The following is a 115343-nucleotide window of genomic DNA, read 5'->3' on the forward strand; positions in this document are numbered from 1 at the left end:
CTTGATATCGTAGCTGTCGGGCTTCATCTCTTTGCCAAATACCTTTATATCGCCCTTGTCAAATGTGAGCAGGGACAGTATACAATTTATAGTTGTCGTTTTGCCAGAGCCGTTTGGTCCAAGGAGTCCAAGTATCTCCCCCGCCTTCACCGTCAAACTGAAATGATCCAGCGCCAGTAGATCTTTGTACCTCTTTACCAGATTGGTAACCTCTATTGCATTTTCTGAATTACTCATATATATCCTCCTGTTTTGATATCCTGTTTTTTGACCCTCATTATCTTATGAGTGTCGTTCATAACATGATAGTTTGCACTCATCAGCATGCTACATTCTTTATTACATGCTCTCATTATATACACCCTTGATCTGTTTTCACAGTGAACAACGTCATCTTCACAATGTGACATTTGTCATGTTTCTTTTTCCCTCATATTTATTTATAATAATTATTACACTAGGCTGCACACACTGTCTGGCACGGATATTCAGACAGCACGATATATACTACAGCATTTTCTACATTATGGAGAATATTTATGAAACACCTCATCAACAAAGGACTCCTGCTGGTCTCAGCATTTGTCATGATATATGCGCATAATACTGCCACGGACACCCGGATCATCATCGCACTGCTCCTGTCGCTCATTGCCGGTGCGGTCTATCCGGCACTTGCCGGGATCTCCGCAGTGAACAGAGCCACCACGAAGGGCGCCGAGAACCACAGCAGAATATATCCATACATATGCGAGGCACTGGTATGCGCGTATCTTGTATCCGCATTCTGGCTGCACCCAGTCTATATGTTCGTGTCCATAGTCAGCTACGACATGTACAGATACAGACAACGGCTGTCACCAGTCATACTTGTTCTGTTATCCATATACATGTGCGTCAACTATCCTCTGATGTCAGTTCTCCCGCAGATATGCCTCATCGCATTCTCATTTGCTATGAGCGTGTACTGCTGCCGGATAAATCTGCTGAGGGCGGAGCTTCTTGCCATGAGGGACAATACTGCAGAACACGACATGCTGGTTGCACAGAACACACGCCAGTTGCTGGAAAATCAGGACAACATGGTGCTCACCGCCACCCTGTCAGAGCGAAACAGGATTGCCCGGGAGATTCATGACAATGTCGGTCATATGCTCACCAGATCCATACTTCAGACCGGTGCCATCAAAGTTATCAACAAAGACGAGCGTCTTGAGAAGCCCCTGGCACAGCTGCAATCTACGCTGGATACCGCCATGGACAGCATGAGAAAAAGTGTCCACGATCTACACGATGAATCCATAGACCTGCGCACCGCTCTAGATGATGTGATCAACAACGTCAGCAACATGGACATCTACATGGATTACGACATGTCAGATAAGCTTCCAAGAGAGATCAAATACTCATTCATCAACATAGTAAAGGAAGCCATTAACAATACGCTGAAGCACAGCAACGGCGACCATATGGATATCCGCGTGCGGGAACACCCGGCATTTTATCAACTGTATATAACAGACAATGGACAGAACATCCGCTCCGGTCTATCCCCGGCACAAGGAAGCGCTTCTGGCGGGATGGGCTTAAATGGTATCCTGGAAAGAGTAAACAAACTTGGAGGCACAATGAAGATATCAACCGACGACGGATTTTCCATATTGATCAATATCATGAAAAGAGATTTTACAGACTGAATTCCAAACAGATATGCAAAATATCCTGATTATAAATAGGAGGAAACCGACAAATGAATGTAGTTATAATAGATGACGACCAACTGGTGGCACTGTCACTTCAGACCATACTCGAAGCCTGCGACGACATACAGGTATCCGCCACAGGAGGCAGTGGAGCTGATGCGATCAGACTGTACGAAGAATATCAACCGGATGTTCTACTCATGGACATCCGCATGGAGAACATAAATGGCCTTGAGGCTTCTGAGAATATCATGGTCTCTCACCCGGATGCCCGCATTCTTCTCCTGACAACATTTTCAGATGACGAATATATAATCAAAGCACTGAGTATCGGGGCAAAGGGATATATACTGAAGCAGAATTTTGAGAGCATCGCACCGGCAGTAAAAGCAGTATACAATGGACAGACTGTATTCGGGGATGAGATAGTTGGAAAGCTCCCTGATCTTATTGGACATATGGACACTACCTCATCAGATGTCCAGCCATCGCCATTTGCCGGAATGGAATACGAACTCAGTTCCAAGGAAATGAATATTATCAGACTTGTTGCAGATGGACTGAATAACAAAGAAATCGCATCAAGCCTGTATCTGAGCGAGGGTACAGTGAGAAACTATATCAGTTCCATCCTTGACAAGCTGCAGCTGAGAGACCGCACACAGCTGGCGTGCTTCTACTACAAAAAGCTAACCAATTGAGCAACAGTCAATACAACACTAAAAAAGCAAGCCGCACGCCATCCTTGAATGACATGCGGCTTGCTTTTTCTGTCTTACTGTGTTGTACCTGGGTGAGGGGTACTCATATACACTACTACTGAAGTGAGGCATCCACACTTACATATTCTGTTGAAATATATCCGATCGAGCCATCGTATAACTGAACTCCTATCCAGCTCTCATCCTGTGATACAACGTCGAACATCTCTCCACTGTTCACTGTAGCTATGATATCTGATTCTGATGACTGCTCTGTATGGACATACACACCATCATATATCACTGATGCTGTTACGCCCGGAAGCACCTCTGAAGGGGTCTCTTCTGTTGTCGCTTCCTCTGTTGTCACTGCCTCGGTAGACGCTGAAGTCACAGACTGTATACTACCTGATGCATTGCTGGCAACTCTGGCCGTATCGTTGGCCGATACTGAACTTCCTGCAGGCACCACTGCGTCGATGGCAAGCTGCACACTGCTGTCTGCCATCATCACTGCCTGACTCTTGTTGATAGTCACACTATCATTCGCATATAATTCATCCGCAAGCGGGTCAGCCTTCTCTCCAAAACTTATGACAGCAAATACACAAAGAGCCATTACAACCACAAGTGCTGTCATCAAAATGTTATGTCTTAAATATTTATAACTGAGAACATTCCTTCTCATGTGATCTACAAATCTTCCAAACTTACTGCGTGATCTAGTCATTAATTTTTCCTCTTTTACCCTTAATCCAAGCTATTTTCTATGTAGTATTTCGTAATCTAAATTTTACAAAGTTACCGCATTTGTTACATTTCTGTTAAATATAATACACTACACATGTGCATGTGTCAACTGATTCTGACAAAAAAATACCAATTTCTAGTGGTTTTACACAACTGTTTGTAACGACATGTTGTGTTTTGTAACATTTAACTTTTCTGCTGAAAAAAGCGCATTTTCGTGGTATCATATGACATCATACAGTCAACAAAAGGAGTACATTATGAGACTTGATAAATTTCTAGTTGAAATGGGGATCGGCAGCCGCAGTCAGGTAAAGCAGTATGTGAAAAAAGGCACTGTCACCGTCAATGGTGCCCCGGTTAAATCCTCAGATGTAAAGATAGATGAGAACAACGATACTATAAAATATAATGGCAGGATTCTGAATTATTCCAGATACAGATATTTCCTCCTGAACAAACCTGCGGGGTGTGTAAGCGCCACCAAAGATAACGTGCATCAGACCGTTATCGATCTGCTAAAAGGAGAAAATACAAAAGACCTGTCACCCGTGGGACGGCTGGATATAGACACAGAAGGACTTCTACTTCTGACAAATGACGGAGCACTGACCCACCATCTTCTGTCTCCTGCACACCACATTCCCAAGACATATTACGCAGAGATTGACGGATATGTAACAGATGATACCATAAACCTTTTCGCCACAGGTGTGGATATCGGAGATGAAAAACCTACACTGCCCGCAGATCTGCGCATATTATCTTCCGACAGCACCGCTGCCAGATCGGAGATCGAACTCATAATAACAGAGGGACGTTTTCACCAGGTCAAGCGAATGTTTGAGGCCGTTGGCATGAAAGTTACTTTTCTGCGAAGAATCGCAATGGGTGAGCTGAAGATAGACGAATCGCTTCCAACAGGTGCCTACAGAAGTCTCTCGGAAGAAGAGGTCAGTCTTCTCCGGTTCGATATGCCACAATAAAAATAGAGAACAGGAAATCCTGTTCTCTATTTTTATTTATGTTACTGACTTCTATTCTGTAATATATTTATCAAGGCCATCTGCTATTCCCTTGACGATCTTGTTCTGATAATCGTCTGTTACAAGAAGTGCCTCCTCAGATGCTGTAGTCATATAGCCAACTTCCACTATGGTTACCGGAACTGTACTCCAGTTTATTCCGCTCATGGTATCCGTCTCCCATATTCCATCGCTCTTAGCTCCTGTGGAAGCCAGAAGTCCTGATAAAACATCCGTGGCAAGACTCTTGCACTGATCATAGATAGCTGAATTATATGGATTAGATGATGTCTGACATACTGTCATCACACCTGTCGCATTACCGTCTGTCGATCCATTTGTATGGATCTTTATAACTGCATCTGCCTTAAGGTTGTTCGCATATTCTGCTCTCGTCGCATTACTTATATCAACATCATTCGATGTTCTGATCATCTTAACTGTATAGCCTCTGGATGTGAGCTCTGCCTCAAGCTTCTGTGCGATCTGAAGATTCAGCTCATATTCCTTTATTCCTGTTGATACACCTGTGTTGCCAACGGTTGCCTTTACTTTTGTCTCTGTAGCAGCAGGGCCTATCGGCTCGGTCTCTTCATTTGCATTCTGCTGATGTCCGGCATCTATAACTATCATCTTGCCCTCACCAACATTGGATGTAGTTCCCTGTTCTGTGGATGCATCCGATGAATTCTCTGTTGTCGCCTCTGTCGATGCATCAGACTTATCTCCTCCGCCTACGACCTCAAGGAGCTCTGAGAATATATAGTATTCCCCACCATCTATAGATACCTTGCTCCACTCATCGTTATAACCGATTCTGTCCAGCTCAACATCATTTGCAACTTCCTGATATATCTCTCCATCAGTTGATGGGCTCGTTCTGACATTCACATAGTCAAGAGTCTTTACTTTGTCATTACATATTGTAAAGCCATCCTTGTCCTTCTCCGGCTGTGCCTCAGTGGTTGCTTCCGTAGTCGCCACCGTCACTGCCTCTGTGGTCGCCTCTGTCTCCGTCGGATTGGCTGTGGTAGCATCGTCACCTTTGCTTCCGCATCCGGCAAATGCCAGCATGGAAGCAAGTCCAAAGCAGAGCACTGCATATTTTAAATGTTTCTTCTTCATGAGTATCCTCCGTAAGTGATTATTGAAGTTAAAAATACATCATCTTATTGTAACACAATCGTAATAACTGCACAAGTAAATTGCTCAAATACCTGATTTCAACATACTACATTCCAAATACGGCCCCGCACAGCTTCTCAAGCTGGGCATAATCCTCCGCACTTCCCAGCTCCACCGCTGAATGCATAGCCAGTATAGGTATTCCCATGTCCACAGCCCTGACCGGCAGATAAGATGAAGCTATAGGACCAAGAGTCTGTCCTCCTGCCATCCCCGATCTGTTCACCTGTCGCTGTATCTTTATATCATGTTTTCTCGACAGAGCCATGATAACCGCAGATGCCTCACTGTCAGACACATATCTCTGGCTCGCACTTGATTTGAGTGCCACTCCGCGCCCCATTACAATCTGATTTGTCGGATCACTTTTCTCTGAATAATTGGGATGGGTTGCGTGCGCCACATCAAGTGACAGCATAAATGCATCTCTCATAAGGCGTCTTCCTGCTCCATCCTCAATATCCAAGCCTTCCATGATTCGCTTTATTATCTCTGACAGAAGCACTGAATCTGCTCCCTGCTTCGATCTGCTGCCTATCTCCTCATTGTCAAACAATGCTATAACATTTGTATTATTGCCATTTGTCTCTCTGCACATGGTGTCAACAAGCGCTGACACGGAAGTTACATTGTCAAGTCTCGGAGAAGCTATCATATCCTTATCTGCCCCAACTATCTCCATTCCATCCATGTTATACAGATATAGATCATAATCAAGAATATCGTCCTTCAAAAGCCCAAGGTCATCTGCCACATACTGTAATATATCTTTGTCTTTCACCTTCTGACCATCCAGACCATATACAGGTATGAGCTCCTTCTGCACATTCATTTTCTCCCCGGGTGCATCCTTTCTCAGATGCGGTGCAAGGCTTGGCACTATGCACATGGCACGCTCTGAATCATACAGATACGTCTTCGGCCTGAACGGATCCGTGGTCTGCGCCATGACCTTGCCCGCGATTCCAAGCGGTCTGTCAAACCATGTCTCCTTGATAAGTCCGCCGTACGGCTCTACATTCAGTGTCTGGTAGCCGCTTCTGTTCATATCCGGCTGAGTCTTGATCTTGAGCATAGGAAAATCTGTATGTGCAAGGCCGATATTCAGCCTGCCATACTCAGGCATCTCCCCTGCGGCAAACGCCACCATCATAGATGAGTATGGCTTCACATAATATCTTCCTCCGGCCGTGAGCTCCCAGCACTCCCCAATATCAAGTTCTCTGTAACCATGATCCTGCAGCACAGCTTCACATTCCCTCACAACATGAAACTGTGTGACACCGGCGTCAAGTAGTCTGCAAAGTGTATCTATCATAATAAATTATCCTCCTTATAATGGTCGGTCGACAAACGCACACATCAGTATACTTTCTTATGTGCATCGTCCGCGTTCTCCACAAAGATTTTAGTACAAATCTTCAGCTTATACAATTCCCTTACTTCTTATTTTAGCTTAATATCCACATCTGATATTCAAGTTTTTTTATCGCAATGTGAATCTTCTCTTGCCCTGTCATTCAAAAGGCTGTATAATCGCCAATAGATACTTTAACGCTTTTATGCGTCAAACTGTTAAAGGAGAACGTAAAATGAATGATTTTTCAATAGGATTTATCGGTCTGGGACTTATCGGAGGATCTATTGCCAAATCCATCCACCGCATTTTCCCTGATTACAGAATAGTCGGCTTTGACAATAATCTATCTACACTCAAGGAAGCTGTCTCCGATGGGACGCTGACTGAATATACAGATGATATCCATACCATAGCAGAATGTAACTATATCTTTCTGTGCGCACCGGTTCACTATAATATAGAATACCTGCGCCAGCTAGGGCCATTCCTTACAGACAGCACTATACTGACTGATGTCGGAAGTGTGAAGCTCGACATATATGAAGCGGTTCAGGAGCTCGGGCTTGCCAGATATTTTGTCGGCGGGCATCCTATGGTCGGCTCTGAGAGATCCGGCTACGAGGCGGCAACCGACAGGCTCATAGAGAATGCCTACTACTTCATCACGCCAGCAGATGGAGTTCTTCCGGGCAAGACTGAGGAGTTCTCCACATTTATCGGAGATCTGGGCGCAATACCGATCACATACTCACCTGTTGAGCACGACCGTATAACCTCTTACATAAGTCATGTGCCCCACGTCATAGCCGCCTCACTGGTCAACCTTGTCGCAGCGGCAGACAGCCCGGACAATATTTTCAAATCACTGGCAGCCGGTGGTTTCAAAGATATAACCAGGATCGCATCCTCCAATCCCGTGGTATGGGAGCACATTCTTCTGGCAAATCCTGACAATATCGTAAACGGTCTTCAGGAATATGTTGAGCTTATAGACAAAATGATTTATCATATTAAGCAGCGCGATGCGGCTGGGATAAATGCTTTTTTTGCATCCGCCAGAGATTACAGAGATTCCATTCCTAACAACAGCAGCGGTGTCATAAGAATGCACCATGAACTGTTTGTAGATATCCCTGACGAGGCTGGTGCGCTGGCAGAGGTGACAGCTTTTATCGCAGAGGCAAAGATAAGCCTCAAGAACATCGGAGTCTCCCACAACCGGGAGGATGAGGAAGGGGTTCTCAGGCTTTCATTCTATGACGAAGCTGCCAGAAAAGCTGCGCAGGATGTGCTTAAAGGTGCGGGATACAGTATATATAATCGTTAGACATAACCGGCTTTATCGGCAGATAAAGGTCACGAACTTAACTACATTTATTACATTAAAGGAATACCATAAATTATGAAAATCAACAGAGTAAGATCACTTAACGGAGAGATAACAATACCGGGGGACAAATCCATCTCCCACCGTTCCATCATGTTCGGCTCAATCGCAGATGGAATAACCGAGGTACACGGATTTTTAAATGGAGCAGACTGTATATCATCCATGAACTGTTTCAGGCAGATGGGTATAGACATTGATTACGACGGCAGTGTCGTTACTGTACACGGCAAAGGACTGCATGGACTGTCAAAGCCTGAAGGCACACTCGATGTCGGCAACAGCGGAACAACCACCAGACTTATATCGGGTATACTTGCCGCTCAGCCATTTGCAAGCAGACTCATAGGTGATGCTTCTATATGTAAGCGTCCTATGAAGAGAATCATGACGCCTCTCTCCATGATGGGTGCCGACATCACATCCGAACTCGGAAATGACTGTGCACCGCTCCTTATAAACGGAAAGGAACTCCATGGAATACACTACAACTCACCTGTCGCGTCAGCACAGGTAAAGTCATGTGTACTCCTTGCCGGACTCTATGCAGACGGCGAGACAAGTGTCACCGAGCCATATGTGTCAAGAAACCACACTGAACTCATGCTTGAGTCATTTGGCGGCAATATAAAAACAGAGGGAACTACGGCTACCGTAAAGCCTGTGGATAAGCTTGTTGGACAGAAGATACTTGTACCTGGAGATATATCATCAGCTGCTTACTTCCTTGTTGCAGGACTTATCACTCCGAACTCATGCATCACCATCAAGAATGTTGGAATCAACCCGACCAGAGACGGAATACTTGAAGTAATCAAGGCAATGGGCGGCGATATGGAATACTCCAATGTAGTGAGCGGATGCGGTGAGCCAACCGCTGACATAACAGTCAGGACATCAAGTCTCAAGGGCTGTGTCATTGAGGGTTCCATCATACCAAAGCTCATAGATGAGATCCCTGCCATAGCAGTTCTCGCATGCTTTGCAGACGGTGAGACCATCATCAGGGATGCCCAGGAGCTCAAGGTCAAGGAATCAAACAGAATAGATGTCATGGTAAACGCTCTCTCATCCATGGGCGCAGACATAACTGCAACCGATGACGGAATGATAATACGCGGCGGAAAGCCTCTTCACGGTGCAGTGATCGACAGTCACTTGGATCACAGAATCGCCATGAGCTTTGCCATCGCAGGACTTAACGCTGATGGCGATACAGAGATCACCGGAGCCGAGTGCGTGAACATCTCATATCCGGGATTTTATGATGATCTGGGTGGGCTGGAACGTTAAAGATATAAAGATTATTTTTAGCACAAATAAAGGCGACACTACAGTCTGTGATGCTTTGCATCCTACCAGACAGCTGTGTTGCCTTTATTTGTGTTACTTTTTATCCTAATAATTTAATGATATCCTGCTCTGTCCAATATTCATTTTACCACAGTTCATGGACTATTCACAACAGCTTACTCCGTTGCCCTCTCAAACTCATCCGTTCCAGTATCTTCCCAGTTTGTCTTTCCACTACTTATCACTTCTCCACTGGAAAATACATATGCATAGATATCTTCTATTTCGGCGCTACCATAATCATATGTTCCATCACCGCCTTTTTCAGTACGATACCTTACATACAGACCGCACTTCTCATTTTCTGACTTGCCATCATATACAATGTATTCCACTGTAGTGTCACTTTCAGACAATATACATCTTGATGATGACTCCGAGGCGCCGTAATATACTTCGAATTTTCCAGCTGTGGCATCTGAATATTTCTCAAAGATCGCCTGATACCCGACTGTAATTTCCTTATTTTCTGGCTGATCATTTACATCAGGATCAACAGAGGAATCAGTGGAGCTCTCTGCATTCTCCCTGCTGTCACCCGAAGCTTTTTCCGTTATCGCAGAGTCTTGTTCGCTGTCTTTTTCTATATCCGTATCTTCTCTTCTATATCTGGTCGTGAGACGTCTACTGCTGGTCTGCCCATTAAAACGCATGGTCACAAGCTCGTCACGCTGTTCAGAGCCAGACACTACCACCTCCACACGATCAATATACCATGTCGTCTTTAGATCGCTTTCATCAAATCTTGCACCATCATTTGCCACTTCAAATGACCTATATGCAACCGTCTTCTCCTTGCCATTCAGCACCAGTCTTCCATGGGCAGCTCCAAATGGAAAATCCGGGTCACCAACAGAATAGATCACAAGCTTATAATCACCATCTGGAGACGTTGACACACTTATCTGCTCAGCTTCGTAACGCGTCTTATATCTAACATAACCTAATGGTAGCAACACCACCATTACCAATATGCAGGCTATGATAACAACATACTTTGGTATCTTATTCATGACTATTTCCTGCCTGTCTCCTCATACATTCCTATCTTCTTCATGTTATCCACTATATCTATGTAGTTTCCATCTATCGCATTTATATATACCCTCTGTATCGGCATGTCACATCGGTAATCCTCATTATATTCATTCTGAGAAAATATCCATGTCGGAACAAAATACTTATTTCCCGACTCATCAGCACATGGTACATAGGCAAGTTCCACATCATTAAATTCCACCGTTCCATAATTTGTCGGGTGATCCTTATAATATTTGGCTATACTCTCGCCCGCAGCTTTAATCATCTCATCCCAGCTTAAAAGCTTGACCTCCTCTTTATCAAACGTATCCTCGTCGGCATATACATACACTGTAGATGAGACAACCCCAAACTTATCAACACTTATTACCGCCTTGTCAACTCCACCTTTATAGGTAAGGTTATCGGTATCAATACTATCCACGGTGTCGATATCTGTTGAGTATACCACATCTATCCCATCTATCTTCCGTCCGAACTGGAATCTGTATCCATCAGGCTTTTTTATGACATCTTCACCATAAGTACCGCCTGTCCAGGCTCTCACCGCCTCTTCTGTCCCTGTGCAGGCAAATCCGCTTATCCCCAGATTGTCTAGTAACTTCATTGCAGAACTGAGTCCTTCATCTTCTGTGATTGGGTTCTTCTCATCCCCATCATATATGTCTTCACCGACAACATTGATCTCATACGTACTTTCAGTTCCTGGAACCTCTGATACAAGAGCCTTATCCTCACCCTCAGGTGTCATACCATATGTAAAATAGTAATTGTTATATCCACCTCCATCTTCATTATCCGATGCCGCCATAAATATTCTCTGTACCCCACCGGATTCCGCAACATAATGCTCATTAATCTTATATTCTGTAGCTATTGGTAACTCATCATCAATGCTATTTCTCTCGTCTACCCATCTTTTCATACCTTCCTCTAAAAGCTCTGCATAACCAGGATCATCACTCGCCAAAGCCTTTTCTATGTCCGCCTTATATGAAGCTATCGTGTTATCCAGGATTTCCTTTGACTCAGCAGCATCGCCATCCTGCCACCTTATTTCTGATGTCTCGTCAAAAAGTCTGGATATTATAGTTTTAAGTTCATCATCTGAACATGGTGCATTTACCATGTCAAACCCGACTTTATATACTCTATCAGCATCTGGAACCTCTATATCATCATCCTTCAATGTTATCGATGAGAGTTTTGATTCTCCTATGTCAAAAGTAACATCGCAGTTATCGGGTATATCCAGCTGTCCCTCAAGACCTCCTGCATTACCTGTATCATCACTTCCCCCATTCATTCCATAATCAACTTTTTTATTTCCACACGCAGCAAGACTTAATGCCATAACAGAAATAAGTGCTGCACATATTATTTTTTTCTTGTCCATCGTACACCTCCGTTTTATTTTACAGAAATACCTAACATCTTTACCGGGTAACATTTGACAGATATATGACCGTATGGAATCTTTGATCATCCTCTGAATAATATGTATCAACACTTCCACCATACTTTTCCGCTACCCTTTTCATACTCTTTATTCCAAATCCATGGAATTTTTGATCCGGCTTACCGGACTTTCGTGAATCATATCTGTGCGTACAATCATTTGTCATTGCTATGATCGTTCCACCATCGTTCCCCTGTGAATTCATTCTAAGTTCCACACTGGCACTGCCTATTTCACTCATTGCCTCACTGGCATTGTCCAGCATATTACACAGAAGGACAGTTAAGTCATCTACCTGCATGTAATCCATACGTGCCCTTCTCACATCAAAATCATAATGAATCCCCGCATCAATGAACCTGCTGGCATATCTATTAAGAATAACATTTACCATATGATCATCCGAAAACCTTATAGTCTCTTTCAACTCGTTGTATTCATATATCCTTTCAATATATTCGACTGCCTTATCGTAATCATGATGTTCGAGCAGATCATGTATCCCGCTGATATGCTTTTTTATGTCATGTATCATTATTTTCTGCTCTTCGTCCTGACTGATAATTTTTTTATAATACTCAATGTCATATTTTTCTCTCTGGATCTGCAATGTTTTATCCAGATTCTCCTTGTAGACTCTCTGCAAATATCCGTAGATCACAAATGAAATAATAATTATCACCAGACAGATTATTGAACAATACAACATTATGGATTCCTGCATTTTGCTGATGTCAGAAAAGTAACACATGTAATTGAGCAGACACACAACAACTATCACACACACTGGTATGACAAGAATTACCCAGCCCTGTGCTCCCATATGTACATCAACCCTGTGTCTCATCCCGTATCGGCTGATTGCAAACATCACAAGGAAATACACAAACTTGCTTAATATTGCTAGAAATAATACAGTCAAAACACCACCAGATGGATCCCAGGATTTTTGACTAATTCCAGAAAATACCGCCACAACCACCATCTCTGACAATGTCATAATTACTGACATTGCCACACTGTGAAAAACTGAGCTTAAAGTTTTTTGTCCATATACGAATTTTATTATTATCCAGTTGAATACTGGAAATGAAATAAAATTAAATATCAATATATTTAGTTCAAACAAACCAAATAAAACAACATAACACGCCAACACCAAAACAAATCTCTTTATCACCGTATATCTTGGTTTTACAAACATCCACTCGAAGTATTGAAATGCTATCAACGCTTCTATCAGAAAAACGATTCCATAAATCATAGCCATTGTCATGTCCTTGCCCCCTCCAAATACATCATAAATGCATGCTTAAAATTTTGATAATTGTGTTTCGTTAGATAGGCTGTTACCCCAGTATCCAGATACACCAATGAATGATCAAACCTTACTACATGTTCCATATTCACAATAAAACTTCTGTGTGTTCTAAAAAACCCCCTTGTATTCAATGTCTTCTCCCAGTAATCCATCTTTCTCACAGAGATGTATTTTCCCTCACTGGTGTTCACAAATAGCGTATGTCCCTGTGCCTCCAGGTAAATAATCTCCGGAGCTCTGAGGATTATATTTTCATTCTTTGTCTCAATCAATATCTTAGTATTTGATGTTGTGTATATCTTAAGTCCATCCTGTATATTTCGGTATATACGAGATTTGTCAAGCGGCTTTGAAATATACCTGAACACCCTCAAGCTCATAGCAGCATCAAGATAGCTGTCGTATGCCGTTATTATATATATCAGACACTCCTCATTCTGCGCCAATAGCCGTCTGCCTATATTTATCCCATTCATTCCCGGAATTACTATATCCAAGAATACAAAATCATATTTCACTTCGCTTTTTATCAGATTCTCGCCATTGTCAAACTCATATATATTAGGTTCTTCCAAATGATTGGAAACAAAATATTCCTTTATCCATTCACTCAGCTGTTCAGTTACAAATATATCATCATCGCATACCGCTATATTAAGCTTACTTCTTTGGTCCATATGCTCACCCCATTATTATTATACACTTTGTTATATTACCTCTTCAATGCTGAATGCACGAAACGACATTATAGTGCCGATTTTGGACAAAAAAAGGCTTTCCGGTTACGAATAAACCGAAAAGCCTTTTTGCAAACATATTCAATTACAGATTCCAAGGATGATCCAGAGCACTGCTATCATACATCCGACTAAACATCAAGAGGATACTTTCTAAACGCTTTCTAAACGCTTTCTAAACAATCTTATTAATCAAAATGTGACATACTCTTCTGCATCTCCACAATCAAAAGAATACTGTGAAATATCTCCTAATTCTACTGAGGTAACTGGAAATATCGTCACATTATCCAATGTACTTTCAAATTCTTCTGTTGTCAAATAACTCATTTATTTTCAATCCGCTTTCTTGCCTCAAGCATCTTTTTCTTCTTATCAATGGATTCTGATGAAGGAGTTCTTAATACCTGTTTAAAAATTAATTATTATTCTGCGAACAATTGGCCGCATCAATGGCAATCACAAGCATAAGTGCCATGATCTCATCACCCGGATCTGAGATATCAAGTGTGTATGTATCTCCCCAGCTGAGAAGCTGCTTTGCTATATTTGCCACCAGCCTGCTTCCAGCTGTGACACTATAATTCCACGAAAGGAAATCTCCATCACACTGCCATCCACCATACTCAATACTGTACGATGGCTTGAAGAATGTAAATTCCTTCCTGATACTTCCACACGGTCTGCCACCCACACTGATGTCAAATGTAGGCAGGAATGTGAATAATCTCTGACTGATAAGACCTATCTCATTTCCCGCAATGTCATATACGTGAACCTGATGCGTCAGCCGGAACGCCTCCGACTTCACAAAATATTTTTTGTTTCCCCATTCATCATATATATCGTAGGTATCTGTCCAGGCAAATACCCGTTGTTTTATCATAAGTCTCATGAAACCACTCCTTATATCATATGTCGACGTGCATAAGCGCTATGACATGCGCACGCCTACTCAACTTGCGCTCATTATATGACATACCCCGGCACCACCAGCTTCACCACGTAAGACACCACAAATATCCCAAGCCACACATACACATACCACAGCCGGAATCTCACAAGCGGTGCCCTGCCATTCGTGGCAAGCCTGATCGTATTGCCTACCAGATAAATGATACAGATGCACGCCAGATACACAGTCGCCACATGGTAATACAAAGCCGTCAGCAGATGTCCGTGGAGCATGGCGAGTACAGCCCTTGTCGTACCGCATGCAGGACATATCACTCCTGTAAACCGGCGTATCTGGCACCCCTCAAGCCATGAGGTATCCGGCAGGACACGAAGGAGCAGTATATATACCGCCGTGCCAATAAGCAGTGTTATGAGCACTGCTATCTCCGCAATATATAACTGCCCCTCTGTATGTCCTAGAAGTTCAAATAATCTATATATTTTTCCGCTATGTCTTCCTGCGTTCTTATGTTCCATAGAATATCCTTTGTCTCTATTGAATGATTTCCGCCCTCGTATTTATACAGAGGGATGTTCTTAGCCTCACAAAGTCTTGTCAGCTCACCCGTATTCACTAGTGGATCCGCCGTTCCGTGAAAAGCTATGCCATTTGAATTGGCATATTGCATGGTAATCTCAAGTGGTGTGAAATATATATTTCTTACTTTAAGTCCTTTCTCCGCCACATATCTTGCAGATATAGCCGTACCTATACTCTTTGATAGAAATACTATATCCTCAGCATCCGAGAAATCCACATTCTTCAGACAATCTACCGCTTTATTCCAGCCATCATCAAATACCTTCTGTATCTCCTCCGGGAGATGTCCCGAAAGCTTGCCGTATGTCACATCAACAATATCATATCCATGTGCTATCATATATTTTTTACTGTAGTAAAGTAACGGTTTATCAGTGTGATATCCGATTCCCGGGAATACCACGCATATCTTCTTTCCCATTGATAGTCTCCTCTTATGCTACTTTATCAGCATAGCATCGCCAAATGAGAAGAATCTGTACTTCTCCTCAACCGCCACCTTGTACGCCTCAAGTATATGCTCTCTGTCGTAGAGCGCAGAAACAAGCATAAGAAGCGTTGACTCAGGCAGATGGAAATTCGTGATGAGCGCGTCAATAACCTTGAACTTGTATCCCGGATAGATGAAAATATCCGTCCATTTGCTGCCTGCATGAACTGTTCCATCGTCGTCCGACATGGACTCAAGAGTTCTGGTACTTGTCGTTCCTACGGACACAACTCTTCCGCCTGCAGCCTTTGTCTCGTTGATCATATCAGCAGCATCCTGCTCTATGATACAGAACTCTGAATGCATGTGATGATCCAGAATATTCTCCTCCTTAACAGGTCTGAAGGTTCCGAGTCCGACATGGAGTGTCACATGCGCTATCTTGATTCCCTTTGCCTTGATCTGATCAAGCAGCTCTGTTGTAAAGTGAAGTCCTGCTGTCGGCGCTGCTGCTGATCCGTCGTGCTCTGCGTACACAGTCTGATATCTGTTCTTGTCCTCAAGCTTATGTGTGATATATGGTGGGAGCGGCATCTGTCCCAGTTCGTCAAGGATCTCCTCGAATATTCCATCGAACTCAAATCTGATGAGTCTGTTGCCCTCCTCGACTATACCAACAACCTCTCCCACAAGTTTGCCCTTTATAAGTCCTGTCTCAGGGTCAGGTTCATTTGACTCCGAGCCAAATACTATACGAGCACCTACCTTGCACTTTTTGCCCGGCTTTACCAGCGTCTCCCAGGTGCGGTCATCCTTGCGCTTTAACAGTAGTACCTCTATTGATGCTCCCGTATCCTCCTTGACGCCCATGAGTCTCGCCGGAAGGACCCTTGTATCGTTGATGACCAGACAGTCGCCCGGATTCAGGTAGTCTATCACATCATAAAAGTGCTTGTGCTCTATCGTATTGTCTTTCCTGTCCAGAACCATGAGACGGGACTCACTTCTCTTAAGAAGTGGATCCTGCGCTATAAGCTCCTGTGGCAGATCATAGTAAAAATCTGTTAATTTCATCATATCGTAATTCCTCGCATCTTCTAATCTATCATGTTCTGAGAAACACAAAACGTGTTTTCAAATTTATACAGCCGCTTTGCTTCTTGTGTGATCATATTCTCTGATACCTTGTCCGCACAAAAATAACTGTCTGGCATCAGATACAATATATCCGTTGCCAAACAGTTACATATTATACTACTATCACAAATATTTCAAGGACAGCAAACAACGCTTTCCATCTCTATTTTTTTCTGTAAAATAAAATTACCAGCCCCACTCCATTCAATACAATGCCTACAACCAACGCTCCAATTCCAATCCCTCTCCACATACATGCGTTCATCAGATATATTCCACCTATCATAAACATCACACCTATCATGATAGGTATAAATCCTGCCACCCTGAGCTTCGGCGTGTTCTCATCAGGCTTTCTCGTTGCAAGAAAACACGCAAGGGCAATCCCCATGAATACCCACGGAAGCGCCGCCGCAAGAAAATCCAACACCGCATTTCCCGTCATGATACTTGCAAATATGACAACGACAGCCACTATGATAGCCACTATGCCCACAGCGATAAGCCTACTGTTGGACCTTACGATATTTGTGTCCTTCTCTATCTTTTTCATCATATCCTGATCTCCTTTCAACAGTTCATCCAGACTGATATGATAGAGATCACTCATTTTGATCACGCTGGCAATATCTGGCATAGTCTTTCCCGTTTCCCTTAATTAAAGATATTATTGGGTAAAAAAGAAAGGTCAGTCAATTTTGCCGATGAAGCGGTAGTAGATTTCTACTTCCTGCTCACGGCTTCCGTCCTCGCCCTTGACAGCTTCGTGGACGGTTATTTTTTCAATTAGAGTGTTCAGAAGTTCTGCGGTCAGCTCCACAGGGTTGACATACTGTTTCATTAGGGCAATCCACTTTTCAGCATCCGCTGCGGTCTGTACGGCGGCTTCCATCGTTTCGTGAAGCTGTCTTATTTTTGTTTCAAGCTCCTTTTGCTCGTTCTGGTACTTCTCGGACAGCATATTGAAGTTATACTCGGTTATGCGTCCGGCAGACCAGTCCTCATACATTTTAGCAAACAGCCCGTCAACCTCGGCTTTACGCTTCTCTGCCTTTTTCAGCTCCGCAGCCTGCTTTTTCTTCGCAGAGTTTCTTTCCCTGTCGCTGGCATTGAGCAGGCGTTTCAGCAGCTTGTCCTCGTCTTTCTGTGCCAGCATAGACCAGTATTGCAGTCTTGCAAGCACATAGGCATACAGTACATCATAGCGGATATAGTGCATGGAACACTGGCGTAATCCCTGTCCGTTCTTGCTGCAATGGTAGTACCCGTATGGGTTCTTATTCTGCTTGTTTTCCCCATAGGCTAAAGACCATCCGCAGACAGTCTGTGTGTCAGTGCTTCTATAAAACCCGATGAAAATGGAAAACCGCAGAGCGGATTTCTCTTTGCGGCGGGTACACAGGGGATAGCCGCTTTAGCGGCGCAAGGGGGTGTAGCCACCTTGTCGGAGCGAAGCGAACGCAGACCTCGGACTGCTGATTTTATCAGCGGCAGAGGTAAGCTCCGCAGGACGCACGATACATGGTCTTTAGACTATGTATAGAAGTGCGCCCTTAGTTCCTAAGGGATTTTGCCGTTTCCGGCAGTCTTGTCCTTTTTCTTGGAACGCTTGGAAAGATACTTCAGGCAGTCACCACAACCGCCCGGAAGCTCTGTTTACATTCGTGCTGGCATTTCCGGCACAGTTCGTTGTAAGTGATACGGCTGCGGTCATTTAAGAAGAAAGACCATTCCAACCGCCGCTTGTTGCTCATTCTTGCCATAACCGGCTCCTTTCTCCGTTTCTATCTGATGTACGCAGATAGGCTGTTTTGGTGTAGCGTTTCGGTATCATTTTTAAGGTTTTTTCCCTCTGTATGCCCCTTTGGAAAGTGCGGCAGTATTGCAGTCAGGGGATAATACCTCACGCTTATTTGTCGCTTATTTGTCGCTTCTCAGTACGTTTTCGGAGCCTTTTGCCATCCATTCAAAGAAAGCAATTTTGCTGACCTTGATAAGCCTGCCCCTGCGGAACGCCGGAAAGCTGGGTGTGTGTACCAGCTCATAGGCGCTCGCTCTTGAAATTCCCATAATCCGCTGAATGTCCGCCACATCCAGAACCAGCGGTAAATCCTCGTAGCTGTTCAATCTCTTTTTATCGTTCATTCTGTTCCTCCCATAAATCAAATAGGTTAAAATGCTTCCTGTTGCCGTTCTCCCCCCAAAGCCGTTTTCCTGCCCCATTCCTGCGGTGTTTCCCTGCATTAGTGCGCTGGATGCGTCACTTCTCCTGCCGGTCATATCCCTTTTGGACGGTCATTCACTTGTCAAGGTACTGTGTGGTACGAAATTACCAACTGCAATCATCATAGCGGACTATTCTTGACAAAACAATGCTTCTGCGATACCATGAGTGTAATTAATATAACTAAATTATATAATTACCATAAACAAAGGCAGGGGATAGGGATGGAGAATCAGTTTATACGGCATGAGCCATGTTTTGAGAGGATTTTGTTTGTCCTGACGCTGGACAGGAAGAAAATGAAAGAACGGATTTTGATTGGGGAAGAACAGCAGATCCGCTTCCGGCTGAACGGGAGCCAAAACGCAGAGGTGCTTTGTGATATGACACGCCCGCTGGGAACTTTTTTGATAAACTTTGAGCGTGACACGGACAGAGACTGGAACTTATGCGGGCTTTCTCCGTTGCGGCAAGCCCTCCACTCCAACCGATGGAAACAGCCGGAGCTGGAGCAGGCGGCAAGCGAATTTCTCTGGGGAAAATATCTTAGCAATGACCCTCTGGAAATGTATGTGGCGTTCCGTATCTGGAACAGCTATCTGCTTGCCAGAGAACCCCGTGACCGTAACGCTGCCTGTGACCGCTTCATGGATAAAATGAGCAGCCTGACCGGGGTATTCCATAACGAAGACATGAGCTTTGACAGGGAGACAGGAAAACCGAAACATTTTCAAGCTGGCAGCCTTTATTTCAAAGGCGCACCGTCAGAAGATACCCGGCTTGACCTCTGGTTCCCGGACAACCGGCGCACAGAAGAATGTGTGTCTGCCTATGCGTCCCTCTACCCGTTGATTACCTATTATCTGAACAGGCTGAATGACTGGGGGCTTTGCTTCCGGCGGTGCAAGGTCTGTGGAAAATATTTTCTGGCAAAGAGCCAGCGGTATGAGCTGTGCAGCGATAAGTGCCGAAAAGCACAGGCGCTTCAAAACAAGCGGGAATTTGACGAGAGGGCAAGAGAAAATGCCTATGACCTGCTTTATAAAAATGAATGCCAGAACTGGCGCAACAAAATAAACCGGGTAAAAAATACCGCAGGCTTTCCGGCTGACCGTCTGGAAAAAATACAGGCTGCCTTTTCTGACTTTAAGAAAGAAGCCTTACAGAGAAAAAAGGCTGTAAAAACAGGAACAGCCAGCCCGAAAGAATTTACGGACTGGCTGTATCAGCAGAGTAATGTAATTGTGAAGCTGACTGAATACTAAATTTTTTCTCGTTGTGAGGTTTCTGTGACATTTTGCTGATACTATAAAAAGAAAAAGGATGTGATACTATGCGAATACTGGTTGTTGAAGATGACCAGCTTTTGAATAAGACATTAAGCTATAATCTGTCGGCTGTCGGATATTCCGTGGATGGGGCTATGTCAAAGGCTGTTGCCATAAGATTTCTTGAAAAACAGGATTATGATTTAATCGTTTTGGATGTCAATCTGCCGGATGGGAACGGATTTGATATATGCCGCGAGGTAAAAGAACGCCGTCCCGATATCGCCGTGATTTTTCTAACCGCAAATGATATGGAAAGCGATATGCTGAAAGGATTTGAATTGGGTGCAGATGATTATGTAACAAAGCCCTTTCCTATCAGCGTGTTCCAAAAGAAAGTATCTGCTTTACTGAACCGCATTTCAGTACAATCCGGCGGCGATTTCTACGATGACGGGAATTTGTATATCCATTTTTCCGAATTATCAGCGTGTCTCGCAGGACAGCCGATTACCCTTACATCGTTGGAATATCGTTTATTAAAAGTGCTAACAAGAAACTCACAAACTGTCCTAACACGTCAGGTATTGCTTGAAAAGCTGTGGGATGTAGATGAAAATTATGTGGATGAACACGCACTTACCACAACGATCAGCCGCATCCGCAGTAAAATTGAAACGAACCAGCATTCCTACATCAAAACCGTTTATGGTATGGGCTATATGTGGATTGGAGGAGCGCAAAAATGATTTCCAAAAAACTCTCCTTAAATAAAGTCTGCATAATACTGGCAACTACCATTTTACTTTTATCCGTGGTCATGTTTTCAGTTCTATATATCCTGACAAAAGAAATGTCTGTGGTATTTTGCAGCATGGCGTTTTGTCTGCTTTTTCTACTTTGTGTTACTGCTTTTGTGATACTGATACGGCGAAAGCTGACTTTGTTTTCTGAAATACTTTGCTGCACCTTAGACGAAATGATGAATGGAAAAATAGATATATCACAGGTTGCCGAAGAAGAAAACCTATTTTATAAAATCAATCATCGGCTGGTGCGCCTTTATGAGGTTATGCAGGAAAGCAAAAACAGCGTTGCCAGTGAACGAGCTGACTTACAGGAATTGATTTCCGATATTTCTCATCAGGTAAAGACACCAATATCAAACTTAAAAATGATAAATGCCACCTTATTAGAACAAGAAGTGCCACAGGATAAACAGCGGGAATTTCTACTTGCCAGTGGCACACAGCTTGATAAACTGGATTTCTTAATGCAGGCTATGATAAAAACTTCCCGACTTGAAACTGGCGTTATCTCACTTGAAAAGAAACAGCAGCCCATCTATGATACTCTTGCTATGGCGCTGGGCAGTATTTTTATGAACGCTGAAAGAAAGCACATACAAGTTGAAGTAAACTGCCCGGAAACATTGGTTGTTTCCCATGACCGCAAATGGACAGCAGAAGCCTTATTTAACATATTGGATAATGCAGTTAAGTACACGCCGGAGTACGGTTCTATCCGTGTTTGCGTTGAAAGCTGGGAAATGCACCTGAAAGTCAGCATTACCGATACCGGCAAAGGTATTCCCGAAAACCAGCAGGGAGCAATTTTTAGGCGCTTTTATCGGGAAGAAGATGTCCACGATATAGAGGGAATCGGCATTGGGCTGTATCTCGCAAGGGAAATTATTAGCTTGCAGAACGGTTATATACAAGTAACTTCCCAAGTAGGAACAGGCTCAACATTCTCCGTTTTTCTTCCCCATGAATAACCTGTTTTTTGAAATATCACAGGATTGTGACATTTCAGGGCGATTTATTATGTCGGCTGTGACATTTCTGTGAGGTTTGGTCGTTATAATGGATTTATCAAAAAGAAAGGATGGTGTTCTTTATGAGCATTTTGCAAACGACTGAACTAAAAAAATATTATGGCGCAAAACCGAACATTACCAAAGCCTTGGATGGTGTGACCCTCTCCATTGAAAAGGGCGAATTTGTTGCCATCGTAGGGACCTCCGGCAGCGGTAAATCTACACTGCTGAATATGATTGGTGGATTGGATGTGCCGACCTCTGGCAAGGTTATTGTGGATGGACGTGAACTCTCAACATTGAAAGATGAGCAGCTTACCATCTTCCGTAGGAGAAAGATTGGCTTCATCTTCCAGAACTACAATCTGGTTCCGGTGCTGAATGTCTATGAAAACATCGTGCTGCCTGTGGAGCTGGACGGAAACAAGGTGGACAAGACGTTTATGAACGAAGTTGTTCAGATGCTGGGGCTGGAGGATAAGCTGAACAATATGCCCAATAACCTCTCCGGCGGTCAGCAGCAGCGCGTAGCCATTGCCCGCGCCTTGGTGTCAAAGCCCTCTATTGTTTTGGCTGATGAACCCACCGGCAACCTGGACAGCAAGACCAGCGCCGATGTGCTGGGGCTTTTGAAAACCACAAGTCAGAAATTCCACCAAACCATCGTGATGATTACTCATAATAATGAGATTGCCCAGCTTGCCGACCGTATCATTCGAATTGAGGATGGCAAGATCGTGCAATAAAGGGGGCGGGACTATGAATGACATTCTATTTGGCAATAATAACACAAAAACCATCAAGCGGCTATCTAAACAATATTTCAAAAAGAATAAGGTTCGTAATCTGGCAGCGATTCTTGCGATCGTTCTGACAGCATTTTTGTTTACATCCATCACTTCACTGGTATTTAACATGGTATCCTCCATGCAGCTCTCTATGCAGATGCAGAAAGGCAGTAAGGCAGATGGAACCTTTGGGTACATGACCGAGGAACAGTTTGAGCAACTGAAAAACAGTGATTTTGTGGAGCAGGCAGGTCATCGGCGGATGATTGGATATGCAAGCAACGCCCTGGGTCATTCTGTTGAATTAAACTATGCTGATAGCATACAGCAGGAACTTACATTCTGTGTGCCAACGCATGGTTCAGCACCGGAAAAGGCAAATGAAATTGCTACTACCGAACTGGCTTTAAAAGCCCTTGGTGTGGAACCGGAGATTGGAGCAGAAGTTCCTCTGGAATTTGAAATTCGGGGAAAAACCTACCATTATGATATGGTGCTTTCCGGTTGGTGGGAAGCAAGCAACGATATGGTCAGCGTGGCGGTTCTCTCAGAGCAGTTTGTAAAAGATAATCCGGATGTAGTGAAAAATACCCGCGCAGTGGACGGAGAAATCTCAGGGGTTACTTTTTCTGACGTTGTGCTGAAAGACAAGACGAACATTCAGGAGCAGATGGATAACTTTGTCTACTCTATTGGCGGCAATCCAAAGGATATGTCTGCTGATAACTTTATCCTCTCTGTTGAAAACCAGATGGGGAAAGCCATGATTTCTCCGGAGTCCATCTTATTTGCCGTAGTATTTGTGCTGATGTTTGTATTGTGCGGCTATTTGCTGATTTATAATATTTTTGATATTTCCGTTATGCAGGATGTTCGGCAATATGGCTTACTGCGGCTGATTGGTGCTTCTACGCGGCAAATTAAAAGCATCGTCAATCGGCAGGCGGTATGGCTGACCCTGATTGGGCTGCCTATTGGTTTAATTGCCGGGTTCTTTGCTGGCCGGGCGTTGCTTCCGGCAGTAATGGAAATTTTTAGCTATGAGTATTCTACGACAAGTTTGCAGACATCGACCTCCCCCGTGTTATTTATTATAGCTGCCTTGTTTACGATTCTGACGGTATTTATCAGTACCCGCAAACCAGCCAAAAAGGCCGCAAAAGTATCTCCCATGGAGGCGATCCGCTATACGGAGCAGGATGATTATAAAAAGAAAACCGTTACACGAACCAGAGGTGCAAAACTCTCCCATATGGCATTTTCCAACTTGGGACGCAATAGACGCCGCTGTGTATTCATCGTTGTTTCTATGCTTTTGTGTATCGTTCTGTTCAACTCTATGATTATTGTGACACAGAGCATGGATGAAGAAAAGTGGATTACCCGCACAACGAAAACAGATTTTACCGTCTATAATTCGATTGCAGTCAATGCTTTGGAAGGCTTTCGACATCACGAAGATGCACTTCCACAGCAAGTGGTAGATATGATCCGTGAGCAGGACGGTCTGGAAGAAGAACGGTATCTTTATCGCAATACCGCAGATGACAGTAACGTGCTGGTTGATTATGGTTTTGAGGGACTGGAGTGTACTTCAACCTATGAAGATCAGGACGGTAGCCTCCGCAAAGCCTTTGGAAATTATAATATGAAGACTGCCCCGGATGCAGAAAATCTTTTCTTTGGAAATGTTTTTGGCGCTTCCGAACATTTTTGGGCGGATATGATGATTTATGATGGAGAAACAGATCCTAATGTACTGAAACAAAAAATGCTAACTGGAGAATATGTCATTATTGGAGAAGGGTTGGACCGACTGAGTGGTGGTCCGAAAAGTACGCCCCTGACAGAACAGTTACAGATTGGCGACAGTATTTCTTTTTACAGGGATGGCGAGTTAGTCAAAACCTGCACAATTCTTGCAAAAGCCTGTACCGTTGGAACTGAGGACGAAACGCCGTCAACAACTACGGCTATGAGGAATATTGGTGGCGATGCGCCCTTTGTGTATTTGCCGGACACTCTGTTCAAACAGATTTACACGACTCCAACTCTGCTGAGTTATGGATTTAATATGGATGATTCCTTACAGCCGCAAATGGAGGAATTTTTGAGCAGTTATGTTGAAAAAAACCCCTCTGTTACCTATACCTCAACAAAATTACTGAAAGAACAATTAAATTCTGTTGCAAGTATGGTTCTGGTTGTAGGCAGTCTGATTGGCTGTATCATGGCTTTAGTAGGACTGATTAACTTTACAAATATGATTATCACCAATATTATCACCCGCCGCCATGAGTTTGCGACTATGCAGAGTATCGGTATGACAAATCGCCAGCTTCAAAGGCTGATGGTTTATGAAGGCGTCTACTATGCCGCTGGTGCAGACATCATTGGTGGAGTGGTTGCGCTGCTGCTTGCTGTGACGGTGCTGGAAAATGTCTTGAACTCGCCATCTATGTGGTTCTTCACTATGAATATCACATTGGTTCCTGTTCTGGTCATTGGTGTGCTTTATCTGCTGCTGGCTGCGGTTATTCCGCTGATCGTTCTCCGCTTCTTTAACAAGGGAACTGTGGTGGAACGATTGAGGACCTCGGAATAAGAGTAATTTTCTTAATAACCATGTAAAAAACAAATCAAAAAGGTACTTGATATTGCGCTTCATTGCTTTTATCAAGTACCTTTTTTCATGCAGTATCATATAAGCGTGGATTCGTTATCTTTGGTGTGGTATCTTTAACTATGGGAAACTCCAGTTTCCCAGTTGGATATCGTCTGCCTCGAAACCATAATCTTCTCAGCAGCCTGATCCTGGGTTAACCCGGCTCCGTTTCTCGCTTCCTTTATCTTATTACCAATCTCCATATTCTTCCTCTTTTACCTCCTTTATCAATCACTCTGAGTTCTCTATCTGAGCAAATGCTAACACCCATATCACATCTTTTCCATCAAAAGGCTTTGTCCTTGCCCCGGATACAGTGTAAAAATCCTTTTACATACCTTACCATCCCGTCTCTCAGCATTCAACATAAAAATGCCACCCGGTAACAGACCTTCTGAGGTACACCTCATTTGCGATCTGTTACCGGGTGGTATTTAAAATATATAGTATTGATCATCTTAAGCAGAATCTACACCGCATGCCTGGCTTCCATGCAGTGCAGCCCAGATATTACGCTCTGATCTCGATTCCGAGCTTTCCAAGCTCCTTGAGGATCTTGGCAATGATTCCATCGACCTCTGACGTCTCAAGTGTTCTATCCTTAGCACGGAATGTCATTGTGTAAGCCACTGACTTCTTGCCCTTGGCGATCTGCTCACCCTCGTATACATCAAAAAGTTTGTAGCTCTCAAGCAGCTTGCCGCCACATTTCTTTATGACTTCCTCTATCTGTCCGACAAATATTTCCTTGTCCACAACAAGACTCAGGTCTCTTGTACTTCCCGGGAACTTTGCGATTCCCTCGTACTTGGTATCGAAGTTTGAAAGCATAACCAGTGTAGGCATATCGATGACTGCCACATATACCTCACCCTTAAGGTTGTAGTTGTCACATACCTCAGGATGTACCTGTCCGATAAATCCAATTGTCAGGTTGCCCTTCTTGAGCTTTGCCTGACGGCCCGGATGAAAGAATGTGTACTCTGACTCAGGCTCGTATGTCACCTGTCCCTTGAGACCAACCTTGTCTGTAAGCTCCTCGAGAACTCCCTTGAGATCAAAGAAATCTCCCTGACCATACATACCGATAGTCAGCTTCATTCTCTCCTCTGGAAGCTCTGTGAGTGGAAGTGACTTTGGAAGGTATACATTTCCGAACTCATAAAGTCTTGCGATCTTGTTCTTTCTATTATAATTTGTTGCCAGTGATGTGAGAACACCGTTCAGTGATACAGTTCTCATGATACTGAAGTCCTCACCGAGAGGATTTGCTATTGTAACGGTCTTTCTAAACTCGCTGTCAGCAGGAAGAAGCAGCTTGTCAAATACCTTAGGGCTCTCGAATGAGTAGCACATACCGCCAGAGAAACCATTTGCCTCAAGGACATCCCTTGCGATGGCATTGATCATCTGGTCGTATGGGAGCTTACCAACTGTTGCCTCACCTCTTGGAAGTGATACAGGAATGTTGTCGTATCCGTAGAATCTTGCAACCTCCTCTGCCAGATCTGCCATACAGTTCAGATCCTGTCTGAAGCTTGGCACATCCAGTGTGTTTGTCTCTGCATCATATGTGAGTCCAAGTCTGCCGAAGTAGTACAGCATCTTCTCAGGCTCAACATCTGTTCCGAGAAGCGCATTCATCTTGTCTGGCTCAAATGGGAGCTTCTTGTCCTGTACAGGATTTGGATATACATCGACAGCTCCGCCGACTACCTCACCTGCGCCCATCTCCTCGATGAGCTGACACGCTCTGTCTATTGCCTCCATAGCAAGATTTGGATCAAGTCCCTTTGTGAACTTGGCTGCCGCATCAGTTGCAAGACCGATCCTTCTGGATGAAAGTCTGATATTTGTTCCATCAAAGCAAGCTGCCTCAAAGAGCAGTGTATCGATACTGTCTGTTACCATGGAGTTCTCGCCGCCCATGATTCCGGCGATACCGATCTCCTTCTCACCGTCACAGATCATCAGAACGTCATGGTCGAGCTTTCTCTCCTGTCCATCAAGTGTTACAAATGTATCTCCGTCATTTGCACGGCGGACAACGATCTTGTTGCCAGCTATGGTGCTGAGATCATATGCGTGCATTGGCTGTCCGTACTCTTCCATAACGTAGTTTGTTATATCGACAAGGTTGTTGATCGAACGGATTCCCTGTGAAGCAAGTCTCTGCTGCATCCACTTTGGTGAAGGTCCGATCTTCAGGTTCTTGACAACCCTTGCTGTGTATCTAGGGCAGAGGTCAGGATCCTTTACCTCTACTGATATATAGTCATTGACGTCCTCGTCATTTCCTGTCTTTGTTACCACTGGTGGGTAAAATGACTTGTCAAATGTAGCTGCTGCCTCTCTTGCCATACCGATCATTGAGAAACAATCAACTCTGTTGGATGTGATCTCGTATTCGACAACAACATCGTCAAGTCCAAGTGCCTTCACAGCGTCATCGCCCGGCTTCACACCTGACTCCACCGGGAATACATACACGCCATCCTCCGGTGCTTCCGGATAGAAGTCTCTTGATGAACCAAGCTCCTCTATACCGCACATCATACCATTTGACTCAACTCCTCTGAGCTTACCCTTCTTGATCTTGATTCCGTCAGGGTACTCATTGTTGTCGCCGTGTGCTGCCGCAACCTTACCACCGTCAAGTACAAGTGGGATGAGATCATTGACCTTTACATTCTTTGCTCCGGTCACGATCTGAAGAGGCTCCGCCTGTCCAACATCTACCTGACATACTACAAGCTTGTCCGCATCCGGATGCTTCTCCATAGTGAGAATCTTGCCGACAACAATCTTGTCAAGATTCTTATCCTTCTGTTCGTAACCCTCTACATGTGATCCTGAGAGAGTCATGGCGTCTACAAACTCCTGAGCTGTCACGTCCAGATCAGGAACATATGCCTTTATCCATGAAATTGGTGTATTCATCTATTTGTCCTCCTATTTATCATTGAACTCCAGCCATGCAAAATTTGCCTTCGGCAAATGGCTGGAGCTGCATGTCAAGTTTTCACAGAAAACTTGACACATACTTAAAACTGGTCTAAGAATCTCATGTCGTTCTCGTAAAGAAGTCTCATGTCATCTATCTCATACTTGAGAAGTGTTACTCTCTCAAGTCCGATTCCAAATGCAAATCCTGAATATACCTCAGGATCTATTCCACAGTCGCGGAGAACCTTTGGATGAACCATACCACAGCCAAGGATCTCTATCCAGCCGCTGCCCTTACATACTCGGCATCCCTTGCCGCCGCACTTGAAGCATGTGATATCACACTCTGCTGAAGGCTCTGTGAATGGGAAGTGGTGAGGTCTGAACTTGACCTTTGTGTTCTCACCGAAGAACTCCTTTGCCCACTGCGCCAGTGTTCCCTTGAGGTCAGCCATGGTGATTCCCTTATCTATTACAAGTCCCTCTACCTGATGGAACGATGGTGAATGTGTTGCATCTACCTCATCAGCTCTGAATACTCGTCCAGGTGAGAGGATTCTGATCGGAAGATTGCCCTTCTCCATGATTCTTGCCTGAACAGGTGATGTCTGTGTACGAAGGAGGATATCCTTTGTAACATAGAATGTATCCTGCTCATCCTTTGCAGGGTGATTTGCAGGAATGTTCAGCAGCTCAAAGTTGTACTTGTCATACTCTACCTCTGGTCCCTCAACTATCTCGTAACCCATACCGATGAATACTCTCTCCAGATCTTCAAGTGCTATCTGGTTTGGATGTCTGTGTCCTGTAAGCTTCTTCACTCCTGGAAGAGTTACATCTATGGTCTCTCTCTTCATCTTCTCTGCACGGAGTGCCCTGTTGATGGACTTTGTCTTCTCATCAAGGGCTGTCTCGATGGCCTGACGCGCCTCATTTACCATCTGGCCTACCTTTGGTCTGTCCTCCGGTGCTACATCCTTCATGCTTTTGAGAACCTGTGTGAGTTCTCCCTTCTTACCGAGTATCGCCACCTTCACATCGTTAAGTGTCGATACAACCTCTGCGCTCTCGATCTTGGCAAGAGCCTCTGCCTTGATGGCTTCCAACTTGTCTCTCATCGTGTTTCTCCTTTTTCTATTTATAGGGATTTCAATGTGGATCCTATATTAATTACTTCCATATATAAGTCACGGAATTGCCCGACTACGGCTTCCGCAATTCCTACAGTAATTCGCGCTCCGCCCTATCGGGCTATGCGCTCATTCCTCTTTTGGGCGTTTACCGGGATTGCTCCGCGCATCGCAGCCGCTTGTCACCCTGTAAACACAAAAGTCCCTAGCATGTTATACATACTAGGGACGAATTATATCCGCGTTACCACCCTGATTCCAGACACTCTATGTATCTTGTCCATGTCTGACTCTCATTAGACGTTTGTCGCACGTCACACGCCACACCCTACACAGACCAACATCTGTCATCTGATAAAACAGATATCTTCAATCCTTCAGCCGTGGTGGCTCTGATGTGAAATTAAATACGCACTCTTACCTGACCTGGCTTTCAGCCGCTGACCCGGTCTCTCTGATGGTGACATACGTATCTTTTGCATCGTCACTGCCTGTAGAGATAATATACCTACATGTGGGTGTTAGTCAACATCTTTTTTGTCATACTGTCATGATCAACAACAATTCAATTTTCAGAAATATTATATAACTTGATTGTGAAAATAAACCTTACGAGTACCATACTCCTATTTAATCATCTTCCCGTTTCTTTTTCTTTATTTGTAAAGCAATTGATGCCAAAAGTAATATCCAGCCTATCAATAAGATTATATAAAACATCACCTTACCAAAATCTCCTTTTAAGATAAAATCGATTGCAAACAAACATGCACTAAGCACTAACAGAAGTATAGCTTTTTTTTCTCTCATATATTTTCTCCTTTTTATATCAAAATCGCTTTATATCTTTCACTCTTTATTTTCTTTGTATCTGCAAGTCTTCCTTTACTATTATACGTAAGTAAATAAATATCAAATCCATCTTTACTGCTATTTGTTACATATTTAAATCTATATCCCCAGTTTTCAATACCAGGAGACCTAATATCAGTACTTCCATAGTTACTTATTATATCTGAAAGAAGCTTAGACAATGTATACCCTGTTGCTAGACTTGCTGTGACTGCCCCCTTAGTTACCAAAATATCAATTGCCACTCCACCAGAATAGGAGGCTTTTATTTCATTTATCTACTTCTACATCAACTTCTTCGTCCATCTTTAAATGTCGATTTTTTCGCATCCGCCTCTTCTCCACACGCTTTTTCTTCCTCTCAAGTCGTCTCTTCTTACGCCCGGCCTTGTGCGCACGCCTTCTTATTCCCCGGATTCCATTATCCATGAATTTGTTGATCTCCGCGCCTATCAGCATGACGTACATACACATGTAAAGCCACAGCGCAAGCAATATCACACTTGCAAGGCTTCCATACATATATGTGTTGATTCCCACTATATTGATATAGCTTGATACGCCAAATGACAAAAGCATCCAGAGTATGGTCGTAAATGCAGCTCCCGGCACAGCGGTCTTGATCCTCACCCGCTCAACCGGCAATGCCCAGTATGCCACGATCATAACCCCAAACAAAACCGTAGGGGCAAATGCTATCTTGACGATCGACAGGATATTCGCAACGGTATCCACCAGTTGGAATCTCTCCACCGAATCCAGCCGCACCAGCATTTTTGACACAACTACATCGCCGAGGATATATATGACCATAACCGCCACCAGCATCACACAGAATATCAATGTATACAGAGTGTGTATCGCTCTTCTGAGGAAATAATTGACGCTGTCCTCCTTGCCTGCCATGAAAGTGAGTCCGCGGCCTATAGCCATTGTTCCCTTTGACGCCGACCACACTGTGAGCAATATGGTTGCTGTGGTGGCAAGCAGTGAGCTCTTGCTGTCGAAAATCTCTGCAAACATGAATTCAAAATTGGAATTGATCTCCTCCGGGAACAGTTCCTTTATTATCTCCAACACCTGGGTCTCTGTGAATGGCAGATATTTGACAAATGTAAGCAGCGTCATCGCCAGTGGAAACAGTGACAGCAGCAGGAAAAAAGCAGACTGTGCCGCAAATGCCGCCACCTGATCCTTATTCATCTCTGCCATAAACAATCTGACTTTATGGTATATGAGCACTATGCGCTTCTTTAACTTCATAATTAGTGATTCTCTCCGTTACTTTTCAACCGAACTGAGAACTGCTCCGTTGTAATAATGGCTTATTATCTGCGCTGCAGTATATCCCAGCTTTGCCAGTTCATTTGCACCATTCTGACTCATTCCGACTCCATGTCCGTATCCGCCGCCCTTAAGTGTGTAGAGTCCTGTGTCATTATCCTTCTTTACATAGTAGAAATTACTTGGAACGCCTGTCCAGCCCGTGAGCTCTGATCCATCCTGCTCTGTTATAGCCTTGCCATCCGTGGCGAACAGAACTCGGATATTGCTCTGGCCGCTGACTACCACGCTTCCCTTGTCGCCTGTTATCGTAACTTCCTTCACAAGTCCACTGTCATCTCTTCCCGTCACCATTATTGACTTGATCTTGCCAACCGATGTCGCAGACACATCCGAGCATCTTGAAAGGCCGGTCTCAACCGCATTTCTCATCTCATCTTCTGTGTATGTAACCGTCCACCTGTACATAGGAAGATTTCTCTCAACCACATCTGTGTCCGTCTTGCCATCCATGAAATCCCTGAATGCCGCTTCATCGCTGAAATATGGGATGTCCAGCGCCGTATTCTGAATACGTGTACAGGTATATGGCATGCTTCCGCCCCACACCTGGTCACTCGTGGTAGTCGTTCCGCACGATGTTGAGAAATATACAGCATTTATGATCTCTCCGTTATATGTAGGTACAATTCCGGATGTGGACTGGACTGCATCTATGGAATTTCCCGTCTCAGGGAAGTTATTGTAGACCTGGCACGATGTTGTGTCATCAAGGTCTGCATTGTATCCCCTGTAGTTACTTCCAAGCTTTCTATATGTAAATCCTCTGGCGCAGATTGCCATAGCCTTGAGCGCCTCCGGGCTGTAGCTCGATGAAACCTCACTTGACACTACCCCATACAGATACTGTTCTATATCTACCTGATTGATGATCATGTATCCCGACGAATCCTTTGTTATCTCAAGGGCTCCGTGATACCTCGGGGTGCCGCTTGATTTGCTGAGACTCGATACTGTTATCATTCCATCCGAACTCTCAGGCTCAACTATGATGGATGAGGCCTTGTTGTCGCTGCCAAGTGATACAAATTCATCCGCCTTGTAGGTTTTCTTCTTGCCATCGCTCGTCACGTTAAATCCTGTACTGCAGGTAAATTCCACATAGCTCTGATAATAATCTCCGCCATTTGTCAGGATGACTCTGACACTGTTCTCCATACCGGATATAACTACTGACGATCCGCCATAGCCGCTGCCCCCGCTGGTTCTGTCGGTGCCTGACGAGCTGCTGCCTTTATCCTCTTTCTTCTTTGAAGCCACAGTTCCTGCTCCCTGAATTGTGTAGTCATACTCCGCGATCTCTGTACTGTCCGTGTCGGCTTCAACATATTGCTTCAGATCTCCCAGCGGATCATCCGGAGCTTCTATAACTATGGTCTCCACTGAATTACCATCGTTGTTATCATCAGTCTCTTCGCCTACTCTGTTTTTACCTGTTATCATCATATATCCGACAACACATACCAGAATTATAGTTATGAAACTCACTATCTTAAAATTCTTATTGTATTTGATCTTCTGATACCATTTCTTCCTCTGATCTATTCGCATTCCCCTGTCTCCATTTCTCCGCAAATATATCCACATACAGAGAAAAAGCAGCATATACATGCTGCTTCTTCATCTTGTGTAATAAACTGAAATGCGCCCTTGCTTTTGAGTCCTAGCAGCGCTAGGTGGGCAACCGCAATTGTATATCTGCCTTCCACTAGAACTTATATAACGAGGCTTGACTTCAATAACAATGATATAGGAATCCCGTTTATTCAAATGTAGGTTCAAAATCACAAGAGACTTAATACATCTCAGCTATGAGCACATTATACCTTACCTTTACATCTCTTGCAAGAATTTTTCACGTGAACTTTAACCACTATAATTGACATTATATGCCTTCTTGAAATACCAATCTTACCTGTGTTAGAATGTAGATACTTATGGGAATTTATAATTATTTCCAAACATGAAAGGCAGGTGTTCACCAAATGGATAAAACCAGCTTACAAATGTTATTCGGCGTATTGCTCGGAGTATTTCTGCTTGCACTCATAGTCATGACTGTGGTGTATATCAGAAGAAAGCTTGCCGATAAGCGCGAGGAGGCACTGAGAGATCTCGATCTCATGCAGGAAGAGGCTATCAGGGAGGAACAGAGCCAGAGCAAGGGGTACTGGATAAACCGTGATGACATTGAGGACGAGAATCAGGCTCATCTGCTCCGTTACTACCACTATTTCGATAATATCGATGAATGTATCCACGATCTCATAGTTGAGATGTATGACTGTGGATTTGTCAGGACAGAAGAAATATTTGTCGCAGCATACGGTGAGGAAGCACTCACACCTGATTCATTCATTTACATGACAGATGCTGACTGCGATCTTGAAAAGGCAAAGGCTGCACTTCCACCTGTCAGTGAGAAGAACCAGAAGATCATCTATGACCTCTGGTGCTCATATGTCGAAAAGCTTCTGGACACTGTTGAGATACACACAACCGATGCCAACAAAGATATAATCAAGGACGCACTTATGGTTTATGGCCGCAAAAAGATAACCATACTCCTGCGCAGTCCAGAATAAAATAAAACCTTTCAAAGGAGATTTACAAAATGAAAGATAACTGTATAGTAGCTCAGTCAGGAGGTCCTACCGTAGCGATAAATGCTTCGCTGGCAGGTGTCATAGACGGAGTTAAGAAAAGCAACAAATTCACCAGAGTTTACGGTGCAATTCACGGGATCCAGGGAGTGCTGGACAATAATTTCATAGATCTGTCCCTCATGGCCCTCTCAAAATTTCCTCTGGTAAATACTCTGGAGCTCTCCCCTGCAATGTACCTTGGCTCATGCAGATACAAGCTTCCTGATTTTGAGGTTGACTCAAAACCTTATGAGATAATATTTGACAGATTTGAGGAATATCAGGTTGCCGCATTCTTCTATATCGGCGGCAACGACTCTATGGATACAGTGGATAAACTCAGCAAATATGCAAAGAAGATCGGATCGGATGTGAAGATCGTCGGCATCCCTAAGACCATTGACAATGACCTGTGCCATACCGACCACACTCCGGGATTTGGCTCTGCAGCCAAGTATGTTGCATCCACCATGCTGGAGATTGCCCACGACACTTACATCTACCAGATACCAAGTGTTGTCATCGTGGAGATCATGGGCCGTGATGCAGGCTGGCTAACCGCTGCATCCTGTCTGGCAAGAAATGACTACAGTCCTGCTCCTCATCTCATATATCTTCCTGAGGTAGACTTCGATGAGGATCAGTTTATAGAGGACATCAAAAATGTATTAAAGACTTCAAGATGTGTCATCGTGGCCGTATCTGAGGGTATACATGATAAGGATGGCAACTACATCAGCGCAACTTCTGCTGTGGCAGACAAGTTCGGACATGCCCAGCTCAGCGGAACCGGCAAGGCTCTCGAGAGTCTTGTTAAGGACAGAATGGATATAAAGGTTCGTTCCATCGAGCTCAATGTCCTCCAGAGATGTGCAGCGCATATTTCCTCAAGGACAGATATCAACGAGTCATTTGCACTTGGTCAGGCTGCTGTAAAATACGCCGCCGAGGGAATGACTGCTGTTATGTCCACGATCAAGCGAGTTTCTAACGATCCATACCAGTGGATCATTGAACCTGAGAATGTATCTCTCATCGCCAACCAGGCTAAGACAATTCCGCTTGAGTGGATCACACCTGAGAAGAATGACGTCACACCTGAGATGGAAGCATATCTCAGACCTCTTATAATCGGCGAGGTTTCCCTTCAGTACAAGGATGGACTTCCTATGTACCTGCCGGTAAACCACCTGCTTTAAAGAATAAAATATCCCTAACACCTCAATATCTGTGGTATTAGGGATATTTTTTATAATTCACTCAGGGAACGAACCAAATACGTCTATCCTTTACTGTAGATTCGTGTATCCGAGCAGCAGCTCTTCTACTGCCATGGCGGCCTCGCGGCCTTCGCGGATGGCCCATACGACCAGTGACTGGCCTCTGTGCATGTCTCCGGCTACGAATACCTTTGGAACATTTGTTGTATATGAGTTTGGACATGGAGTCTTGACATTTGTTCTCTCGTTGAGTTCCACGCCAAAGCTCTCTGCCACATATGTCTGACATCCGAGGAATCCGGCTGCGATGAGTACCACATCACAGTCAACGATATACTCGCTTCCCTCTATCTCTGTCATAGTCATTCTTCCTGTCTCAGGATTCTTCTTCCAATCGAGCTTCACACACTTGGCTGCCTTGACATTTCCGTCCTTGTCCTTGATGAATTCCTTGACTGTAGTCTCATATATTCTAGGATCATGTCCGTATACTGCTATTGCCTCCTGCTGACCGTAGTCTGTCTTGCAGATCTTCGGCCATTCTGGCCATGGATTGTCTGGTGTTCTTGTATCAGGTGCCTTTGGCATCATCTCAAGCTGTGTAACGCTGACAGCGCCCTCACGGACTGCTGTTCCCACACAGTCATTTCCTGTATCACCACCACCGATGACGAGAACATTCTTGCCTTTACAGTTCACGAACTGCTTGTCAGCAAAGCCCGAATTTACAAGGCTCATTGTCGTAGTCTTGAGGAAATCAACAGCGAAGTAGATTCCCTTTGCATCCCTTCCAGGTGCTTTTATATCTCTTGGATTGGCTGCACCACAGGCAAGCACAACTGCGTCGTATTCCTTGAGCAGATCCTCAGCCTTCACATACTTGAGGTTCTTGTTCTTAAGATAACCTGTCATCTGATCATCCTTCGGACACACAGCCTTCGCAGATGCCTTTCCGGTTGCAACCTCTGTGTTCAGTACGAACTTTATTCCTCTCTTCTTCATGACATCTATTCTTCTGTCTATGATCTGCTTCTCAAGTTTCATGTTTGGGATACCATACATGAGAAGTCCACCCGGTCTGTCACTTCTCTCATACACAGTCACGTCGTGGCCTCTGCCGATCAGCTGGTCTGCCACGGCCAGTCCCGAAGGACCTGAACCTATGACTGCCACCTTCTTGCCTGAGTGAACCTTTGGCTGTTTATCATTTACAAGGTCATTTGCAAATGCATACTCTATGATGGCTCTCTCGTTCTCACGGACCGACACTGGATCACCGTTTAAGTTACAGGTACATGCCTTCTCACAGAGAGCCGGGCACACACGGCTTGTAAACTCAGGGAAACAGTTGGTCTTGCTGAGTCTTGCAAATGCCTGCTCAAGATTGTCGTTATAGAGCATATCATTCCACTCTGGGATCAGGTTGTTCAGCGGACAGCCCGATGTCATTCCGCATATGTTCATACCTGCCTGGCAGAATGGAACGCCACAGTCCATACATCTTGCAGCCTGCTTTCTCTGCTCATCACGGCTAAGCGGAGTGTGGAATTCATTGAAATTCTTGATTCTGTCCTTAGGAGCAAGCTCTGCGCTTGTCTTTCTCTCATATTCTAAAAATCCAGTTGGTTTTCCCATTCCTACTTACCTCCGTTCTTAACCTTGTAGAATGCTTCGATAGCTGCCTTCTCGCGGCTCAGGCCCTTCTCCTCAAATGCAACTATCATATTCATCATCTTCTTGTAATCCTTTGGTATGATCTTCTTGAACTTTGGAAGATATCCCTCAAAGTCCTCAAGAATCCTCTTGCCTATCTCTGAATTTGTATAATTTACATGATCCATGATGAGCTGCTTCAGCTCGCTCACCTCGTACTTGTCTGTCACAGCCTCTATGGATATCATCTCTTTGTTAAGTCTCTTGTACAGATCGTTGCCCATATCAAGTACATATGCGATACCACCGCTCATTCCGGCTGCAAAGTTCTTGCCTGTTGTTCCAAGAACTACTACTTTACCACCTGTCATGTACTCACATCCGTGATCGCCAACACCCTCAACGACCGCCGTGGCACCAGAGTTACGAACTGCAAATCTCTCGCCGGCAACACCGTTGATGAATGCCTTACCACTTGTGGCACCGTACAGTGCAACGTTTCCTATGATGATGTTATCCTCATGCTTGTACTTAACTGAACGAGGCGGATAAACTATCAGCTTACCACCTGACAGACCCTTGCCGAAGTAATCGTTGCTGTCGCCCACCAGTTCAAGTGTAAGTCCCTTTGGAATAAATGCTCCAAAGCTCTGTCCGCCGGCGCCGTTGCATTTGACGATGTATGTGTCCTCATCAAGTGACTCGCCGTACTTCTTTGTGATCTCTGAACCGAATATCGTTCCAACAGATCTGTCTGTGTTGACCACATCAAGCTCAACGCTCTTCTTCTGTCCCTTCTCAAGTGCAGGTCCAAGCTTCTTCATGAGAATTCTCATATCTACTGTCTTCTCAAGCTGGAAGTCATAGACATTCTTCTCGTGATACTTTACCTTGTTCTGTGGCATATCTATATAAGGATTGTTAATTATCTTATCAAGGATGACATTTCTCTCATCTGCTCTGTCGCTGCTCATGAGGAGATCTGAACGTCCAACCAGCTCATCGACTGTTCTGACGCCGAGCTTGCTCATGTACTCTCGAAGCTCCTCTGCTATGAACAGCATGAAGTTCTTCACGTACTCAGGCTTACCTCTGAATCTCTTTCTGAGTTCTGGGTTCTGAGTTGCTATTCCGACAGGACATGTGTCAAGGTTACATACCCTCATCATGACGCAACCCATTGTTACAAGCGGTGCTGTTGCAAATCCAAATTCCTCAGCTCCGAGCATTGCAGCTATCGCAACGTCACGGCCTGTCATCAGCTTACCGTCTGCCTCAAGGATGACCTTATTTCTGAGATCATTCATGATAAGTGTCTGATGTGTCTCTGCAAGTCCAAGCTCCCAAGGGAGTCCTGCGTAATGGATGGAGTTGTTAGGTGCTGCACCTGTTCCTCCGTCGTAACCTGAGATCAGGATGACCTGTGCTCCGGCCTTTGCAACACCGGCAGCTACTGTACCAACGCCAGCCTCAGACACAAGCTTTACTGATATTCTCGCATCACGGTTTGCATTCTTGCAGTCATAGATGAGCTGTGCAAGATCCTCTATCGAATAGATATCGTGATGTGGTGGTGGAGAGATAAGGCTTACCCCCGGTGTTGAAAGTCTTGTCTTTGCGATCCATGGATATACCTTTCCGCCAGGAAGATGTCCACCCTCACCAGGCTTTGCTCCCTGTGCCATCTTGATCTGTATCTCCTTGGCACTCACAAGATATCTCGATGTGACACCAAATCTTCCGGATGCAACCTGCTTGATGGCTGAGCATCTGTTCTTGCCATCCTTGCCGATCGTAAGTCTCTCTATCGACTCACCGCCCTCTCCTGAATTGGACTTGCCGCCCAACTCATTCATGGCGATTGCCATACACTCATGTGCCTCCTGTGATATACTTCCGTAACTCATGGCACCAGTCTTGAATCTCTTCACAATCTCGCTTGCAGGCTCGACCTCATCGAGTGGAACCGGCTTGTCAGCGAACTTGAAGTCCATGAGACCTCTCAGGTGGAATGGCTTCTGCTCATCGTGGAGCGCTGCTGTGTACTGCTTGAACAGCTTGTAATCGCCGCGCCTTGTAGACTCCTGAAGAAGATGTATAGTAACAGGATTGTACAGGTGCTCCTCCTTGCCGCTTCTGAACTTGTGTGCACCGATGCTTGTAAGGGCAAGGTTTGTGTTAAGTCCAAGCGGATCAAATGCTGATGAGTGAAGATCATCAACTGTCTTCTCAAGCTCCTTTATACCAGAACCACCAACACGGCTTACTGTATTTGTAAAGTATCTGTCCACAACGTCCTTTGAAAGACCGATACACTCAAATATCTGTGATCCCATGTATGACTGGATCGTTGATACACCCATCTTGGATGCGATCTTTACTATTCCGTGGCATATTGCACTGTTGTAATCATCGACAGCCGCATTGAAATCCTTGTTCAGCAGATGCGAATCTACCATCTGCTTGATCGTCTCTATTGCCAGATATGGATTGACTGCACATGCACCATATCCGAGAAGTGTTGCAAAGTGGTGAACATTTCTTGGATCAGCACTCTCAAGGATGATCGCAACCGCTGTTCTCTTCTTGGTTCTTACCAGGTGCTTCTGCATAGCTGATACTGCAAGGAGTGATGGTATTGCAACATGGTTCTCATCCACACCTCTGTCTGAGAGGATGAGGATATTTACACCGTCCCTGTAGAGCTTGTCGGCCTCGATAAACAGTCTGTCGAGAGCCTTCTCCATGGATGTGTTCTTATAATAAAGAATAGGAAGTGTCGCAACCTTAAGGCCAGGAACATTCATATTCTTGATCTTCAAAAGATCCGTATTTGTCAGTATTGGATGGTTGATCTTCAGCACATGACAGTTCTCCGGCTTCTCCTCGAGGATGTTTCCGTCCTTTCCGAGATATACCGATGTGGATGTGACAACTTCCTCTCTGATCGCATCGATAGGTGGGTTTGTAACCTGTGCAAATAACTGCTTGAAGAAGTTGAACAGTGGCTTGTGGCTGTTCGAGAGAACTGCAAGTGGTGTATCAGTACCCATGGCACTGATTGCCTCTGCACCTTTCTCTGCCATAGGATATATGGTATTCTTGAAATCCTCGTAGGTATATCCAAATGCCTTCTGAAGTCTTGCCCTCTCCTCGTCTGTATACTCCTGAACTCTGATATTCGGGATCTTCAGATCAGCGAGATGTACAAGATTGCTGTCTACCCACTCTCCGTAAGGCTTTGCAAGCGCGTATTTCTCCTTGATCTCCTCATCTGAGATAAGACGTCCGTTCACTGTATCTACCAGAAGCATCTTGCCAGGTCTGAGTCGGTCTTTCTTCACGATCTTGGATGGATCAACGTCCAGGACTCCGACCTCAGACGAAAGTACAAGGTAATCATCATCTGTGATATAGTATCTCGATGGTCTCAGTCCGTTTCTATCAAGAACTGCTCCCATGAGCTCACCGTCTGTGAATAATATAGAAGCAGGACCATCCCAAGGCTCCATCATGGTTGCGTAATACTGGTAGAAATCCTTCTTCTCCTGACTCATGGCTCTGTCGTTCTCCCATGGCTCAGGGATCGTGATCATGACTGCCATAGGAAGTGGTATTCCATTCAGTACAAGGAACTCAAGACAGTTGTCAAGTCTTGCTGAATCCGATCCATCCGGATCAAGAACAGGCATAACCTTGTACATCTCATCCTGCATGATGGTGGACTCCATGGTCTCCTCACGGGCGATCATCTTGTCCTCATTTCCTCTTATTGTATTGATCTCACCGTTGTGGCACAGGTATCTGTACGGATGAGCTCTGAGCCATGATGGCGTTGTATTCGTTGAGAATCTTGAATGAACAAGTCCTATGGCTGACTCATAGTCAGGATCCTGAAGGTCGTTGTAGAACATTCTGAGCTCACCGACGAGGAACATTCCTTTATATACTATAGTCTTGCTGGAAAGTGATGGAACATATGTGTCATCATTACTCTCCTCAAATATTCGTCTGACGAAGTAGAGCTTTCTGTCGAAGTCCATACCGGCCTTCACTGTCTCAGGTCTTCTGATGAATGCCTGCATGATGCATGGCATGACATCTATTGCCTTCTTGCCAAGGATTCCAGGTGTTGTAGGAACCTCTCTCCAGCAAATGAACTCCAGCCCTTCCTTCTCCACTATGACCTCAAACATTTTCATAGCCTGCTTGCGCGCCAGCTCCTTCTGTGGAAAGAAGAACATTCCTATTCCATAATCGCCTTCCTTTCCAAGGTCATATCCAAGCTCTGCTAAAGCCTTGGTGAAGAACTTATGTGATATCTGAAGGAGTATACCTACACCGTCTCCGGTCTTGCCCTCTGCGTCCTTTCCTGCTCTGTGCTCAAGATTCTCAACAATCTTGAGTGCATTGTTCACTGTGTCATGTGTCTTTATACCCTTGATATTGACAACGGCACCGATACCACAGTTATCGTGCTCAAAGCTTGGGTCGTATAATCCGGTATTCTCCGCTCTCTTATTCTCAATCATGTCCTGTTCCGTCCTTTCCATGTTTTTGTCATTCGCAACGATATTTTGCTTTTAGCTTTTGTTTCTCAAGTAAATATTGTTATTTTTGTATTTTTCTCAAGTCGTTTATCGTTTTTGATATATTACTACCATTTACACTGTTTGTAAACAACTTTTTTCAATAAATTATCTGACAGTTTTCGATTAAAAAACAATACTCTGTAATGTATATACAATTCTTTATGTTGTAGCCTTTCCTTAAGCATCGGATGTCTCATATCTCAATGTCTCCGATGCATAAAAAAAGGAAGCCCCATATCTGAAGCTTCCTTGCTTAATTATTATGTTTAGTTTTTTATTCCTCGACGATCATTCCCTTTGGAGGAGTTGTTATCGTCCTAAGATCTCCATCCTCGTCGCTTCCATCTGATATTCCATCACCCGGAGCCTCCGTCGTCACCTTGACCTTCTGTGCCTTAACACCTGATATGCTCTCTATATTGCTGCTTATCTGCTTTACTGTGCCTGATATGACGTATTTGTCAGCACCATACAGATATTCGTGTAATGCCTCCACATTGGATGCCATATCAGCAGCCACAAGGCAGTTACCCTTGTCCGAGAGTTCCTTTGCCTCATATGCAAATGGGAATCCTGCGGTATCTACAACCTTATATCCAGCCACATCCTTGACAAGAGCATGTATATCGTCCTTGTTAAGACTTGTTGATATACATTTAAATGAAACATCAACAAATGAATCAAGTGAACCTGTGTCTGCACTGAGCAGCTTGTCTATAACCTTCATGAGGACTATTCTCTGTCTCTCGGTTCTTGTTATATCTCCCTGGCCAGTGGATCGTATTCTTGAATATGCAACTGCCTGCTGTCCATCAAGAGTATACTCTCCTGCCTCAGTTATTCCTGATGAATATTTGCCTGACAGGCTTATCTGCTCTGCAAGGTTCTTATTGAAGTTGTTCACCTCTTCATCAACGACCTTGACATCAACGCCTCCAACAGCATCGATTATACTTGCCATTGCACTGAAATCAACTGCCACATAATCTGTGATATTCAGGTCGAGATTGGTATTCAGTGTGTTGATAGCTGTAACCGCACCGCCGAGCTGGTATGCGTAATTCACCTTCTGTGTGGTATCCATGGAACCGCTTGCTATCTCCATCAGAGTATCTCTGTATACAGATACAAGCTTGATCTCCTTGGTGCTCTCATTGATGCTCACTATCATTATACTGTCACTGTTAGTTCCTGAATTCATATTCGAATCTCTGGAATCCACTCCGTAGAGTGCAATGGCACGATATCCCTTGGTCGCATCCTTGACACCGTCATTGACAAGTATCTGATCTGCACTTATCTCATTGATATCCATCTCATTGTACTTCATTCTGGCATAATTCTTGACATATATTATACATATGAGTATAAACAGTGCAAGCAGGACAAAGAACGCTATCGCCCACACTCTTGTACTGATGTTAAGCTTCTTTCTCTCCGGATTGACAACCTTTGGATCAGCCTCATCGAGAAGATTCTCCCTGAAGAACTTTTCGCTGTCTGACTCCTCGTCCTCCTCAGGCTCTTCCTCATCATCCTCAAGCTCCTCTTCATCGAAGCCCAATGCTTTGCCTATGTCTCCAAGTCCCAGATCAGCCGTATCTGATTCCGAATAACTGAGCTTATCCTCATCAATATCATTCTCTATACGCTCAAGCTCATCCATGTCCAGCATGTCATCTGTTCTTCGGGATGATACTGTCGAAGCCTCTTCAACAGGCTCTGCCTCTGCAGCTTCCTCGACCTCATCGTCAAGGACAGGCTCCGTATTCTTCTCCAGAATATCTGCCGGCTCAGTCTTCTGTTCATGCTCTTCTACTGGCTGTGTGGCAGTTTCTACAACTTCCGCATCACTCTCCTGCGGCTCAGTGATCTTGTTATCTTCCTCAACAGGCTCTTCCTTTTTCTCAGCTTCTTTCATCTGCTGGCGGCGCTCAAGCTCCTGCTGAACCTTAAGCTTTCTTGCCTCTTCGCGGGCATTCTGCTCTCTCTCGAACTCCAGCCTCTCAACCTCAGCCTTTGCCTTTGCAACATTTCTCTGGGTGCGTTCCCACGCCTCACGTCTAAGCTCCTCATGTCTTGTCTGCACATCTGTCTCAATATTGTCAACTTCTCTGAGCAGATTGTCCACAGATGAGCTTCCTGTGCTCTGTATACTCCTGCGTGGTCTCTGGGCAGCTTTTGAAGGTCTCTGCACGGTACTCTGATTGCTCTGTGTCCTCGGTACAGTGCCCTGTGTCCTCTTCACCGGACCTCTGTCCACAGCTCTGTCTGCTACAGGCTGTCCGGTCTGTCTCTGCTTTGCCCGGGCCTCACTCTTCACTCTTCTTGCCCTGCTGTCCTCGTGATAATACTCGTCATAATCCTCTTCCGGCTTCACAGGTCTGGAAATATTCTTCTGAGGCTTCTTCTCCGGCTTCTTTTCCGGCTTCTTTTCCGGTCTCTTATCAGCCTTTCTCTCCGGCTCAGGATCACGTCTTTTTTCTTTCTTCTTTTTATCCCCGAACAACAATGATCCTATCAATCCACCATCATCAAGATAATCATCATCGTCATCCAGCCAATCCATGTCCTCATCGTACCTGGATCTCATTCCATTTTTCTTCTTATTATCCATTGGAACTCCTTTTTCAAATATCTAAAAATGTCGTTACCTCGCTCTATAATACATTATATTTTTTCCTTTTACAACATGTATTATATCTTAATTAGTATAAACACCTTCATATTAACACTATTTTATTTGACACATGATGTATAAAAAAGTATACTCGTATTAATAATGTCTAAATATCAATGCTTATTTTTTAAGGAGCAGGAAATGGATAATAACAATATTACTTTGTCGGTGGTTATGCCCGCCTACAATGAAGAACAGCACATCAAAGATAATCTTCTTGAGACTAGCCGAATACTCAGCCGTTTTCTTCATCGTTATGAAATAATCGCTGTGAATGACGGCAGCAAGGACTCCACAGGCAAACTTATTGCCGAGGCAGCCGAAATGGATTCTCATATTGTAGATACAGGATATGATGTCAATCAGGGAAAGGGACATGCTATCACAACCGGAATTGCCAAAGCTTCCGGCAAATATATAGCATTCCTTGATTCAGACCTTGAACTGAGTCCATCTCTTCTCAAGCCATTTATGAAGCAGATGAGGGACACCGGTTCTGACATAGTCATAGGATCAAAGCTTCACCCTGAATCCAAGCTTGATTATCCTCCTATTAGAAAAGTCATGAGCTACAGCTATTATATTATACTCAAAATGCTGTTTCATCTTGGTATCCATGACACCCAGACCGGTATAAAGCTTTTCAAAGCAGAAGTCATAAAGCCGATTGCCGAGAACCTTTCCATATCGGGCTATGCCTTTGATATTGAAATCCTTGTGGCTGCACACAGACAGGGATATTCGATATCCGAAGCTCCTATCGTCCTGAATTACAGCAGGGATGATGCAGCAGATGGAAGAAGGATCAAGATCAAGGACATTTGGAAGGTATTCACAGACACTATTGAGATCAAGAAGAAATATCATTAATTTAGGAATTATACACGGATAGAGAAAATAAATACAAACTACACATTTATTAAGGAGATTTTTATGAATTACGAAAACGCTTACAAGCTTCTCGAAGAAAAAGGACAGCTACACTTATTAAAGTATTATGATACTCTCAGCGAGGCTGAACAGGCAGCACTCCTGAACCAGATCAGTGAAATTGATTTCTCACTTATCGATATGATCGGACACAATTCATCAGGAAGTGATTCTGATATCGCTCCCGTTGCAGCTCTCCAGATGGACAGCATTGCAGAAAAATATGATATATACAAGAACGCAGGCCTTGAAGCCATCAAAGCTGGCGATCTGGCACTGGTCCTCCTGGCAGGTGGTCAGGGCACCCGTCTTGGATTCTCCGGTCCTAAGGGAACCTTCAACGTCGGTGTCACCAAGGATATGTTTATATTCCAGCTTCTCATCGAGCACACCCTCGATATTGTGAAGATGGCAGATACCTGGATCCATTTTTTCATCATGACCAATGAGAAGAACCACGATGACACAACATCATTCTTCAAAGAGCATGACTACTTCGGTTACAATCCTGAATATGTTCATTTCTTTAAACAGGAAATGGTTCCTTCAGTGGACTTCAACGGCAAGATATATCTCGAGGAGAAGGGAAAGGTTGCCATGTCTCCTAACGGCAACGGTGGATGGTTCTCATCCCTCTGCAAGGCAGGCCACCTCGACAAGCTCACGAAATACGGAATCAAGTATATAAATGTATTCTCAGTTGACAATGTACTTCAGAGAATCGCAGACCCAGTATTCCTCGGAGCAGTTCTCACAAAGGGCTTCCTCTCCGGCGGAAAGGTTGTCAAAAAAGCATACCCGGACGAGAAGGTTGGCGTCCTGTGTACTAACCACGGAAAGCCATATATCGTCGAGTATTATGAACTCACAGATGCCATGCGTGATGAGCGCGATGCCAACGGCGATTACGCTTACAACTATGGAGTTACATTAAACTATATTTTCCCGGTTGACAGACTGATGAAGATCATGAATGAAAGTATGCCTCTCCACATCGTCAAGAAGGCTATCCCTTATGTCGGTGAGGATGGAGAGATCGTCAAGCCATCAGAGCCAAACGGCTACAAATTTGAGACACTGGCTCTCGATATGATCGCTTATATGGGAACATGTCTTCCATTTGAGGTCGACAGAGAGAAGGAATTTGCTCCTATAAAGAATGCTACAGGAAATGATTCTATAGACTCAGCCAGAGAGCTTCTCAAAAAGAACGGCTACACACTTTAATCCATGAATATATAACAAAATAACAGGTCGATGGTATATGCCATCGACCTGTTATTTTTATTCTGCCTCATTCTTCTGCTGTTTTTCTTTTTCTCTTCGGAATATCTCATCTATCGCTTCCCTGACAAGCTCTGACATAGATACCTGTCGCACCGCCGCACATTCACTGAGCTTCCGATGAGTATCTGTATCTATCCTAAGTCTCAGGATCGTATCTTTTCTCTTTTCCGTCGGCCTTCCCGGGCCTCTCTTCTTATTGCCATCCGTCATTTCTTTTCTCCGCCATATAATTTATTCCTATCAGAACAGATATTTTACAACACCATTTACCGCATAACACATGAAGTAAAAGCAGCTTCTTATAACTCCATATCCAACTTTTCTGTATACGGCAAATGTCTTTTTTGCAGACGACAGTTTTGAACCAGACTTACTGTTTCTCATCTGCCTGTATAATAGCAACGGCTCATTTATCGCAACCGAGCTTCCGTATTCCTTCAGTATCTGCAACCAGCAAATATAATCCTCATGGATATCGTCGTTGCCCATCGGATATCTGAGTGCAACCTGTCTGTCCATCACAACCGATGAACAATTGATCACATTTCCTCTGAGCAGCATCTTATAGGTGACCTTTTCAGGAACTCCGATCACTTTTCCCGTTCTGGATCCGTCTTCGTTCACAAGCTCCCTGGCCGTAGAACACAGAACCGCACCTGTCTGCTCCATCAGCTTCAACTGTTTAGCCAGTTTATCAGGCTGCCACTGATCATCCGAATCTATAAATGCAACGTATCTGCAAGTTGCAGCCGCAACCCCGCGGTTACGCGAAGCTGCAACTCCCATATTTTTTTCATTTCTGATGATATTCACACGGTCATCTTCCGCGTATCCATCAAGTGCTCCTGTCAGATCATCCGTCGAACAGTCATCAACTATTATGACCTCCACAGGAATCCCCTGCTTCATAACTGAATCCACCGCAGAATAAATGGTTCTGCTGCTGTTATACGCCGGAATTATCACCGATACTTTTTCTCCAGTCATCACACACACCTACATCGATATATATCGCTTATTATTTATCTGTTTTCTGCACAGTCTTTCCGAGGTCATAGAATGCATCCTCAGACTCATCAAGCCCTTCCGGCTTCACATTTACAGGTGAAGGTATCTGTACCTTCTCGCCATCCCTGAGTGCCGTGGTCATATTTGATGCGATTCCCTCTGATGTCTCCTTCTGGAACATGATCTTTACCGTCAGGAGCATCAGCTTGAGATCAAGCCATATTGAATACTGCTCATAATAGGTAAGATCCAGCTTAACCTTATCTCTAGGGGTTGTGTTGTATTTGCCGTAAACCTGTGCATATCCCGTAAGTCCGGCCTTCATCTTGAGTCTGTAGTCAAACTCAGGGAATGTCTTCTTATAAAGCTCGGCGATCTCCGGTCTCTCAGGTCTCGGTCCGACAAGTGACATATCACCCTTGAGTACGTTGAAAAGCTGTGGCAGTTCATCAAGATGCAGCTTTCTGAGCCATTTTCCCACAGGGGTTATTCTGTCATCATCCTTCTTTGCAAGCTGTGCTCCACCTGCCTCGGAGTCCATCTTCATACTTCTGAACTTGATGATCTTGAACACCTTGCCATTCAGTGTCAGTCTGTCCTGCTTGTAGAATACCGGTCCTCTGTCATACAGCCATATCGCAAGTGCTGATATGAGCATAAATGGTGAAGCTATGACAAGCAGTATAAATCCACATATAACATCCATGATCCTCTTAATGATCATATCGTCACCGGTAAGTCCCTGATTTCGTGATAAGAGGATAGGCGTATCGAACAAATGAATAGGCTCAGCTCCTAATATGATTATGTCGGAAAGCTTTGGCACAACATACGATCTGATGGAGTGTTCAAAACAATACTTCACAAGCTCATTTCTTATATAAGCCTTTGTCTCGCAAATGATTACTCCATCGTACTGGAGTATCTTCTCCTTGATCGCCTGCTCGCCCTCGCTGACATGTATTCTGTCTTCTATTACATACTTGTCCTTACGGGCATTGATCTTGTCTATGAACTCTATCGGAGTCTTATATCCATATACCAGCAGCAGATGCCTTGGCGGATACATCTTCGCATACAAAAATCTACACGCAAATATCCAAATCAATATCACTATCGCTTCAAGCCCGGTTACCTTTAACAATGGTACCGGATTTACATAGTCACGACAGATTATACAGAGCTGCAGGTAACCAACTACATTGGCACACACGAGAGCCAGCAGCTGTGAGTAAACTATATCAAGCAGTCTGAAGAATCCGACTCTGTAACCACCATAAAGCTTGGTGAAAAGTATGATGATTATTCCATACATTCCGATAACTGCCCAGTTTCCTCTTCTCCAGAACGGAAGCGTAAGCGTTACCTCATAGTCCCGGTACCACATGAGTCCAAACAGCACCAGCTCCACAGCGATGAGTACACAGGCCTCACCCACTGTTATGAGACGTTTGTATCTGTCCCTCTTTCTAACTCTTCTGTTTTCTTCCATATTTATAGCATCTCCCTAAGCATCTTGTTGACAGATCCAGGATCTGCTTTACCCTTCATAGCTTTCATAACCTGTCCGACAAGTGCTCCGAGAGCCTTCTCCTTGCCGCCTCTGTAATCATCAACAGCCTTTGGATTGTTATCTATGGCTACCTGACATGCCTCCTTAAGTGCATTGTCATCCTGAACAGTTGCAAGTCCGTTATCCTTGACATACTTCTCAGGATCTATATTATCTGCAAATATCTTTTCGAACACTTCCTTTGCAACACCGCCATTGATAACCCTGTCATCAACAAGCTTGATGAGCTTCGCAAGATTCTCCGCTGAAAACTTCAGGTCTTCCGCATCAACACTGTTCTCCTTCATCAGTCTCATGGTCTCTCCCATGATCCAGTTGGAAACCTTCTTTGCAGGTGCTCCCAGTGCAATCGCGTCCTCAAACAGATCTGCCAGCTTCTTGGAGGCCGTGATGATGTCTATATCATAGTCAGGAATCGCATATTCCTCTTTGTATCTTATCTTCTTCTCGTCTCTGAACTCAGGCTGTGCATCCCTTACCTGCTGGAGCCACTCATCGCTGATGTGGATAGGTACAAGGTCAGGATCAGGGAAATATCTGTAATCCTGTGCATCCTCCTTGGATCTCATAGGATATGAATACTCCTTAGTATCATCCCATCTTCTTGTCTCCTGGACAACATTTTCACCAGACTCGATGAGATCGATCTGTCTCTCTCTCTCATTCTCTATGGCTCTGGCAATGGCCTTGAATGAGTTCAGGTTCTTGGTCTCTGTACGTGTGCCAAACTCCTCTGAGCCAACCTCTCTGATCGAAAGATTGACATCAGCACGCATGGATCCCTCATTCAGCTTACAGTCTGAAGCTCCGAGATACTGTATCGTCTCCCTGAGCTTTTCAAGATATGCTATTACATCCTCCGCAGATCTCATGTCAGGCTCAGATACTATCTCTATAAGAGGCACACCTGAACGGTTGAAATCCACAAGTGAGCTGTCTGTATATGGATCATGGACAAGCTTACCTGCATCCTCCTCCATATGTATCTCATGGATCCTCACATATTTCTTAACTCCGTCAACCTCTATCTCAACCTTACCATCCCTGCATATTGGATAGTAGAGCTGTGATATCTGGTAGTTCTGTGGGTTGTCCGGATAGAAATAGTTCTTTCTGTCAAACTTACAGTTCTGTGTGATCGTACAGTTGGTTGCAAGACCGACCGCAATCGCTTTATTTACAACCTCTTTGTTAAGTACCGGAAGTGAGCCCGGCATTCCTGTACATACAGGACATGTATGTGTATTAGGAGCTCCTCCAAATGCTGTGCTGCAGCCGCAGAATATCTTTGTCTTGGTCGCAAGCTCTACATGGACCTCAAGTCCGATGACTGTCTCATATGTCTTTGCCATCTCTTACAGCCCCCTTTCTGAAACCTGTGCAGGTCTCTTGTACTCTCTAGTCTGCTCAAATGCATATGCAGCTCTGATAATAGTCTTCTCGTCAAATGCATCTCCAACCATCTGCACACCTATAGGCATTCCATCCTTGTCAGTTCCACATGGAAGTGATATTCCCGGAAGTCCTGCAAGATTTACAGGGACTGTGTACACATCTCCCAGATACATCTTGATAGGATCTGAGAGTGACTCTCCCATCTTCAGTGCTGTTGTAGGTGCAACAGGTCCGAGAATGATATCATACTTCTCAAACGCCTTGTCATACGCCTGTTTGATGAGAGCCTTTGCCTTGAGGGCCTTTACATAATATGCATCGTAATAACCTGAACTCAGCACAAATGAACCGAGCATGATTCTTCTCTTGACCTCAGGGCCAAATCCTTCTGAACGGCTCTTCTTGTACATGTTGTGAAGATCTGTGTACTCTGGTGTTCTGTAACCATATTTTACACCGTCGAATCTCTCAAGATTAGAGCTTGCCTCTGCTGATGCTATAATATAGTACGCAGGGATAGCATACTCAACCATACCGAGATCAAACTCCTCAACTATTGCACCCTTTGCCTTGAGCGCCTCAGCAACACCATATATAGCTTCCTTTATCTCAGGCTCAAGTCCCTCTGTGAAATAATCTCTCGGAAGTCCGATCTTAAGCCCCTTCACATCATCCACAAGTGCACTTGTGAAATCATTGTCATCTCTGTTCACTGATGTTGAGTCCTTCTTGTCATACTGTGATATGATCTCAAGGATCGTTGCACAGTCCTCAACATTCTTCGCAAGTGGTCCGATCTGGTCAAGTGATGAACCGTATGCTATAAGTCCGTATCTTGACACTCTTCCATAGGTTGGCTTGATTCCGGTAACACCGCAGAATGAAGCCGGCTGTCTGATAGATCCACCGGTATCTGAACCGAGGGCGCATGGTACCTCCTCACCGGCAACTGCTGCCGCTGATCCACCTGATGAACCGCCTGGGACTCTATCTGTATCCCATGGATTTCTTGTCTCGCCGAAATATGATGTCTCCGTTGTGCTTCCCATGGCAAACTCATCCATATTGGTATGCCCTACTATGACCGCTCCTGCTTCCTTGAGCTTTACAACGGCCTCAGCAGTATATGTCGGAACAAAATTTGACAGAATCTTGGATGAACAGCTTGTCTGCACACCCTCCTGGCACATATTGTCCTTTATTGCTATCGGCACTCCTGCAAGAGGACCGCTAAGCTCTCCTGCATCTATCTTCTTCTGCACTTCCTCAGCCTGGGCAAGTGCTCCTTCACGATCAACCGTGACAAAACTATTGTAATCTTTCTCGCACGCCTCGATGCTGTCAAGACAGGCCTGTGTCGCTTCAACTACGCTCACCTGTCCATCTTTAATAGCTTTTCCCAGCTCTACAGCCGTCATACCCATTAAATTCACTTCAGCCTACCTCCTAGTCAAATGTCTTTGGCACCTTGTAGCATCCGTCCTTCTGCTCAGGTGCATTCTTCAGCATGTTCTCTCTGTCGTCTCCATTTACGACAACGTCCTCACGGAACACATTGTTGTATGGGAATGTATGGCTCATAGCCTCCACACCATCTGTATTAAGTTCATTCAGTTTGCTGACATAATCAAGCATGTCTGACATATCCTTCTTTGCCTGCTCCTTCTCCTCAGGGGAGAGCTCAAGCTTAGCAAGGATTCCAACATAATCAATTGTCTCATCAGTTATCGTCATGTTCTTGTTCTCCTATCTTTAATGAGCAAAAATAAAGAATGTGCCTTCTTATTATTCTGTGTCAAATAATGTAAACACATTCTCCCGCCATGGTATTTTGTACCACAAAATTCCTCTAAAATATATCACATTCCAGGATATTATGCAAGACTATGGGCATTTTTACCTGTATTACGCAAAACACCGCCATGTAAAACGCTGCATACATGGCGGTGCTGTAACTCTATTTAAATTATATACAGTACTAACTGTATTTTACTAATGTCTCCCTGGCCTGACTATCTCCTGAACACGACCAAGCTGTAGCCCAGCTCTATGTCCTATTTCAATTGTCGTTGGCTCTTCATCCGGGAAATTATTTCCCGGTACTCTGTGAAACTCTCCGCCATTTGAGAATACTTCACTCACCACACAACCATCCCAGTTGTGTCCGAGATTTACCGCCGCCTCTAGAGCTATCACTGTTCCTGCATCCGACACACAGCCACACATCCGTTCCGCATTTTCAAAGTAGAATTTCTCATATACTCCATACGAATTTCTGAGTCCCGAGTTGGAATTTGCACTGAGTGTCTTTGTGATAAAGTTACTGTGAAGATGTGTCTGTGCATACAGTGTGTCAAAACATATCACACCAAAGTCCCCCATTAGCTCCGTTGCAGAGCTGCTTTGCAGCATATAACTGCTATGAGCTGCATATTCTGAATGCACATCCTATTATCATGGTTACCTCTCATTCAATGTCCGCCTTAACTATTCTGTCTCAAATACATAGTATTTAACAGACTTCCCGCATATTCGTTATAATAAAAAAATCCCCGAACAGATTCGACATAATTTTCACTATGTCTTATCCATCCGGGGATGAGCCAGGCAGGTCAGAATGGTCTCTCAATATCTGAATATCCTTACCAGACTTTGACTGCTTTGTCACTTTTGCCCGCCTCCGCATTCTCAAGTCTCTACTCTATGATACTCACTATCTCCTCAGAGTCAGCCTTGACTTTATATGTCTCGCCTATGTCAAGTTTGTCATATATAGACTTTTCAACTTTATATGTCTTTTCCTTATCATTCACTTCACATGTGACTTCATATTCAACTGATTTTTCCCCTAGCCTCTCCTTGTCTGTGAGCTGGGGATCTGGGTATTCCGGTGTCTTTCCACCGCCCTCCGCAGTCTCCGTCCTGTCGTACTTCCACCTCCATATCGTATAGTAATACTTCGTATTGTATATCGGCTTATCTCTGTACACAGGAACAGACCTCGTTCTCGTCACATATCCGTAATCATCCACATCATTTGCCACCTCGGAAAATGTTCCATCACCATTGTCCTCGTAGCTGTACTCCACATGGGAACCTATCACTTCATATGAATCATAGGTCTCCTCACGCTCACCCACATATTCCTGTTCTGTATGATGAACCTCCTGTTTCGTGGTCTTTAGCGTAGCGCCCTCTGGGAGTTCCCAGTCATCTTCATCACACAGAATATATTTCTCCACATCAACACTGGTCTTCCATGTCATATCCTTGACTGTGACTGTTCTCTTCTTTGGCATGGTTATGATTGCTGTAAGTCCGATTATCGCCGCTATCACCAGCATGCCGATCAGTACTATCTTCAAAGCACCAAATGAATGTCCTCTTTTCCGATTGCCCTGCCCGCTGTTTTGTCCGCCGGCAGCCGTTCCTGTACCTGATGCATTCCTGGCATTCCTTGCGTCCTGCTCTTTCCTGACGTCAAAATACCCCTTATCCTTCGCACCTCGTTCAGCACCGCAGCTGCTACACCGTGTATTGAGAGCAGAATTATAGTTTCCACAGTGATCACATAACCAGTCTGCACCTTTTCCCTTTGTCTGGCTCTCCTCCTCAGACAGATACCTCACTCCATCCATATAGAACTTAACTTCCTGTCCTCTCGGCTTTCCGCAGGAGGGGCACTCGCGCCTCGTTCCCTCTATATGTTTCGTACTACAATAAGGGCAGTCCCAATACCCCATCACAAGTTTTCCCATATACAATATCCTCCCCGTATATACTACAGATAACTTACCTGCACAGAAGCATCGTAATCATGTGGTGTCTTGTTGTCAGTCTTGTGTCCAACGGCAAGAGCTATCTGGAATGAATATCCCTCCGGTATTGCAAGTGCCTTGTCAAAATATGCTTTCTTCTCCCCGTGAAGTGCATCATACACGCAACCGATTATCAGATTTCCGAGCCCCATGCTCTCTGCCGCTATAGCCATATTCTGAACTGCAATTCCTGAATCCACCTTGCTCCACTTGAAGTCATCCTCAGCGCTTAAGAATATGAGCACCGGAGCCTCATAATAGAAATTGTGAGGCTGCTTATCCTGTCCGCGAAGTGCACGCTTCTCTGCATCAAGCTCTTCCAGAATTGGAGCATCACCCTTAACAACTGTAAAATGTATCTCTTTCTTATTCATACCTGTAGGTCCCTGAAGCCCAGCTTCGATGACCTTCTCAAGCTGTTCCTTCGTAACCTCTTCATCACTGTATGCTCTCGCTGAGCTTCTCTTTTTTATTACCTCTAATACCTGATTATCCATTGTCTTTTACCTCCTATTCTGTCATTCCTATTCTGTCATTCCTATACTGTTATCTCTATCTGATTATCCTCTATGCAGACCACACAGCTCTCATAATAGCCATCGCCTGTCGTTCTCGGTCCGCTTATCACCTCGTAGCCATCAGACTCAAGCAGCCTGGTAAGTTCATCCACCTTCTCCTTGCAGCCCACGCTGAACGCTATATGTATCAATCCTGTTCTATTAAGCGTTTTTTCAGGATCATCCATTCCAGGTCTGTTCATTATCTCAAGCCTTGCACCATCATCAAATGTGAGGAAATACGAACGAAAGCCCGTCATTTTATTGTGATACCCCTTGTTTGCCGATGCCCCCAGATATCTCTCAAAAAAACTCTTCGCCCTTTCAAGGTCATTCACATACATGGCAACATGCTCAATTCTCATAAATACAACTCCTCATCATCTTATACGCTACACTCAGATATAAGTTATTTTAACCTAGCGCTGCGATTTTCACAATGGTATAAAAATATCACCTTTATCCATTTGTCTGAATAAAGGTGATATGCTTCTTTCTTTATATATTCTCAATGCTTTTATTATCTTGAATCACTTTTTAAAGCATTCCCTCAAGTGTCTCTCTGATAGCCTTGATAAAATCCTCACTGTTGAGGACTGTTGGGTTCTCAAGTGTTGTGATGAGAGCCAGATCCTTTGTCATCTTGCCATCCTCGATAGTCTTGATGGTTGCTGCCTCAAGCTTATCTGCGAAATCCTGAAGTGCCTGGATTCCGTCAAGCTCTCCACGCTTTCTGAGTGCTCCTGACCATGCGAAGATAGTTGCAACTGAGTTTGTAGATGTCTCCTCACCGGCAAGGTGCTTGTAGTAATGTCTCATAACTGTTCCATGGGCAGCCTCGTACTCATACTTTCCATCAGGGGATACGAGAACTGATGTCATCATGGCAAGTGAACCAAATGCTGATGAGATCATGTCACTCATTACATCTCCATCATAATTCTTACATGCCCAGATGTAACCGCCTTCGCTCTTCATAACACGGGCAACCGCATCATCTATAAGTGTGTAGAAGTACTCGATACCTGCTGCATCGAACTGCTCCTTATACTCCGCATCAAATATTTCCTGGAAGATATCCTTGAATGTGTGATCATACTTCTTTGATATAGTGTCCTTTGTCGCAAACCACAGTGTCTGCTTTGTATCAAGCGCATACTTGAAACAGCTTCTTGCAAAGCTCTCAATAGACTTGTCCACGTTGTGCTGTCCCTGAAGAACACCAGGGCCATCAAACTTATGGATAGTCTCCTTTATAACCTGTCCGTCATCGCCTGTGAATACAAGCTCTGCAGTTCCAGGACCTGGAACATCGATCTCTACACTCTTGTACACGTCACCATATGCATGTCTTGCGATGGTGATAGGCTTCTTCCAGTTCTTAACACATGGCTCGATTCCCTTTACAACGATAGGTGCTCTGAATACTGTACCATCGAGAATTGCTCTGATAGTTCCGTTAGGGCTCTTCCACATCTCCTTGAGATTGTACTCCTTAACTCTTGCTGCATTAGGTGTGATGGTTGCACACTTTACAGCTACACCATACTTCTGTGTTGCATATGCTGAGTCAAATGTTACCTTGTCATCTGTCTCATTTCTATGTACAAGTCCAAGGTCATAGTACTCTGACTTGAGATCGATAAATGGATAGATAAGCTCATCCTTGATATACTGCCAGAGAATTCTGGTCATCTCATCTCCATCCATCTCTACAAGTGGTGTGGTCATCTGAATCTTTTCCATGTTTATGTCCTCCATTTTTATATTTCTTTTTTGAATTTTATTTTTGAATGTTTTTATAGTTCTTTGAATTTTCTAAGTTATGTTATATACCCACTGCCGATTATAAACCATAAGGGGCTATATTTCTAGTTTTTTTGAATCATGCCTGCCATTTATTAATATTATTTAGCCCCATATGCTGACATGCAAATGACTTTTTATCTCCAATACACGATCCGCAGCTTGTCATCACAAACAGATATGGACTTTGTTCATACACATTATACTTTATCATATATCATACATATCCATATATGCCTCTGACGGATACTTCACCTGATATTATATCGCGCACAGCTCCATCAGCACCCCTGACAAGAAGTCCGCCATCCGGGGAAAGTCCCAAGGCTGTATACTCAGTTTTCTGATCTCCCTCTATGACATATACCTGCTTATCCTTGTTCACAAGATAACTGTTGTACTCATCAACAAGAAATCCCAGATCTTTATTTTTTACAAACTCATCATATAGTTTTTCAAACTCATTTGACACCTGCGCTATGAACCATGACCTGTCACATCCCCTGCCGTTCTCTAGAAGAATTGATGTCGCCTTGTCCGCAATGTCCTCCGGGAAACTCTGGTTATATACATTTATACCAATTCCCACGACAACATAACTAATATCAGTTCCCTCTGAACTCATCTCTGTAAGTATTCCGACAAGCTTCTTTCCATCTGAAAGTACGTCGTTGGGCCACTTTATCTGAGGCTTGACACCATCCACTTTGCCGAATGCTCTTGCAAGTGCAACCGCCGACACCAGAGTTATCCTGGATACGCACGAGATATCTATATCCGGTTTTAGCAGATACGACATGGATATCGTTGTTCCCTTATCTGAATTCCAGCTATGTCCCCTCCGGCCTTTTCCTGCCGTCTGCTCATTTGCAACAAACAATGCGCCGTGTACAGGATCCGTCTCACCAACTATCTTAGCGCGGGTGTTTGTTGAATCAGTTTCATCATAGTAGTAGAGTTTTCTTGCAAATGTCTCCGTGTTGAGGTGCCTCGATATATTTTCCTCAGACATGACATCAGGAACGCTAACCAACCTATAGCCTTTATTATTAACTCCTTCTATGACATATCCATCATTTTTCAGAGCCTGTATATTTTTCCACACTGCGGTTCTTGACACACCCAGCAGCTCACATAATTCCTGTCCTGATACAAAACCATCCGTACTCTGGAGTTTTTCAAGAATTTTCTTTTTCATCTGTTCTTACCTTCTCTCTGAAAATATTGTACACTGATTCACATTTTGCCTTCGCCCCGGCAAACGGCACTACATAACTCTCCTTCCCCCTGTCGAACTTAAAAATATAATACTTCATCTCGGGATCTGGTTCTATCATTGTATAACCCGTCACTGCTTCGTATGGTATGATCTTACTTCCACCCTTTTGAAGTATCGTTATCCTGTCCTGTCCAAACAAATATGTAGCATCATATGCTGCACTCCTGAATGACGCCCTTACAATATAAAACCCATATGCCATGGCTGCTATAGAAACCGCCGCCTTCAAAAACCTGTAGTGACCTCCCATGGCCCACCACATACACGCGATTCCAATCAGTATAAATACTATTCCCACAATACGATAGGCAGCCCTGGTATTCTTTCTCTTGATAACCTTCTGTCTGATTATTCCATCAATCTGGGACTCCTGCTCCTCTCGTCTCGCCCGCTCAAGCTCATCCACTAGCTTTCCTGCCTGATTCACAAGAACTTTCTGCCTGTAAGATTTTGCTGTGCCACCGTTCATACTATTTATATTCCTGATTTCTTCTCTGCCCGTTTTATTATTCTTGCCAATCTTTTTATCGTTCTTTTTTTTATTATTTTTTTTATCGCTATCTCTGCTCATTCCATATCCCCCGCCAGGTCATTGTCGTTATCGATATTATCCCGGGTTGTATCCATGCGCTTTATGCACAATTATTTTCTCTTTTTTCATCACTTTTACGACTATACTTATATTAGTTCAGAGGCTAATATATATCAAGTTTTCAGCATTACAAAAGTGTTTACATTTTACCACGTTTAATCACCTTTTTTCCATATATAAAATCATTAAAAGGTGATTAACTAGCAAATACACGATATCGTGAAAACAAATGATTTATACACTAGCAACTAGATTTTTGAGAGGTGAATCACATGAAGAATTTTATTGCGCGCATCAGTGGCACAAAAGACCTCACTGAAGGAAAGCCTTCAAAGCTTATATTGAACTTTGGTCTGCCACTTCTCTTTGGTCTGATATTTCAGCAGTTTTATAATATGGTAGATTCTGTCATAGTCGGGCAGAAACTTGGAACGGACGCGCTGGCGGCGGTGGGTTCCACCGGAAGCATCAACTTCATGATACTCGGTTTCTGTATAGGAATCTGCAACGGATTTGCAATCCCTGTTGCCCAGGCCTATGGAGCAAAGGATTTCAAGAATCTCAAAGCTTATATAATCAACAGCATATGGTCATCCGTTGCACTGGCTGCTGTTATAACTGTGGCCGTAAGTATATTCACAATGCAGATACTCAAGGCTCTCAGAACACCTTCGAATATCATCGATGACGCATACATATACATATTTATAATATTTCTGGGCATTCCTGCAACATTTCTCTACAACCTGACTGCCGGAATACTGAGATCACTCGGAGACAGTATCACACCTGTCATATTCCTTGTGGGATCATCGCTTGTAAATATCATACTTGACCTTATACTTGTCGTTCCTATGGGCGTCGCCGGAGCTGCAGTTGCCACAGTAGCTTCACAGGCAGTGTCAGGAATCATATGTACGATATACATGACAAAGAAACTGAAGTATCTTGAATTCAGTAAAGAGGACTGGACATTCAGCATGCGCCACTGCCTGAAGCTCTGCGGTATGGGTCTGCCTATGGGACTGCAGTACAGCATAACAGCCATAGGCAGTGTCATTCTACAGACCGCAGTCAATGATATGGGTTCAACATATGTTGCAGCCGTATCAGCAGGAAGCAAAATCTCCATGTTCATGTGCTGTCCTTTCGATGCAATGGGCTCCACCATGGCAACGTACGGAGGTCAGAATGTTGGTGCCAGGCGTCTTGACCGTGTTGATCAGGGGCTTAAGGCGTGTATCAAGATGGGAATCATATATGCCCTCGTGGCTCTGGCTTTCTCCATCGTGTTCGGAAAGCAGCTTGCACTTCTCTTTGTAAAGAAGGAACAGATTGAGCTTATCGGCTACATATATGAATTCGTGGTTATCAACGCAGCATTCTACATATTCCTGGCTCTTGTGAATATCGTAAGATTCATGATACAGGGGCTTGGCTACTCGACTTTCGCCATACTTGCAGGCATATGTGAGATGATTGCTCGTTCTGTTGCCGGTTTCGTGCTGGTGCCTCATTTCGGTTTCATCTGCGTATCACTAGGAAGTCCGCTTGCATGGGTATGTGCTGATCTCTTCCTGATACCTGCGTACCTGTGGGTTATGAAACAGCTGAGACGAAAGTTCGGGGAAAATAAAATTAGCCGTGCCAAATCCGCAACGGCAACAATATAATGCTCACTTTATAAAACGACTTCAAAAATCGTTCCCCCAGACGGATTAGACTTAACTGCAATATTGCCATCATGCACTATCACGATCTCGCGGACAAGAGCAAGTCCCAGTCCTACGCCGCCAAGCTCACGGCTTCTGGATTTATCCACGCGAAAGAAAGGTTCAAACACGCGATCCTTCAGTTCTTCCGGGATACCATTTCCGGTATCCTCTACTGACAGGTAAACGTGTTTTTCCTTCTGACGCGCTGTCACTGTAACCCGTCCTCCTGTGCGGTTATATTTTATAGCATTCTCAACAAGATTGTATAACATCCTGTAAATAAGGATGTCACTTCCTATCATCGTTACATCCGTACATTCTCCAATAAGTTCTATATCCTTTTCCTGTGCAAGAGGTTCCAGATCCGCCAATACCTCATCAACAAGCGCGTCGACCATTATTTTATCATCCCGGCTCACAGTTTGAAGCTCACTCATATCAAGAAGTGTCTTTACCATTTTGCTGAGTCTCTCATTCTGTTCAGTTACCATCTTTATCGTCTGCAGAGTAACTTCATCATCTCCCGGGTGCCGGGAAGAATTATATGAATCAAGCTGTATCTGCATTAAAGACAGTGGAGTTCTGAGCTCATGTGCTGCATTTGCAGTAAACTGTCTCTGTATCTCAAATGCATCCGAGAGGCGTTCAAGCATCTTGTTATATGAAACGCTGAGCTGGTTCAGTTCTTTAACATTGTTTTCTTCTATTCGTGAATCCGCCAGATTCTGTGCCTGTACCTCTTCAATTTTATCAGAAAACTCACTGATAGGCTTTAGTGCATGCCCACTTATAAAATATGTAGCTACTCCGCCAAGCAGGGCCAGCAAGGCAGAAATTATCAGGCTGTTTTTCTTGTAATCAGCCTTATTATTGTACACCTTAACAGAAAAGTCATTTGCAAATTCATCCCACTTATCCTCCGGAATACTGATATATATTTCATCAGTACCGCTCCCATTATCATCTCCCTGGGCATCAACGGTTTCTTGCAGAGAATCAATATAATACACGCCATTTTTATAGACAAGCAAAGTAAGGCATCCACATATAAGCGCAATATATAATGTGATTATACAGGTAAGCCTCCACTGCAGCGACATTCTTTTCATCTGTCGGACTCCTCTCGTATTTTATAGCCTTCTCCCACCTTGTTCAAAATCGGATCATATCCAAGCACTGCCTTAAGCTTTCTTCTCAGCGAAGACATATGTACTCTGATTGCTCCACTGAAGCTGTCAACCGAAGCATCCCAGACATGCTCCATCAATTCCTCCTGGCTTACCGGTCTGCCCAGATTAAGAAGCAGATATTCCAGGATTCCATTTTCTTTTCTTGTAAGGGGAACCTTCTCTCCTTTTGCGTATGCCTCACGTTTTATCGTATCAAACTTTATCCCGCCACTTTCCAGACATACATCCTTCTGTACAAATTTTCTTCTTGTAAGACTTCTGATACGCGCCTCAAGCTCCTGCAAATGAAATGGTTTTTCCATATAATCATTTGCACCTGCATCCAGCCCTTCAACCTTATCCGCAATTTGCCCCCTCGCAGATAATATGATAACCTTTGTCTCCTCATTTTTCTGTCTGAGTTCCTTTAAAATCTCCATTCCATCCATACCCGGCAGATTCAGATCCAGAACGATCAGGTCATATTCCTCTGACAGAATGCATTCAAGAGCCGCTTCTCCGTCATAACAGGTATCCACCTCATACCCGGCATCATACAGGCTTTTCGCAACCATATCACATATCTGCTTCTCATCTTCAACTATCAATAATCTCAAAACTGTCACCTGTTTCTTAACAAAAATCCTTCTTAACAAAAATTTTACAACAGCTATTGTATAATATCCAAGTCAGCTGGTCAACAAACACAATCATGAAAGGAGCTGCAATAACTTGAAGTACAGGAAAATATCTCAGATCATTTTACTCATCACGGGTATGGCAATGATCAGCTATGGTGCAGTCAGAGGTGAAGCGGCTGCCGTGCTCAGCAAAGCAATAAAATTATGTCTGGAGTGTGTAGGAATTGGATAAGAACAAATCACTGTCAAAAAAAACAGCCAGAATACGCGGATGGATACAGGCAGCAGCCACGCTGCTTACCAATATTCACATCCCCAATTTATTTAAAGGCAAGATCTATCAGGGCAATGCAAAAACAGTATGCGTACCAGGACTAAACTGTTACTCCTGTCCTGCTGCAACAGGAGCGTGTCCCATTGGTGCATTTCAGGCGGTCGTCGGATCATCCAAATTTAAATTTTCTTACTACATAACCGGTTTTTTCATTTTAATCGGTGTGATCCTCGGAAGATTTATATGTGGGTTTTTGTGTCCATTTGGATGGTTTCAGGATCTGCTTCACAAAATCCCCGGGAAAAAGTTTTCCACAGCCAGGCTGAAACCACTAAGATACCTGAAATATATAATCCTTATTGTTTTCGTTATACTTCTGCCGATGCTTGTAACGAACTCCATAGGAATGGGAGACCCGTTCTTCTGTAAGTATATTTGTCCACAAGGTGTTCTGGAAGGTGCTATACCACTTTCACTCGGAAATGCAGCTATACGCTCTGCTCTTGGAAAGCTGTTTTCATTTAAATGCCTTATTTTAATTACAGTTGTCGTTCTGAGTATTCTGTTCTACAGACCCTTCTGTAAATGGATTTGTCCTCTCGGCGCAATCTACTCATTATTCAACAAGGTCAGCCTTATGAGTATCAAGGTTGAAAGCAGCAAATGTGTCGGATGCGGTAAGTGTTCAAAGGCATGCAAAATGGATGTAGATGTATGCAAAACACCAAATCATCCGGAATGCATACGATGTGGAGCGTGTATAAAGGCCTGTCCAAAAGACGCGATCCACTATCAATTTATGGGAAAGCCATGTTCCCAAAAGGGACATGAACAATCTTCCAAAACCAACGTGTAACAATCAGCCACACTAATATTATCTAAATTATTATTTAAAGGAGCAATTATTTATGAAGACAAAAAAAACATTAATATCTATTATCACTCTCTGTGCAGCATTATCTCTCACGGCATGTAACGGATCAGGATCTGCCACAACTGAGAGTTCACCAAAAACCCAGACAGAATCTACCACTGAAGCTGCGGACGATTCCAACACGAAGCTGGATGATTTATATCAACAGGAGAACCAGATCTTTGCAGATCACCAGGATGTATGGAACAAGGTATTTGGCATGATGAATAAAAGCAGCGCTGATCCAAGCGGAGATTATGCCGATTATCTGGCCAGCGCCGTTGAATCAAACAAGGAATCCTTTACAGATGATGAACTTAAAACACTTAACGATGATATTGAAACCATCAGACAGATTGAAAAGCAGATATCCGAAATCGAAAATAATAATACAGGATCAGATAGCACCGACCAGAACGACAGTTCCGAAGAAATCACACCTTTCAATAGTTTCTCCGGCAAGGATTTGGATGGTAATTCTGTTGACGAAAGCCTGTTTTCCAATAATGCAGTAACTGTCGTTAATTTCTGGTTTACCGGCTGCAAGCCTTGTGTCGCAGAATTATCCAAGCTTAATGAATTGAACGATGCCATCAAATCGATGGGAGGCGAGGTAGTAGGTATCAACACAGAGACATTTGACGGAAACGAAGATGCTATCAAGGAAGCCGCAGCCATTCTTGACAGCCAGGGTGCAAAATACCGCAATATCTCCATTGACTCTGATTCAAGTATAGGCAAGTATGCCTCCGACATCATGGCATTTCCTACAACCATACTAGTCGATAGAAATGGTAATATTGTCGGAGAACCTATGCTTGGAGGAATCGACAATCAGGACAACTATGACTCTCTTATGAAACAGATCAAGTCAGTGATCGACGCTGATAACAAGGATAAATAATTATAGTTGACTTTAAATTGAATATACTAATGAAAGGACAAGAAGCCTTTCTGCTTTTCAAAAAAAGGTCATCTGGTTTTCAAGAAACCAGATGACCTTTTCCCGTGCAATAAAATTTCATATGCTTACTCCCTTCTTTTTGCCCCCCGTCTTTTACACTTCGATTCCCATCGTACGTATTGCGTTTAAATTTTTTTCTGCACGTTCTGCTTTTAATCGTGCAATCTCATTTTTAGTTATTTCATCTGAAAAAAATTTTTCATATTGTTTAATATCATCATTGTATCTTCCTTCACACCTAAGCAATCTCTCCTTTCCTTCCTTTTCTGTCATCTTTTTTTCTGAAACAAGTTGCATCACTCTCCTATTTGCCTCTTGGAAATCATTTTGTACTTTTGCGCTGTAAGATTCTACATCTGGATACTTTGCTGGCAAAATAAATGCATCTACATTACATTCTGTTTCTAATCTGACTTCCAACTCATCAAAGCCATATAGTTCCAAATAATCCACACAAGTCTTTAAATCCACCACCTTGTCAAATGCAGGAATTACATAATGCTCTATGCCAGTCATGGCAAACGCAATCTGTTCTCTGAGAGAAGCTTCATCTCCCTTTTTGATGATATAGTCAACTCCCGGCTGTTCATTCTCGTAAACCGGTATTCCATTTCGCTTTGCCGTAAAATACATATCTAGCTGTGTTGTATTTATCCAATCCATGCTGGCATACACAGACCGGTTCAGATTGATCTCCGGGCGGTATATACTGCCGACCGCACAGTATACTTCAAACCGTTTTTCCTCCAACTGCGGCGACAGAGCCTGCTCCAGCCGATAGTTGATGACTTGAATAATCTCGGGAGTTGCCATCCTCACAAAGTGCGGATACCTCCCCTTTACTTTCTTGAACCCATGCGGCTCCAGCGTTTCCTTAAACGCCGCTTTAAGACTCTTGTCCACTTCCAATGTTCCCATTTCTCTTTCTCGCACACAACAGATGTACGATACCCCCTCCTAATATATAAGTTGTAGGGAATACACCACCTAACAGCCAGTTAGGATGTTTCCCTCTTGTTGCTAAAGCTGTAAGATAGATAAGTATCGGTCTGACCTATTTCTCCTTGGACCATTAGGCGTCCGCAGAAAAGCCTGTCAGCCAGCTTATCATTACAGCCGTTCGATTTATGTAGGTGGGACTGCTATGTGCACGTCCGATTGAGACCCCAGGAGATTGAATAAGCAATGAGGAATGCTGAATACCATACAATTTCAACTTATGGAGGAAACCTTTATGTACAACGCAGTCGGAATTGAAGCTTCTAAACTCAAAAGCACCATCACTATCATTCAGCCCGCATGAGTTGTTATTCGCAACCCCTTTGATGTCCTACATACATCTGATAAGCTGAACACCCTTGTAACCTATCTCAAGTCTCTGGAGGGTGAAACCAGAGCTGTCATTGAATGTACAGGTCGTTATCACGAGCCTGTTGTCAAATCTTTATCTGAAGCAGGTATCTTTATCTCTGCCGTCAATCCAAAACTGATTAAGGGTCAAAAACAAAATACACTTCGTAAAGTAAAATCAGATCCCGCTGATGCGAGAAAAATCGCTAAGTATGCTCTTGACAACTGGGCAGAACTGCGTGAGTATTCAAGTATGGATACTACAAGAGAACAACTTAAAACACTAAATTCGCAGTTCACTTTCTTCATGAAACAGAAAGTTGCTGCCAAACCCAATCTTATTTCACTCCTAGATAATACTTATCCCGGTGTGAACAAACTCTTCGACAGCCCCACTAGAGACGATGGTAGTGAAAAATGGGTTGATTATGCCTATTCTTTTGGGCATGTTGATTGTGTCCACAAAATTGGGCTAAAAGCCTTTACGGAACGCTATGAAGCATTCTGTAAGAAGCATCATTATAACTACCAGAAAAATAAGCCAGCCTTACTATTCGAGGAGTCCAAACAACTTGTTGCAGTGTTCCCAAAGGAAAAATCTTACAAACTCCTTATTCAGCAAAGCATTCAACAGTTGCGTTTGGTATCGGAACACATCGAAATCATTCGTAAAGAAATGAATGGGCTTGCTTCTACACTGCCCGAATACGAAACCGTAATGAGCATGTATGGTGTTGGTGAAACCTATGGACCTCAATTGATTGCTGAAATCGGGGATGTATCTCGTTTTACACATCGAGAAGCTATCACTGCATTTGCCGGTGTTGATCCTGGTGTAAATGAATCTGGACAATTCATGCAACGAAGCAACCGCGCTTCAAAGAACGGTTCTACAAGGCTTAGGAAGACCCTTTTTCAAGTGATGTCCACATACCTTAAAAACAAGCCTGTAAACGAACCTGTCTATCAGTTCCTTGATAGAAAACGTGCTGAAGGAAAACCATACCTTGTTTACATGACCGCTGGTGCCAATAAATTCTTACGAATCTACTATGGCAGGGTTAAGGAGTGCTTACGCAACTTAGAGCAATCTCAAATCGAAGAGTTTTAAATATCAAACGATTATCTCCTCCGCTAAGCTAGCCGTTTTGGGCAGCCTATTTCTTGTGCCTATTTTTCAATTCTTAAATTTCTTCAAAAAGTACTTGACTTTTTATTAGTAGGCTCTTCCACCTATTATCGCTGTATTAACTATACATGATACATTCTTTTTCAATTGACAGAACAAGTCTTTCAGTATATTCACCAACTTATAATCCAGGTCATTTGTTGGTTGATCAATAAAGATCATGATGAAAACATTTTTTCTGCTATCATTCGTCAGATTTTTGATGTCATGATCTACGATATCCGCTGCAAGAAGAGAAGTGAAACGAAGCCAGTTTGTTTTTGTAGAATTAAGGAAACGGTAGAACGTGTTCTTGGAAAAATCTTCCTTAAAAGAGCTGGTCCGTTGCTGCATATACATGCTTCTTCCAACCAAAATATTGCTGAGTTTGTACCAAAGCAGAGAAACAGGAGAAACACATTTTTCTTTCGTTCCATTGCATCTGGCAAGAAACTTGCCAACATGGTGTTTAGAAAAAAATCTCTTAACACAGTCAACTAAGGCTTTTTCATCGGAATGGTTTTGTGGTATACTGGACATGGCATAAATCTCCTTTGTAAAGATGGTTTTTCGACAACTCCATTATACCAAACGGAACAGGTTTATGCCCTTTTTATTGGCTAAAATATTGAATTTTCAAGGCTCAACACACCATATCGGTGTGGGAAGTTTTAGTAAAATTACTATTCATATCAGGAATCATCATAAGCTCATTTATGACATCGGTATTCGTTTTATGGGCAGTTGTCCTAGCTTTAAGGTCATTCAAGATACAGTTGCTATGCGTAGAGGCATTTCGAATTGAATAATCCGGGGTGAAATCCATCACCTGTTGCATTTACAACTTAGGCACGGGAACGGGCTCCTATGTCGCCCCGCATATCATAATTCCACATCACCTAAAATGCACCTGCCAAATCTGGCGGAGCTACAACTTTCATTCCTGGCTTCGTATCTGCGTGAGTAGGTGTGGAAAAAGACCACTTCTGGTCCTGAGGCCTAGACGTGATTCCTGTATAATTTGCTTTATGAACTTCTGGCCCTTTACCAGAAGTTGTCCGTACCGACATAGGAGTACAGGTTTTCCACCTTATTAATAACGCGGATCCTGTTTGGCAGTTACTAATAATATGTCCGCAGGACTTGTAGTTCCTCCCAAAAGAATGCACAGTACAGCAACATTTTATCTTAAACACCCATTATACTTATGCAATTGAAACCAATCTCTTGATTTGAGGATTACTAATTGTCAATTCCTTCAAATTGTATTTTTTAATTACTGACTTCCATTGATTTCTCATTTTATTGCAATCGTTGATCGAATCGATAAGATTTGTCTCTTCTAACATATAACTCTCCAAATATGTTATCCATTCCGACTCCGTTAGGCGCTCTAATATTCTATCTGCAATCGTTTCAGCAGACCAACTTGTTCCATATGAATTTCCTAACTTAACATACAATACAGAAGTAATTGTTTCCTTTAAAGCTAACGTAGGAATTTGAGAACCCAAATCCTCGAGTTTTTTTATTATACCCGGCTCGTTATAGAAATTATTCACATCAAAATGAACATCTAGTAACTTGTTTGCAACCTGAATATATGTTCTTGAACGCACGTTCTCTTTAACATAGTCAAATGCATGGACTTGCAACATTATTTTATTTAAATCATTTATTTTTTTATGTTCAGAAGCATTTATATAATCAGTATATGCATCTGCAAGAGCTCGTCTCTCCTCAATTTTTAAACGTTCCCATATCGCTGGAAACATAATTTGCATATTGATAACAACATTATCATATTCTATTCCTTCGCAATCCCTAAATAAATTTAACAACGATCTTACTGATGTTTTTAAATAAAAATATGGACATGTTGCAAACATAGCCCTATCGTCATCAAACAATTCAGTAACTCTTCCACTTTTCAGTTTTTCTCTAAAGTCATTGAACTGAAGACCAAAGGATTCATGATTATTATATAAAATGTAGCTAATGCATGTTTTAATGATTATATTTGCTTCGTCTTGTGGCATTTCTTCATATTCATCAGCCTCATCATTATTAAAATAATTATAAAACTCATTCGCCTTTTGTAACTTTGATTGTCCCGCTTTATTAATAAAACCAAGCTCATGTGCCAAATCGATCAATCTATAAGCTGGAAGATTTCTAACATAGTCAATGTCACTTGCTTCCACCATATCTGCCACAAAATCTTCACCTAAAGATAATACTCTCTTTCTAAGCAATCCCATTGACCTAATCCATACCGTATTTGCTGCGGTAACAAAGTCTCCACCCAAATAATAGTTCTTCACTTTTGATTGTAATTGCGGCGGAAGCGCAATTCCATACTCTACCAATTGTGGAATATCTGTCATAATAGGTAGTTTCAACCCCTCCGGATTGCATAATTCTGTGCTTGGATTAAGATGTCTAATCAACTCACTATATCTATATTTTTCTAATCCTCTGTTACCATCAATTGCAATAATATCATTCATTTCGCCACCTCCTAATATGTTAAATCTGGACTCGTTAAGTGTAGCCATCTCTCTTCTCATATCTCCAGCAGAATGATATCTTTCCGAAAGATTATTACTAAATGCTTTATCAAAAAAATAATTCAAGCTCTTTAAAACAGTATTATTTTCTACTTTCTCGCTAATAATTCGCTTTGCATTATCTCGTTTATGTGGAGGTTTTCCTTCTCCGTCAAATAATGCATTTGGAATCTCACCTGTTAATACATAAAGGAGAATTGCTGCTGACTGGCTTAAATCTGATTCCAATAATCTTTTTTGTTGACTGGTTCCGCTTACAAGTTCCGGCAAAATTAAAAAACGATTTCCTAATTGCTGATTAGTTGGGGTACATCCATCATCATCCTCCAAGTTGAATGATAGCCCAAAATCAATTAATACAAAATCATCCAAATTACCTTGTTTCAGCATAATATTATCAGGCTTAATATCTCTGTGTATTATTCCATTGTTATGGCAACATTCAATTGTTTTTAAGAATTCCATGTAAAAAGAAATCGCCTCAGCGTAGGATATATCATGAGTTTCGACATACTGTTCCAAAGATATCCCATCGATAAAATCTGAAACATAATAAAGTTTTTCCGATAAATCTTTATATTTTTCCGCATTAGAATATGTAATATTCATTAAATGTCTATCAGATAGATGCTTTACATTACAAACTTCCATAAACATTCTTTGTCTTCGTTCTTCATCACTTTGCTTATTAAGAAATTTCAGCGCATAAAAACAACTGTCTATAGAATCTGTAACTTTAAAGACTTCACCTTGACCTCCTCGCCCCATTGTTTCACTAATTATCCATTGACCGTCAATTGTTTGTCCCACCTTCATCTGTTTACCCCCTTAATTTCTAGCACATTTGTTATTGTAATTCGTCAATTTTTCCTGCCTGTATTGCTTTTATATTTTTAGAGATTTTTTCTTTCGACCAGTTCCACCATTGAATACTTAATAATGATGAAATAGTTTCGTCAGAAAAGCGTTTTTTAATTGATTTTGCAGGAACACCACCTACAATAGTATATGGTGGTACGTCTTTGGTAACAACAGCACGTGCGCCGATAATTGCTCCATCACCGATACTTACACCTGCTAATATAACAGCCTCATATCCAATCCATACATCATTACCAATAATAATGTCACCTTTATTATCCCATGATTGAGCAACATTCTTCTTATCCAAATTCCATTCCTCAAAAAATAATGGAAACGGATAAGTTGATAATGAAGATAATGTATGATTAGCACTATTAAATAAGAATTTAGCACCACAGGCAATCGAGCAAAATTTCCCGATTATTAACTTATCGTGATTTATAGGATAGTGATACAATACATTATTTTTTTCAAATAGCGTTGGGTCATTTACAAAATCATTATACATTGTGTAATCTCCAACTTCTATATTAGGATTTTTGATTACATTTTTTAAATAAATTGTTTCTTTATCCCCAGTACGTGGATAAATTTTATTTTCTGGAATAGTCATTTAAAGTCCTCCAGCCTTTTAACATATTCGCTTTTGTTGCCCTTCCACAAACACTTTACACATCTTCCTTGATGAAAAATATGTTTGCAGTTTTCATATCCATATAAAACGGATGCACATTCAGGGCATAACCCCATCATTTTAGATGAACCCACTAAAAATTCACTACCACATTCATCACATATTTTTATACCTTTATTATTCATGGTGTCTGTGTTTTCAATATTCAACTTCTCATCGCTCTTACCTAACTCCATAGCCTCTCCTATTCCATACGTTTGCGAATTCCGTAAAATTATTATCGTTTCTCGACATATATCTCCCTATCATTCTTATCAATTTCAAATCTATCGGAACTAACCCTTATAAGTGCTGTTCCTACCGGCTTATCAATATGCTCCTGAGCCTAACCACTCTCCATAGAACCAGATATATGATTTTGCATACCAATCTTCATCAAAAAGTTCTTCTATATAACCTATCTCTGGTAACCTCGTTACAATTCATCTAGGAAAAATACAGGCGGCAGGCGTAGAAATCTCCACGGGGTCGCCGCTCTTTATCGCTTCCTGTATCTGGTCGACCTGGCTTCCGAGACCGAATATTGCCATCATCGGTTTTAGGATGATTCTGAGTGATGTCTTGCACATGCCGTCGCACATGAAGCCGACTACCACGCAGTGCACAGATTATGACTACAGAACTTCGTGCAATCTAATTCTCATTACCACTCAATGAACGCTCATATTCCAACTGTTTTACATATCCCCAGACTAAGTCTCTTTCAGTACAATATCCCCAAAACACAAGATCTTTATTAGAATATTTATCATTGTGAGGATATCTGAAATCACCACACTTTCCCAAATATGTCAAATCCTTTGGTCTTTGTCTTTTTGAGCTTTCCAGTATTTCTGCTTCATAGTTAATCTGAATTGGAGGCCAGCTGAACAGTATATTTTTCATACGTTTTATATCATCCGCAGACTGTGGCTTGTCCTTTGAAAGAAAGAAATAAGCATCAGCCACCTCGTCCCATACGCCTCTGACTATCCAATCCTCCTTATACACCTTATCCACATAAAACGTTGCATACCAACCAGTATATTCTTCATAGCCATCTATCGTCTCCGTTATCTGAAAGCAATATACACCGCCTTCTATCCACCCTGCTTTATACGGTCTGTGCACAGGCACTTTTTTTCTGGGCGGCATCTCACTCTCAAGCTTCTCCTTGAACTTTTCAAGTTCTATGCATCTTTTCTGTCTAATCTTCTCGCCTTCCCAGCGTTCTGCAGTCTTGTCTTCTTCAATCTCCGCAAGGGCTCTTTGTTTTATTTCCTCCGTAAGTCTGCCCTTATCCCACATAATCCCTGCAAGTGCGATAAATAAATCGCACTTGCAGTCTATGTCATCTGCCTCCTCTTTGTACTCATCAAGCATCTCAGCCAATGCCTGTTCATCACTCTTTCCAGCCTTGAGTTTACTTATATAATCGTCTTTCACATCTGCGCTGAGGTCATTTTGATATATTCCTACTTCCCATGTTCCCATATTACTTTACCTTCCACCATGCACCAATATCTTCATATATTGCATTTATCTCTTCGCTAATATAATTATTAATCAACGATGGGTAGTCTTTAAAATATTCATTTGACTTATCATGATATATTGTTTTATTTTTATTTCCTGCACCTATACCATTTATCATATTGTATCCTACCATACCGCCATCATCTTCTATCCAATTTCTTGTATGGAATGCAACCATGAGTGTATATACTACATAGGAACTCCGTTTTGTTCCCCAAAGGCTCCTTGCGATATTGAGCATAACCATAGCATTAATTGCATTTGCACTTTGCAGACAGGCTTGTCCACTCGTTTCAACCGATGTCTCCGACAGTGAGAAACTTCCGTCACTTCCCTGAGAACACATTCTCCCGTCTCCGTGTCCTTAGACCAGACATAGTCTCCTGCCTCTATGTCAGCTATCGGCGTAAGCCCGTATTCCGCCGAAACCAGCGTGTCGCCCGTGAAGTACTGGCTTGTGAGCCCGAACAGCATACACGTAAGCTGCACGAACCGCACCGCTATCTCCACAGGATCGCCGCTCTTTATTGCTTCCTATATCTGGTCAACCTAGCTTCCGAGACCGAATATTGCCATCATCGACTTTAGGATGATGCCGAGTGATGTCTTGCACATGCCGTCGCACATGAAGCCGACTGCCACGTCATTGAGGGCTCTAAATCACGATGTTTACAATCCGCTTAATTTTTGCCGTTTTTTAAATTCTATGTTCTTTACAAAAAACATCAAAATCCTCTTTGAATTTTTGAAAGTCTATCCTTCCCTTTGTTTTTATTGTTTTTACAGAATTTAAAACACATTGAAGCATTAACTTTTTTTTCTTTTCAACATCCGCAGAAACATACTCTTCATAATCTATGTACTCCCTGACGCTTGCAAATCCATATTTTGGTTCACAATGATACCCTCTTTTACATAAGCCTTTATTTATCGTCTCCTTAGGAGCAATTATAGGTATTATTCCAACTATATCAATACTTTCGCTGTAACATTTGTTTTTAAAGTATTCATGAATATCTTGGCACAGATTATATATATCGTCATCTATCCCAAATTCATTTGTGTAATACTGTGGCGAATTAATATTTATTTCCATACTACCAACCTTTCTTATTCAGCGGTGGAAAATCTCCATATTTATAAAAATAATACATGTTCATATCATGCTGCCATAAATGAATATCTAATTTTTGTCCACTGACCAATACTTTCATTTCTGCATTTATGCTATCTAAATAACTTTGTGTATATCTTGTGTCTGGATATAAAGTTTCTCCAAATTTAAGTACCTCACTTGTATTCTTATCAATCAATGCATATCCATAATTTTTATTAAAATTATTGGTCAATGAGTTACCATGAACACCTTTTCCACTCGCTGTCTTACCTGTTATCCCAACTTCCGAATTTGATGCAAATTGCCCATTGGATCTGTGCCATCTACCATTTGCATCTTGACTATAACCTTTAGTTGCTCCGTCTAATTTAGCTATGTCTACTCCATCTATTATTTTGCCCAAACTTTTATATGCAAAAATTGACACGATGGCTCGAAATATTGCTTGAGCAGGATGTCCTTCTTCAGCCGATATAGCTACACCTACCGTTCCGCTCACCAACAATAATTTCTGTGAGGCACATAGCAAGGTCATGCAAATTGGACTAATTGTTGCAAAACATGTTAAAGAAGATAGAACACATCCAAACAATGCCCCTTGCCAAAGTCCTTTAAAAGCATCCTGCAATACCGTCGAGAAATTATTTCCTCCTAAAATGGAATCAACAGCTCCAACAGCCGCTCCAGTCAAAGAGCCTATCAAAGTGTTTAGTCCTATAAATTTCCACGATGATGACAACACTTGCGACATTGTCATGCCAGCACTAAGTTCAGGTAGTGAGAAATATCCGCTCGGGTCCGTATACGTAACCGGATTCGCATTCGCATACAGATACTTGTGCAAGCTTATCGGATCGTAAAGGCTTCCCTGATAGCTGTCCATGCTTATGAACGTGCCCGTGCCCGGATTCATGTATCTTGCTCTCAGGTAGTATAGCCCCGTGTTCGCATTATACTGCTCGCCCGTGTAGAGGAAGTCGTTCTCAGTGCCGCCGCTCTTTTTCAGGAGGCTGCCGTATGCGTCGTAGGCATACTTGTCTGTGATACGTCCCGCTTCATTTGTAAGAAGCCTTGTGCTGCCAAGTCCGTCATACAGATAATACCATACTTCCCCGCTTCTTTCCATCGACATCAGCTCGCCGTCGCATCTGGTGTATGAAGCAGTCTCTTTGCCGTCCGCATCCATCTCGGCTGCCACATATGCAAGACTTCCGCTCGTGTCGGTCACGTAATATACCGTGCTGTCTTCATTGACTGTCTTCGATGTGCGGTTGCCTGCATAGTCATAGGTATAGCTCTCTATCGTGACGCTGTTGCCGCTCTGTACCGTCGCCTTAGTCAGACGGTTCTCCGCGTCATAGCTGTAGGAAGCCGTCTTTCTGCCCGCCTGCTCCGTCAGGTTTCCGTTTGCATCGTATGTATACGTGATGGTTCCGTCATCTGACTTCTCGTTTACGAGCTGGTTTAAGGCGTTGTAGGTGTAAGTAGTCGTACCTTCAGTTATCTCCACCTCGTCAAGCTGCGTGTCCGCAAGCTCCGTGATGTCACCCTTAACCTTGGTTTCCTTTGACGTGCGGTTTCCCGCACTGTCATAGCCGTACTCGTTTGTAAGTTTGTTGTCTCCGCGTTCTATGACCTCTTTCGTCAGGCGGTTCAGGCTGTCGTACTCATACGCGATGTCAGTCTCTATGCCGTTTGTGATGTCAGTCACACTGAGACGTTCCCCTGCCTTGCCCAGACCGTAGGTATACTTTGCAAGCGTCACACCGTCTGCGTTTACTATGCACTCTTCCTTGAGCCTGCTGCACGCATCGTAGGTGTATGTCATGACATTTCCGTTCGGATAGCACACTGCGCTTCTGTTGCCGAGGGCGTCATACTCGTACACCGTCGCCTGACCGTTCCTGTCTATGACACGCGTCACGCGGTCCATGATGTCGTATTCGTACTTTGTTCCGCCGAATCCGTTGTCCATGGACGACAGCCTGCCGCACTTGTCGTAGGTATACGTCAGCTTATTCCCTGCTGCGTCTGTCTTTCCTGTGAGTCTTCCATAGCTGTCATAGCTGAAGCTTACGGTTCCCATGCCGTCCGTGACCTTTGTGAGAAGTCCCGCCTTGCTGTAGGTGTATGAAGTCTTTTCTCCTGACACGTTCTTCTCCGTGAGGCGGTCCATATCGTCATAGACATATGTCGTGACATTTCCCGCACAGTCTGTGTACTTCGCCACGTTTCCTGTTTCATCATATACGTATGAAGCAGTTCCGCCCAGAGCATTCTTAACCGTGGACACCCTGCCGCCTGCATCATAAGTGTAGGTGGTGGTGTTCCCAAGCGCGTCCGTAACCGTTGCCAGATTGCCGTTTCCGTCATAGCCGTAGGTGTAGGTTCCGCCGTCTGCGTCTGTCACGCCTGCAAGACGGTCTGCGCCGTCATAGGCATACTCCGTCTTACTGCCGTTCTGGTCTTTCTGCTCAGTGATTCTGCTTCTCGCATCGTACTTAGCAGTTACGCTGTTGCCGTCCGCATACGTAGTCTTTGTCACGTTGCCGTTGTCATCGTATTCATATGACGTCACGCCGCCAAGCGCGTCCGTCTGAGATACAAGTCTCGAAGCCTCGTCGTATGCGAACACGGTTGTGTTACCAAGTGCGTCCGTTACGGAAGTATTCCTGCCGCGGCAGTCGTATGCATAGGTGGTCTTTCCGCCGCCTGTGCCTGTAACTGACGTCACGTTGCCTGCTGCGTCATAAGTGTATGTCTCGCTTGTCCCGTCAGCGTATGTTTTCTTCGTAAGGCGGTTCAGCTTATCGTACTCCATCTGCACTGTCTGCCCGCTTCGGTCTGTCGCCGACGTGTTGTTGTCGTTTGCGTCATAATCGAAAGTCTCACATGTTCCGTCCGGGTATGCAGTTTTCACCGTGTTGCCGAGGTCATCATATTCATACGTGATTCTGCGTCCCTTTGCGTCGGTTGATGCTATCATGTTTCCATCCGCATCATACTCATATGCCGTCACGTTTCCGGAGTTGTCAACGCTCTGGATAATGTCTCCCGCCTCGTTGTAGTTGTAGGTGCTTGTGAATGTGAGCGTCTCACCATTCTCTATCCGGCTGACCGTCACCGAAGTGCACCTTCCGTCTTTATCGTAAGTGTATGATGCTGTCTCGCCCGCACCGTTTGTGGTGGAAGCAGCATTTCCGTCCGCATCGTATGTCACCGTCTGGACGGTTCCTATCCCGTCAGTTACTCCCGTGAGTTTTCCGTCTGACGAATATGTGTATTCCGTATCATTGCCGTCAGCGTCAGTCAGGCTTGTCAGTCTGCCATAGTCATCGTACTCCATTGCCATGACGGTCTTGTCCATCATCTGTATGCCGGACACAAGGTTATCCTGTGTATATTCACTTGAAACGGCTGTGCCGTCTGCGGCGGTTACCTTTGTCACGTTGCCTGATGAGTCATAGTCATAGCCTGTGGTATTCCCGTTTGCGTCCGTTGTCGAGAGAAGATTTCCCATGTCATCATAGGTATTTGTCGCCTTTCCTCCGCATGCATCCACCGTCTGGAGTATGTTGCCGCTGTCATCGTAGGTGTATACCGTGGTATTCCCTCTGCGGTCCTTCACCGCTTCCGTTCTTCCGTCCACATCATAATCGTACTCTATTCTGTTCTCGTCCGCATCTATGGTCGCAATAAGCCTTCCGTCATCGTCATACTCATTCCTTGCCACTGCTATGCCCATCGGGTCGGTGATTGATATCAGGTTGTGCTCCGCGTCGTATGTGAAGCTCACCGTGCGGTCTGCACTGTCAGTCACGCTTATAAGGTCGCCCGCATCGTCATATGCGTACTTCGTGGTGTTCCCGTTCGGATCCGTCGCCGCCGTAACACGCTCTTTGCTGTCCCTGTCAAATATGATGCTTTTTCCGTTTTCCGCATGGTATCCGTTTTCATCAACCGTTATTACGTTGCCGTCGGTGTCAGCTATTTTGTATACGCCGCCATCCGCCGTCATGTACATCTGCACGCCGTCCTTGTTGGTGAGCTTGTATTTCAGGTCGTCAAACATGCTGTCCTCGTAGAACATCAGCCCGTTGCCTGTAAAGTATGCAGTCGTATCGCCTATAATCTCGAGCTTCACCTTCTGGCTTGTCACGCATTTGTATGATACCGTCACCTCGGATATCGGCACGAGCGCCCTGCGCTCCGGTGAAAGCGATACTTCAAATCTGTCGCTTGTCCCGTCGCCGTATGTCACGGTTACGTCATGGCTTACCGTTTCGCTTATCTGGTATGCTGTTGAGAACAGGGAACCCGACTGTGTCATCTGGTACCCGTTTGCTATATCATTTGTCTCGTACAGCTTCATGCCTGATATGCCGAGCGTCCAGCCGATACCGAAGTCGCCCTGCTGCTTATTCCTGCTGTCGTACATGCGGTTTACAGTCACCGTGGAACCGCCCATCTTTGCCGTTATGTCGGTAAAGCCTATGTTCATGGCACCGACCTTGAGACCGCCTTCTACCACGTAATCATTTTCAAGTCTCGTCCTGTTGCCGCCCTTGTCGCATACCGTCAGCCTTAAGGTGTACTGTCCGTTCATAAGCATGGTTGTGTCAAGTCGTCCCAGAGTACCGTCCTTCACTTTCTCTGTACCTTCTGAGAGAAGTATGTATGTGTCGGAATCTGTCATGCGGTATTCCAGCTTCCAGTAATCAAGCTCCGTCTCATCATATGCCGAGCCTGTTATGTCCACAGGCTCCGTAAGCGCCTCATCTATCGCAGGCGATGTTATCTCCGCTACGGGAGCCTTCTTGTCCTTGTCGTTGAAGAGGTTACAGTAAGCAGTCACCTGTCTTTTCTCGCCTGCTGTGTCCGTTCCGACTGCGGTTATCCTAACTTTTCCGGACACTGCGGACGTAAATTCCGTCTTCCTCGTTCCGCTTGCTATCTCCTCTTCGCCCTTATATATAACCAGAGTACTCTCATCAATATCCGACGGCAGTGTCACCTGTACCTTGACCGCAGTTCCTATTGCAGCCTGACTGTATGACAGGCTGACAGAGAACGGCTTGTCCTGCGTCTCCGGCTTCTGTTCTTCTCCGCCGCCTTCTTCTTTTCCTTCTTCTTCCTTTCCGCTGTCTTTGCCTATCTCGCCCGTGTTCTCATTTTCAATCGAAGATGTCCCCACGGTATACCCAAACGACGCCGATGCAGTTCCGCTGTTGCCATTTGTATCCGTGGCAGTGAGCGTCAGGTAATAAGTTCCGCCCGATAGCTCTGACGTGTTTATGGAGCCAAGTATGCCGTCTGTTACCTCTTCCGTGCCTTCCGATATGGTCACCTTGTCGCCGTACCCGCCCAAGCTGTATGTGAGCGAGTATCTGTCTAAATTTCCTTCCGCGTTTACACTGCCCTTTATATCTATCTGCGACTTGTCTTCGGACAGTGATATCGAGTCGATGGAACCCGAAAGGGCGTATGACGATGTACCCGTACCCACCTCGATATACAGGGTTATGCCATAGTAAGAGACATTTCCCGCCGCATCCTTTACGGTAAGCCGTATATCGTATGTGCCGGCAGTAAATTCCGACACGTCAAGCGTTCCGAGTACGTCATCTGTCACTGCCTCGCTGCCCTCGGCAAAGACGTGATACTCATCTTCACTCTGCGCGCGGTACGAAAGTGTATAGCTGTCAAATTTGGTTTCATCATCAGCTGTTCCCTTTATCTGTATATTAAATCCAAGCTCCGAACCCGAATTTGGTGATGTAATCTCTGCCACAGGCGGCGTAGTGTCCCTGTCGTCCACCACGGTGATGGTGATTTCCTTCTCGGAAGTATTGCCGCCGATATCCGTGGCTACCGCCTTTACTTTTATCTCACCAGCCTTGTCAGGAGTTAATATCACTCGTCCAAAAGAGCTGAGCACAAGCTCCCCGTCTATATACATCTCATACGAATCCACGCCGTAATCATCCAGCGCATATCCGTCTATCAGAAGTTCCTCTCCCACTTTTATCTCTGTCTTTGCTGTGTCTATATACACCGTAGGCGGAACCGTATCATCAATCTCCTCGTATACTCCCGGCTCAGTAGTACACACAACCGCCACGGCAGGGAAAGACAGCGTCCCCTCCGCATCCTTTACCTGATACTTAACCAGATATGTGCACCCTGCTGCAAGCCTGTTCGGAAGCTTGCCCTCAGTCCATCCCGCGTCTTTTACATTCTTGTAGCAGAAATATTCCTCTCGTATACCCTGTGTGCTGTCATCAGTGTGGTCTGCATCATAAGCCTCATAAACTGCATTTGCAATACATTCCGAGCTGTCCTCACTGTCTTCCGAAACCGTTACGGAAACCGACGCAGCAGGGCGTGTCTGTACAAGAAGCAGCCTGTCATACTGCTCCGTATCAGACCACAGGCGGTACCCGTCCAGAGCATCGTTGTCACCCGTCGGATTGTCCCTTACTGCAAGCCGTATGGAATATGCTCCCGTATTTTCAAACACCGTAATAGGCTCGTCCACTTTCTTTACTATATTTTCAGCCTCACCTGACGACGACGTGAAAGCCGACGGATCGTATTCATACTCCCACTGTTCTTCATATATCTCATCATTTTCGGCATCCTGATAATAACCCTTGTAGGTGATTATATCATCTGTTGTTATGTATTTGTCTATGCTGTAGTCCTTGCTGAGTACAGACTGCAGTATGTACGTGTTTATCGTGTCCATCTTGGAAGATAGGTCGTCCAGTGATACGTACATGCCGCCCGTATTCGCGGCATTTAAAAGTCCGAGATACTGACTTTCGTTTGTATCACTGCCGATTCCGGCAAATGCCGCCTGATTTCTTATGAGTGCAGCCGCAAGCTCCGCCATGGCGTCATCGGAAACCAGTTCCGGCACCTCAGCGCTGCTTATGTTCAGCACATAATGTGACGCCCCTGCCCTCCAGTCATATCCGTCTACAATATCCGAAAGGCTGCTTCCAGTCATTGTCTCCATGGTTATGTTCTTGAATGTGAAGTATGACCTCTGCCAACAGTCGTGCCATGCCTGACTTGTGATAGGTCCAAACCCATAGCCATAATCGTTTTCAGGCAGAACAAAGTTATCTATCACAAGAGTGTCCCCATCCCACACCGATATGGTGCTGCTGTCAACCACTATCTTGAAATGATGTTCCGCATACAGATTTGGTATGCTGTAGGTCCTTAAAAGCTGACCGACATTCTGCACCCACTCTACACCGCCGTCTCTGAATCTCTGAAGGTTGTCGCAGTCTATACGGACGAGTTTAAGCCCCGACCGAGTCACAAGTATACAGAATCCCTTTATATAATTATCATCATCGGAAACCGTTGTGTTGAACAGGAAGCCGCCGCCCTCCATGCTGTGCCAGTCGGTGTTATCACGCTGCAAATCGAATTCAAATGTCTTCTGCCCAGGATTGTCATTTGCTATATAAAGAAAATCCTTCTTTGGAGAACTGTAATATCCTATCATCTTGATGGCATCTTCTTCATATATGATGTGCTCTGCGTAGCCGTCGCAGTTGTAGTGTCCGTATTCCTTCCACGCAAATGTGTCCTGCGCGGTATATGTGGATGTGGACACAGCATCCACCTTGGCGTCTATCCCGTTCTCTGCAAGCAGAGTCTTAAGCTCATCGGCTTTCTCCGTATAGACAGCCATGGTGTCAGCATCGGTCTCGCCGACCGTGAATACTATATCAGCCGACTTTGACTTTTCAATATCAAGCGCTGCCGTCGGCGCCTCATTGCCTACTTCAAACACGCACTCCGAAACAGCCTTGCCCGATGTATCATCATGCAGATACGCATCTTCCGTCAGGAGCTTTGGTATTGTGTCGTCAAAGGTCTCGTACACTGTAATCGATACCTTATATCTGCCGACGTTCTCTGTCGTGTAATCAACAGCCGCCTCATTTTCGTCGCTGATTACCGTGCCCTCAGATTCGTCAAACTCTCCATTGTTGTCCTTATCATAATATATCGTCCACACACGTCTGCCTATAGTATCTCCATCCGGTGACACCGAACTGTCGTCTATGTGCACATATGTCTTCCCCTCTTCATCACGCATAAAGTATTTATCCGACAGTTCAAAATCAGCGCATGGCGCTTTATCCTCCTCAATCACCAGTTCTTTTGTAACCGTGTAATTGACCTTCCCTGTTGTCACGGTGACAGACACCATATAAGTGCCGGCTTCCCTAAAAATCATCTCCCTGTGGAAATAATCTGAATTTTCTTCATCCACAGCATAATACTGTCCGGCATCTTCCCCGTCTCTGGTTATGCTCCAGACCGTATTCTCTTTCTGTATGTATTCCGTGTTCATAATCTCCTGCACGGACAGGCTGACCCTGCGGTTTTCTTTCTTTGTACCATCTGCCGCTACATCAATCTCTGGCTTGAAGATGAAATCAAGCATGTCCAAATCACACGGTCCTGCATTTATATTTACTTTTGTTCCGTTTATACATACCTGTTTTGCTATGATGCGACCATTCAGGTTCAGTTCGTTTGAATTGATACATACACAGCCGTTTGGCGCGTACAGAACGGCATTCATTGATATCCCGGAACCATTGATGGTAATGTCTCCGCTCTCTGAGGCAATAAACAGCCTTGAGCCGTTCGCTGTGCTCATGCTTCCCGCATTGTATGTAACCGCTCCCGTTGCATATATGATTCCCTGTCCCATAAACTCTGTCGTATTGAATGCGGCATCGCCGTTTATATAAAGCGATGTATCAATGATTATGCTGTCGCTTCCAAACTGCGTGGAAGCGTCATAGCATACGCCGTTTGCTGATGTGTATTCGGTCAGCTCTTCTGTGATATCCGGCATCTCTATTCTGTCTGCTTTTTCCAACTTGGAGCCTATCTGTATGGAGTCAGAACCGACTGCCGTCTTTATTGTTATGCCCTTTGAAGCCTCAAGCACTCCGTCTATCTTTATGCTGCTGCCCTGATAATAAAAATCCTGATTTGTATGGACTGAACCGCTTATACTTGTATTTCCCGTATAAAGCGACAGATTTGAATCTCCGGATGTGAACACTGCGTAGTTTAGTCCGCTCCACTTTTCCGGGACCTCATATGTCTGCCCCGGAATTATGACCTACGGTGTATCTGTACCCTCCGAATCCCCGCCTTCTGTATCTTCGTCCTTTTTATCCTCCGAAGCCGAAGCATCTGCAAATGTTATGCTCTCCGGCATGGCAGGTTTTGCACTGCTTCCGTGAGCCATAAACCCAAGGGTTACGGACTGCCCCGCAGCTATCGTGCTGTTGTATGTTTTTGCTTCAAGCACATACGTGCCGTCATCGTGGTTTTTTATATCAGCGTTCCATATACTGTCTATCTCGCCGTCATATGAAAACTGAATCTCCCACAGACTCTTTGCACTGTCCGTGTCGTTTGCAAGCGTTATCTCCGCATTCACATAATTGTCCCATGCACTTGCTTCCTTGTAAGTAATGGTGAATCCGTCTGACGAATAAGTCTTCTGAGTGTCTGTGCCTTCAGACGGTGCCGCATAGACGGACTGCGGAATCAGCCCCAGTATCATGGCGCATACAAGGACGCACGAAATGACTCTTTTCAATAAGAAATTTTTCCCCTTTAACATTGTTTCTTCCTCCCTTTGAAATGTGGTTTATGGTTATTGTTTACTTTTTCTCCTCAGCTTAATACAAACTATACCCTGACTTTAACTGCCTTTAAAATTTATTCTGAATACACCAAATTCCTAGTTCAAAAATCAGTACATAACCTGCAACCGTTATTAATCTATTTCCTTTTTTGCATTCATTACTAACCTCAATAATTGATTTACGTTCTTTTTGAACATCGGAAATTGCTACATAACATGCTACAATGTCACCTTACTTATAATATTTACTTGAATATGCTGTCACATGAGTATCTTCATCTGTAATATCTATTTCATACTCATAATACCATTCTGCACTTCTTGAACCTGGGCTAAAATCTCTCGACGATATTACCCCGTCTACTCGTTCACCTATTTTACATTTGCTTGAGTATATAACATTTGTATAACAACCGAATGCAAATAATATAACAGTCACAACTAGTAATAAGCAATTAATAAATACCTTATGTTGAAGTATTACATCTTTTATTCCATGCTTATATATTCCATAGACATATACAATTATCCATAAAATAAATGCAAACCCAAAAAGTTTCATTAGCCCTCCTATGAACCAATTTTTGAATATCCATCCAAAATTCCTAAAAACCCATCCTTAAACATATCAATCCAGTTATAACCCATTAATTTCATTATCGCTTGATTCATTCCACCATAAGCAACTGCCGTTGCTAGCATGCCATCAAACAAAACTGCATAACTGAGTATTTCCGCCATTGAAACTATTCCCTGTACTTGCGATTCTAATGTTACGCTAAAATATAGTTGACTGACAAGAAACATACTATATATGGCTTCCGCCGTGCTTCCCCCACACAGCCCGCCTGATATCATATACGCCCCTGCTCCGGTCTCAGGGTCTATGACCATATACCCTGTTCCCGACCAGCTGCCTATCGTCATGTCCTCTGCCGGAATTGTGACTATCTTACCTGCGTTTACGGCTTTGATTTATATTTTGTAACTATATCTTTCTGCACCTCTATGTGAAATTTATTCCACGCCAAACGGTCTACATAAATTGCCGTTCTCCAATCCCCTGCCCGCACGCTGGCTTCTGCGGTCGAATCGGCAAACGCTTCCGCTGATGCCTCGCCCATACTTGAAATCTCATCTGTCAAAGATGCAAGAATCGTCTCTCCTGAATTTCCACTTTCTGCGAAAACTATACTGCAGTTTGTCGGTAACACTGTCAATAACATTGATATTGACAGCACTACAGCAATAATTCTTCTTGTCATTTGTTTTAATTTCATATGCTTACTCCCTTCTTTTTGCCCCCCGTCTTTTACACTTCAATTCCCATCGCACGTATTGCATTTATATTTTTTTCTGCGCGCTCTGCCTTTAATTGTGAAACTTCTTTTTTGGTTGCTTCATCTTCAAAAAGTTTCCCATATCTTTCAATATTGTCACGAAACCGCCTTTCATACCAAGTCAATTCCCGCTCTCCTTCTTCTTCCGTAATTTTATTATCTAGAATGTCTTGCTTTAATTCCATTTTTATCTCTTGATAATCACTTTGCACTTTCACTCTATAGGATTCTTTATTCGGATACTTTGCCGGCAAAATAAATACATCCTCATTACATTCAGTTTTTCTGCTGATATACAAATTACTAAAATCATATAACTCTAAATAATCCACGCATGTCTTTAAATCCACCACCTTGTCAAACGCCGGAATTATATAATGCTCTATGCCTGTCATGGCAAACGCAATCTGTTCCCTAAGAGATGCTTCATCCCCCTTTTTGATGATATAGTCAACTCCCGGCTGTTCATTCTCATACACCGTTATTTCATTGCGTTTTGCCTTCATGTACATATGAGGCATCGTAGTATGTATCCAGTCCATGCAGGCATACACAGACCGGTTCAGATTGATCTCCGGGCGGTATATACTGCCGACCGCACAGTATACTTCAAACCGTTTTTCCTCCAACTGCGGCGACAGAGCCTGCTCCAGCCGATAGTTGATGACTTGAATAATCTCGGGAGTTGCCATCCTCACAAAGTGCGGATACCTCCCCTTTACTTTCTTGAACCCATGCGGCTCCAGCGTTTCCTTAAATGCCGCTTTAAGACTCTTGTCCACTTCCAATGTTCCCATTTCTCTTTCTCGTACACAACAGATGTACGATACCTCCTTTTCGTTAAATTTAATGTAACTGTTCAGAGCCAACCTTCTTTTTTACCCTCGTTTTTTACACTTCGATTCCCATCGCACGTATTGCATTTATATTTTTTTCTGCACGCTCTGCCTTTAATCGTACAAGTTCTTTTTTAGTTTCTTCATCTGTAAAAAATTTTTCGTATCGCTCTATTGTATCATCAGCTCTTTTTTTACAGCGCAGCATTTTTATTTCTCCATCCGCTCTCAACATTTTACCTTCATCAATATCATGAAACACTCTTTCCTTTATTGCTTCATACTTATTCAGCACATTCTCCTTGTAGCTTTCTTGATTAGGATATTTGGCTGGTAAAATTAAAGCTTCCTCGCTATTTTCAAACTGATACCTGTTCCATACTGTTAAGCACATAGAATCATATAACTCTAGATAATCCACGCATGTCTTTAAATCCACCACCTTGTCAAACGCCGGAATTATATAATGCTCTATGCCTGTCATGGCAAACGCAATCTGTTCCCTAAGAGATGCTTCATCCCCCTTTTTGATGATATAGTCAACTCCCGGCTGTTCATTCTCGTAAACCGGTATTCCATTTCGCTTTGCCGTAAAATACATATCTAGCTGTGTTGTATTTATCCAGTCCATACTGGCATACACAGACCGGTTCAGATTAATCTCCGGGCGGTATATACTGCCAACCGCACAGTATACTTCAAACCGTTTTTCCTCCAACTGTGGCGACAGCGCCTGCTCCAGCCGATAGTTGATGACTTGAATAATCTCGGGCGTTGCCATCCTCACAAAGTGCGGATACCTCCCCTTTACTTTCTTGAACCCATGCGGCTCCAGCGTTTCCTTAAACGCCGCTTTAAGACTCTTGTCCACTTCCAATGTTCCCATTTCTCTTTCTCGCACACAACAGATGTACGATACCTCCTATCTCACCATTATTTTGATTCAAAACATCCTGTACACTCTGTAAACCCATGCAATGATTATACGAATCATCTTTGGTGGTAAGGAAATGTCTCCCTGATTTACGCAGTTGACCATATACTGATAATCGGCACAATTATCAGAACCACACTCGGCGTTATCTGCTGCTCATTCCGGCTCTGCATTATCCTTCTCAGAAGACACATAAACACAATCTCCATGCTGTAATTATTCAGTCTATGCCGAATATACTGTCCTATATCTACGCCGCTGGTCGTAATCAAATCAATATCCAAGAATAATAAATCAATCGCATTTCCATCAACCCCTATAGTTAAGCAAAATATTTACATTTCAGATTATATCACCCATACCATCTTAAATCCAATGCTTTGTAGTAGGCTGCTAATCAGAACCGCCGCCATCATCTCCACTTTCAGATAAGCTCCGAGTATCACACCCGGAAGATGTATTCCTCAATGATTGCCGGTACTATTGCAAAACAGACATTCCTTTGCACCAAACCGATCATTCGCCAATTGTTTTATCAACCGGCCACGACTTTCTGAGAGCCATATAAGAGATCAGGAAGTTTGCAAGCCATCCCGCCGGCACCGCAAGCCAGACAAATTCGATACCAAAACGGGGCGCACAAATCAGGGCAACTGACAGACGAATCGCGAGGTTGACCATATTTGCAATGAGAAATGGGCGCATGATCCCAAGTCCTCGAAGGACCCCGTCGGTTGCCATCTTGATTCCCATGAAGATGAAAAAGTAGCCAATCCATCTCATATAGCCCCCAGACACCTGATATGCCAAAGCGGTTCCATCTTTGCCAAGGAATAAAGATGAAATCTGAGTATGCAGTGTTTCAATGACTATAAATGCGATGATCGCAAAGCACACATCCAACACCAACGCAGCCCGATATCCTTTTTTGATACGTTTGATTTTCTTTGCGCCAAGATTCTGAGAAACATACGGTGAAACTGCATTTCCAATGGATACAAATATCAGTGAAAAAACATTCTCTACCCTCATCGTTGCTGAGTAACCTGCAAGTGCCTGTGTACCGAATGGATTTACAACTGCCTGAACGATCATCATACCAATCGACACTGTGGACTGCTGAAGAACCGATGGTACGGCAATTCTAAGCATGAAATGTAACTCGTGCCTGTCAAACCAATCAAAACGGCCTTTATATTGACGCATCCGCCAAAGAAAAATCAGCAGTGAAAACACTGCGGATATTCCCTGGGCAATAAGAGTTGCAAGAGCTGCACCGAAAACGCCCAGGCCGAGGCCTGCCACCATCCAAAGATCCATAACAATATTCAAGACAGAAGAAAATATCAAAAGGCCCAACGGTATCTTTGATTCACCGATTGAATTGAACATTGTTGAAAGAATATTATACATAAACAAAAATGGAAATCCGGCAAAATAAACACGAAGATACAGCACCGCTTCATCCAGTATGTCAGCAGGTGTCTGAAGCAGCGTCATCATCGAACGTGAAAAGATAAGACCAAATACACCCAAAAGTATGCTTAGGATCATAAAACTTATCAGCGATGTTGATACTATTGTTTTCATTTTACTATAATCCCTGGCTCCAAAATAGCGGCTCACAAGCACGCCCGCACCTATGCCGGCACCGAGTGCCACACAAATGAATACATTTGTAAGGGCGGCACATGCGCCAACAGCCGCAAGTGCAGATGATCCGACATACTGGCCAACTATTATTGAATCAGCCATATTATACACTTGTTGAAAAAAGCTGCCCAAGATCATAGGCATTGCAAAAACAGTCAGCGCTTTAAGCGGTGCATCTGTGATCAAATACTCATCTTTTGACATTATGTTATTCCTCCAAACTGAATATTAATCCACTTGTCCTTATTTACAACAACAAAAGGAACACTCCCTAATAATCTCTTACTGGAAAGTGTCCCTGTTTTTTTCTATTATTTGATTTCCCTGTGAATCAGGTCAAATTACTTTGCGTTTCTGTAGATGATATCGTTTCTTCCCGGACCGTTTGAGATCATGGTGATTGGGAATCCGATATGCTCTTCAACGAACTCAATGTACTTTCTGCAGTTCTCTGGAAGATCCTCGTACTTCTTAATTCCTCTGATATCTGTCTTCCAGCCTGGAAGTGTCTCATATACAGGCTTTGCTTTCTTGAGCTTTGATGTTGTTGGGAAGTCTGTTGTAACCTCACCGTCGATATCATAGCCTACACATACCGGGATCTCATCGAGATATCCAAGTACATCAAGTACTGTAAATGCAACGTCTGTTGTTCCCTGGATACGGCAGCCATACTTTGATGCCACACAGTCGAACCAACCCATTCTTCTAGGTCTTCCTGTTGTTGCACCAAACTCACCGCCATCACCGCCGCGGCGTCTGAGCTCATCTGCCTCGTCGCCAAATATCTCACTTACAAACTCGCCTGCTCCTACTGCGCTTGAGTATGCCTTACATACAGTGATGATCTGCTTGATCTCGTATGGAGGTATACCTGCACCGATGGCACCGTAAGCTGCCAGAGTTGAAGATGATGTAACCATAGGATAGATTCCGTGATCCGGATCCTTCAGTGAACCAAGCTGACCCTCAAGAAGGATGTTCTTGCCCTCCTTGATCGCCTCATAGAGGTATGCTGATACGTCACATACATAAGGAGCAACCATCTCTTTATACTCCATGAGTGTGTTGAATATATCATCAACCTTTAAGAGTGGCTTGTGATACAGGTTCTCAAGAAGAACGTTCTTCTGTACTATAACTCTCTCGATCTTCTCCTTCAGTGCTTCCTCATCAAAGAGCTCGCTTACCTGGAAACCGATCTTTGCATATTTATCTGAATAGAATGGAGCGATTCCTGACTTTGTTGATCCGAATGACTTACCTGCAAGTCTCTCCTCCTCGTATTCGTCGAAGAGAATGTGGTATGGCATAACCATCTGTGCTCTGTCAGATACAAGGATCTTAGGCATTGGTACATTTCTGTCTGTGATGGACTTTATCTCCTTGAAAAGAAGAGGGATGTTAAGTGCAACACCATTTCCAATGATACTTGTTGTGTGACTGTAGAACACTCCTGATGGAAGTGTATGTAAAGCAAATTTACCATAGTCATTGACAATTGTGTGACCTGCGTTGGCACCACCCTGGAATCTTACGATTATGTCTGACTCCTGGCCTAACATGTCTGTGATCTTACCTTTTCCTTCGTCGCCCCAATTGGCTCCTACAACCGCTCTTACCATAATACTTTTCCTCGCTTTCGCAGCATTTTGAAATATTTTCTGATATCCGTATTGTGGCTGTTCAAATGTTTCTGCCTATACATAATATTTATAAGCAGATCACTCACAATACCTTCTCATTATAACACTATAATGTCATAAGTAAAATCAATATTATTTATATTTATTATAAGTGTATCTTATATTTATCTTTACATTTTGCGGAAACCAACATAAACTGTAAATATAATGGATTTTGTCCACCTCAAACACCATTTTACTTATATTATATATGCATAATTTTTTAAGCAAAATTATTTCAATCGTACCATTATAGAACGGTAAAAAGTTCTGAATTATTTTGCAATAAAACATATTGTTGACACACACATATTAAACGATCTCTATTGAATCTGGAGGAAATTATAAATGAACATAAATTTCGAATATTACAAAATCTTCTACCATGTTGCCAAAGCATCCAGCATATCCGCCGCTGCCAGGGAACTGTGTATATCCCAGCCAGCCGTAAGTCAGGCGATCAAAGCTCTGGAACAGGCGATCGGCATAGAACTGTTCATCCGAACCAAGAAGGGCGTCTCACTGACAAATGCCGGAGAACTCCTCTACTCCCACGTTGCAGCGGGATACGAATCCATCTCCCTGGGTGAACAGCAGCTCTCACAGCTCCTCCACATGGAGACCGGTGAGATAAGGATAGGTGCAAGCGATATGACACTGCAGTTCTATCTCCTGCCATATCTGGAGCATTTCCACCAGCTATATCCGGGGATCAAGGTTCATGTCACAAATGCTCCGACTCCCAGCACGATAAATCATCTGCTATCAGGCAACATAGACTTCGGTATCGTCACCAGTCCTCTTCCTGCAGATCCTCACATGGAGATCAGGCAGGCAAGGGAGATCGAGGACATCTTCATCGCCGGACCAAGGTTTTCATATCTTCAGGGCAAAACTCTGGATTACCACGAGCTTGACGAGCTTCCGATCATTTGTCTGGAGCATGACACAAGCACACGCGCATATGTCGACACATTTCTGAGCCATGAGGGCGTGACTCTGCAGCCCGAATTCGAGCTTTCTACCAGCGATATGATTGCCCAGTTCGTCATGAGAAATCTCGGCATCGGCTCCATCATGGCAGACTTCGCCCAGAGCTATATAGACCGCGGCGACCTGTTCCGCCTGCAATTTAAAAAGCCCATACCAAAGCGTCACATGTGTATCATCAGTGACAGGCGCCGTGGTATGAGCGTTGCTGCAAATAAACTTATGGAGTTGTTGTAGAAATCATCCCCACACCCATATATCATAGCAAAATAGAGCATGTTCGTCCATTTGAACACGCCCTATTCTTATCACATATTTCTATAATCCGGAATCAGTTCATCACACAGCCCTGTCTCTTCAAGCAGTTCTCTTGATGAGTCACCGTAGATTCCCACTATATATCCGGCTCCGGCTGCCGCCGCTGCCCGGATTCCCGACGGGCCATCCTCTATGACCATGGTTTCTTCCGGCACTGCTCCGATACGCTCCATGGCACGGATGTACATATCAGGAGCCGGCTTAGCATTCATGGTTCCGTCATCGTATGCGCACAGCGTTATGTCAAACCACCTTCCGAGATCAAACTCTTTAAAATAGAATGCGAGATTTGTCATATTTGACCCTGTGGCTATGTTCATATTTATCCCCTGTCCCTTAAGTTTATCAAGGTATGCCACTAGGCCGTCCACCAGCTTGAAGTTTGCAGTATCTTCCATGTACATCTCTCTGTACATAGCCTCTTTCTCCTCGGTAAGTTCAAGTATCCTCTCCTCGGTTAGCGTACCCTTTCCCATGAGGTATTCCAGAATATCCTTGTTCGTGTGCCCCAGCACATGATGCTGAAACTCCTCCGTGCTCATCTGTCTGCCAGCAAGTTTCTCCGCATAATCCTTCCATGCTATCTCATGATACTTTCCGTCAAATATCATTGTGCCGTTCATGTCAAATATAATGTTCTTTATCTTATTATTCATCTTATTCATCCTCACTAAGCAAATGCTTGTACGTTCCGTCTATTCCTATCGCTCCAAGCGGCGCAGTCACCACGATCGCCAACACGGCAACCGACAATACTATATTACCACATGCCAGCCCTGCCGCAAGCGGAACTGATCCGATGGCTGCTTGAACTGTAGCCTTTGGAAGATACGCGATGACACAGAACAGCCTTTCCTTCCATGTAAGTGATGTATGTGCCACGCAGATCAGAACACCAACCGTTCTAAATGCCAGTGCGACAAATATCATAAGTAGTGCCGGAAGTCCTGCTGCCAGGGTGTATCTGATATCCACAGCCGCACCCACAAGCACGAATAATATGACCTCCGCCGCAAGCCACAGCTTTCCAAACTTCTGTGAGAGTCTTCCCGACACCGACTCTAGGCATTTGAGTTTCAGGACACATGCCATAGCCACCACCGCAAGAAGTCCCGACACCGACACCTTTCCCTCAAGCCAGCCCTCTATCGCTATAAGCAGGAACGAAAATCCCAGCACGATGATGACCTTCATGCTGTTTCTCACGCAGTGTTTCCTTGCATAGGAAGTCTCAAAGAACAGATAAAGTCCATATCCAACGGCCACGCCAAGCAGTACTCCAAGCACGATGGATATTGGAATATTCACGAAATCCATGACATGAGCACTTCCGCCCTGCGCCATGCTGAGAAATGTGGTAAAAAGCACTATGACAAATATATCGTCGCAGGATGCTCCCGCAAGTATCATCTGCGGAATCGCCTTGTCAGTTCCGTACTTTTTCTCTATGAGATTCACCATTCTCGGAACAACGACCGCCGGTGATACCGCCCCAAGCACGGCTCCCATGACCGCTGCCTCAATGCGGTTTATTCCAAGTATAACTGGTGCGCACAGTATGTATCCGATGATCTCAAATGACGCCGGGACAAATGAGAGCAGCACAGCCGAGCGTCCTGCCTTCTTCAGATCCTTAAGGTCAAGGGACAGTCCTGCCTTGATAAGTATGATGATAAGCGCTATCTTTCTGAGATCCGCAGATATGGACAATATAGACGGATCAAAGAGATCCAGCACATACGGACCAAGAACGACTCCCGTTGCCAGCATTCCTATGATGCGCGGCAACTTAAGCCTCTGACAGATGGCGCCCATCGCCAGTCCGACTATGAAAATGAGTGCAAGTGATGTCAACATGATAAATAATACCTCCTTAATTTAGCAGACGCATCAGTGATTGAAAAGTGTTAGGCATAAAAAAGCTGATGCTTTCTGCGACAAAAATAATCGTAGAAGTCATCAGCTATATTAGCAGTTTAGGTTGCCCATTCAGGTTTTCCAAGGGAGAACCTCATTCCCTTTTATAATAATTCTACATCTTTATCCAGCCAAGTGCATTTGCAACAGAGCTGAGCAGGATAATGATGGCAAATACAGGACAGAGATATTTGATCATGACTACAAATACCTTCTTTCTCCTGAAGGCACTCTCGCCGTGAATTATCTCCTCCTCTATCTTATCTATTCCAACTACCCTTGACACAAGCAGGCTTGTGATGAGTGCCGCTATAGGCATCATCACCGAATTGGTGAGGAAGTCGAACAGGTCAAGGAACTGCATGCCTATGATCTTGATTCCTGCCAACGGGCCATATCCCAGGGATGACAGACTTCCAAGCGCAAGCATAATAACTCCCACAAGCACCGTTGCCTTCTTTCTTCCCCATCCAAGCTCATCCTCAAATGTTGACACTGCACTCTCCGTAAGTGCTATCGAACTTGTAACCGCTGCGAACAGCACAAGAACAAAAAACACAATACCTATGACAGTTCCAAATCCCATGTTCTGGAATACTTTTGGAATAGTGATAAACATCAGTGATGGTCCGGCCTGAAGGGTATCCGGATCTCCCCCAGAGAATGCAAATACCGCCGGGATTATCATAAGTCCCGCCATGATCGCTATACCAGTGTCAAATATCTCTACATTTCTGGTCGAATCCTCTATCGCCGTATCCTTCTTCATATAAGAGCCAAATGTTATGAGTATTCCCATGGCAATGGAAAGCGAGTAGAACATCTGCCCCATGGCAGAAACCACTGTCATCCACGAGAAGTTCTTCACATTTGGCACAAGGAAGTATTTTACCCCCGCAAGTGCGCCCGGTCTTGTCACGGAATATACCGCAATGATGACAGACAAAACGATCAGTATAGGCATCATGATCTTGGATACCCTCTCTATTCCGTTCTGCACACCGGCAAATATAATGATAAGTGTAAATGCGCAGAATGCCACAAAACACAGCTCCGTTGACACACCATTCGATATGAAATCGGTGAAATATCCATCCTCAGCCAGCAGCTTTGCATTTCCTCTGAAATACTCCACCAGATATTTGATAACCCAGCCGCCGATAACCGAATAGTACGGCACTATAAGCACAGGTATAACGGCATTTATCCAGCCGCCAAACGACAGCCATTTCTTCTTTCCAAATGATTTGAATGCCCCAACCGGACTCTTTCTCGTCATTCGTCCGATCGCAGTCTCCGCAACTATCATAGTATAACCAAATGTAAGTGCAAGCACGATGTATATTATGAGAAAAATCCCTCCGCCGTACTTTGCCGCAAGATAAGGGAATCTCCATATATTTCCAAGTCCCACCGATGCACCTGCCGCCGCCAGCACGTACCCCAGCTTGCCCGAAAATGAACTTCTCTTACCATTCTTCATATCTTCCATATACTTTCACCATAGTTTACCTGGAACTAATCCCCGTAATCTTTCCTTCCACATTTATTTGCATATACATGTGATTCTAACATGCCCCGAGAGGAAAAGCCACTATATATTTGAACATCATCCGACCAACACTATTGTCACAAGAAAAGAAATCCATAACCTGATTTAAAAAAGGATTATGGATCTCCAAACTGTATCTTCATGGTCTTTAATTGTTCTAACTGATCTCTTCTATCATATATCACGGCTGTAACATATACTCTACTCTCTACTTTATTTATCCAATAGTACACCAAGAAATTACTAACACTTACTTTTCGTATACCATCTGATCTCCATGGTTCCTCATCAGTCAATTTGTGTTTCTCCGGGAATACAGATAATGACATTATTGTATTTTCTAATTTGTTCAAAAGACTTTTTGCAGCCTCTGGCGCAAACAATTCACGAGAAACATAATCAACTATCTCTTCCATCTGTTCCTGTGCTTGTTGCGTAATCTTAACCTCATAAGTATTTACCAAATGTTATACTCTCTTTCTCAAATCAGCAAAAACATCTTTAGCTGGTCTTGAATCATCTGTCCTCGCTTGTTCAAGTCCTTTTTGCATCAATGTATCAAACCTTGTATCAGTCATAGTATCTCTTGTTTCAATTTCTCTTGAAACCTTCAATTCAAAAGGGATACCATTGGCAGAAATGACCTGTCTATAGGTCATATCAATAAATACAGATACTGGAATTCCTAATTTTTCTAAAATCGCCTCCGCAGATTCCTTAATATCCGGTTGTATTCTAGCTGTAACGTTAGCTGTTTTAGTTGCCATAATAACACCACCTCTCAGCTTGAGTGTACTACAATGTATTTCTAATTGCAATACATTAGTCTTTTTAACATAGCAAAATTTTTATGTGTTGGTTTTATATTTCACACCTTTTTATCAAACGTGCATACTTATTCTCCGAATCCTCAACAACCTTTATCCTGCCCTGCCTTATGAAATGTTCTATCCTCGCCGCATACCACCAGTCACCGACTCCGATCGGAACCTGTCCCAGAATGTCACCGATCAACCTGCACTCCTTAACCGGCTTGTCCGTCAGCCCGTTCCAAATGATAAAATCATAGAAATCCTCTGACACACTGAGCACTGTTCCATTTACCACAGCCCTAAGCGAAGCATTTTCAAGTACAAGCTCGCCCCACATCTCCGCATACATTCTTATCTCATTTGATGTGAGTTTCCTCTCATTTCCGAGAAATCCGGCAAATTCCTCCGCTGCCACTTCGCTCCAGCTATGATATGTCACTATGACATTTTTCTTCACAACATGCTCTGGCTGAGTGACAACAGACACTTCATTTGGATAGTCCTTCAGTATGCTGCATACATGGTAAAATCCACACCTTGAATACGGAGCGTCGCTGTACCATATTCTTACCGGCTCGCCATTTTCAAGAAATCTTATAAGCCTTGCAAGCTCCCCAGCATACACATCGCCAAGTCCCTTAAGTTCATTATCATATTCATCGTCCTGCTCCCACTGGTTCTGGGCATACATTGAGTAGATAAAGTCCTTGCGGTACTGACTGTCAACTGCCTCACCTATGTAGCCCATATCCAGCATGAAACCAAGACAGATCACCTCGTCAGAAGAACCCTGTATCCACAGTGACTGGCCATTCTTATATTCCTCATCCTCGCATTTTGCCGCTTTCATGGAGCCTGCCGAACTTTCTCCAAATAGTATCTCTACCATAATCTGCTCCTTTTGAATCTCGTTTCTATTTTGTGCATTTATCTGCATCACATTCTTTTACCCATTCGCCCAGTTTATCCTGTAGTAGCTTTTTATCTGGTAAATAAAGCTGATACTTCGACGCAAATATATTTGAATCCTTTGGAAGAGTCAATTCCACCATAGAATCGTCCTTGTCTTGGCAAAGTAGAACTCCTATAGTAGGATTTTCATCCTCCTGCTTTTCATAACGATCATAGTAATTCACATACATCTGCATCTGTCCTAAATCTTGGTGTTTCAGCGAACCTATCTTTAAATCAAAAAGAACAAAGCATCGTAACATTCTATTATAAAACACTAAATCTACCCTGAAATGTTCTTCATTAAAAGTAAATCTTTTCTGTCTGGCTACAAAAGTATATCCGGTGCCCAACTCTAGAAGAAATGACTGCAGATTATTGATCAACCTCGTTTCCAGTTCATTCTCTGAATACTCACTTTTATCCTCCAGCCCCAGAAATTCTAAAACATAAGGATCTTTAACCAAATCAGAAGATTTCTCTATTATCTGTCCCTCCACAGATAGTCTCTGAATCTTATCTTTATCAGTACCAAGTAAAATTTTCTTCCCGTGTTAATCGATGGAAGATCCTTGAATTGGCTAAACACTGTTTCGCCAATTTGATCCGCAGAATAAACCTTATAAAATTGACGAATATTTTTTAAATTTCCAACAGAAAATCCTTTTCCAAAATTCTGTGTTAAATAATCAGATAATCCCTTCAAGAGTTGCTGTCCATATGCTGCTCTCCGTTCTCCGCGCTGTTCTTCCTCTACGATTATTCTGCCAATTTCATAATAGGCATATACCATAGTGAGATTAACTGCCGTTTTAGCATTCTTCCTTGCTTGTAACAATACATCTCCTCATCTGTATATCCTACAAATGACTTGATATTGTATATTTTTTGTAATAAATCATAATCCATATACATTTCTTTTTATCCTAGCAATTATTTTTTTTAACCATATTTATTAATAATTCTTCCATTTTAGGAGATAAGCAGCTTTTGGGCTTAAGCATTCTAATTATTTCACTTAAAACAGCACCAAAATCATCTATTATTTCTAACTCACCATGGTCAACCCAAACAAAATTCCTTGTTATTTTTGAAAAACATAATTGTTCACCATCACCTATTAAATCTGCAATTACAATCAAGTCTTCTGGTAAGTCTCCAGAGTTCATAACAAACTTGTCCGGCCCATAAAAATGTGCCAATGAGTTTCTAATTTGTGCTTCATTCGTGAAACTTAACCATTCTTTATATGTTTCAGGAATAAAAACATTGTGTTTATTTTCCCAATTAGAAATCATTTCATCTGATGCAGGTTGTTTGAACCATGAAGCATCGTCACCATAATCAGATGCAATCTGTTCGCATAAGCGCACAAGTTCTTTGATTTTCTCCATTAAACTATTGTGAGGAATATTCATAATAGTATCTCCCTGATTCTCATCCCGGTTTTAAGTTTCGGTTTATCAACTCTCAATCCACAATTTCATACCCTGCTGCCGCCAGAACTTCAAGTGCATCTTGAAAATTCTCCTTCTTCACCATAACATAATCCGTATTATATGTGGATACTGCAAATATCGAAATTCCGTTATCCGCCAGAACAGATGCGATTTTTGCCAGAATCCCGATCAAAGAAAAGTCCAATACGCCCTGAATGCGGAAGGCTCTCCAGCCATCATCACGCTTTATAACATTTGCCGGCACTTCACTCACCGGGCATACCAGAGACTTTTCCTCATCAGTTTTTCCTAGAAAACAATACTCAGAATCGAGATTCGCATATGTATAAGCTTCCACCTGACACACTGAAAATTCTTCATCAATCTTTTTTATCTCCATGACCTCTCCTTAAATCTATTTTGTAAGCACCTTTTTGCAATATCTATGTGCACCACAATGAGGACAAACTAATTTACGCTTTGTTAATGTATGTGCTCCCATTACATATGACTTCATATCCGGAACAAACCTTGTGTTACAATCAGGGCATTCAAATGCTCCTGCCTCTCTATCAAGAATACACGCAATCACTATTCCGCCACATACCACTACTAACCCTATTGCGATAAGCAGAACCCTCAACCAATTCTCCATCTCCAGAATTCCTGACAATAAAAACAATGGAAATGCCGCAACTATCGTAAGTGTCGCGACCATTGCAGACAAAATAATTTTCTTTTTGCTTTCCTGTGCCTCTCTAACTAAATTCACCATATTAACCTCCGCTTTCTTTCGATAATCCTCTTCAGATACTCTTTCGCCAGATAGTAATTCATTCACTGTTATCTCTAATTCATCACATAACGGCAACAGTAATGAAACTTCCGGAAAACCATTTCCTCGTTCCCATTTTGAAATTGTTTTATCGCTGATTCCAAGTTTTTCAGAAAGCTGTTTTTGAGTATATCCCTTTCTCTTTCTCTCATCAGCGATGAATCGTCCAATTTTAATCTGGTCCATATGTTTCCCTCCTTTCTGGCTCAATTATCTCCCCTTTTTATTGCAAATCACACCCACGAGGCGTAGAATATGGTGAATCTATGCGGGTTCTACGCTTCGTAGACTAGGCAAAATAAGCTATTTGCTCTGAATGTTCCATACATATCCCCTTGCATTTATTATCAACGCAATTGAACATACCACTGTCATAAGCAATGGCACCACAACAAATCCAGCGCTAATATTTTCTTTACTTCTAAATGGCGTTTTTTCCACCTGACAATTATGTCATGAAATAATTTCATCTATTTTTGTCGCATATTTCTCACCAAAACCACTTATATCTTCTAAATCACTTACCATCTACGACAGCCTGCAAATCATTATATATTCCTCATCATTCTCGTCCACTATCTGGAATCCGACTTTTCTATACATTCCGACTGCATAGTTCTGCTTTTGCACAGACAGTGAACCGCTCTTATATCCACAGTTTTTCAGCTCCGCCAGCATCCTTTTCATCAGCTCCGTTCCAATGCCGTAATTCCTGTATTCTTTGAGCAGTGAGATTGCAAAAGACGGTGTATCGTCATCAACATGCCCATAGTCATCCATAATACGAACCCACACCGCTCCAACAACTTTATCATTTACCTCTGCGACAAATGCCATATCCCCCGCTCTGTTTCCAAAGTCGTCAACGTACACTTGCAATTCCGGCTGATTGATAATGTCCCTTGGAGGTGCCTCCACGCCCTCCGGAATAAATATTGCCTCATATAAAAATGTATCTAATATCCCGGTTTCTTCCTGTTTTAATCTTCTTATTGTGTAATCCATAAAGCCTCCAATAACAATCACCTATGCTCCTATATGCATGATCTGCACACACAAGCCTTCATCAATACTCAGAAATTCTGCACAAGTACAATCAATCTTTTTCTTCTTTGATGCGGTCTCCACCGCCCAATCAAAATTCTTCTTTGTTATAAAATCAGGAAGACGAATAACAGAAATCCAGTTAAATGCAGATTTATCTGTATAATCCACACCTTCCACATTATCCTGCCACCAAAAGCCTTCAAGCGGTGGGACTACATATTCAAAAAATCCCTCTATTTTGTAATCAGTCTTATAACTCATCTTGAGAGTGTACGCAACAGCATATAAAACGCCAATCGCAGCTTTATATTCTCCGCCCTCTTCATTCGGGTCGCCCTTGCCCCTTACCGCTATGTAATTCGCCTTTGGAATCGTTACGATCTGTGGCTTATTTTTCGGCAAATAAAACTCTTTATATTCTTTCTTAAAATCAAACGCCATAACTTATCTCCTCAATCTTAGCAATATCACCATATTACTCCTGTTTTTTTCAAGCTTATTATCATAACCCTTGATAGTCCATATACGCACTATGACAATGCTGTTACTTATCGTAACAGGTGTTTGCCGAGCCCATTTTTCATTCTCATGTATATTCAGTATTGTGTATCGAACATATGTTTGTTATAATATATTTGGTGCTACCCTATTCGGTAGGCGGTTAACCTTCACCACAGGAGTTTGTAGCCTGTGTTTACATAGAAAATCCATTTATGGAAATCTATCACGGAGGTTTTTGCTTATGCTTACAACGGATCTTTTTATAGCCATCATCAGCTTATGTCTTACTTGCTTTAATCTTGGTTATGCCGTTGGCTCTAGGAGCAAGAATAAGACAAAAAAATAACCGCCCAGCCTGGTAAACTGTGAGCGGTTATTTTATACCATTCATATATCAAGGCTAACCGTCTATCGGTAGCACCTTTTGATATTATACTAGCATTTAGCCGCTTGCATGTCAAACGTATATTTGCTTATCATTTACCCTTATAATTTTCACCTATCTCACTTATCCACTATCTCAAGCTCATCCCGTGTAACCCGGCACGTGAGATTTAACACCTCCACGCCAACCGCCTTCGCCTCATAGAAAGTCTCCGCGAACTCCCTGTGTATTTCCGCATTTGGCCTGACCTCAGTTATCCCCGTCATCGGAATGACAAATGCCACATAACATTTATATTCCTCGGAGACCGCCTTCATCAGCTCCCGCAAATGCCTGACTCCCCTGTCGGTGGGTGCATCCGGGAAATATCCTATACCACCGATCTCCTGAGTGCAGCCCTTGACCTCCATGAGATACTTCGTGCCATCCTTTTCCATATAGAAATCAATCCTTGAATCCCCGTATACATACTCCGGCTTTATAAAGTCATAATCCTTAGTTTTAAGCCATTCCAAAACCACCTTATTCGGCACCTGACTGTCCACATTCACCCAGCCAAGCTTTGGATCTTCCACCGCTATGAGATCGTATTTCGTCTTGCGGTTTGGATTTGCAGACTTCTCAAGGCTGACCGTGTTCCCCGGTATCAGCAAACTGATAAGCCTCCCCGTGTTCTTTACGTGCACGGTCTCTGTAACTCCGTCTATCTCCACATGGGCTGTGAACCTGTTTGGTCTGTCTACGAACTTGCCTGAGATAACATTTGTATATTTCACCTTGCCTTACATCTCCCATCTATTCCACAACAGAACGGTTCATCATGTAGAATGAGAACCTTGCCTTGTCAACAAGCTGTCCCTTGTCATCGTAAATATTTGCCTCGTACAGTGACACCTTCTTGCCCTGGCGGATCTCGATTCCCTCACAGATGAGATACTCCGTGTTCATAGCCGGAGCTATATATGTCATAGTTCCATCTATAGTTGAAGAAAACTTTCCGTAGGTACATGCTGCGATCCCGCTCACTATATCCGCAAGTGAGTACAGGCATCCACCATGCACAGAACCATATGGATTAAGGACATCCTCTGTGACCATCATCTTGCCCTTCACATATCCAAGGCTCATATCGACCAACTCTATCTTCAGGTTCTGGACATAGATGTTGTCCTTGTTAAACCTTATCAGCGCCTGTTTCACATCCTCGGACATAGCTTTTTTGTTGTCGTTTATCTCATTCATGCTTAGTTTTACCTTTCAACTCTATTTTCATGTTCATACATCCTGCGCACATATCAAAAGCACTTGTCCAGAATATCCGGATCAAGTCCTTTTCTTCCCGTTACAAATCCAATTCCAAAGTACAGCACCGCACCTACCATCAGTCCCCACACGACCGCATTTATCCCAGCGATCTTGATAAAATACGTTGCAAATATATATGTCGCGATCGCACCTACGCTGCTGCACACCGCCGCCTGCTTAGTTCCCTTCTTCCAGAACAGACCTCCCACAAGAGGCCAAAAGAATGTGCATTCAAGTCCGCCAAATGCAAACATGTTGAGCATGAAAATTATATCCGGCGGATTGATCGTGAGAACCATCACCACCACGCCGAGCAACATCGTAAGTATCGTGCTCACCAGCTTGACATTCTTGTCGTATTTCTCATTTTTCACCGGATCATCACCCACCACGTAATTCTTCCACAGATCCTTCACTATAGCTGCTGTGGCAAGTATGAGGAGCGAATCTGCTGTCGACATGACTGCTGCCATCGGCGCTGCGAGGAATATCGCTGCTATTCCAGGCGGCATGATCTTCTGTACTATATATGGTATAAAATAATCCGAAGTTGGAAGATTGTCAGTATCGACAAGTGCGCCAGCCCATGTTCCTGCAAGATGCATTCCCACGATCACAAAGCTGCATGTGAGAACTCCGATCCACATCGCTCTGTGCATGCTCTTCGTATCCTTAAATCCCATGGCGCGCACAGCAGTCTGGGGAAGTCCCAGCGTTCCAAATCCCACAAGCACCCAATAGCTGAGCAGTCCTCCTGGCGTGTATTTCGAGAAAATGTCATCGTACACCTCCGGCAGATTTGTCTGAAGACCGGCATCTATCGCGGCAAGACCGCCCCCGCTCCTTAAGACAAAGAATATAAACAGGAATGTTCCGATACACATTACTATTCCCTGAATCGTGTCAGTTATGACAACCGCACTGAATCCGCCAATAGCTGTGTACAATATCACGACTGTGCCAAATATCAAAAGTGAACTCACATGATCCATTCCCGTTATGGATGCTATAAGTGTGGCCCCTCCCGTAAACTGGCTTATCATCTGTGCTATGAAGAAAACTATAAGTCCAAGGCTCGTGATGACCACCAGCGCATCGCTCTTGTATCTCGCCTTGAAGTATCCCACCACTGTCACAGCGCCCGTTCGTCTGGACACTATCGCAAGCTTATTTCCAAGCACACCGAGCACCAGAAATGTGACCGGGACCTGGATAGCAGCTATCCACGCCTGTGCATATCCATATGTAAGACCCGCTGCACCCGGCCCTGATATAAATGAACTTGCGGAAGTGTATGTCGCCATGATCGTCATGGCTAGGACGATTCCGTTCATATTTCTTCCGCCTATGAAATACTTCTTCTCGGACGTTGTGTGCAGACTTTTCTCCGCCCTTCTGCTGTAGACAAAGCTCACCACAACATTGAATAACAGATATCCGAGAAAAACCGATAAGATCAATATCTGATTACTGTTCATTTTCACCCTCACTCTCATCCTCTTCATATTGGAAATCTACAAACACAAACTTAAGCAGCCAGAATACACCGATTACCGCAAGCACCACTGTTCCAAGCACCGAGACCACAAACCACGCCGGCATATGGAACACCGTCCACCCGGTGCCATTTAGCAGGAACGCGGTTAGCACATGCCATAAAAAACATATAAATACCACAAGCAACGTCGCTTTGATCTCTTTTATACACTGCCTGTGCTGTTCTTCCTTTGTCAGTTTCATCATAATAATATATCCCCTTATATTTCATAAATACATCGAACAATGCTCATTATATCACGCTGATCAGTTTTTTCATAGTTGCCCCGACAGCCACCCAAATCCTGTGCATATACAAACTCTGTATTATTGTCTGCACAAAAAAACTGGCGCACAGACGTTTCGTCCATACACCAGCTATTTATAGTTTACTGTATACCGATTTATGTTACGCTATTTTCTCTTTAACATTTTCCAATTCATATAACGTATCCGGATCAATATCCAGACATTTTGATGTATCCCTCGTTCCTGTCACATCCCATGCCAAAGTTCCATTCAAAATTGTACATGAATTCAAAAAGAAATCTTTGTCTCTAAGCGGTTCAAACACTTTCTTATCCAGTAGTGGTTTTGCATCATAACATACAATTTTGCCATCCTCAAAATACACATATACTGTATAATCTTCAAATGGAACTACCTGTACTATATCATATATCATGCCAATTCCCCCTCTCTGTATAATACATAACTTTTAAATCAATGGATTTATTCTGTTTAATGGCAAACCATCCTTCGATAATTCCCAATTCTGCATTAACTCATCTTGATGAATTACGCACCATGCAAGTATGAGCTTTAACTGCCTTGAAGGCAATGCACCTTTTATAACCCGTGCTTCATTTATATCTATTATAGCTTTATTTCCGTTATATTCTGCATGAAAATGTGGCGGATTATGATCATCATAATACATAGTTATTCTGATTCCATAAAACAGTGATATTTCTGGCATACTATCAACCTCCAATTATTATTGATAATATTATACTATATCATTCCAAGGCTGTTCAATAACTATCATGACTATATCAAAAGATAACCTAAGTAGATTTAGTCTTTTCTAAAACAGCATACACACCCCGGCGACCACAGCGCAGATAGGAATATATATAATAAAGTGCATAACATGCATCTTCATATTGTATCCGAACATATGAGGTCCCACAACTCCCTTGACCTCCGGATAATAACGCGGGAAGAAGTTTGAATGACAGAGCAGCACCCAGTCAAAGAAACCTATATCATAGATCTCCATCACATACATTATCACTATGAATCGCGCGAAGAACTTCCAGTAGCCGAAATCATGCCGTACGCCATCCCACACGCTAAGCACGATAGCTCCTATAAACAGCAGAAGTGCAACTACTTCTATACACCATCCAACCGCATGAGCTCCGCGAAATCTCTCTTTTCTGTCAGGAATCACCGCCAGATTCTCCTTCGGTGCTGTGCTCATAAATCTCTTATCCTGTACAAATGCGACCATTCCGTACAGAAGAAGGAAATAGGCCACCATGACAATTACCGCCGCAACTATTGTCACCAACATCTCTTTTGCCCCCTTAACACTCTTTTGTATTAATTTTTAGGTTAGTTTTCGCTAACCATACTAACACATCTATTTCCAAATGTAAACCTTAGAATGTACCTATTCGTACCTTAGCAAATGCAAATCTAATGAAATTACGACAAGAATTTTTATGCGTAGAATTGAGCTGTCTGTCAGTCCATGTAATCCGCATTCCGCCGCAAAATGACACCCATTCAATATATAAAAAGCGCCGGCACATAAGCTTGTTGATATGTCCATGACAGAACAGACATATCAACACTGCAAATGCGCCAGCGTCTTATTTACTCTATATACATTTTAATTCAGATCTTTATACATTGATCTCCGCAGTAACACCGAGGATATCCTTGTTCTCATCGAGGATAGGCTGAATGACCTCTGCAAGGAACTCTCTTGTCTGCTCAGGAGCACGACCTACGAAGTTCTTTGGCTCAAGGATAGATACGATCTCCTCCTTTGTCATACCAAAGTCAGGGTCTGCTGCGATACGGTCAACGAGGTCATTCTCTCTTCCGTACTTCTTGACCTGCTCGCCTGCAAGCATTGAGTACTCTCTGATCTTCTCATGAAGCTCCTGACGGTTGCCGCCACGCTTAACAGCATCCATCATGATATTCTCTGTTGCCATGAATGGAATCTCCTTCATGAAGCACTGGTAGATAACCTTGTCATATACCACAAGACCATCTACAACATTCAGGTACAGATCAAGGATTCCGTCAACTGCAAGGAATGCCTCTGGAACTGAGATACGCTTATTTGCTGAGTCATCCAGTGTTCTCTCAAACCACTGTGTTGCGGCTGTGATAGCAGGATTGAGCGCGTCACACATTACATAATTGGCAAGTGATGCGATTCTCTCACTTCTCATTGGATTTCTCTTGTATGCCATAGCTGATGAACCGATCTGGTTCTTCTCAAATGGCTCCTCTATCTGCTTTAAGTGCTGGAGAAGTCTGATATCATTTGAGAACTTGTGTGCACTCTGTGCGATGCCTGAGAGCACATTAAGAACTCTTGAGTCGACCTTTCTTGAATATGTCTGGCCTGATACAGGATAGCACTCAGCAAATCCCATCTTCTCAGCGATCTTGCCATCTATCTTTCTCACTGTCTCGTGATCTCCTCCGAAGAGCTCAAGAAAACTTGCCTGTGTTCCAGTTGTTCCCTTTGATCCGAGAAGCTTCTGCTGGCTGATCATGTACTCTATATCAGAGAGGTCAAGGAGCAGCTCCTGCATCCAGAGTGTTGCACGCTTGCCGACTGTCGTTGGCTGTGCAGGCTGGAAATGTGTAAATGCAAGAGTTGGGAGATCCTTGTACTGATCTGCGAACTTTGCCAGCTCATTTATAACATTGATGAGTTTCTTTCTGACAAGCTTTAATGCCTCTGTCATAACGATAACGTCTGTGTTATCGCCTACATAGCAGCTTGTTGCTCCAAGGTGGATTATTCCTGCTGCCTTAGGGCACTGAACACCGTATGCATATACGTGGCTCATTACGTCGTGACGAACCAGCTTTTCTCTCTCTCTGGCAACATCATAGTTGATGTCATCAGCGTGAGCCTTGAGCTCCTCGATCTGCTCATCTGTGATTCTTGGATTGCCGTTCTCGTCCTTGAGACCAAGCTCCTTCTCTGTCTCAGCAAGAGCTATCCACAGCTTTCTCCATGTCTTAAACTTCATATCAGGTGAGAAAATATACTGCATTTCCTTACTAGCGTATCTTTCACACAGTGGGCTTTCGTACTTGTCCTTACTCATGTCTTTACCTCTTTCTTCCTGTAGTCTCCCGCATCTGCCGGCTGACAAATGCTTTTATATCTTATCACACAACTATTATACATGGGTTTCAGATTATTTCCATGCTTTTTTTGCATAAACCAGAAATTCGGAATCAATATCCGCTTTTTCCGCTGATATGATTCCGAATTTTCACAATTTTCGTCTTCCGACAAGTGCGCACTTTCGTGCGCTATCACCAGGACTCCTCCCGCTTACGCGGGCCCCTCCTCATGATATAATGTGAGACTCCGAGCCTCTCTTGAAGTCTTCGTGGTCGCCTCTGATGTCCTCTGTAGGCGGTTTCATAGGATATTGGCCGCTGAAGCATCCATGGCAGTACTGTCTTCCGCCTGAGAGCTCCGGAAGTCTCTCCATCTTCAGGTACGCCAGAGAGTCGGCACCTATGATCTTGCATATATCATCTACAGACCTGTTGTATGCTATGAGCTGCTCTCTGTCCGGAATGTCAGTTCCAAAGTAGCATGGATACAGAAATGGAGGTGAACTGATCCTTACATGGACCTCAGTCGCTCCCGCCTCCCTGAGCATGCCAACTATTCTGTCACTCGTAGTTCCACGAACTATAGAGTCATCTATCATTATGACACGCTTGCCATTTACAGCCTCCTTAAGGACGTTCAGCTTGACACGCACGCTGGACTCTCTCTGGCTCTGCTGTGGCTTTATGAATGTTCTTCCCACATATCCATTCTTGACAAAAGCCGTTCCATATGGAATACCCGATTCAAGTGAGTAACCCATGGCCGCTGCATTTCCCGATTCAGGAACGCCAACTACCACATCAGCGTCAACCGGGCTGTCCTTTGCAAGGCATCTTCCGGCTGTGATACGCGAATCGTACACAGACATTCCATCTATGACTGAATCAAGTCTCGCAAAGTATATATACTCAAATATACATCTTGCATGCTGCTCCTGGCACATGTTCTTGTACGACTGGATTCCGTACTCAGGTGATATGGTTACAACCTCTCCAGGCTCCACATCCCTGACAAATTCGGCACCTATTGTATCGAGCGCACAGCTCTCAGATGCCAGTATGTATGCGTTATCACGCTTTCCTATACAAAGCGGTCTGAAACCAAATGGATCTCTGGCTCCGATAAGCTTTCTAGGACTCATGATGACAAGTGAATATGATCCCCTTACTTTCTTGAGAGCTCTAGTGACAGCCTCCTCAACGGAACCACACTTAACTCTCTCCCTGGCTATATGGTAAGCTATTACCTCAGAATCAATTGTAGTCTGGAATATAGCGCCTGTGAGTTCCAGCTCACGTCTAAGCTCAGGAGCATTTACCAGATTGCCGTTGTGTGCAAGTCCCAGAGTTCCCTTTACATAATTGAGAACCAGTGGCTGTGCATTCTCTATAGTGCTGGCACCGGCTGTTGAATATCTCACATGACCCACACCGATATTTCCCTTTAGCTTGCTCAGTGAATCAGGTGTGTACACCTCATTCACAAGGCCCATGCCCTTTAAGGAGCTGACCTTGCCCTTAGGACCGGCTGTGTCTGACACCGCTATACCACAACTCTCCTGCCCACGGTGCTGCAATGCAAACAGACCATAGTAGATCGTGTTCGCCACATCATTTCCATCGAAATCATAGATACCGAAGACTCCGCACTCCTCGTGCATCTCGTCCTCGTCATAATAATGGGATCTTAAACATTCGTTCATAAATATATGCCTCTCATGTTATATTATTGTAACTGTCACGGCCACATAATTCTCATCGTATGTCTGGTGACAGTCATATCTTTCGCCACATAAAACTTTATCTGTTTTGCCACAACATGTCAACAGATAAATTCTATCATTTTTAGGATTATACCCCACTTTTTTCATGCATTTTCGCCAACAGCAGTATATTTCGCAAGTATTTGTCTGTTTGAACTTGAGAAAATCCACATATCTCTGCCACAACCTCGCCTCACCGGTCGCGCTGTACTTCTCTCCTGACGCGGCAGGTTACCACATAGTCCTTCCGGCTTCCACCTGGAATTGAAAAAAGCCCAAAAGATACAAATTTTACGTACTTTGTATCTTTTGAGCTTTTATACCACTCTCTACTCCACTGCGTATCCCTTTGCCTTTATGAGATCCACCATCTTGTATACATACTTCTCACACAGCTCATCTGTGGCTGCCTCGACCATAACTCTGATGACAGGCTCTGTACCGCTCTGTCTGAGAAGAAGTCTTCCGTCGTCTCCAAGCTCAGCTGCTATCTCATCGTTCAATTTCAGCACATCAGCATCGTTCATGACTGCATCCTTGCTTGAAACTTTGACATTCACAAGGAGCTGTGGATATATCGTCAGGCTGTGGAACAGCTCTGAGAGCTTGACCTTACGTCCAAGTATAGTCTCCATGATCATCAGTGAGGTGAGGACACCGTCACCGGTTGTTGCATACTTGGAGAAGATGATATGTCCTGACTGCTCGCCGCCGATGGAATGTCCGTGCTCCATCATATTTTCGAACACGTACTTGTCACCGACTGCCGTCTTCTCATAGTTGATGCCCTTCTTGTCAAGTGCTTTGTAAAGTCCAAGGTTGGACATGATAGTTGTGACGATGGTATTGTTGTTCAGCTCGCCCTTATCCTTCAGATAACGACCGCAGACATAGAGTATCTTGTCTCCATCCACGATTTCGCCCTTGTCGTCCACTGCAAGACACCTGTCCGCATCACCGTCAAATGCAAATCCCACATCAAGTCCCTTCTCCTTGACAAATGCCTGAAGCTTTTCAATGTGTGTTGAACCACAGTCCGTGTTGATGTTTGTTCCATTTGGCTCATTGTTGATGACATATGTCTTTGCTCCGAGAGCGTCATACACCGACTTTGCAACCAGATATGACGCACCATTTGCACAGTCAAGACCAATTCTCATTCCCTTGAAAGGTCTGGTAGGGATCGTGAGCAGATAACCTATATATCTGTTTCTTCCCATTGTGTAGTCGGTGGTCTTACCGATGCTGTCCTTCTTTGCAAATGGTATCTCGCCAAGCTCACCATCTATATACTGCTCGATCTCATTCTCGATGGCAGCCTCAAGCTTGTAGCCCTGACCATTGATGACTTTTATACCATTGTCATAGTATGGGTTATGACTGGCTGAGATCATGATACCGCAGTCAAAATCACCTGTGCGGACTATATAAGACACACTAGGTGTAGGTGTTACATGCATCAGGTATACATCAGCTCCGCTGGCTGTAAGTCCCGCAACCAGGGAATACTCGAACATGTAGCTTGAAAGTCTCGTATCCTTTCCGATGACGACATGAGCCTTTCCATCCTCATGCTGCTTGCCATAGTAGTAGCCAAGGTATCTTCCAACCTTATAGGCATGCTCCACTGTAAGGTCTACATTTGCCTCGCCTCTGAATCCATCTGTTCCAAAATATTTACCCATTGTAAAATCCTCGATTCTATTATTCTATAACCTCATCCTGCTCGCTTTCTTGAACGACCAGAAGATCTATCGCTCTCCTGTGGATGTGTATCTTGGTCTCCTTATATTCTCCGCCGAACTCACCATCACATGTCCATGCAACCGGATCCTCTGCATCAAACTTGACCCTGTGAGCCCTGAATGAAACCATGCTCCTCTCATTCACATCACCTGTAAGAAGTGCCCTGACCACTCTCTCCAGGTCAGCCGGTGTCTTCATTGTCCTTATCAATACTCCCTCAAAAAGTCCGTCATCGAACTCAACTCCTTTTCGGGTTATACTCTTAAACCCTCCAACGGATACCGAGTTGGACACCATACCGAATATAAACTCGCCTTCCTGCTCGTCCCCGTCTATTGTAACCTTCATCTTGTAAGATGGTACATTTGCCAGGCTTTTTATCCCCTGCAATACATATGCCGCATGTCCAAATATATTCTTCATATTCTGCGGCGTTGCATATGATGTATCTGAGAACATTCCAAAAGCTGCGACATAAACAAAGTTCTTGTCGTTCAGACTTCCTATATCTATGGAGAACGGCTCTGCCTTCACTATCATCTCAGCCGCCTCAACCGTCTCTCTCGGTATGTCCATGCTCCTTGCAAAGTCATTGGTGGAGCCACACGGAATATATCCAAGTGGAACCCTTATCCCGCTCTTCATATATCCTGTAACTGTGTTGCCCAGGGTTCCATCGCCCCCCGCACATACGATCACATCGTAGTTTGCGCCTTCCTCCTGAACAATTCTCTCTGCGTCATCTGCCGATTTCGTAAGATATGTCCTGACCGCGTAATCGTTATTGCAGAACACTTCCAGCACATCCACCAAAGAATTCTTCAGAGTAGTCCTACCCGCTTTGGGATTCATGATGAACAGCATATTCTTCATACTTTCAATAACACAACCTTTCCCTTTGATACTGCTTATTTACTTGTGATCCTCCTTGTACTTCATGTACAGATCATACCCCTTCTTGCGGAGCTTGCATGATGGACAATGTCCGCAGCCCTCGCCCTTGATGCCATTGTAACATGTGAGTGTCATATCTCTGATAACATCCAGTCCGCCCAGCTCATCAGCCATCTTCCATGTCTCCATCTTATCGATCCACATCAATGGTGTTATTATATCAAACTCGTAGTCCATTGCAAGGTTAAGTGTTGTATTTAACGATTTGATAAATATATCCCTGCAGTCCGGGTATCCTGAGAAGTCGCTCTGGGACACTCCTGTTATTATATCAGATATTCCCCTCTGTTTGGCAAATATTGCTACAAATGTAAGAAATACCATGTTTCTTCCATCGACAAATGAATTCGGCGTGCCCTCCTCAGGTGCATTTTCGTCAACCTTCATATCTGTTCTTGTCAGTGAATTTGGCGCAAGCTGGTTAAGCAGGCTCATATCAAGTATGTGATGCTCCACTCCGAATTTGTCCGCGATCTCCTTAGCACACTCAAGCTCTAACGCATGTCTCTGTCCATAGTCAAATGATACGGCGTACACTTTCTTATACTTCTTGAGTGCCCACAACAGACACGTTGTGCTGTCCTGTCCGCCGCTGAATACTACAACTGCCTCATCCTTATTCTTTAAATTCTGCATGATCTCATCCTCCATATATAATCAAATATGATATTCCGAACCGCATTATAACGCTCACGGATAAACAAATTCACCATTATCAATTCAGTGTACCGATAACTATCTTCCCGCATTGTACATCATCAGCATCTTGTTCTGCAGAGCTGTGTCGCTCTCAAATCTTCCCCTGAGAGTGGTCGTCATGGTCTTGCTTCCCGGTTTCTTGATGCCCCTTGCCGTCATGCAGCTGTGATGTGCCTCTATCATGACCGCCACGTCCTCAGTTCCAGCAGCCTTGGATATGACGTAGGCTATGTCCGAGCCTATCCTCTCCTGGAGCTGAAGTCTCTTCGCCACCATATCCGCAATCCTCGCTATCTTAGAAAGTCCGAGCACTCTTCCATTTGGAATGTATGCGACTGACACCTTCATGTCGTACATAAGCGCCATGTGATGCTCACAGTAGCTGAACACCTCTATATCCTTGACAAACACCATGTCACCGACCTGCCTTGCCACTCCATCCTCAGCAAATGTCTTGCCGAACATCTCGGCCAGCTCGTCATTGGTGTAGTTCATTCCCTCAAATACTTCCTCGTACATACGCGCAACCCTGTCAGGAGTCTCTACAAGTCCCTCCCTGTCAGGATCATCTCCAAGGGCAATCAATATTCCTCTTACGTGTTCCTTTATAGCCTCTTTATCTATCGCCATCTTATACACCTCTTTCTTCCGGATCCCAAATGAACTTGTGAAGCTGTAACTGAAGCTTCACATCATTCATATCGTTCTCGATCATAAAATCCACTATATCCGCAGGATCTATGCTGCCATACACAGGGCTGATGAATACTCTCGTCTTCTCATCCAGCGCATACTCCCTAACTATCTCAAAACATTTTTCCAGATCCTCCTGTGAACCGACCACAAATTTCACCGAATCATTCTTGTCTATATAGTTATAATTTGCAAGGCACATGTCATTCTCCATGCCGCTGGATGGACATTTGTAATCCAGCGTGTACGATACATTTCCCCCAAGAGCCTTGAACTCTGCGATATCCACACTTCCATTTGTCTCAATCTCGACCCTTACATCATCCTCCAGCTCAAATGCAAGGAGCAACTTATCTATGTCCTTCTGTATCAGCGGTTCCCCACCTGTCAGGGTTACATTCTTCACCTTTGTTCTTCTGACATAATCGATGATCTCATCCTCGGTGAGTTCCTCATAAGGAACGCCTGCCTCATTTGCCCACTTGGTATCACAGTAACCGCAATCAAGATTGCATCCCGCAAATCTTATGAACACGGCAAGTTCTCCGGCTCTTGCAGCCTCACCGTTGATACTTATAAATCTCTCTACTACTCTGTATGTGCTCACGACTGTATTTCCTTTCTCCCGGTGTATATTCTCCATTCTCTCACATCTTCCAGATTTTTAGACCTGCCAGCTTCTCACCGGAATCCTATCATATATATTTACTCACAATAAGAAGCCACGTTGTTCGGTGTCTCATACACACTTGCCTCTATGACCTTGTAGCCCCGGCCTGCCATCTCATCATATATATACTTTGCAAAGTTCTCAGCAGTAGGTCTGAAATCAACCTTCACGATCCTCAGATTTTCCGCCAGCAGCGCATCCTCCGTCGCCGGCTTCAAGCTTCCCGTTTCCATGATAAGGCTGTGGTCAAAGTGATCCGCAATCTCCTTCAGATCCTTCTTCAGATTGGAGAAATCAACCACCATTCCTCTGTTCTGTGTATCGCTCTCAAGAGTCTCTGCACCGACCTCGATCTCCACAGTCCATCTGTGTCCGTGGATATTGCTGCATTTACCGTCATAATCTTTCAAAAAATGGGCGCTGTCAAAACTTGCCTTTGTCTTTAACTTATACATAACTCCTCCTATAAGCATCCAACTGTTCACCACAAAAAAAGACCAGAATAGGACATTCTGATCTTCTTATGTCCTAGTTTTGTTTAGTGACAGGATGGTACTAATGAACTGTCAATCTATTTTATTGTGTTTAATATACATTAGATATTAAGGAATCCCTTAACCTCTGCAAGCATATCCTCCTTGTCACATACTGTGTCGTGGAGAACCTTTGCTGATCTGATATCCTCTATAGCCTGAGGTACCTTTACACCTGAGAGCTTCTCAAGCTCGTCGACAAGCTCAAAGTCTGTCTTGGAATCATACTCAGCGTCTATAGCGTTCATAACGCTTCTTGTGAACTTGTATGGGCTTGCTGTTGACGCGATGACTGTAGGTGTCTTATCTCCTGTCTCTGCCACATACTTTTCATATACTGTAGCCGCAACTGCTGTATGTGTATCGATGATATAATCATCTGACTCATATACCTTTTTGATGGTAGCTGCTGTCTCTGCCTCTGTTGCATATCCACCATAGAACTCAGCAAGCTTTGCCTTCATATCGTCTGTGATGGTGTACACTCCATCTGTTGTGAGTTCTTTCATAAGCTCTGAGTTCTTCTCAGCATCATTGCCAGCAATCTTGTATATCAATCTCTCAAGGTTGCTTGAAATGAGGATATCCATCGATGGTGATGTTGTGAGTATGAACTCTCTGTTTCTATCGTATGTTCCTGTCTGGAAGAAATCAAACAGAACCTTGTTGTCATTTGATGCACAGATGAACTTTGCGATTGGAAGTCCCATCTCCTTTGCGTAGTATGCAGCAAGGATATTACCAAAGTTACCTGTTGGAACATCCACGTTGATCTTATCACCGGCCTTGATGGTTCCGTCTGCAACAAGTCTTGTGTAGGCGTATACATAGTATACCATCTGAGGGACAAGACGTCCGATGTTGATGGAGTTTGCTGATGAGAACTGATAGCCCTTCTCATCCATGTACTTTGCAAGCTCAGCATCTGAGAACATCTTCTTCACACCTGTCTGGGCATCATCAAAGTTACCTGTGATACCAACAACAAATGTATTGTCACCCTTCTGTGTAACCATCTGCTTCTCCTGGATTGGGCTTACACCGTGC

100 protein-coding genes, 6 pseudogenes and 1 riboswitch (2 of these 107 cut by a window edge) are annotated in these 115343 nt (G+C 43.6%); of the genes and pseudogenes, 20 read left to right on the plus strand and 86 right to left on the minus strand.

The window, feature by feature from the left end; translation table 11 throughout:
- A protein-coding gene (locus tag DWW70_RS04125) for an ABC transporter ATP-binding protein (protein WP_118016720.1) crosses the window boundary here: on the minus strand, window positions 1–237 show its beginning. It extends 711 nt beyond the left edge of the window; the window shows 237 of its 948 coding nt (coding positions 1–237); its start codon is at window positions 235–237; the stop codon falls past the left edge of the window.
- A 302-nt stretch (window positions 238–539) separates the two neighbouring features.
- Between DWW70_RS04125 and DWW70_RS04130 the strand changes: the two genes are divergently transcribed.
- Window positions 540–1697: a sensor histidine kinase gene (locus DWW70_RS04130; protein ID WP_118649266.1), complete on the plus strand. Its 1158-nt coding sequence runs from the start codon at window positions 540–542 to the stop codon at window positions 1695–1697.
- A 53-nt stretch (window positions 1698–1750) separates the two neighbouring features.
- Window positions 1751–2404, plus strand: a complete 654-nt coding sequence (locus DWW70_RS04135; RefSeq protein ID WP_118016722.1) for a response regulator transcription factor — start codon at window positions 1751–1753, stop codon at window positions 2402–2404.
- A gap of 115 nt (window positions 2405–2519) precedes the next feature.
- Here the strand turns inward: DWW70_RS04135 and DWW70_RS04140 are convergent, their stop codons facing one another.
- Window positions 2520–3134: an SH3 domain-containing protein gene (locus DWW70_RS04140; protein ID WP_015533206.1), complete on the minus strand. Its 615-nt coding sequence runs from the start codon at window positions 3132–3134 to the stop codon at window positions 2520–2522.
- Between the two features lie 280 nt (window positions 3135–3414).
- On the opposite strand from DWW70_RS04140, the gene DWW70_RS04145 reads away from it, so the two are divergent.
- Window positions 3415–4140 carry a pseudouridine synthase gene (locus DWW70_RS04145; RefSeq protein ID WP_015533207.1) on the plus strand — a complete coding sequence of 242 codons (726 nt, stop codon included), beginning with the start codon at window positions 3415–3417 and terminating at the stop codon, window positions 4138–4140.
- Window positions 4141–4191: 51 nt separating this feature from the next.
- Here the strand turns inward: DWW70_RS04145 and DWW70_RS04150 are convergent, their stop codons facing one another.
- Window positions 4192–5304 (minus strand): N-acetylmuramoyl-L-alanine amidase family protein, encoded by a 1113-nt coding sequence (locus tag DWW70_RS04150; protein WP_118649267.1) that lies wholly within the window; start codon window positions 5302–5304, stop codon window positions 4192–4194.
- A gap of 106 nt (window positions 5305–5410) precedes the next feature.
- Entirely contained in the window at window positions 5411–6682 is a 1272-nt protein-coding gene (locus DWW70_RS04155; protein ID WP_118016724.1) for a M18 family aminopeptidase, read from the minus strand.
- A gap of 274 nt (window positions 6683–6956) precedes the next feature.
- Between DWW70_RS04155 and DWW70_RS04160 the strand changes: the two genes are divergently transcribed.
- Together DWW70_RS04160 and aroA are read left to right on the plus strand one after the other, a co-directional pair.
- Window positions 6957–8051: a prephenate dehydrogenase gene (locus DWW70_RS04160; protein WP_243017652.1), complete on the plus strand. Its 1095-nt coding sequence runs from the start codon at window positions 6957–6959 to the stop codon at window positions 8049–8051.
- A 75-nt stretch (window positions 8052–8126) separates the two neighbouring features.
- Entirely contained in the window at window positions 8127–9404 is a 1278-nt protein-coding gene (aroA, locus tag DWW70_RS04165) for a 3-phosphoshikimate 1-carboxyvinyltransferase (protein ID WP_118649269.1), read from the plus strand.
- 176 nt (window positions 9405–9580) lie between these two features.
- Here aroA and DWW70_RS04170 read toward each other — a convergent pair whose 3' ends face one another.
- The 12 genes and pseudogenes from DWW70_RS04170 to DWW70_RS04225 all read right to left on the minus strand — a co-directional run bounded on the left by DWW70_RS04170 (window position 9581) and on the right by DWW70_RS04225 (window position 19232).
- Window positions 9581–10477 (minus strand): hypothetical protein, encoded by an 897-nt coding sequence (locus tag DWW70_RS04170; protein ID WP_118649270.1) that lies wholly within the window; start codon window positions 10475–10477, stop codon window positions 9581–9583.
- A gap of 2 nt (window positions 10478–10479) precedes the next feature.
- Window positions 10480–11901, minus strand: coding sequence for a hypothetical protein (locus tag DWW70_RS04175; RefSeq protein WP_117874647.1), 1422 nt, complete (start codon window positions 11899–11901; stop codon window positions 10480–10482).
- A 40-nt stretch (window positions 11902–11941) separates the two neighbouring features.
- On the minus strand, window positions 11942–12811 hold the full coding sequence (locus DWW70_RS04180; RefSeq protein WP_158576509.1) for a GHKL domain-containing protein: 870 nt from the start codon (window positions 12809–12811) through the stop codon (window positions 11942–11944).
- A 425-nt stretch (window positions 12812–13236) separates the two neighbouring features.
- Window positions 13237–13962 carry a LytR/AlgR family response regulator transcription factor gene (locus DWW70_RS04185; protein WP_118649272.1) on the minus strand — a complete coding sequence of 242 codons (726 nt, stop codon included), beginning with the start codon at window positions 13960–13962 and terminating at the stop codon, window positions 13237–13239.
- A 478-nt stretch (window positions 13963–14440) separates the two neighbouring features.
- The gene (locus DWW70_RS04190) at window positions 14441–14932 is read right to left on the minus strand and encodes an LURP-one-related/scramblase family protein (protein ID WP_278315667.1); all 492 of its coding nucleotides are present in this window, start codon (window positions 14930–14932) and stop codon (window positions 14441–14443) included.
- Window positions 14933–14991: 59 nt separating this feature from the next.
- Complete coding sequence (locus tag DWW70_RS04195; protein ID WP_022215824.1) at window positions 14992–15456, minus strand: DUF2752 domain-containing protein; 465 nt, start codon at window positions 15454–15456, stop codon at window positions 14992–14994.
- Entirely contained in the window at window positions 15396–15941 is a 546-nt protein-coding gene (locus DWW70_RS04200) for an alpha/beta hydrolase (RefSeq protein WP_055279827.1), read from the minus strand. Before DWW70_RS04200 ends, DWW70_RS04195 begins: the two co-directional genes overlap by 61 nt.
- 18 nt (window positions 15942–15959) lie before the next feature.
- On the minus strand, window positions 15960–17024 hold the full coding sequence (gene queA / locus DWW70_RS04205; protein WP_044997699.1) for a tRNA preQ1(34) S-adenosylmethionine ribosyltransferase-isomerase QueA: 1065 nt from the start codon (window positions 17022–17024) through the stop codon (window positions 15960–15962).
- Window positions 17025–17250: 226 nt separating this feature from the next.
- A complete protein-coding gene (locus tag DWW70_RS04210; protein WP_055272543.1) occupies window positions 17251–17643 on the minus strand; it encodes a hypothetical protein in 393 nt (130 codons plus the stop codon).
- Between the two features lie 132 nt (window positions 17644–17775).
- Window positions 17776–18405, minus strand: a pseudogene (locus DWW70_RS04215) (DUF4368 domain-containing protein); the annotation flags it as partial.
- 242 nt (window positions 18406–18647) lie between these two features.
- Window positions 18648–18850, minus strand: a pseudogene (locus DWW70_RS15385) (hypothetical protein).
- A gap of 157 nt (window positions 18851–19007) precedes the next feature.
- Window positions 19008–19232: a helix-turn-helix domain-containing protein gene (locus DWW70_RS04225; RefSeq protein ID WP_118016726.1), complete on the minus strand. Its 225-nt coding sequence runs from the start codon at window positions 19230–19232 to the stop codon at window positions 19008–19010.
- 303 nt (window positions 19233–19535) lie between these two features.
- On the opposite strand from DWW70_RS04225, the gene DWW70_RS04230 reads away from it, so the two are divergent.
- The 5 genes from DWW70_RS04230 to DWW70_RS04250 all read left to right on the plus strand — a co-directional run bounded on the left by DWW70_RS04230 (window position 19536) and on the right by DWW70_RS04250 (window position 25791).
- Entirely contained in the window at window positions 19536–20576 is a 1041-nt protein-coding gene (locus tag DWW70_RS04230; protein ID WP_118016727.1) for a DUF6076 domain-containing protein, read from the plus strand.
- Between the two features lie 68 nt (window positions 20577–20644).
- Window positions 20645–21328 carry a response regulator transcription factor gene (locus DWW70_RS04235; RefSeq protein ID WP_055279825.1) on the plus strand — a complete coding sequence of 228 codons (684 nt, stop codon included), beginning with the start codon at window positions 20645–20647 and terminating at the stop codon, window positions 21326–21328.
- Complete coding sequence (locus tag DWW70_RS04240) at window positions 21325–22356, plus strand: sensor histidine kinase (RefSeq protein ID WP_055279824.1); 1032 nt, start codon at window positions 21325–21327, stop codon at window positions 22354–22356. The genes DWW70_RS04235 and DWW70_RS04240 overlap by 4 nt, the downstream gene beginning before the upstream one ends.
- Before the next feature lie 122 nt (window positions 22357–22478).
- Window positions 22479–23144 carry an ABC transporter ATP-binding protein gene (locus tag DWW70_RS04245; protein ID WP_118016728.1) on the plus strand — a complete coding sequence of 222 codons (666 nt, stop codon included), beginning with the start codon at window positions 22479–22481 and terminating at the stop codon, window positions 23142–23144.
- Window positions 23145–23157: 13 nt separating this feature from the next.
- On the plus strand, window positions 23158–25791 hold the full coding sequence (locus tag DWW70_RS04250) for an ABC transporter permease (protein WP_055273581.1): 2634 nt from the start codon (window positions 23158–23160) through the stop codon (window positions 25789–25791).
- A gap of 134 nt (window positions 25792–25925) precedes the next feature.
- Here DWW70_RS04250 and DWW70_RS04255 read toward each other — a convergent pair whose 3' ends face one another.
- From DWW70_RS04255 to DWW70_RS04280, 7 genes are all read right to left on the minus strand, one after another.
- Window positions 25926–26054: a helix-turn-helix transcriptional regulator gene (locus tag DWW70_RS04255; protein WP_004849786.1), complete on the minus strand. Its 129-nt coding sequence runs from the start codon at window positions 26052–26054 to the stop codon at window positions 25926–25928.
- A 307-nt stretch (window positions 26055–26361) separates the two neighbouring features.
- Complete coding sequence (gene pheT, locus DWW70_RS04260) at window positions 26362–28791, minus strand: phenylalanine--tRNA ligase subunit beta (RefSeq protein WP_118649273.1); 2430 nt, start codon at window positions 28789–28791, stop codon at window positions 26362–26364.
- A 104-nt stretch (window positions 28792–28895) separates the two neighbouring features.
- Window positions 28896–29915 (minus strand): phenylalanine--tRNA ligase subunit alpha, encoded by a 1020-nt coding sequence (pheS, locus tag DWW70_RS04265; RefSeq protein WP_015533215.1) that lies wholly within the window; start codon window positions 29913–29915, stop codon window positions 28896–28898.
- A 642-nt stretch (window positions 29916–30557) separates the two neighbouring features.
- On the minus strand, window positions 30558–30737 hold the full coding sequence (locus DWW70_RS04270) for a hypothetical protein (protein WP_015533216.1): 180 nt from the start codon (window positions 30735–30737) through the stop codon (window positions 30558–30560).
- Window positions 30738–30751: 14 nt separating this feature from the next.
- Window positions 30752–31024 (minus strand): hypothetical protein, encoded by a 273-nt coding sequence (locus DWW70_RS14765; RefSeq protein ID WP_055273587.1) that lies wholly within the window; start codon window positions 31022–31024, stop codon window positions 30752–30754.
- 25 nt (window positions 31025–31049) lie between these two features.
- Window positions 31050–32042, minus strand: a complete 993-nt coding sequence (locus tag DWW70_RS04275; protein WP_055273589.1) for a YihY/virulence factor BrkB family protein — start codon at window positions 32040–32042, stop codon at window positions 31050–31052.
- Window positions 32043–32060: 18 nt separating this feature from the next.
- A complete protein-coding gene (locus DWW70_RS04280) occupies window positions 32061–33674 on the minus strand; it encodes a SpoIID/LytB domain-containing protein (protein ID WP_022217148.1) in 1614 nt (537 codons plus the stop codon).
- Between the two features lie 434 nt (window positions 33675–34108).
- Between DWW70_RS04280 and DWW70_RS04285 the strand changes: the two genes are divergently transcribed.
- Window positions 34109–34708, plus strand: coding sequence for a hypothetical protein (locus DWW70_RS04285; protein ID WP_243017654.1), 600 nt, complete (start codon window positions 34109–34111; stop codon window positions 34706–34708).
- A 29-nt stretch (window positions 34709–34737) separates the two neighbouring features.
- Entirely contained in the window at window positions 34738–35967 is a 1230-nt protein-coding gene (locus tag DWW70_RS04290) for a 6-phosphofructokinase (RefSeq protein WP_055223744.1), read from the plus strand.
- A gap of 90 nt (window positions 35968–36057) precedes the next feature.
- Here DWW70_RS04290 and DWW70_RS04295 read toward each other — a convergent pair whose 3' ends face one another.
- The 3 genes from DWW70_RS04295 to DWW70_RS04305 all read right to left on the minus strand — a co-directional run bounded on the left by DWW70_RS04295 (window position 36058) and on the right by DWW70_RS04305 (window position 44850).
- Window positions 36058–37623, minus strand: coding sequence for a glutamate synthase subunit beta (locus tag DWW70_RS04295; protein WP_015533221.1), 1566 nt, complete (start codon window positions 37621–37623; stop codon window positions 36058–36060).
- A gap of 2 nt (window positions 37624–37625) precedes the next feature.
- On the minus strand, window positions 37626–42173 hold the full coding sequence (gltB, locus tag DWW70_RS04300; protein WP_118649275.1) for a glutamate synthase large subunit: 4548 nt from the start codon (window positions 42171–42173) through the stop codon (window positions 37626–37628).
- Window positions 42174–42507: 334 nt separating this feature from the next.
- Window positions 42508–44850, minus strand: coding sequence for an LCP family glycopolymer transferase (locus DWW70_RS04305; protein ID WP_118649276.1), 2343 nt, complete (start codon window positions 44848–44850; stop codon window positions 42508–42510).
- Window positions 44851–45054: 204 nt separating this feature from the next.
- On the opposite strand from DWW70_RS04305, the gene DWW70_RS04310 reads away from it, so the two are divergent.
- Entirely contained in the window at window positions 45055–45783 is a 729-nt protein-coding gene (locus DWW70_RS04310; protein WP_117548611.1) for a glycosyltransferase, read from the plus strand.
- Window positions 45784–45846: 63 nt separating this feature from the next.
- Window positions 45847–47070, plus strand: a complete 1224-nt coding sequence (locus DWW70_RS04315) for a UDPGP type 1 family protein (protein WP_118649277.1) — start codon at window positions 45847–45849, stop codon at window positions 47068–47070.
- 57 nt (window positions 47071–47127) lie between these two features.
- Here the strand turns inward: DWW70_RS04315 and DWW70_RS04320 are convergent, their stop codons facing one another.
- The 13 genes from DWW70_RS04320 to DWW70_RS04380 form a co-directional block, all read right to left on the minus strand.
- A complete protein-coding gene (locus DWW70_RS04320; protein ID WP_022217155.1) occupies window positions 47128–47340 on the minus strand; it encodes a toxin-antitoxin system HicB family antitoxin in 213 nt (70 codons plus the stop codon).
- Between the two features lie 30 nt (window positions 47341–47370).
- Entirely contained in the window at window positions 47371–48117 is a 747-nt protein-coding gene (locus DWW70_RS04325) for a glycosyltransferase family 2 protein (protein ID WP_022217156.1), read from the minus strand.
- Window positions 48118–48148: 31 nt separating this feature from the next.
- Entirely contained in the window at window positions 48149–49630 is a 1482-nt protein-coding gene (locus DWW70_RS04330; protein ID WP_118649278.1) for a sugar transferase, read from the minus strand.
- A gap of 2 nt (window positions 49631–49632) precedes the next feature.
- Complete coding sequence (gene gatB, locus DWW70_RS04335; RefSeq protein WP_022217158.1) at window positions 49633–51063, minus strand: Asp-tRNA(Asn)/Glu-tRNA(Gln) amidotransferase subunit GatB; 1431 nt, start codon at window positions 51061–51063, stop codon at window positions 49633–49635.
- Between the two features lie 3 nt (window positions 51064–51066).
- On the minus strand, window positions 51067–52530 hold the full coding sequence (gatA, locus tag DWW70_RS04340) for an Asp-tRNA(Asn)/Glu-tRNA(Gln) amidotransferase subunit GatA (RefSeq protein ID WP_199669317.1): 1464 nt from the start codon (window positions 52528–52530) through the stop codon (window positions 51067–51069).
- Between the two features lie 22 nt (window positions 52531–52552).
- Window positions 52553–52840, minus strand: coding sequence for an Asp-tRNA(Asn)/Glu-tRNA(Gln) amidotransferase subunit GatC (gene gatC / locus DWW70_RS04345; RefSeq protein WP_015533226.1), 288 nt, complete (start codon window positions 52838–52840; stop codon window positions 52553–52555).
- A gap of 258 nt (window positions 52841–53098) precedes the next feature.
- Window positions 53099–53473, minus strand: a complete 375-nt coding sequence (locus DWW70_RS04350) for a hypothetical protein (protein ID WP_243017655.1) — start codon at window positions 53471–53473, stop codon at window positions 53099–53101.
- Window positions 53474–53802: 329 nt separating this feature from the next.
- Window positions 53803–54864 (minus strand): zinc finger Ran-binding domain-containing protein, encoded by a 1062-nt coding sequence (locus DWW70_RS04355; protein WP_118649280.1) that lies wholly within the window; start codon window positions 54862–54864, stop codon window positions 53803–53805.
- A gap of 23 nt (window positions 54865–54887) precedes the next feature.
- On the minus strand, window positions 54888–55421 hold the full coding sequence (locus DWW70_RS04360; RefSeq protein ID WP_055273609.1) for a nitroreductase family protein: 534 nt from the start codon (window positions 55419–55421) through the stop codon (window positions 54888–54890).
- Window positions 55422–55462: 41 nt separating this feature from the next.
- A complete protein-coding gene (locus tag DWW70_RS04365) occupies window positions 55463–55846 on the minus strand; it encodes a VOC family protein (protein ID WP_118649281.1) in 384 nt (127 codons plus the stop codon).
- 172 nt (window positions 55847–56018) lie between these two features.
- On the minus strand, window positions 56019–57227 hold the full coding sequence (locus DWW70_RS04370; protein ID WP_118649282.1) for an NADP-dependent isocitrate dehydrogenase: 1209 nt from the start codon (window positions 57225–57227) through the stop codon (window positions 56019–56021).
- Window positions 57228–57504: 277 nt separating this feature from the next.
- Window positions 57505–58485 carry a biotin--[acetyl-CoA-carboxylase] ligase gene (locus DWW70_RS04375; RefSeq protein WP_118649283.1) on the minus strand — a complete coding sequence of 327 codons (981 nt, stop codon included), beginning with the start codon at window positions 58483–58485 and terminating at the stop codon, window positions 57505–57507.
- A complete protein-coding gene (locus DWW70_RS04380) occupies window positions 58466–59137 on the minus strand; it encodes a hypothetical protein (protein WP_118649284.1) in 672 nt (223 codons plus the stop codon). The genes DWW70_RS04375 and DWW70_RS04380 overlap by 20 nt, the downstream gene beginning before the upstream one ends.
- A 293-nt stretch (window positions 59138–59430) precedes the next feature.
- On the opposite strand from DWW70_RS04380, the gene DWW70_RS04385 reads away from it, so the two are divergent.
- Window positions 59431–60831 (plus strand): MATE family efflux transporter, encoded by a 1401-nt coding sequence (locus tag DWW70_RS04385; protein ID WP_118649285.1) that lies wholly within the window; start codon window positions 59431–59433, stop codon window positions 60829–60831.
- A gap of 8 nt (window positions 60832–60839) precedes the next feature.
- Here DWW70_RS04385 and DWW70_RS04390 read toward each other — a convergent pair whose 3' ends face one another.
- Both DWW70_RS04390 and DWW70_RS04395 read right to left on the minus strand, forming a co-directional pair.
- On the minus strand, window positions 60840–61982 hold the full coding sequence (locus tag DWW70_RS04390; protein WP_015533238.1) for a HAMP domain-containing sensor histidine kinase: 1143 nt from the start codon (window positions 61980–61982) through the stop codon (window positions 60840–60842).
- Window positions 61979–62617: a response regulator transcription factor gene (locus DWW70_RS04395; RefSeq protein ID WP_243017670.1), complete on the minus strand. Its 639-nt coding sequence runs from the start codon at window positions 62615–62617 to the stop codon at window positions 61979–61981. Before DWW70_RS04395 ends, DWW70_RS04390 begins: the two co-directional genes overlap by 4 nt.
- A 157-nt stretch (window positions 62618–62774) precedes the next feature.
- Here DWW70_RS04395 and DWW70_RS04400 point away from each other — a divergent pair, with 157 nt between their 5' ends.
- Genes DWW70_RS04400 through DWW70_RS04410 form a run of 3 tightly spaced genes read left to right on the plus strand, consistent with a single transcriptional unit; the run spans window position 62775 to window position 64774 of the window.
- Window positions 62775–62915 (plus strand): CD1871A family CXXC motif-containing protein, encoded by a 141-nt coding sequence (locus DWW70_RS04400; protein WP_243003495.1) that lies wholly within the window; start codon window positions 62775–62777, stop codon window positions 62913–62915.
- Window positions 62908–63813 (plus strand): 4Fe-4S binding protein, encoded by a 906-nt coding sequence (locus tag DWW70_RS04405; RefSeq protein ID WP_118649287.1) that lies wholly within the window; start codon window positions 62908–62910, stop codon window positions 63811–63813. Before DWW70_RS04400 ends, DWW70_RS04405 begins: the two co-directional genes overlap by 8 nt.
- Before the next feature lie 52 nt (window positions 63814–63865).
- Window positions 63866–64774: a TlpA disulfide reductase family protein gene (locus DWW70_RS04410; RefSeq protein ID WP_118649288.1), complete on the plus strand. Its 909-nt coding sequence runs from the start codon at window positions 63866–63868 to the stop codon at window positions 64772–64774.
- A gap of 153 nt (window positions 64775–64927) precedes the next feature.
- On the opposite strand, the gene DWW70_RS04415 is transcribed toward DWW70_RS04410, so the two are convergent.
- The gene (locus tag DWW70_RS04415; protein ID WP_118649289.1) at window positions 64928–65752 is read right to left on the minus strand and encodes a hypothetical protein; all 825 of its coding nucleotides are present in this window, start codon (window positions 65750–65752) and stop codon (window positions 64928–64930) included.
- A 316-nt stretch (window positions 65753–66068) separates the two neighbouring features.
- Between DWW70_RS04415 and DWW70_RS04420 the strand changes: the two are divergent.
- A pseudogene (locus DWW70_RS04420) lies at window positions 66069–67295 on the plus strand (IS110 family transposase).
- Between the two features lie 237 nt (window positions 67296–67532).
- Here the strand turns inward: DWW70_RS04420 and DWW70_RS04425 are convergent.
- The 16 genes and pseudogenes from DWW70_RS04425 to DWW70_RS04500 form a co-directional block, all read right to left on the minus strand.
- Window positions 67533–67892: pseudogene (locus tag DWW70_RS04425) on the minus strand (IS4 family transposase); the annotation flags it as partial.
- A 665-nt stretch (window positions 67893–68557) separates the two neighbouring features.
- Window positions 68558–70738: a protein kinase domain-containing protein gene (locus DWW70_RS04430; RefSeq protein WP_118649290.1), complete on the minus strand. Its 2181-nt coding sequence runs from the start codon at window positions 70736–70738 to the stop codon at window positions 68558–68560.
- A 31-nt stretch (window positions 70739–70769) separates the two neighbouring features.
- A complete protein-coding gene (locus tag DWW70_RS04435) occupies window positions 70770–71399 on the minus strand; it encodes a CatB-related O-acetyltransferase (protein ID WP_118649291.1) in 630 nt (209 codons plus the stop codon).
- Window positions 71396–71656, minus strand: a complete 261-nt coding sequence (locus DWW70_RS04440) for a hypothetical protein (protein WP_330423947.1) — start codon at window positions 71654–71656, stop codon at window positions 71396–71398. Before DWW70_RS04440 ends, DWW70_RS04435 begins: the two co-directional genes overlap by 4 nt.
- A gap of 457 nt (window positions 71657–72113) precedes the next feature.
- Window positions 72114–72953, minus strand: a complete 840-nt coding sequence (locus tag DWW70_RS04445; protein ID WP_118649292.1) for a hypothetical protein — start codon at window positions 72951–72953, stop codon at window positions 72114–72116.
- Between the two features lies 1 nt (window position 72954).
- Window positions 72955–73341, minus strand: coding sequence for a hypothetical protein (locus DWW70_RS04450; protein WP_118649293.1), 387 nt, complete (start codon window positions 73339–73341; stop codon window positions 72955–72957).
- A gap of 351 nt (window positions 73342–73692) precedes the next feature.
- Entirely contained in the window at window positions 73693–74091 is a 399-nt protein-coding gene (locus DWW70_RS04455; RefSeq protein WP_117875548.1) for an Imm44 family immunity protein, read from the minus strand.
- A 1-nt stretch (window position 74092) separates the two neighbouring features.
- Window positions 74093–83218 carry an RHS repeat-associated core domain-containing protein gene (locus tag DWW70_RS04460; protein ID WP_118649294.1) on the minus strand — a complete coding sequence of 3042 codons (9126 nt, stop codon included), beginning with the start codon at window positions 83216–83218 and terminating at the stop codon, window positions 74093–74095.
- Between the two features lie 60 nt (window positions 83219–83278).
- Window positions 83279–83788 carry a cellulose binding domain-containing protein gene (locus DWW70_RS04465; RefSeq protein ID WP_118649295.1) on the minus strand — a complete coding sequence of 170 codons (510 nt, stop codon included), beginning with the start codon at window positions 83786–83788 and terminating at the stop codon, window positions 83279–83281.
- 256 nt (window positions 83789–84044) lie between these two features.
- Window positions 84045–84374 (minus strand): hypothetical protein, encoded by a 330-nt coding sequence (locus tag DWW70_RS04470; RefSeq protein ID WP_117875550.1) that lies wholly within the window; start codon window positions 84372–84374, stop codon window positions 84045–84047.
- A gap of 8 nt (window positions 84375–84382) precedes the next feature.
- A complete protein-coding gene (locus DWW70_RS14970) occupies window positions 84383–84739 on the minus strand; it encodes a hypothetical protein (RefSeq protein ID WP_173795154.1) in 357 nt (118 codons plus the stop codon).
- A gap of 35 nt (window positions 84740–84774) precedes the next feature.
- Entirely contained in the window at window positions 84775–85092 is a 318-nt protein-coding gene (locus DWW70_RS04480; protein ID WP_118649296.1) for a hypothetical protein, read from the minus strand.
- Window positions 85093–85124: 32 nt separating this feature from the next.
- Window positions 85125–85949: a hypothetical protein gene (locus DWW70_RS04485; RefSeq protein ID WP_118649297.1), complete on the minus strand. Its 825-nt coding sequence runs from the start codon at window positions 85947–85949 to the stop codon at window positions 85125–85127.
- A gap of 94 nt (window positions 85950–86043) precedes the next feature.
- Window positions 86044–86874 (minus strand): hypothetical protein, encoded by an 831-nt coding sequence (locus tag DWW70_RS04490; RefSeq protein WP_118649298.1) that lies wholly within the window; start codon window positions 86872–86874, stop codon window positions 86044–86046.
- A gap of 564 nt (window positions 86875–87438) precedes the next feature.
- Entirely contained in the window at window positions 87439–88779 is a 1341-nt protein-coding gene (locus tag DWW70_RS04495; protein WP_118649299.1) for an MATE family efflux transporter, read from the minus strand.
- Window positions 88780–88916: 137 nt separating this feature from the next.
- Window positions 88917–90200, minus strand: coding sequence for an adenylosuccinate synthase (locus DWW70_RS04500; protein WP_004849677.1), 1284 nt, complete (start codon window positions 90198–90200; stop codon window positions 88917–88919).
- A 408-nt stretch (window positions 90201–90608) separates the two neighbouring features.
- Here DWW70_RS04500 and DWW70_RS04505 point away from each other — a divergent pair, with 408 nt between their 5' ends.
- Window positions 90609–91487: a LysR family transcriptional regulator gene (locus DWW70_RS04505; RefSeq protein ID WP_022059630.1), complete on the plus strand. Its 879-nt coding sequence runs from the start codon at window positions 90609–90611 to the stop codon at window positions 91485–91487.
- 71 nt (window positions 91488–91558) lie between these two features.
- Here the strand turns inward: DWW70_RS04505 and DWW70_RS04510 are convergent, their stop codons facing one another.
- The 28 genes and pseudogenes from DWW70_RS04510 to thrC form a co-directional block, all read right to left on the minus strand.
- Window positions 91559–92224, minus strand: a complete 666-nt coding sequence (locus DWW70_RS04510; RefSeq protein WP_044997802.1) for an HAD family hydrolase — start codon at window positions 92222–92224, stop codon at window positions 91559–91561.
- 1 nt (window position 92225) lies between these two features.
- Window positions 92226–93425, minus strand: a complete 1200-nt coding sequence (locus DWW70_RS04515; protein ID WP_118649300.1) for a cation:proton antiporter — start codon at window positions 93423–93425, stop codon at window positions 92226–92228.
- Window positions 93426–93511: 86 nt separating this feature from the next.
- A riboswitch (Fluoride riboswitch) is annotated at window positions 93512–93596 on the minus strand.
- Window positions 93597–93600: 4 nt separating this feature from the next.
- A complete protein-coding gene (locus DWW70_RS04520) occupies window positions 93601–94977 on the minus strand; it encodes a sodium-dependent transporter (protein ID WP_118649301.1) in 1377 nt (458 codons plus the stop codon).
- Between the two features lie 176 nt (window positions 94978–95153).
- Window positions 95154–95501: a type II toxin-antitoxin system RelE/ParE family toxin gene (locus DWW70_RS04525; protein ID WP_243017659.1), complete on the minus strand. Its 348-nt coding sequence runs from the start codon at window positions 95499–95501 to the stop codon at window positions 95154–95156.
- A 3-nt stretch (window positions 95502–95504) separates the two neighbouring features.
- Window positions 95505–95804 (minus strand): type II toxin-antitoxin system RelB/DinJ family antitoxin, encoded by a 300-nt coding sequence (locus tag DWW70_RS04530; RefSeq protein WP_118649302.1) that lies wholly within the window; start codon window positions 95802–95804, stop codon window positions 95505–95507.
- A 94-nt stretch (window positions 95805–95898) separates the two neighbouring features.
- A complete protein-coding gene (locus DWW70_RS04535; RefSeq protein ID WP_243017661.1) occupies window positions 95899–96738 on the minus strand; it encodes a DUF1835 domain-containing protein in 840 nt (279 codons plus the stop codon).
- 25 nt (window positions 96739–96763) lie between these two features.
- Window positions 96764–97638, minus strand: a pseudogene (locus DWW70_RS15565) (PDDEXK nuclease domain-containing protein).
- Window positions 97639–97726: 88 nt separating this feature from the next.
- Complete coding sequence (locus tag DWW70_RS04545) at window positions 97727–98218, minus strand: SMI1/KNR4 family protein (RefSeq protein ID WP_118649304.1); 492 nt, start codon at window positions 98216–98218, stop codon at window positions 97727–97729.
- 52 nt (window positions 98219–98270) lie between these two features.
- Window positions 98271–98639, minus strand: coding sequence for an ACT domain-containing protein (locus DWW70_RS04550; protein WP_118649305.1), 369 nt, complete (start codon window positions 98637–98639; stop codon window positions 98271–98273).
- Window positions 98640–98654: 15 nt separating this feature from the next.
- The gene (locus DWW70_RS04555; protein ID WP_055143865.1) at window positions 98655–99260 is read right to left on the minus strand and encodes a helix-turn-helix domain-containing protein; all 606 of its coding nucleotides are present in this window, start codon (window positions 99258–99260) and stop codon (window positions 98655–98657) included.
- Window positions 99261–99602: 342 nt separating this feature from the next.
- Window positions 99603–100079: a GNAT family N-acetyltransferase gene (locus DWW70_RS04565; protein ID WP_118649306.1), complete on the minus strand. Its 477-nt coding sequence runs from the start codon at window positions 100077–100079 to the stop codon at window positions 99603–99605.
- Between the two features lie 24 nt (window positions 100080–100103).
- Window positions 100104–100562 (minus strand): annotated as a pseudogene (locus DWW70_RS04570) (GyrI-like domain-containing protein); the annotation flags it as partial.
- Window positions 100563–101126: 564 nt separating this feature from the next.
- Window positions 101127–101783: a DNA/RNA nuclease SfsA gene (gene sfsA / locus DWW70_RS04575; protein WP_118649307.1), complete on the minus strand. Its 657-nt coding sequence runs from the start codon at window positions 101781–101783 to the stop codon at window positions 101127–101129.
- 19 nt (window positions 101784–101802) lie between these two features.
- A complete protein-coding gene (locus tag DWW70_RS04580; protein ID WP_015533260.1) occupies window positions 101803–102249 on the minus strand; it encodes a PaaI family thioesterase in 447 nt (148 codons plus the stop codon).
- Between the two features lie 53 nt (window positions 102250–102302).
- Complete coding sequence (panF, locus tag DWW70_RS04585) at window positions 102303–103790, minus strand: sodium/pantothenate symporter (RefSeq protein WP_118649308.1); 1488 nt, start codon at window positions 103788–103790, stop codon at window positions 102303–102305.
- Window positions 103780–104055, minus strand: a complete 276-nt coding sequence (locus tag DWW70_RS04590) for a YhdT family protein (RefSeq protein WP_004849642.1) — start codon at window positions 104053–104055, stop codon at window positions 103780–103782. The genes panF and DWW70_RS04590 overlap by 11 nt, the downstream gene beginning before the upstream one ends.
- Before the next feature lie 202 nt (window positions 104056–104257).
- Window positions 104258–104533, minus strand: a complete 276-nt coding sequence (locus tag DWW70_RS04595; RefSeq protein ID WP_022059619.1) for a DUF2442 domain-containing protein — start codon at window positions 104531–104533, stop codon at window positions 104258–104260.
- A 33-nt stretch (window positions 104534–104566) separates the two neighbouring features.
- The gene (locus tag DWW70_RS04600) at window positions 104567–104827 is read right to left on the minus strand and encodes a DUF4160 domain-containing protein (RefSeq protein WP_015533263.1); all 261 of its coding nucleotides are present in this window, start codon (window positions 104825–104827) and stop codon (window positions 104567–104569) included.
- Between the two features lie 108 nt (window positions 104828–104935).
- Window positions 104936–105427: a hypothetical protein gene (locus tag DWW70_RS04605; protein ID WP_117548577.1), complete on the minus strand. Its 492-nt coding sequence runs from the start codon at window positions 105425–105427 to the stop codon at window positions 104936–104938.
- A 334-nt stretch (window positions 105428–105761) separates the two neighbouring features.
- A complete protein-coding gene (purB, locus tag DWW70_RS04610) occupies window positions 105762–107216 on the minus strand; it encodes an adenylosuccinate lyase (RefSeq protein ID WP_015533264.1) in 1455 nt (484 codons plus the stop codon).
- A 249-nt stretch (window positions 107217–107465) separates the two neighbouring features.
- On the minus strand, window positions 107466–108941 hold the full coding sequence (purF, locus tag DWW70_RS04620) for an amidophosphoribosyltransferase (protein ID WP_015533265.1): 1476 nt from the start codon (window positions 108939–108941) through the stop codon (window positions 107466–107468).
- 389 nt (window positions 108942–109330) lie between these two features.
- Window positions 109331–110686 carry a phosphoglucosamine mutase gene (glmM, locus tag DWW70_RS04625; RefSeq protein ID WP_055223692.1) on the minus strand — a complete coding sequence of 452 codons (1356 nt, stop codon included), beginning with the start codon at window positions 110684–110686 and terminating at the stop codon, window positions 109331–109333.
- A 19-nt stretch (window positions 110687–110705) separates the two neighbouring features.
- On the minus strand, window positions 110706–111620 hold the full coding sequence (locus tag DWW70_RS04630; protein ID WP_022216588.1) for a diacylglycerol/lipid kinase family protein: 915 nt from the start codon (window positions 111618–111620) through the stop codon (window positions 110706–110708).
- A gap of 39 nt (window positions 111621–111659) precedes the next feature.
- Window positions 111660–112337 (minus strand): 7-cyano-7-deazaguanine synthase QueC, encoded by a 678-nt coding sequence (gene queC / locus DWW70_RS04635; RefSeq protein WP_055143853.1) that lies wholly within the window; start codon window positions 112335–112337, stop codon window positions 111660–111662.
- A gap of 99 nt (window positions 112338–112436) precedes the next feature.
- Complete coding sequence (folE, locus tag DWW70_RS04640) at window positions 112437–113030, minus strand: GTP cyclohydrolase I FolE (RefSeq protein WP_118649310.1); 594 nt, start codon at window positions 113028–113030, stop codon at window positions 112437–112439.
- 1 nt (window position 113031) lies between these two features.
- Window positions 113032–113736 (minus strand): putative 7-carboxy-7-deazaguanine synthase QueE, encoded by a 705-nt coding sequence (gene queE, locus DWW70_RS04645; RefSeq protein ID WP_199669315.1) that lies wholly within the window; start codon window positions 113734–113736, stop codon window positions 113032–113034.
- Window positions 113737–113798: 62 nt separating this feature from the next.
- The gene (queD, locus tag DWW70_RS04650; RefSeq protein ID WP_187115846.1) at window positions 113799–114218 is read right to left on the minus strand and encodes a 6-carboxytetrahydropterin synthase QueD; all 420 of its coding nucleotides are present in this window, start codon (window positions 114216–114218) and stop codon (window positions 113799–113801) included.
- 140 nt (window positions 114219–114358) lie between these two features.
- On the minus strand, window positions 114359–115343 hold the 3' portion of the coding sequence (gene thrC / locus DWW70_RS04655) for a threonine synthase (RefSeq protein WP_022216593.1). Its footprint extends 503 nt past the window's final position; 985 of the gene's 1488 nt are visible here — the last part of the coding sequence; its start codon lies off the right edge, out of view; its stop codon occupies window positions 114359–114361.

Origin of the sequence: Coprococcus sp. AF16-5, assembly GCF_003479365.1 — a bacterium.
GTDB classification, from domain to species: domain Bacteria; phylum Bacillota; class Clostridia; order Lachnospirales; family Lachnospiraceae; genus Coprococcus; species Coprococcus aceti.

What these genes read in the sequence shown, in the direction of transcription:
- DWW70_RS04305 (WP_118649276.1), bottom strand. Translation starts at nt 44,850, where the DNA reads ATGGATAATAAGAAGAAAAATGGAATGAGATCCAGGTACGATGAGGAC.
- DWW70_RS04140 (WP_015533206.1), bottom strand. Translation starts at nt 3,134, where the DNA reads ATGACTAGATCACGCAGTAAGTTTGGAAGATTTGTAGATCACATGAGA.
- aroA (WP_118649269.1), top strand. Translation starts at nt 8,127, where the DNA reads ATGAAAATCAACAGAGTAAGATCACTTAACGGAGAGATAACAATACCG.
- DWW70_RS04355 (WP_118649280.1), bottom strand. Translation starts at nt 54,864, where the DNA reads ATGGGAAAACTTGTGATGGGGTATTGGGACTGCCCTTATTGTAGTACG.
- DWW70_RS04435 (WP_118649291.1), bottom strand. Translation starts at nt 71,399, where the DNA reads ATGACTATTCCAGAAAATAAAATTTATCCACGTACTGGGGATAAAGAA.
- DWW70_RS04200 (WP_055279827.1), bottom strand. Translation starts at nt 15,941, where the DNA reads ATGGGAAAGAAGATATGCGTGGTATTCCCGGGAATCGGATATCACACT.
- DWW70_RS04170 (WP_118649270.1), bottom strand. Translation starts at nt 10,477, where the DNA reads ATGAATAAGATACCAAAGTATGTTGTTATCATAGCCTGCATATTGGTA.
- DWW70_RS04450 (WP_118649293.1), bottom strand. Translation starts at nt 73,341, where the DNA reads ATGTGTTCTCAGGGAAGTGACGGAAGTTTCTCACTGTCGGAGACATCG.
- DWW70_RS04485 (WP_118649297.1), bottom strand. Translation starts at nt 85,949, where the DNA reads ATGGGAACATTGGAAGTGGACAAGAGTCTTAAAGCGGCATTTAAGGAA.
- DWW70_RS04370 (WP_118649282.1), bottom strand. Translation starts at nt 57,227, where the DNA reads ATGGAAAAGATTCAGATGACCACACCACTTGTAGAGATGGATGGAGAT.
- DWW70_RS04515 (WP_118649300.1), bottom strand. Translation starts at nt 93,425, where the DNA reads ATGTTGACATCACTTGCACTCATTTTCATAGTCGGACTGGCGATGGGC.
- DWW70_RS04150 (WP_118649267.1), bottom strand. Translation starts at nt 5,304, where the DNA reads ATGAAGAAGAAACATTTAAAATATGCAGTGCTCTGCTTTGGACTTGCT.
- panF (WP_118649308.1), bottom strand. Translation starts at nt 103,790, where the DNA reads ATGAACAGTAATCAGATATTGATCTTATCGGTTTTTCTCGGATATCTG.
- DWW70_RS04455 (WP_117875548.1), bottom strand. Translation starts at nt 74,091, where the DNA reads ATGGAAATAAATATTAATTCGCCACAGTATTACACAAATGAATTTGGG.
- DWW70_RS04415 (WP_118649289.1), bottom strand. Translation starts at nt 65,752, where the DNA reads ATGGGAACATTGGAAGTGGACAAGAGTCTTAAAGCGGCGTTTAAGGAA.
- DWW70_RS04380 (WP_118649284.1), bottom strand. Translation starts at nt 59,137, where the DNA reads ATGAGCAGAGATAGCGATAAAAAAAATAATAAAAAAAAGAACGATAAA.
- DWW70_RS04330 (WP_118649278.1), bottom strand. Translation starts at nt 49,630, where the DNA reads ATGGAAGAAAACAGAAGAGTTAGAAAGAGGGACAGATACAAACGTCTC.
- DWW70_RS04240 (WP_055279824.1), top strand. Translation starts at nt 21,325, where the DNA reads ATGATTTCCAAAAAACTCTCCTTAAATAAAGTCTGCATAATACTGGCA.
- DWW70_RS04225 (WP_118016726.1), bottom strand. Translation starts at nt 19,232, where the DNA reads ATGAACGATAAAAAGAGATTGAACAGCTACGAGGATTTACCGCTGGTT.
- pheT (WP_118649273.1), bottom strand. Translation starts at nt 28,791, where the DNA reads ATGAATACACCAATTTCATGGATAAAGGCATATGTTCCTGATCTGGAC.
- gatB (WP_022217158.1), bottom strand. Translation starts at nt 51,063, where the DNA reads ATGGCAAAGACATATGAGACAGTCATCGGACTTGAGGTCCATGTAGAG.
- DWW70_RS04490 (WP_118649298.1), bottom strand. Translation starts at nt 86,874, where the DNA reads ATGGGAACATTGGAAGTGGACAAGAGTCTTAAAGCGGCGTTTAAGGAA.
- DWW70_RS04480 (WP_118649296.1), bottom strand. Translation starts at nt 85,092, where the DNA reads ATGAAATTAAAACAAATGACAAGAAGAATTATTGCTGTAGTGCTGTCA.
- DWW70_RS04470 (WP_117875550.1), bottom strand. Translation starts at nt 84,374, where the DNA reads ATGAAACTTTTTGGGTTTGCATTTATTTTATGGATAATTGTATATGTC.
- DWW70_RS04290 (WP_055223744.1), top strand. Translation starts at nt 34,738, where the DNA reads ATGAAAGATAACTGTATAGTAGCTCAGTCAGGAGGTCCTACCGTAGCG.
- DWW70_RS04430 (WP_118649290.1), bottom strand. Translation starts at nt 70,738, where the DNA reads ATGAAGGTGGGACAAACAATTGACGGTCAATGGATAATTAGTGAAACA.
- DWW70_RS04185 (WP_118649272.1), bottom strand. Translation starts at nt 13,962, where the DNA reads ATGGACCAAAGAAGTAAGCTTAATATAGCGGTATGCGATGATGATATA.
- DWW70_RS04315 (WP_118649277.1), top strand. Translation starts at nt 45,847, where the DNA reads ATGAATTACGAAAACGCTTACAAGCTTCTCGAAGAAAAAGGACAGCTA.
- DWW70_RS04465 (WP_118649295.1), bottom strand. Translation starts at nt 83,788, where the DNA reads ATGTTAAAGGGGAAAAATTTCTTATTGAAAAGAGTCATTTCGTGCGTC.
- DWW70_RS04565 (WP_118649306.1), bottom strand. Translation starts at nt 100,079, where the DNA reads ATGGATTACACAATAAGAAGATTAAAACAGGAAGAAACCGGGATATTA.
- DWW70_RS04390 (WP_015533238.1), bottom strand. Translation starts at nt 61,982, where the DNA reads ATGAAAAGAATGTCGCTGCAGTGGAGGCTTACCTGTATAATCACATTA.
- queD (WP_187115846.1), bottom strand. Translation starts at nt 114,218, where the DNA reads ATGTATAAGTTAAAGACAAAGGCAAGTTTTGACAGCGCCCATTTTTTG.
- DWW70_RS04445 (WP_118649292.1), bottom strand. Translation starts at nt 72,953, where the DNA reads ATGGGAACATGGGAAGTAGGAATATATCAAAATGACCTCAGCGCAGAT.
- purF (WP_015533265.1), bottom strand. Translation starts at nt 108,941, where the DNA reads ATGAACGAATGTTTAAGATCCCATTATTATGACGAGGACGAGATGCAC.
- DWW70_RS04580 (WP_015533260.1), bottom strand. Translation starts at nt 102,249, where the DNA reads ATGAATGAGATAAACGACAACAAAAAAGCTATGTCCGAGGATGTGAAA.
- DWW70_RS04495 (WP_118649299.1), bottom strand. Translation starts at nt 88,779, where the DNA reads ATGTCAAAAGATGAGTATTTGATCACAGATGCACCGCTTAAAGCGCTG.
- folE (WP_118649310.1), bottom strand. Translation starts at nt 113,030, where the DNA reads ATGGCGATAGATAAAGAGGCTATAAAGGAACACGTAAGAGGAATATTG.
- queE (WP_199669315.1), bottom strand. Translation starts at nt 113,736, where the DNA reads ATGGAGAATATACACCGGGAGAAAGGAAATACAGTCGTGAGCACATAC.
- DWW70_RS04280 (WP_022217148.1), bottom strand. Translation starts at nt 33,674, where the DNA reads ATGCGAATAGATCAGAGGAAGAAATGGTATCAGAAGATCAAATACAAT.
- DWW70_RS04630 (WP_022216588.1), bottom strand. Translation starts at nt 111,620, where the DNA reads ATGAAGAATATGCTGTTCATCATGAATCCCAAAGCGGGTAGGACTACT.
- DWW70_RS04595 (WP_022059619.1), bottom strand. Translation starts at nt 104,533, where the DNA reads ATGATATATGATATAGTACAGGTAGTTCCATTTGAAGATTATACAGTA.
- DWW70_RS04230 (WP_118016727.1), top strand. Translation starts at nt 19,536, where the DNA reads ATGGAGAATCAGTTTATACGGCATGAGCCATGTTTTGAGAGGATTTTG.
- DWW70_RS04555 (WP_055143865.1), bottom strand. Translation starts at nt 99,260, where the DNA reads ATGGACCAGATTAAAATTGGACGATTCATCGCTGATGAGAGAAAGAGA.
- DWW70_RS04500 (WP_004849677.1), bottom strand. Translation starts at nt 90,200, where the DNA reads ATGGTAAGAGCGGTTGTAGGAGCCAATTGGGGCGACGAAGGAAAAGGT.
- DWW70_RS04275 (WP_055273589.1), bottom strand. Translation starts at nt 32,042, where the DNA reads ATGAAGTTAAAGAAGCGCATAGTGCTCATATACCATAAAGTCAGATTG.
- DWW70_RS04295 (WP_015533221.1), bottom strand. Translation starts at nt 37,623, where the DNA reads ATGGGAAAACCAACTGGATTTTTAGAATATGAGAGAAAGACAAGCGCA.
- purB (WP_015533264.1), bottom strand. Translation starts at nt 107,216, where the DNA reads ATGAGTAAGGACAAGTACGAAAGCCCACTGTGTGAAAGATACGCTAGT.
- gatC (WP_015533226.1), bottom strand. Translation starts at nt 52,840, where the DNA reads ATGACGATAACTGATGAGACAATTGATTATGTTGGAATCCTTGCTAAG.
- DWW70_RS04160 (WP_243017652.1), top strand. Translation starts at nt 6,957, where the DNA reads ATGAATGATTTTTCAATAGGATTTATCGGTCTGGGACTTATCGGAGGA.
- DWW70_RS04155 (WP_118016724.1), bottom strand. Translation starts at nt 6,682, where the DNA reads ATGATAGATACACTTTGCAGACTACTTGACGCCGGTGTCACACAGTTT.
- DWW70_RS04535 (WP_243017661.1), bottom strand. Translation starts at nt 96,738, where the DNA reads ATGGTAGAGATACTATTTGGAGAAAGTTCGGCAGGCTCCATGAAAGCG.
- DWW70_RS04365 (WP_118649281.1), bottom strand. Translation starts at nt 55,846, where the DNA reads ATGAGAATTGAGCATGTTGCCATGTATGTGAATGACCTTGAAAGGGCG.
- DWW70_RS04590 (WP_004849642.1), bottom strand. Translation starts at nt 104,055, where the DNA reads ATGATGAAACTGACAAAGGAAGAACAGCACAGGCAGTGTATAAAAGAG.
- DWW70_RS04410 (WP_118649288.1), top strand. Translation starts at nt 63,866, where the DNA reads ATGAAGACAAAAAAAACATTAATATCTATTATCACTCTCTGTGCAGCA.
- DWW70_RS04145 (WP_015533207.1), top strand. Translation starts at nt 3,415, where the DNA reads ATGAGACTTGATAAATTTCTAGTTGAAATGGGGATCGGCAGCCGCAGT.
- DWW70_RS04545 (WP_118649304.1), bottom strand. Translation starts at nt 98,218, where the DNA reads ATGAATATTCCTCACAATAGTTTAATGGAGAAAATCAAAGAACTTGTG.
- queA (WP_044997699.1), bottom strand. Translation starts at nt 17,024, where the DNA reads ATGAAATTAACAGATTTTTACTATGATCTGCCACAGGAGCTTATAGCG.
- DWW70_RS04325 (WP_022217156.1), bottom strand. Translation starts at nt 48,117, where the DNA reads ATGACTGGAGAAAAAGTATCGGTGATAATTCCGGCGTATAACAGCAGC.
- DWW70_RS04255 (WP_004849786.1), bottom strand. Translation starts at nt 26,054, where the DNA reads ATGGAGATTGGTAATAAGATAAAGGAAGCGAGAAACGGAGCCGGGTTA.
- DWW70_RS04395 (WP_243017670.1), bottom strand. Translation starts at nt 62,617, where the DNA reads ATGGTTGCGAAAAGCCTGTATGATGCCGGGTATGAGGTGGATACCTGT.
- glmM (WP_055223692.1), bottom strand. Translation starts at nt 110,686, where the DNA reads ATGGGTAAATATTTTGGAACAGATGGATTCAGAGGCGAGGCAAATGTA.
- DWW70_RS04520 (WP_118649301.1), bottom strand. Translation starts at nt 94,977, where the DNA reads ATGGAAGATATGAAGAATGGTAAGAGAAGTTCATTTTCGGGCAAGCTG.
- DWW70_RS04195 (WP_022215824.1), bottom strand. Translation starts at nt 15,456, where the DNA reads ATGGAACATAAGAACGCAGGAAGACATAGCGGAAAAATATATAGATTA.
- DWW70_RS04375 (WP_118649283.1), bottom strand. Translation starts at nt 58,485, where the DNA reads ATGAAAAAGAAAATTCTTGAAAAACTCCAGAGTACGGATGGTTTTGTA.
- DWW70_RS04175 (WP_117874647.1), bottom strand. Translation starts at nt 11,901, where the DNA reads ATGGACAAGAAAAAAATAATATGTGCAGCACTTATTTCTGTTATGGCA.
- DWW70_RS04360 (WP_055273609.1), bottom strand. Translation starts at nt 55,421, where the DNA reads ATGGATAATCAGGTATTAGAGGTAATAAAAAAGAGAAGCTCAGCGAGA.
- DWW70_RS04320 (WP_022217155.1), bottom strand. Translation starts at nt 47,340, where the DNA reads ATGACGGATGGCAATAAGAAGAGAGGCCCGGGAAGGCCGACGGAAAAG.
- queC (WP_055143853.1), bottom strand. Translation starts at nt 112,337, where the DNA reads ATGCAGAATTTAAAGAATAAGGATGAGGCAGTTGTAGTATTCAGCGGC.
- DWW70_RS04530 (WP_118649302.1), bottom strand. Translation starts at nt 95,804, where the DNA reads ATGGCAACTAAAACAGCTAACGTTACAGCTAGAATACAACCGGATATT.
- DWW70_RS04605 (WP_117548577.1), bottom strand. Translation starts at nt 105,427, where the DNA reads ATGTTGGTGACAATAGTTGCGGCGGTAATTGTCATGGTGGCCTATTTC.
- DWW70_RS04270 (WP_015533216.1), bottom strand. Translation starts at nt 30,737, where the DNA reads ATGAGAGAAAAAAAAGCTATACTTCTGTTAGTGCTTAGTGCATGTTTG.
- DWW70_RS04135 (WP_118016722.1), top strand. Translation starts at nt 1,751, where the DNA reads ATGAATGTAGTTATAATAGATGACGACCAACTGGTGGCACTGTCACTT.
- DWW70_RS04385 (WP_118649285.1), top strand. Translation starts at nt 59,431, where the DNA reads ATGAAGAATTTTATTGCGCGCATCAGTGGCACAAAAGACCTCACTGAA.
- DWW70_RS14970 (WP_173795154.1), bottom strand. Translation starts at nt 84,739, where the DNA reads ATGACGATAGGCAGCTGGTCGGGAACAGGGTATATGGTCATAGACCCT.
- DWW70_RS04440 (WP_330423947.1), bottom strand. Translation starts at nt 71,656, where the DNA reads ATGGAGTTAGGTAAGAGCGATGAGAAGTTGAATATTGAAAACACAGAC.
- DWW70_RS04285 (WP_243017654.1), top strand. Translation starts at nt 34,109, where the DNA reads ATGGATAAAACCAGCTTACAAATGTTATTCGGCGTATTGCTCGGAGTA.
- DWW70_RS04130 (WP_118649266.1), top strand. Translation starts at nt 540, where the DNA reads ATGAAACACCTCATCAACAAAGGACTCCTGCTGGTCTCAGCATTTGTC.
- DWW70_RS04310 (WP_117548611.1), top strand. Translation starts at nt 45,055, where the DNA reads ATGGATAATAACAATATTACTTTGTCGGTGGTTATGCCCGCCTACAAT.
- gatA (WP_199669317.1), bottom strand. Translation starts at nt 52,530, where the DNA reads ATGGGTATGACGGCTGTAGAGCTGGGAAAAGCTATTAAAGATGGACAG.
- DWW70_RS04510 (WP_044997802.1), bottom strand. Translation starts at nt 92,224, where the DNA reads ATGAATAATAAGATAAAGAACATTATATTTGACATGAACGGCACAATG.
- DWW70_RS04550 (WP_118649305.1), bottom strand. Translation starts at nt 98,639, where the DNA reads ATGGAGATAAAAAAGATTGATGAAGAATTTTCAGTGTGTCAGGTGGAA.
- DWW70_RS04505 (WP_022059630.1), top strand. Translation starts at nt 90,609, where the DNA reads ATGAACATAAATTTCGAATATTACAAAATCTTCTACCATGTTGCCAAA.
- DWW70_RS04245 (WP_118016728.1), top strand. Translation starts at nt 22,479, where the DNA reads ATGAGCATTTTGCAAACGACTGAACTAAAAAAATATTATGGCGCAAAA.
- DWW70_RS04210 (WP_055272543.1), bottom strand. Translation starts at nt 17,643, where the DNA reads ATGATGAAAAAGATAGAGAAGGACACAAATATCGTAAGGTCCAACAGT.
- DWW70_RS04600 (WP_015533263.1), bottom strand. Translation starts at nt 104,827, where the DNA reads ATGCCAGAAATATCACTGTTTTATGGAATCAGAATAACTATGTATTAT.
- DWW70_RS04235 (WP_055279825.1), top strand. Translation starts at nt 20,645, where the DNA reads ATGCGAATACTGGTTGTTGAAGATGACCAGCTTTTGAATAAGACATTA.
- DWW70_RS04180 (WP_158576509.1), bottom strand. Translation starts at nt 12,811, where the DNA reads ATGAGACACAGGGTTGATGTACATATGGGAGCACAGGGCTGGGTAATT.
- gltB (WP_118649275.1), bottom strand. Translation starts at nt 42,173, where the DNA reads ATGATTGAGAATAAGAGAGCGGAGAATACCGGATTATACGACCCAAGC.
- pheS (WP_015533215.1), bottom strand. Translation starts at nt 29,915, where the DNA reads ATGAGAGACAAGTTGGAAGCCATCAAGGCAGAGGCTCTTGCCAAGATC.
- DWW70_RS04250 (WP_055273581.1), top strand. Translation starts at nt 23,158, where the DNA reads ATGAATGACATTCTATTTGGCAATAATAACACAAAAACCATCAAGCGG.